At 33.7% G+C, this 115343-nt stretch carries 128 protein-coding genes, 3 pseudogenes and 2 riboswitches (1 of these 133 cut by a window edge); of the genes and pseudogenes, 109 read left to right on the top strand and 22 right to left on the bottom strand.

Going from position 1 to position 115343, the window contains the following annotated elements:
- Positions 1 to 13: 13 nt before the first annotated feature.
- The gene (locus D9842_RS07685) at positions 14 to 370 is read left to right on the top strand and encodes a VOC family protein (RefSeq protein WP_121662023.1); all 357 of its coding nucleotides are present in this window, start codon (positions 14 to 16) and stop codon (positions 368 to 370) included.
- A 399-nt stretch (positions 371 to 769) separates the two neighbouring features.
- Here D9842_RS07685 and D9842_RS07680 read toward each other — a convergent pair whose 3' ends face one another.
- Positions 770 to 1219, bottom strand: coding sequence for a hypothetical protein (locus tag D9842_RS07680; protein ID WP_121662022.1), 450 nt, complete (start codon positions 1217 to 1219; stop codon positions 770 to 772).
- A 665-nt stretch (positions 1220 to 1884) separates the two neighbouring features.
- Here D9842_RS07680 and D9842_RS07670 point away from each other — a divergent pair.
- From D9842_RS07670 to D9842_RS07640, 7 genes are all read left to right on the top strand, one after another.
- Positions 1885 to 2418 (top strand): sigma-70 family RNA polymerase sigma factor, encoded by a 534-nt coding sequence (locus D9842_RS07670; RefSeq protein ID WP_121662020.1) that lies wholly within the window; start codon positions 1885 to 1887, stop codon positions 2416 to 2418.
- 3 nt (positions 2419 to 2421) lie between these two features.
- Positions 2422 to 2829, top strand: coding sequence for a PadR family transcriptional regulator (locus D9842_RS07665; RefSeq protein ID WP_121662019.1), 408 nt, complete (start codon positions 2422 to 2424; stop codon positions 2827 to 2829).
- Between the two features lie 6 nt (positions 2830 to 2835).
- A complete protein-coding gene (locus D9842_RS07660) occupies positions 2836 to 4101 on the top strand; it encodes an FtsW/RodA/SpoVE family cell cycle protein (RefSeq protein WP_121662018.1) in 1266 nt (421 codons plus the stop codon).
- Between the two features lie 83 nt (positions 4102 to 4184).
- On the top strand, positions 4185 to 4943 hold the full coding sequence (locus tag D9842_RS07655) for a GNAT family N-acetyltransferase (RefSeq protein WP_121662017.1): 759 nt from the start codon (positions 4185 to 4187) through the stop codon (positions 4941 to 4943).
- A 282-nt stretch (positions 4944 to 5225) separates the two neighbouring features.
- The gene (locus D9842_RS07650; protein WP_121662016.1) at positions 5226 to 5954 is read left to right on the top strand and encodes an MOSC domain-containing protein; all 729 of its coding nucleotides are present in this window, start codon (positions 5226 to 5228) and stop codon (positions 5952 to 5954) included.
- Between the two features lie 222 nt (positions 5955 to 6176).
- Positions 6177 to 6680, top strand: coding sequence for a DinB family protein (locus D9842_RS07645; RefSeq protein WP_121662015.1), 504 nt, complete (start codon positions 6177 to 6179; stop codon positions 6678 to 6680).
- Between the two features lie 38 nt (positions 6681 to 6718).
- Positions 6719 to 7177, top strand: a complete 459-nt coding sequence (locus D9842_RS07640; RefSeq protein ID WP_121662014.1) for a helix-hairpin-helix domain-containing protein — start codon at positions 6719 to 6721, stop codon at positions 7175 to 7177.
- A gap of 87 nt (positions 7178 to 7264) precedes the next feature.
- Here D9842_RS07640 and D9842_RS25755 read toward each other — a convergent pair whose 3' ends face one another.
- Positions 7265 to 7408: a hypothetical protein gene (locus D9842_RS25755; protein WP_162987354.1), complete on the bottom strand. Its 144-nt coding sequence runs from the start codon at positions 7406 to 7408 to the stop codon at positions 7265 to 7267.
- A 115-nt stretch (positions 7409 to 7523) separates the two neighbouring features.
- Positions 7524 to 7850 carry a hypothetical protein gene (locus D9842_RS07635; protein WP_121662013.1) on the bottom strand — a complete coding sequence of 109 codons (327 nt, stop codon included), beginning with the start codon at positions 7848 to 7850 and terminating at the stop codon, positions 7524 to 7526.
- Positions 7851 to 7907: 57 nt separating this feature from the next.
- Positions 7908 to 7993, bottom strand: a riboswitch (cyclic di-GMP riboswitch).
- 208 nt (positions 7994 to 8201) lie between these two features.
- Here D9842_RS07635 and D9842_RS07630 point away from each other — a divergent pair.
- From D9842_RS07630 to D9842_RS07565, 14 genes are all read left to right on the top strand, one after another.
- Positions 8202 to 8771, top strand: a complete 570-nt coding sequence (locus D9842_RS07630; RefSeq protein WP_121662012.1) for a nucleotidyltransferase family protein — start codon at positions 8202 to 8204, stop codon at positions 8769 to 8771.
- Between the two features lie 81 nt (positions 8772 to 8852).
- The gene (locus tag D9842_RS07625) at positions 8853 to 9491 is read left to right on the top strand and encodes an NAD(P)-dependent oxidoreductase (protein WP_121662011.1); all 639 of its coding nucleotides are present in this window, start codon (positions 8853 to 8855) and stop codon (positions 9489 to 9491) included.
- 96 nt (positions 9492 to 9587) lie between these two features.
- On the top strand, positions 9588 to 9728 hold the full coding sequence (locus D9842_RS26265) for a hypothetical protein (RefSeq protein ID WP_257536004.1): 141 nt from the start codon (positions 9588 to 9590) through the stop codon (positions 9726 to 9728).
- Positions 9729 to 9984: 256 nt separating this feature from the next.
- The gene (locus D9842_RS07615) at positions 9985 to 10911 is read left to right on the top strand and encodes an MFS transporter (protein ID WP_121662010.1); all 927 of its coding nucleotides are present in this window, start codon (positions 9985 to 9987) and stop codon (positions 10909 to 10911) included.
- 92 nt (positions 10912 to 11003) lie between these two features.
- Positions 11004 to 11363, top strand: coding sequence for a VOC family protein (locus D9842_RS07610; protein ID WP_121662009.1), 360 nt, complete (start codon positions 11004 to 11006; stop codon positions 11361 to 11363).
- A 164-nt stretch (positions 11364 to 11527) separates the two neighbouring features.
- Entirely contained in the window at positions 11528 to 12883 is a 1356-nt protein-coding gene (locus D9842_RS07605; RefSeq protein WP_121662008.1) for a S8 family peptidase, read from the top strand.
- A gap of 389 nt (positions 12884 to 13272) precedes the next feature.
- Positions 13273 to 15243, top strand: a complete 1971-nt coding sequence (locus D9842_RS07600) for a peptidoglycan D,D-transpeptidase FtsI family protein (RefSeq protein WP_121664983.1) — start codon at positions 13273 to 13275, stop codon at positions 15241 to 15243.
- Positions 15244 to 15347: 104 nt separating this feature from the next.
- Positions 15348 to 15641 carry a histidine phosphatase family protein gene (locus D9842_RS26510; RefSeq protein ID WP_306821510.1) on the top strand — a complete coding sequence of 98 codons (294 nt, stop codon included), beginning with the start codon at positions 15348 to 15350 and terminating at the stop codon, positions 15639 to 15641.
- Complete coding sequence (locus tag D9842_RS26505) at positions 15632 to 15889, top strand: histidine phosphatase family protein (protein ID WP_306821508.1); 258 nt, start codon at positions 15632 to 15634, stop codon at positions 15887 to 15889. The genes D9842_RS26510 and D9842_RS26505 overlap by 10 nt, the downstream gene beginning before the upstream one ends.
- Before the next feature lie 82 nt (positions 15890 to 15971).
- A complete protein-coding gene (locus D9842_RS07590; protein WP_257536003.1) occupies positions 15972 to 16412 on the top strand; it encodes a GNAT family N-acetyltransferase in 441 nt (146 codons plus the stop codon).
- 730 nt (positions 16413 to 17142) lie between these two features.
- Positions 17143 to 17736: a dienelactone hydrolase family protein gene (locus D9842_RS07580; RefSeq protein ID WP_121662006.1), complete on the top strand. Its 594-nt coding sequence runs from the start codon at positions 17143 to 17145 to the stop codon at positions 17734 to 17736.
- Positions 17737 to 17809: 73 nt separating this feature from the next.
- Positions 17810 to 18664, top strand: a complete 855-nt coding sequence (locus tag D9842_RS07575; RefSeq protein WP_121662005.1) for an MBL fold metallo-hydrolase — start codon at positions 17810 to 17812, stop codon at positions 18662 to 18664.
- A 55-nt stretch (positions 18665 to 18719) separates the two neighbouring features.
- Entirely contained in the window at positions 18720 to 19511 is a 792-nt protein-coding gene (locus D9842_RS07570) for a phosphotransferase (protein ID WP_121662004.1), read from the top strand.
- 34 nt (positions 19512 to 19545) lie between these two features.
- Complete coding sequence (locus D9842_RS07565; RefSeq protein ID WP_121662003.1) at positions 19546 to 19749, top strand: hypothetical protein; 204 nt, start codon at positions 19546 to 19548, stop codon at positions 19747 to 19749.
- 730 nt (positions 19750 to 20479) lie between these two features.
- Here the strand turns inward: D9842_RS07565 and D9842_RS07560 are convergent.
- Both D9842_RS07560 and D9842_RS25750 read right to left on the bottom strand, forming a co-directional pair.
- Positions 20480 to 21043 carry a CBO0543 family protein gene (locus D9842_RS07560; RefSeq protein WP_121662002.1) on the bottom strand — a complete coding sequence of 188 codons (564 nt, stop codon included), beginning with the start codon at positions 21041 to 21043 and terminating at the stop codon, positions 20480 to 20482.
- Positions 21044 to 21551: 508 nt separating this feature from the next.
- On the bottom strand, positions 21552 to 21698 hold the full coding sequence (locus tag D9842_RS25750; RefSeq protein WP_162987353.1) for a hypothetical protein: 147 nt from the start codon (positions 21696 to 21698) through the stop codon (positions 21552 to 21554).
- Between the two features lie 459 nt (positions 21699 to 22157).
- On the opposite strand from D9842_RS25750, the gene bioD reads away from it, so the two are divergent.
- From bioD to D9842_RS07540, 3 genes are read left to right on the top strand one after another with little or no spacing between them, the layout of a single operon-like run.
- On the top strand, positions 22158 to 22844 hold the full coding sequence (bioD, locus tag D9842_RS07550; protein ID WP_121662000.1) for a dethiobiotin synthase: 687 nt from the start codon (positions 22158 to 22160) through the stop codon (positions 22842 to 22844).
- Positions 22841 to 24217, top strand: coding sequence for an adenosylmethionine--8-amino-7-oxononanoate transaminase (bioA, locus tag D9842_RS07545; RefSeq protein WP_121661999.1), 1377 nt, complete (start codon positions 22841 to 22843; stop codon positions 24215 to 24217). The genes bioD and bioA overlap by 4 nt, the downstream gene beginning before the upstream one ends.
- A 1-nt stretch (position 24218) precedes the next feature.
- Positions 24219 to 24806 carry a biotin transporter BioY gene (locus D9842_RS07540; protein ID WP_121661998.1) on the top strand — a complete coding sequence of 196 codons (588 nt, stop codon included), beginning with the start codon at positions 24219 to 24221 and terminating at the stop codon, positions 24804 to 24806.
- Positions 24807 to 24972: 166 nt separating this feature from the next.
- Here D9842_RS07540 and D9842_RS07535 read toward each other — a convergent pair whose 3' ends face one another.
- Positions 24973 to 25422 carry an AraC family transcriptional regulator gene (locus D9842_RS07535; protein WP_121661997.1) on the bottom strand — a complete coding sequence of 150 codons (450 nt, stop codon included), beginning with the start codon at positions 25420 to 25422 and terminating at the stop codon, positions 24973 to 24975.
- Between the two features lie 224 nt (positions 25423 to 25646).
- Here D9842_RS07535 and D9842_RS07530 point away from each other — a divergent pair, with 224 nt between their 5' ends.
- The 6 genes from D9842_RS07530 to D9842_RS07505 all read left to right on the top strand — a co-directional run bounded on the left by D9842_RS07530 (position 25647) and on the right by D9842_RS07505 (position 30277).
- Complete coding sequence (locus D9842_RS07530) at positions 25647 to 26351, top strand: SAM-dependent methyltransferase (protein WP_121661996.1); 705 nt, start codon at positions 25647 to 25649, stop codon at positions 26349 to 26351.
- Positions 26352 to 26574: 223 nt separating this feature from the next.
- Positions 26575 to 28224, top strand: a complete 1650-nt coding sequence (locus D9842_RS07525) for an AAA family ATPase (RefSeq protein ID WP_212138219.1) — start codon at positions 26575 to 26577, stop codon at positions 28222 to 28224.
- 28 nt (positions 28225 to 28252) lie between these two features.
- Positions 28253 to 28708, top strand: coding sequence for a hypothetical protein (locus tag D9842_RS07520; RefSeq protein WP_121661994.1), 456 nt, complete (start codon positions 28253 to 28255; stop codon positions 28706 to 28708).
- A gap of 4 nt (positions 28709 to 28712) precedes the next feature.
- The gene (locus tag D9842_RS07515; protein ID WP_121661993.1) at positions 28713 to 28925 is read left to right on the top strand and encodes a DUF2997 domain-containing protein; all 213 of its coding nucleotides are present in this window, start codon (positions 28713 to 28715) and stop codon (positions 28923 to 28925) included.
- Positions 28926 to 28928: 3 nt separating this feature from the next.
- Positions 28929 to 29654 carry a ComEA family DNA-binding protein gene (locus D9842_RS07510; RefSeq protein WP_121661992.1) on the top strand — a complete coding sequence of 242 codons (726 nt, stop codon included), beginning with the start codon at positions 28929 to 28931 and terminating at the stop codon, positions 29652 to 29654.
- Positions 29654 to 30277, top strand: coding sequence for a 4Fe-4S single cluster domain-containing protein (locus tag D9842_RS07505; RefSeq protein ID WP_121661991.1), 624 nt, complete (start codon positions 29654 to 29656; stop codon positions 30275 to 30277). The genes D9842_RS07510 and D9842_RS07505 overlap by 1 nt, the downstream gene beginning before the upstream one ends.
- Positions 30278 to 30365: 88 nt before the next feature.
- On the opposite strand, the gene D9842_RS07500 is transcribed toward D9842_RS07505, so the two are convergent.
- Positions 30366 to 31877: a glycine betaine uptake BCCT transporter gene (locus D9842_RS07500; RefSeq protein ID WP_121661990.1), complete on the bottom strand. Its 1512-nt coding sequence runs from the start codon at positions 31875 to 31877 to the stop codon at positions 30366 to 30368.
- 221 nt (positions 31878 to 32098) lie between these two features.
- Between D9842_RS07500 and D9842_RS07495 the strand changes: the two genes are divergently transcribed.
- The 4 genes from D9842_RS07495 (at position 32099) to D9842_RS07480 (ending at position 35392) form a co-directional block, all read left to right on the top strand.
- Positions 32099 to 32716 (top strand): NUDIX hydrolase, encoded by a 618-nt coding sequence (locus D9842_RS07495; RefSeq protein ID WP_121661989.1) that lies wholly within the window; start codon positions 32099 to 32101, stop codon positions 32714 to 32716.
- A 218-nt stretch (positions 32717 to 32934) separates the two neighbouring features.
- The gene (locus D9842_RS07490) at positions 32935 to 33729 is read left to right on the top strand and encodes a TetR/AcrR family transcriptional regulator (protein WP_121661988.1); all 795 of its coding nucleotides are present in this window, start codon (positions 32935 to 32937) and stop codon (positions 33727 to 33729) included.
- A gap of 95 nt (positions 33730 to 33824) precedes the next feature.
- Complete coding sequence (locus D9842_RS07485; RefSeq protein WP_121661987.1) at positions 33825 to 34772, top strand: alpha/beta fold hydrolase; 948 nt, start codon at positions 33825 to 33827, stop codon at positions 34770 to 34772.
- 344 nt (positions 34773 to 35116) lie between these two features.
- Positions 35117 to 35392, top strand: a complete 276-nt coding sequence (locus D9842_RS07480; RefSeq protein WP_121661986.1) for a hypothetical protein — start codon at positions 35117 to 35119, stop codon at positions 35390 to 35392.
- A gap of 73 nt (positions 35393 to 35465) precedes the next feature.
- Here D9842_RS07480 and D9842_RS07475 read toward each other — a convergent pair whose 3' ends face one another.
- Positions 35466 to 36356: an FkbM family methyltransferase gene (locus tag D9842_RS07475; RefSeq protein ID WP_121661985.1), complete on the bottom strand. Its 891-nt coding sequence runs from the start codon at positions 36354 to 36356 to the stop codon at positions 35466 to 35468.
- A gap of 317 nt (positions 36357 to 36673) precedes the next feature.
- Between D9842_RS07475 and D9842_RS07470 the strand changes: the two genes are divergently transcribed.
- Both D9842_RS07470 and D9842_RS07465 read left to right on the top strand, forming a co-directional pair.
- Positions 36674 to 37192, top strand: a complete 519-nt coding sequence (locus tag D9842_RS07470) for a sigma-70 family RNA polymerase sigma factor (RefSeq protein ID WP_121661984.1) — start codon at positions 36674 to 36676, stop codon at positions 37190 to 37192.
- On the top strand, positions 37185 to 38258 hold the full coding sequence (locus D9842_RS07465) for a DUF4179 domain-containing protein (RefSeq protein WP_121661983.1): 1074 nt from the start codon (positions 37185 to 37187) through the stop codon (positions 38256 to 38258). Before D9842_RS07470 ends, D9842_RS07465 begins: the two co-directional genes overlap by 8 nt.
- A gap of 193 nt (positions 38259 to 38451) precedes the next feature.
- On the opposite strand, the pseudogene D9842_RS07460 reads toward D9842_RS07465, so the two are convergent.
- Together D9842_RS07460 and D9842_RS07455 are read right to left on the bottom strand one after the other, a co-directional pair.
- Positions 38452 to 38647: pseudogene (locus tag D9842_RS07460) on the bottom strand (hypothetical protein).
- 289 nt (positions 38648 to 38936) lie between these two features.
- Positions 38937 to 40121 carry an MFS transporter gene (locus D9842_RS07455; protein ID WP_121661982.1) on the bottom strand — a complete coding sequence of 395 codons (1185 nt, stop codon included), beginning with the start codon at positions 40119 to 40121 and terminating at the stop codon, positions 38937 to 38939.
- Positions 40122 to 40190: 69 nt separating this feature from the next.
- Positions 40191 to 40290, bottom strand: a riboswitch (purine riboswitch).
- A gap of 115 nt (positions 40291 to 40405) precedes the next feature.
- Between D9842_RS07455 and D9842_RS07450 the strand changes: the two genes are divergently transcribed.
- From D9842_RS07450 to D9842_RS07435, 5 genes are all read left to right on the top strand, one after another.
- A complete protein-coding gene (locus D9842_RS07450; RefSeq protein ID WP_180320417.1) occupies positions 40406 to 40747 on the top strand; it encodes an avidin-fold protein in 342 nt (113 codons plus the stop codon).
- 72 nt (positions 40748 to 40819) lie between these two features.
- Complete coding sequence (locus D9842_RS07445) at positions 40820 to 41812, top strand: lipoate--protein ligase (RefSeq protein ID WP_121661981.1); 993 nt, start codon at positions 40820 to 40822, stop codon at positions 41810 to 41812.
- A gap of 1347 nt (positions 41813 to 43159) precedes the next feature.
- The gene (locus tag D9842_RS26260; RefSeq protein WP_257536002.1) at positions 43160 to 43291 is read left to right on the top strand and encodes a hypothetical protein; all 132 of its coding nucleotides are present in this window, start codon (positions 43160 to 43162) and stop codon (positions 43289 to 43291) included.
- Between the two features lie 146 nt (positions 43292 to 43437).
- The gene (locus D9842_RS07440) at positions 43438 to 44406 is read left to right on the top strand and encodes a S8 family peptidase (protein ID WP_121661980.1); all 969 of its coding nucleotides are present in this window, start codon (positions 43438 to 43440) and stop codon (positions 44404 to 44406) included.
- Between the two features lie 95 nt (positions 44407 to 44501).
- Entirely contained in the window at positions 44502 to 45461 is a 960-nt protein-coding gene (locus D9842_RS07435) for an aminoglycoside phosphotransferase family protein (RefSeq protein ID WP_121661979.1), read from the top strand.
- Here the strand turns inward: D9842_RS07435 and D9842_RS07430 are convergent.
- Complete coding sequence (locus D9842_RS07430; RefSeq protein WP_162987352.1) at positions 45458 to 47629, bottom strand: bifunctional diguanylate cyclase/phosphodiesterase; 2172 nt, start codon at positions 47627 to 47629, stop codon at positions 45458 to 45460. The two genes, D9842_RS07435 and D9842_RS07430, sit on opposite strands and share 4 nt — an antisense overlap.
- 181 nt (positions 47630 to 47810) lie before the next feature.
- On the opposite strand from D9842_RS07430, the gene D9842_RS07425 reads away from it, so the two are divergent.
- The 4 genes from D9842_RS07425 (at position 47811) to D9842_RS07410 (ending at position 50929) form a co-directional block, all read left to right on the top strand.
- The gene (locus D9842_RS07425) at positions 47811 to 48431 is read left to right on the top strand and encodes a DUF3298 and DUF4163 domain-containing protein (RefSeq protein ID WP_121661977.1); all 621 of its coding nucleotides are present in this window, start codon (positions 47811 to 47813) and stop codon (positions 48429 to 48431) included.
- Between the two features lie 253 nt (positions 48432 to 48684).
- A complete protein-coding gene (locus D9842_RS07420; RefSeq protein WP_121661976.1) occupies positions 48685 to 49485 on the top strand; it encodes an amino acid ABC transporter substrate-binding protein in 801 nt (266 codons plus the stop codon).
- On the top strand, positions 49469 to 50164 hold the full coding sequence (locus D9842_RS07415) for an amino acid ABC transporter permease (protein WP_121661975.1): 696 nt from the start codon (positions 49469 to 49471) through the stop codon (positions 50162 to 50164). The genes D9842_RS07420 and D9842_RS07415 overlap by 17 nt, the downstream gene beginning before the upstream one ends.
- A 15-nt stretch (positions 50165 to 50179) precedes the next feature.
- On the top strand, positions 50180 to 50929 hold the full coding sequence (locus tag D9842_RS07410; RefSeq protein WP_121661974.1) for an amino acid ABC transporter ATP-binding protein: 750 nt from the start codon (positions 50180 to 50182) through the stop codon (positions 50927 to 50929).
- A gap of 76 nt (positions 50930 to 51005) precedes the next feature.
- Here the strand turns inward: D9842_RS07410 and D9842_RS07405 are convergent, their stop codons facing one another.
- Positions 51006 to 51863, bottom strand: coding sequence for a MerR family transcriptional regulator (locus D9842_RS07405; protein WP_121664980.1), 858 nt, complete (start codon positions 51861 to 51863; stop codon positions 51006 to 51008).
- A 112-nt stretch (positions 51864 to 51975) separates the two neighbouring features.
- On the opposite strand from D9842_RS07405, the gene norA reads away from it, so the two are divergent.
- Both norA and D9842_RS07395 read left to right on the top strand, forming a co-directional pair.
- The gene (norA, locus tag D9842_RS07400) at positions 51976 to 53178 is read left to right on the top strand and encodes a multidrug efflux MFS transporter NorA (RefSeq protein WP_121661973.1); all 1203 of its coding nucleotides are present in this window, start codon (positions 51976 to 51978) and stop codon (positions 53176 to 53178) included.
- A 386-nt stretch (positions 53179 to 53564) separates the two neighbouring features.
- Positions 53565 to 53930, top strand: coding sequence for a hypothetical protein (locus D9842_RS07395; protein WP_121661972.1), 366 nt, complete (start codon positions 53565 to 53567; stop codon positions 53928 to 53930).
- A gap of 203 nt (positions 53931 to 54133) precedes the next feature.
- On the opposite strand, the gene D9842_RS07390 is transcribed toward D9842_RS07395, so the two are convergent.
- From D9842_RS07390 to D9842_RS07380, 3 genes are all read right to left on the bottom strand, one after another.
- Positions 54134 to 54718 (bottom strand): helix-turn-helix domain-containing protein, encoded by a 585-nt coding sequence (locus tag D9842_RS07390; protein WP_121661971.1) that lies wholly within the window; start codon positions 54716 to 54718, stop codon positions 54134 to 54136.
- Between the two features lie 679 nt (positions 54719 to 55397).
- Positions 55398 to 55772: a hypothetical protein gene (locus D9842_RS07385; protein WP_162987351.1), complete on the bottom strand. Its 375-nt coding sequence runs from the start codon at positions 55770 to 55772 to the stop codon at positions 55398 to 55400.
- 1750 nt (positions 55773 to 57522) lie between these two features.
- Complete coding sequence (locus D9842_RS07380) at positions 57523 to 57999, bottom strand: hypothetical protein (RefSeq protein WP_121661969.1); 477 nt, start codon at positions 57997 to 57999, stop codon at positions 57523 to 57525.
- A gap of 1129 nt (positions 58000 to 59128) precedes the next feature.
- Between D9842_RS07380 and D9842_RS07375 the strand changes: the two genes are divergently transcribed.
- The 7 genes and pseudogenes from D9842_RS07375 (at position 59129) to D9842_RS07345 (ending at position 64008) form a co-directional block, all read left to right on the top strand.
- Positions 59129 to 59647, top strand: coding sequence for a CBO0543 family protein (locus D9842_RS07375; RefSeq protein WP_121664979.1), 519 nt, complete (start codon positions 59129 to 59131; stop codon positions 59645 to 59647).
- 174 nt (positions 59648 to 59821) lie between these two features.
- A complete protein-coding gene (locus D9842_RS07370; RefSeq protein ID WP_121661968.1) occupies positions 59822 to 60832 on the top strand; it encodes a DUF3231 family protein in 1011 nt (336 codons plus the stop codon).
- Between the two features lie 77 nt (positions 60833 to 60909).
- A pseudogene (locus D9842_RS26255) lies at positions 60910 to 61308 on the top strand (hypothetical protein).
- A gap of 890 nt (positions 61309 to 62198) precedes the next feature.
- Complete coding sequence (locus D9842_RS26250) at positions 62199 to 62399, top strand: hypothetical protein (protein WP_257536001.1); 201 nt, start codon at positions 62199 to 62201, stop codon at positions 62397 to 62399.
- 33 nt (positions 62400 to 62432) lie between these two features.
- On the top strand, positions 62433 to 62621 hold the full coding sequence (locus tag D9842_RS26245; protein WP_257536000.1) for a hypothetical protein: 189 nt from the start codon (positions 62433 to 62435) through the stop codon (positions 62619 to 62621).
- Between the two features lie 31 nt (positions 62622 to 62652).
- A complete protein-coding gene (locus D9842_RS07350; RefSeq protein WP_121661966.1) occupies positions 62653 to 63324 on the top strand; it encodes a hypothetical protein in 672 nt (223 codons plus the stop codon).
- Positions 63325 to 63555: 231 nt separating this feature from the next.
- The gene (locus D9842_RS07345) at positions 63556 to 64008 is read left to right on the top strand and encodes a hypothetical protein (RefSeq protein ID WP_121661965.1); all 453 of its coding nucleotides are present in this window, start codon (positions 63556 to 63558) and stop codon (positions 64006 to 64008) included.
- A gap of 115 nt (positions 64009 to 64123) precedes the next feature.
- Here the strand turns inward: D9842_RS07345 and D9842_RS07340 are convergent, their stop codons facing one another.
- Positions 64124 to 64546, bottom strand: coding sequence for an HXXEE domain-containing protein (locus D9842_RS07340; protein ID WP_257535999.1), 423 nt, complete (start codon positions 64544 to 64546; stop codon positions 64124 to 64126).
- A gap of 449 nt (positions 64547 to 64995) precedes the next feature.
- On the opposite strand from D9842_RS07340, the gene D9842_RS07335 reads away from it, so the two are divergent.
- The 9 genes from D9842_RS07335 to D9842_RS07290 all read left to right on the top strand — a co-directional run bounded on the left by D9842_RS07335 (position 64996) and on the right by D9842_RS07290 (position 71581).
- Positions 64996 to 65562, top strand: a complete 567-nt coding sequence (locus D9842_RS07335; protein WP_121661964.1) for a sigma-70 family RNA polymerase sigma factor — start codon at positions 64996 to 64998, stop codon at positions 65560 to 65562.
- Positions 65559 to 66671 carry a DUF4179 domain-containing protein gene (locus D9842_RS07330; RefSeq protein WP_121661963.1) on the top strand — a complete coding sequence of 371 codons (1113 nt, stop codon included), beginning with the start codon at positions 65559 to 65561 and terminating at the stop codon, positions 66669 to 66671. Before D9842_RS07335 ends, D9842_RS07330 begins: the two co-directional genes overlap by 4 nt.
- 132 nt (positions 66672 to 66803) lie before the next feature.
- A complete protein-coding gene (locus D9842_RS07325; RefSeq protein ID WP_121661962.1) occupies positions 66804 to 67046 on the top strand; it encodes a hypothetical protein in 243 nt (80 codons plus the stop codon).
- Between the two features lie 492 nt (positions 67047 to 67538).
- Positions 67539 to 68420, top strand: a complete 882-nt coding sequence (locus D9842_RS07315; RefSeq protein ID WP_121661960.1) for a TIGR01777 family oxidoreductase — start codon at positions 67539 to 67541, stop codon at positions 68418 to 68420.
- A 201-nt stretch (positions 68421 to 68621) separates the two neighbouring features.
- The gene (locus tag D9842_RS07310; RefSeq protein ID WP_162987350.1) at positions 68622 to 68894 is read left to right on the top strand and encodes a hypothetical protein; all 273 of its coding nucleotides are present in this window, start codon (positions 68622 to 68624) and stop codon (positions 68892 to 68894) included.
- Positions 68895 to 68997: 103 nt separating this feature from the next.
- Entirely contained in the window at positions 68998 to 69192 is a 195-nt protein-coding gene (locus tag D9842_RS07305; protein WP_121661959.1) for a DUF6366 family protein, read from the top strand.
- A gap of 164 nt (positions 69193 to 69356) precedes the next feature.
- Complete coding sequence (locus D9842_RS07300; protein ID WP_121661958.1) at positions 69357 to 69851, top strand: GNAT family N-acetyltransferase; 495 nt, start codon at positions 69357 to 69359, stop codon at positions 69849 to 69851.
- A 49-nt stretch (positions 69852 to 69900) separates the two neighbouring features.
- Positions 69901 to 70416, top strand: coding sequence for an HXXEE domain-containing protein (locus tag D9842_RS07295; protein WP_121661957.1), 516 nt, complete (start codon positions 69901 to 69903; stop codon positions 70414 to 70416).
- Positions 70417 to 70591: 175 nt separating this feature from the next.
- Positions 70592 to 71581, top strand: coding sequence for a phosphotransferase (locus D9842_RS07290; RefSeq protein ID WP_121661956.1), 990 nt, complete (start codon positions 70592 to 70594; stop codon positions 71579 to 71581).
- A gap of 38 nt (positions 71582 to 71619) precedes the next feature.
- Here the strand turns inward: D9842_RS07290 and D9842_RS25745 are convergent, their stop codons facing one another.
- Positions 71620 to 71772 carry a hypothetical protein gene (locus tag D9842_RS25745; RefSeq protein WP_162987349.1) on the bottom strand — a complete coding sequence of 51 codons (153 nt, stop codon included), beginning with the start codon at positions 71770 to 71772 and terminating at the stop codon, positions 71620 to 71622.
- 359 nt (positions 71773 to 72131) lie between these two features.
- Here D9842_RS25745 and D9842_RS07285 point away from each other — a divergent pair, with 359 nt between their 5' ends.
- From D9842_RS07285 to D9842_RS07275, 3 genes are all read left to right on the top strand, one after another.
- Entirely contained in the window at positions 72132 to 72968 is an 837-nt protein-coding gene (locus D9842_RS07285) for an erythromycin esterase family protein (RefSeq protein ID WP_121661955.1), read from the top strand.
- Positions 72929 to 73354 carry an erythromycin esterase family protein gene (locus D9842_RS07280; protein ID WP_121661954.1) on the top strand — a complete coding sequence of 142 codons (426 nt, stop codon included), beginning with the start codon at positions 72929 to 72931 and terminating at the stop codon, positions 73352 to 73354. Before D9842_RS07285 ends, D9842_RS07280 begins: the two co-directional genes overlap by 40 nt.
- A 122-nt stretch (positions 73355 to 73476) precedes the next feature.
- Positions 73477 to 74442: a quinone oxidoreductase family protein gene (locus D9842_RS07275; RefSeq protein WP_121661953.1), complete on the top strand. Its 966-nt coding sequence runs from the start codon at positions 73477 to 73479 to the stop codon at positions 74440 to 74442.
- 191 nt (positions 74443 to 74633) lie between these two features.
- On the opposite strand, the gene D9842_RS07270 is transcribed toward D9842_RS07275, so the two are convergent.
- Positions 74634 to 75047, bottom strand: coding sequence for a hypothetical protein (locus D9842_RS07270; RefSeq protein ID WP_121661952.1), 414 nt, complete (start codon positions 75045 to 75047; stop codon positions 74634 to 74636).
- Positions 75044 to 75484: a LytTR family DNA-binding domain-containing protein gene (locus D9842_RS07265; protein ID WP_162987347.1), complete on the bottom strand. Its 441-nt coding sequence runs from the start codon at positions 75482 to 75484 to the stop codon at positions 75044 to 75046. The genes D9842_RS07270 and D9842_RS07265 overlap by 4 nt, the downstream gene beginning before the upstream one ends.
- Before the next feature lie 252 nt (positions 75485 to 75736).
- Here D9842_RS07265 and map point away from each other — a divergent pair, with 252 nt between their 5' ends.
- The 7 genes from map to secD all read left to right on the top strand — a co-directional run bounded on the left by map (position 75737) and on the right by secD (position 82686).
- Entirely contained in the window at positions 75737 to 76477 is a 741-nt protein-coding gene (gene map, locus D9842_RS07260; protein WP_121661950.1) for a type I methionyl aminopeptidase, read from the top strand.
- 305 nt (positions 76478 to 76782) lie between these two features.
- Positions 76783 to 77214 carry a GNAT family N-acetyltransferase gene (locus D9842_RS07255; RefSeq protein ID WP_121661949.1) on the top strand — a complete coding sequence of 144 codons (432 nt, stop codon included), beginning with the start codon at positions 76783 to 76785 and terminating at the stop codon, positions 77212 to 77214.
- 170 nt (positions 77215 to 77384) lie between these two features.
- Positions 77385 to 77903, top strand: a complete 519-nt coding sequence (locus tag D9842_RS07250; RefSeq protein ID WP_121661948.1) for a hypothetical protein — start codon at positions 77385 to 77387, stop codon at positions 77901 to 77903.
- A 224-nt stretch (positions 77904 to 78127) separates the two neighbouring features.
- On the top strand, positions 78128 to 78697 hold the full coding sequence (locus D9842_RS07245; protein WP_162987346.1) for an RNA polymerase sigma factor: 570 nt from the start codon (positions 78128 to 78130) through the stop codon (positions 78695 to 78697).
- The gene (locus D9842_RS07240; RefSeq protein WP_121661946.1) at positions 78681 to 79379 is read left to right on the top strand and encodes a DUF3600 domain-containing protein; all 699 of its coding nucleotides are present in this window, start codon (positions 78681 to 78683) and stop codon (positions 79377 to 79379) included. Before D9842_RS07245 ends, D9842_RS07240 begins: the two co-directional genes overlap by 17 nt.
- A gap of 676 nt (positions 79380 to 80055) precedes the next feature.
- Positions 80056 to 80409 (top strand): hypothetical protein, encoded by a 354-nt coding sequence (locus D9842_RS07235; RefSeq protein ID WP_121661945.1) that lies wholly within the window; start codon positions 80056 to 80058, stop codon positions 80407 to 80409.
- Positions 80410 to 80430: 21 nt separating this feature from the next.
- Positions 80431 to 82686, top strand: coding sequence for a protein translocase subunit SecD (gene secD / locus D9842_RS07230; protein WP_121661944.1), 2256 nt, complete (start codon positions 80431 to 80433; stop codon positions 82684 to 82686).
- A gap of 372 nt (positions 82687 to 83058) precedes the next feature.
- Here secD and pdxR read toward each other — a convergent pair whose 3' ends face one another.
- Positions 83059 to 84534 carry a MocR-like pyridoxine biosynthesis transcription factor PdxR gene (pdxR, locus tag D9842_RS07225; protein ID WP_121661943.1) on the bottom strand — a complete coding sequence of 492 codons (1476 nt, stop codon included), beginning with the start codon at positions 84532 to 84534 and terminating at the stop codon, positions 83059 to 83061.
- Positions 84535 to 84641: 107 nt separating this feature from the next.
- Between pdxR and D9842_RS07220 the strand changes: the two genes are divergently transcribed.
- The 18 genes and pseudogenes from D9842_RS07220 to D9842_RS07140 all read left to right on the top strand — a co-directional run bounded on the left by D9842_RS07220 (position 84642) and on the right by D9842_RS07140 (position 98195).
- On the top strand, positions 84642 to 85430 hold the full coding sequence (locus tag D9842_RS07220) for a PhzF family phenazine biosynthesis protein (protein ID WP_121661942.1): 789 nt from the start codon (positions 84642 to 84644) through the stop codon (positions 85428 to 85430).
- Between the two features lie 168 nt (positions 85431 to 85598).
- Complete coding sequence (locus tag D9842_RS07215) at positions 85599 to 85925, top strand: hypothetical protein (RefSeq protein ID WP_121661941.1); 327 nt, start codon at positions 85599 to 85601, stop codon at positions 85923 to 85925.
- A 332-nt stretch (positions 85926 to 86257) separates the two neighbouring features.
- Positions 86258 to 87850 (top strand): T7SS effector LXG polymorphic toxin, encoded by a 1593-nt coding sequence (locus D9842_RS07210; RefSeq protein WP_121661940.1) that lies wholly within the window; start codon positions 86258 to 86260, stop codon positions 87848 to 87850.
- Positions 87851 to 87865: 15 nt separating this feature from the next.
- A complete protein-coding gene (locus tag D9842_RS07205) occupies positions 87866 to 88300 on the top strand; it encodes an SMI1/KNR4 family protein (RefSeq protein WP_121661939.1) in 435 nt (144 codons plus the stop codon).
- Positions 88301 to 88500: 200 nt separating this feature from the next.
- Complete coding sequence (locus D9842_RS07200) at positions 88501 to 88812, top strand: hypothetical protein (protein WP_121661938.1); 312 nt, start codon at positions 88501 to 88503, stop codon at positions 88810 to 88812.
- A gap of 143 nt (positions 88813 to 88955) precedes the next feature.
- A pseudogene (locus tag D9842_RS07195) lies at positions 88956 to 89797 on the top strand (tyrosine-type recombinase/integrase).
- A gap of 170 nt (positions 89798 to 89967) precedes the next feature.
- Positions 89968 to 90366 (top strand): hypothetical protein, encoded by a 399-nt coding sequence (locus tag D9842_RS07190; RefSeq protein ID WP_121664976.1) that lies wholly within the window; start codon positions 89968 to 89970, stop codon positions 90364 to 90366.
- Between the two features lie 195 nt (positions 90367 to 90561).
- Positions 90562 to 91068 carry a hypothetical protein gene (locus tag D9842_RS07185; RefSeq protein WP_121661937.1) on the top strand — a complete coding sequence of 169 codons (507 nt, stop codon included), beginning with the start codon at positions 90562 to 90564 and terminating at the stop codon, positions 91066 to 91068.
- A complete protein-coding gene (locus D9842_RS25740) occupies positions 91049 to 91264 on the top strand; it encodes a hypothetical protein (RefSeq protein ID WP_162987345.1) in 216 nt (71 codons plus the stop codon). The genes D9842_RS07185 and D9842_RS25740 overlap by 20 nt, the downstream gene beginning before the upstream one ends.
- A gap of 67 nt (positions 91265 to 91331) precedes the next feature.
- Positions 91332 to 91778: a GNAT family N-acetyltransferase gene (locus D9842_RS07180; RefSeq protein ID WP_121661936.1), complete on the top strand. Its 447-nt coding sequence runs from the start codon at positions 91332 to 91334 to the stop codon at positions 91776 to 91778.
- A gap of 572 nt (positions 91779 to 92350) precedes the next feature.
- A complete protein-coding gene (locus tag D9842_RS07175) occupies positions 92351 to 92809 on the top strand; it encodes a hypothetical protein (protein WP_121661935.1) in 459 nt (152 codons plus the stop codon).
- A 365-nt stretch (positions 92810 to 93174) separates the two neighbouring features.
- Positions 93175 to 93636 carry a T7SS effector LXG polymorphic toxin gene (locus tag D9842_RS07170; protein ID WP_121661934.1) on the top strand — a complete coding sequence of 154 codons (462 nt, stop codon included), beginning with the start codon at positions 93175 to 93177 and terminating at the stop codon, positions 93634 to 93636.
- Between the two features lie 77 nt (positions 93637 to 93713).
- Positions 93714 to 94772: a hypothetical protein gene (locus D9842_RS26240; protein WP_257535998.1), complete on the top strand. Its 1059-nt coding sequence runs from the start codon at positions 93714 to 93716 to the stop codon at positions 94770 to 94772.
- Positions 94773 to 94793: 21 nt separating this feature from the next.
- Complete coding sequence (locus D9842_RS07160) at positions 94794 to 95111, top strand: hypothetical protein (RefSeq protein WP_121661933.1); 318 nt, start codon at positions 94794 to 94796, stop codon at positions 95109 to 95111.
- Positions 95112 to 95905: 794 nt separating this feature from the next.
- Positions 95906 to 96403: a P-loop nucleotide/nucleoside kinase family protein gene (locus tag D9842_RS07155; protein ID WP_121661932.1), complete on the top strand. Its 498-nt coding sequence runs from the start codon at positions 95906 to 95908 to the stop codon at positions 96401 to 96403.
- 80 nt (positions 96404 to 96483) lie between these two features.
- On the top strand, positions 96484 to 96957 hold the full coding sequence (locus D9842_RS07150) for a GNAT family N-acetyltransferase (RefSeq protein WP_121661931.1): 474 nt from the start codon (positions 96484 to 96486) through the stop codon (positions 96955 to 96957).
- A 350-nt stretch (positions 96958 to 97307) separates the two neighbouring features.
- The gene (locus tag D9842_RS07145; protein ID WP_251404975.1) at positions 97308 to 97754 is read left to right on the top strand and encodes a GNAT family N-acetyltransferase; all 447 of its coding nucleotides are present in this window, start codon (positions 97308 to 97310) and stop codon (positions 97752 to 97754) included.
- A gap of 150 nt (positions 97755 to 97904) precedes the next feature.
- The gene (locus D9842_RS07140; RefSeq protein ID WP_121661930.1) at positions 97905 to 98195 is read left to right on the top strand and encodes a hypothetical protein; all 291 of its coding nucleotides are present in this window, start codon (positions 97905 to 97907) and stop codon (positions 98193 to 98195) included.
- Between the two features lie 219 nt (positions 98196 to 98414).
- Here the strand turns inward: D9842_RS07140 and D9842_RS07135 are convergent, their stop codons facing one another.
- Positions 98415 to 99002, bottom strand: coding sequence for an ECF transporter S component (locus D9842_RS07135; protein WP_121661929.1), 588 nt, complete (start codon positions 99000 to 99002; stop codon positions 98415 to 98417).
- A 255-nt stretch (positions 99003 to 99257) separates the two neighbouring features.
- Between D9842_RS07135 and D9842_RS07130 the strand changes: the two genes are divergently transcribed.
- The 17 genes from D9842_RS07130 to D9842_RS07050 all read left to right on the top strand — a co-directional run bounded on the left by D9842_RS07130 (position 99258) and on the right by D9842_RS07050 (position 114985).
- Positions 99258 to 99650: a GyrI-like domain-containing protein gene (locus D9842_RS07130; protein ID WP_306821526.1), complete on the top strand. Its 393-nt coding sequence runs from the start codon at positions 99258 to 99260 to the stop codon at positions 99648 to 99650.
- A 51-nt stretch (positions 99651 to 99701) separates the two neighbouring features.
- Positions 99702 to 100382 (top strand): GNAT family N-acetyltransferase, encoded by a 681-nt coding sequence (locus D9842_RS07125; protein WP_121661927.1) that lies wholly within the window; start codon positions 99702 to 99704, stop codon positions 100380 to 100382.
- A gap of 315 nt (positions 100383 to 100697) precedes the next feature.
- Entirely contained in the window at positions 100698 to 101435 is a 738-nt protein-coding gene (locus tag D9842_RS07120; RefSeq protein ID WP_121661926.1) for a GntR family transcriptional regulator, read from the top strand.
- A 68-nt stretch (positions 101436 to 101503) separates the two neighbouring features.
- The gene (locus D9842_RS07115; RefSeq protein ID WP_121661925.1) at positions 101504 to 102346 is read left to right on the top strand and encodes a fructoselysine 6-kinase; all 843 of its coding nucleotides are present in this window, start codon (positions 101504 to 101506) and stop codon (positions 102344 to 102346) included.
- A 106-nt stretch (positions 102347 to 102452) separates the two neighbouring features.
- Entirely contained in the window at positions 102453 to 103742 is a 1290-nt protein-coding gene (locus D9842_RS07110) for an ABC transporter substrate-binding protein (RefSeq protein ID WP_121661924.1), read from the top strand.
- A 55-nt stretch (positions 103743 to 103797) separates the two neighbouring features.
- Positions 103798 to 104682: a carbohydrate ABC transporter permease gene (locus D9842_RS07105; RefSeq protein ID WP_121661923.1), complete on the top strand. Its 885-nt coding sequence runs from the start codon at positions 103798 to 103800 to the stop codon at positions 104680 to 104682.
- An 8-nt stretch (positions 104683 to 104690) separates the two neighbouring features.
- Positions 104691 to 105518 (top strand): carbohydrate ABC transporter permease, encoded by an 828-nt coding sequence (locus tag D9842_RS07100; RefSeq protein WP_121661922.1) that lies wholly within the window; start codon positions 104691 to 104693, stop codon positions 105516 to 105518.
- A 127-nt stretch (positions 105519 to 105645) separates the two neighbouring features.
- Positions 105646 to 106479 (top strand): TIM barrel protein, encoded by an 834-nt coding sequence (locus tag D9842_RS07095; RefSeq protein WP_162987344.1) that lies wholly within the window; start codon positions 105646 to 105648, stop codon positions 106477 to 106479.
- Between the two features lie 35 nt (positions 106480 to 106514).
- Positions 106515 to 107726, top strand: coding sequence for an MDR family MFS transporter (locus D9842_RS07090; protein WP_121661920.1), 1212 nt, complete (start codon positions 106515 to 106517; stop codon positions 107724 to 107726).
- A gap of 16 nt (positions 107727 to 107742) precedes the next feature.
- Positions 107743 to 108756, top strand: coding sequence for an SIS domain-containing protein (locus D9842_RS07085; protein WP_121661919.1), 1014 nt, complete (start codon positions 107743 to 107745; stop codon positions 108754 to 108756).
- Positions 108757 to 108768: 12 nt separating this feature from the next.
- A complete protein-coding gene (locus D9842_RS07080) occupies positions 108769 to 109782 on the top strand; it encodes an SIS domain-containing protein (protein ID WP_121661918.1) in 1014 nt (337 codons plus the stop codon).
- A gap of 593 nt (positions 109783 to 110375) precedes the next feature.
- Positions 110376 to 110867, top strand: a complete 492-nt coding sequence (locus D9842_RS07075; RefSeq protein ID WP_121661917.1) for a DUF2975 domain-containing protein — start codon at positions 110376 to 110378, stop codon at positions 110865 to 110867.
- An 11-nt stretch (positions 110868 to 110878) separates the two neighbouring features.
- Positions 110879 to 111100: a helix-turn-helix domain-containing protein gene (locus D9842_RS07070; RefSeq protein WP_121661916.1), complete on the top strand. Its 222-nt coding sequence runs from the start codon at positions 110879 to 110881 to the stop codon at positions 111098 to 111100.
- A gap of 16 nt (positions 111101 to 111116) precedes the next feature.
- Positions 111117 to 111893 (top strand): undecaprenyl pyrophosphate synthase, encoded by a 777-nt coding sequence (locus D9842_RS07065; RefSeq protein WP_121664974.1) that lies wholly within the window; start codon positions 111117 to 111119, stop codon positions 111891 to 111893.
- 214 nt (positions 111894 to 112107) lie between these two features.
- Positions 112108 to 112332, top strand: coding sequence for a hypothetical protein (locus D9842_RS07060; protein WP_121661915.1), 225 nt, complete (start codon positions 112108 to 112110; stop codon positions 112330 to 112332).
- A gap of 2 nt (positions 112333 to 112334) precedes the next feature.
- Positions 112335 to 114575: a molybdopterin oxidoreductase family protein gene (locus tag D9842_RS07055; RefSeq protein ID WP_121661914.1), complete on the top strand. Its 2241-nt coding sequence runs from the start codon at positions 112335 to 112337 to the stop codon at positions 114573 to 114575.
- An 11-nt stretch (positions 114576 to 114586) separates the two neighbouring features.
- Positions 114587 to 114985, top strand: a complete 399-nt coding sequence (locus tag D9842_RS07050) for a hypothetical protein (RefSeq protein WP_121661913.1) — start codon at positions 114587 to 114589, stop codon at positions 114983 to 114985.
- Positions 114986 to 115125: 140 nt separating this feature from the next.
- On the opposite strand, the gene D9842_RS07045 is transcribed toward D9842_RS07050, so the two are convergent.
- A protein-coding gene (locus D9842_RS07045; RefSeq protein WP_121661912.1) for a (deoxy)nucleoside triphosphate pyrophosphohydrolase crosses the window boundary here: on the bottom strand, positions 115126 to 115343 show its 3' portion. Its footprint extends 178 nt past the window's final position; 218 of the gene's 396 nt are visible here — the last part of the coding sequence; its start codon lies off the right edge, out of view; the stop codon is at positions 115126 to 115128.

Here is a 115343-nt window from a genome sequence, read left to right as displayed (position 1 = left end):
AGAAGGAATTGTAATGCCTAGAGTAATTGGATTTGAATTAAATAGTCAAGAACCTGAAAAAGCAGCTGACTTTTATTCTAACGTTTTTGGCTGGGAAGTTGCAGACCCTCAATGGGATTATTGGAGTATGACAACAGGAAATAATGATGTACCTGGAATTAATGGCGGAATAGCGAGGGGACCCAATGATTTTCCTCATGGAACTCGAATACAAATTGAAGTAGATTCAATAGACGATGCAATAATGAAAGCTAAAAACAATGGCGCTGTCATTGTAAGGGATAAAATGGAATTTGATCACTTTTATCTAGCCTACTTGATAGACCCTGTTGGACTGGGTTTTGGTCTAATACAGCAAAAAAGTGTATAAACCGAAGTGAACTTTCGATGGTAGATTCCATTATTTAAATAGGCAATACTTAATTATAGGTTTAATTTTAGACAAATTAGCGTTAATCTAAATAGGACTAAAAATAAAAAAGGATAAGAGTATGAATACTAAAGAAGATATTTTAATGAGTGGAACTGGCTAGATTGATGATGACTAAAAATAAAAATATTATTGAAAACAATCACAACGGATCAATGTTAGTTGAAAGTATTCAAAATTAGGGGAAAACCTTTATCTTTCAAGTACCATTATCAAATAAGATTTAGTTTTTTATCAGATAAAAGCACCAATCCCAGAAGGTGGGATTGGTGCTTCTTTCCGTTTAAGATGTAGAAATAGATGAATTTAACTTAGAGGCAGGGGCATGTAAGAACAAATTTATAAATATAACTGAATGCTTTTGTTTTTTTCTTTAATCGTCACACTTATTTCTTCCCAAGCTTTTTGAAATGGATAATAGGGGAAAGCACATTTTAGCTTTTTGTTTAGAGTGATTTGAATTACTTTTTCACCATTTATTTTTCCATATTCGCACTTTTCGATATCATGAATGGATATTTTATATCGATTCCATCCAAAAATGGTAAGAATTAAATGATCTTCTACTAGTATTAACTTTTGACTTTTAATTGCCCAATATAAAAGAAAACAAAAAATAAGATAGATGAAACTTGTTTTCGTGAAGAAATAAAAATTTCCTTGTGTTAACTCATCTCTTAAATAAAAGGTAAGTATTCCTACTGAAAAGGTAAGAATGTAGATCCATAACATAAATTTTATTATTCCGTGTGTATCTGCTTTATAATAGAATTTTTGATTTGAGTTCATATCCTTATTTTTACCTGATTTTTATAAAGATATACAAAATTACATACGAAGATGCAAACGACAACTCTAAAACAAAAAGCTCTTAAGAATTAACAATTGTGTCAAAAGAACAGGGTGTAGGTTCATTCCTTCGTAGGAAGGAATGATTTCTTTTATCACATCAGTTTTAGTCATCAGATATTTTGTATCATTCTATTGATTACATTAGAAATCTCGCTAATTTCTTCATAACTTTTTGTACAATCGGTTTCCAAATTAGTTATTTCAAAACGGTTCGATTTTTCATTAAATTTAATGAGGTGATTTTGAATTCGATGTGTAATTTCACATTCTTTATATTTTCTGAGTGTTTCTAACATAGTTATGATCTGCTCATCATTCACTAGTGTTACCCTCACTTTCTTTATGTCTGAAGGAAATAGTAAAAAATACTTATTAAATAATACGATAACATGGTAAGGTTTTTGGGGAGTTTTAGAAATTTTTGGATAGAAATTGTTAAAAAACACAAGTTCTGAATGATGTAGCATAAAGAATGTTTTTAGATTATCAAGTGAGATTCTATTATTATAAATAGGCAATGGAGAATGTTTTAGATAAAATTCTCAAAAACACAAACTTTTTTAAGGTGGTCTTCGTCTAAGATGTAAGTAGGGGGGACAGATGTGCAGGAAATAACAGTAGAAAGTACTCAAAATGAGAATGTAGACGAAGTGATTGATGAGATGATGAAAAGGTACGGCCAGGAAATATTACAACTCGTCTATTCCTATGTAAATAATAAAGCAGTAGCTGAGGACCTAACACAGGAGATCTTTATTAAATGTTATAAGGCTTATCCAACATTTAATAAAAAATCAAAGTTAAGAACTTGGATATGGAGAATTGCCATTAATCATTGTAAAGATTACCTGAAAAGTTGGTACAACAAAAACGTAATTGTTGCAGAAGAGAAATCAATAGAAACGTCGAGCAATAGAGAAACAATTGAGCAAACACTGATACAAAAAGACGAAGATCATAGACTCGTATCTGCAGTGATGAACCTGCCAATTAAATATCGAGAAGTGATTTATCTCTATTATTACGAAGAGTTATTGATTAAAGAAATTGCCTTATTAATAGAAATAAAGGAAAGCACTGTAAAAACACGTCTCAAAAGAGCCAAGGAACTATTAAAAGACAGTTTGGAGGAATAAAAAATGGAAGATCGTTTAAAAGGGCTTCGAAAGTCAATGGAGAAAACGGCGTTTAAACAGTTGGAATTTACAGAAAAACATCAACATAATGTTCGAAATAAAATGAAGAAACTAAATAGTAGTGATGATGAAGTGTTCTTAGCTGTTATGCAGCTTCTTGTTCATGAAAAAACGGGATATGATCTATTAAAGCACATACGAGGACGAGGTATCCTTAAATTTGAGGACAATGAAGGATTTATTTATACTCTGCTGCATCGTTTAGAACATAATAATTGTTTAATAACTAGATGGGATGACTCAGAAGGAAAACATTATCAACTGAATAATAAGGGTAAAAAACTGTTACAAAAGGCTGAAAAAAACAGCGTAAAAAAAATTGTTGTGTTAAGAGAATTATTAGAGGGGTGAGGGAATATGAAAAATAAAAAACATATCTTCTTAAGTGAAGTCACCACTCATATTAAATCAAAGGAAGCAAGAGAATATGTTACCAAAGAGCTAGATTTTCATTTAACACAAGGGAAGAAAGGATGGATGGAAAAGGGAATAGATGAATCAGAAGCTGAAGAAATGGCCATTGAACAGATGGGAAGTCCGATTGAACTTGGTAGACAATTTAATAAAATTCATCGACCGAGAGTAGATTGGTTGAGTATTATTTTGTTAGTAACAACTTTATGTTTAGGTTTTTTACCATTATTTCCACTAGGTTATATGGACGAAGGACATTTTATTACATATAAGATCGTCTTTACTTTTCTTGGAAGTTTAATAGCTATAGGTCTAATGCTATTTGATTATAAAAAGTTAATCAAGCTAGGATGGTTCTTCTATACACTAGGTATTTTGATGCTTTTCTCAATGTTGACCTTCACAAACACCACTATTGGTGGGCTTCCTGTTTTAAGAATTGGACCTATTACACTAGAAAGCTTGATGGCAGTACAATTTTTTTTCTTTGCATGGGCTTCATTTTTTCATAATAGAAAGTTAAAGGTGTGGCATTTTTCCTTATTATTTTTTGTTTCTACCTATTTGTTTCTTATTGCAAATAGTATAGCTACAACCTTCATATACATTGTCATGGTCATCTCTATGCTAGGATGGAGTAAATTTAATCGAAAAACAATCTACATTATTTGGGGAGGTATGATTAGTTTTTTATTTATAATAGCAGGATTATCCTGGAGATATATGCCTTTATATCTAAAAGATCGGATACTGGGATTTTTAACCCCTGAAAAATATGCAACAGGTGCTGGTTATCCTTATTTATATGCAAAAGAGTTCATTTATAATGCAGGCTGGTTTGGAAACTCAACAGGAAGTGAGTTTATTCCTCAGGCCCATACAGATTTTGTTTTTGTTACCTTTACTTATTATTACGGCTGGATGTTTGCCATGATCCTTGTCATTATTCTCTCACTATTCGTAGCAAGAATTGTCGTTGTTTTTCATCAAATAAATGATTCATATGGCAAACTTCTTCTTGTAGGGGCGGTAACACTTTATGCAGTCCAGTTGTTTAGTAATATCGGAATGGTATTTGGGATATTCCCTATGACTTCAATGTCCCTGCCGTTTATTAGCTACGGATTCATGCCAACTCTGTTTAATGCTGTTTTAATAGGAATCGTATTAAGCGTATATCGTCGTAAAAGCATAATTATAAGTAGCTAGAGTTAATGTGAAAAGAAACATTACGAGCCTAATTGTTTAATGATAAAATTGAGGGAAGACTTTGAAAATTAGGAGAATAATCAATGGAAAAAGTATCATTTGAAGATATTTATACGCTTGGAAAAATAGTGGCTGAAAATGATTTATATAGACACTTTCATTATCCTGAGATGTTAGTTAGATATGATAGTAATTTTATAGAGTTTAAGAAATTACCAACATTACCTGAATTTAAACCAGTTGAAAAGTACTTAAGGGAATATCATCAGAAAAACGGTCAAAAGCATGTTAAGTTTTATTTTCCTGCTAATCAAAAACCAACAACAGAACTTAATGCTTACCTGACGGATGAAGGCTATGAGATTGGGTTTATAGAATTATTTGCTATTCTACCAAAAGACTTCCCAGCATTAACGAATAATCCTGATATACAAATTCAAGCAGTGACAGAAAAAAACGTAGAATTATATCTTGCTCTCCAGTATAAGCATGATTTAGAGTATGGAAGTGAGTTTGCAAAACAAAAAAAAGACCTTATAAAACGTCAATTTAAAGAACCCTATATTCTGCAGGTCTTGGCGTATTATAAAGGAAATCCAGCAGGCTATGTTGATATCATTATCTCAAGTGAAACGGCAGAAATAGATAACCTAGCTGTTGAAGAAGAATTCCGAAACAAAGGAATAGCAAGTAGACTACAAAAATTTGTAATGGAAACATTTCCCGAAAAGACGGTAATTTTAATAGCAGATGGAGAAGACACTCCGAGAGAAATGTACAAAAAACAAAATTATCAGTATTGTGGATTTAAATATGAAGCTCAAAAAGTATACCAAGATTAGTTTTTAATCATGACATAAATGTTTAGGGAGCATTAATCTGAATTCAGGGATTAATGAGCCACACATACAGAAAAGAGTAGTATCTATGAAAATACTACTCTTTTTCATATTAATTGTCAGGAACATTTAAATATGAGAGATTATGAAGGATATCAAGTAGTAGGCTTTATGATTTAGGGTTGAGGGGAAAGTAGTTCAACGCTATATGAAAGAAAGGCGTATTTTACCAAATGTTGTTATACTTTTAGTGTATCAAAAATTAAAATAATGAGAGGTATTACAATGTTAATAGGTTATATTAAAGAAATTATTCGCCATCCTGTAAAATCCTTTTATGGAGAGAATGTACAAGAAACACAAGTTATGGAATATGGTTTATACGGAGACCGTAGTCATGCCTTTTTAGATAAAACGAGACAAGGGAAGTTTTTAACGATCACGCAGTTTCCTGAAATGGCTAGATATAAAGCAAGATTTGTTGGAGAGGAATCGCAAGAAGATTATCCAAATGTTGAAGTAATTACTCCGCAAGGCAAGGTGTTTAGCTGGGGAAATGAAGAACTCACGAAAGAAATAGAAGAAAAATCTAAGTGTAAAATTTCACCGATTACGTTTACCCCGTCACACGTACCATTAGGAGCAATCGAAGAAGAACATATTCAGCTGGTAACGGATGCCTCCCTAAATAGATTAAAGGAAATGTGGGGAAAAACAAATGTGGAACACAGACGTTTCCGACCGAATTTACTAATAGACTTGAATGAAAAAATTCCGTTTATTGAAGAGGAATGGTTTAACAGACAGATAAAAATTGGAAATGAAGTTGAAATAAAATTAAAAAGGCATTGCGAGAGATGTATGATTATTACAGTTAATCCTGAAAATGCTGAAAAGGATGCCACATTACTTAAAACGGTTGCAAAAGAAAGAAATAATCATTTTGGGGTTTATGCTTCTGTTACAAAAACAGGACGAATTCAAGTAGGTGATGAAGTCTTACTTTTAGATTAGGATTAGAGGTATGGCATTATACATACATAGTATACGCTGTTCATAGACGAATAGTTGGGATAAGAGTGCTCTGGTTTATGAGAGTTTGTATATTTAATTAAAATAAAAGAATCTATGGATTGTCGTGTAAGGATAGATTTCATCTTCATTAGGTGTAATGATCATGTATATTAGTGTATAATAATAAGAAAAATTTTCCAGTGGAAAAGGGTGGGAGGATCTATGGAGAAGATAGAATATGAATGGGTCAAACAAACACGTCAGATTTTGTTAGATCAGTGTAGAGAACTGAATAAAGAGGATATGACGAAAGAGTTTGATTTTGGTTTTAAGAGTATTAGAGATTCTCTTGTTCATGTGGCGGGCTGCTATCATGCTTGGTTAGGCTCTTTTGTCCTTTCAGAAACATCATCTCCTTTACTTGCAAAGGAAACTATTTATAAAATGAAAATAGATGATATTCAACGCTATTTTCAACAAGCTGATGACTATGTAGAGAAAGTTTTCGAACAATTCAAAAACAAACTTGATGAGTTTATTGAAAAAGAGCCTGCCTGGAAAGCTGGCAGTGGGGCTATAAGCAAAACTCCCCATCAATTACTTTTCCATTCAATTACACACGAATCGCATCATAAGGGACAAATAGTTGCAATGTTACGTCAGCTTGGTCGTGTTCCAGAAAATACAGACATATTAGGATTGCCTGAAAAAGAATTCTCTATATAAAAATTAAGAAGGTCTGGCTGCAAAATAGGAGGAGAATAATGGGAGTATCTATTAAATTGCTTCTATCTGACGAGGAAAAATCCCAGCTTAGAAGAGTAAAAGTTCGTGTAAATGAGTTATATACTTTTGATACAGAACAAATTGCACAAATGTTGAATATATCGAACACAAGAGCTAAAGCTTTAAAAGGTTTAGCAGAATTTCAAACTGTACCCTCTATTGGTTACAAATTAGCTGAAAAATTGGTTTATAAATTAAATATTTTTTCATTAACAGAAATCAAAGATAAAAATCCTGCTGCTCTTTTTGATGAACTAGAACAAAAGTTAACTGTATGGACTGACAGCTGTGTTGAAGATCAAATTCGCTGTGTTGTTCACTATGCTAATAACCCGAAATGCCATAAGCAATGGTTTGATTTCACTGAAGAGAGAAAAGCATATCGAGAAAAAGTGGGTTTCCCTGAAAACAGACCTAAAAATGCTTGGTATACGTAATAAAAAAACGATCATTTTTCATAAATGATCGTCTTCTTTATGTAAACAAAGTACTCTTTAGTTACATCGCGTCAAATGATAAAAATCCTATTCTTCTTCTTCTCCAATGTCATTTACGGTTTTCATTACCATTTTAATCATTTGGTATCCGCGGATCATTTGATTTGCGTCTTTTGGTGTGATTCCTTCTTTTTCTAACTGCTCAACTAATTTAATCCATTCATTACTCAATTCTAATCATTCCTTAAAATTTATCAATATATGATCGTTAAAAATCGTTATAGATGCCAAAATACAAATAAAACTTTAGTATTTTATATAACGATATGCTTCAAAATATCAGTGCTTATTGGACAATTACTATTTCTCTTGAACCATTGGCTAGTTTGTTCAAATCACTTTTAGCCTTCTCGTAGTCAGTAGTAAGATGGATGATAAAGTTCATTACATTATCATATTCTCCACGTTTACGAATTTCATAGAATACTTCTGGCTTTTCATGTTCAATGATTGTCACAAATGAGACTAAACAAATTTCTGATGCTGTGCTCTTCACTCTTAGAAATTGTTTAAGAAAATTAGTAAAATAAAATGATGATTCCTTTGAATCAGGGTACCTCATTAATAATTGATTAAATTTTTTAATTGCAGCTTGTATCTCAGTATCCTTCATAATAATCCCCCCATTAATAAATGGGTTACCAATCAATCATTATTTAATCTATAAACTATTGGCAACCCGACTGTCATAGTCTTTAAGACTTTAGACTCGTAGCTTTGCGTCCTTACCTTTCGATAAGTTTGCCTTTATCAACTATATATAGGATTTTAAAGACTTTTATCCTATATTTCAACAAAATTCTACAAAATTATTATTTCTTATTTACTATATCTTACTAACATAGCTTTATGTTAAAAAAGAAAGGGATTAATTGGTAAAATGGCGAATGTAAATATCAAATAGCATGATTATTTTTGGTGATATCAAAGTTAATTTTACATATTTTTTATAGGGGTTTTTAGAATGAATGAGAAAGAAATTATTTCAATTGTACAACAGGATAAATGGATGATGGAGATTTTAAGATCTGTAAAAATGTTAGGCTTACCGGATTGGTGGATATGTGCTGGATTTATTCGCTCAAAAATATGGGACACGCTTCATCATTTTAATGAAAGGACGAGACTTCCAGATGTTGATGTGATCTACTTTGATTCTACTAATATAAATGAAGTAGAGGAAAAGATGCTTGAGGAAAAACTAAAAACCATAATGCCAGATGTACCTTGGTCGGTAAAGAACGAAGCAAGAATGCATTTAAAAAGTAATTTACCTCCATATTTATCTTCTGTAGATGCGATATCAAAATTTCCAGAAACAGCTACATCTCTTGGCTTAAAGTTAGATGAAAAAGGCCATATAAAATTAATAGCTCCACACGGAATTAATGATGTTGTAAATTTAGAAGTCAAGCCAACACCTTTCTTTCTAGAATCAAAAGAACGTGTAGAGGTTTATGAAGATCGAATAGCGAAGAAGAATTGGCGATCTATTTGGTTTAACTTAAAGATACACCATATTAGGAACGATTAAATGTTTTTATATGATATTGAGTCTTAACTTAAGCTAAAACAGAGTATAAGTGATCTTAAATTGATTAAAAGAGGGATAGTTATGGATAAGTCTTATAAGATAGCTATAATTGGTGGGACGGGGAAGGTAGGACGTTATCTTGCTTCTAGAGCGTTAGAAAACGGTTATCAAGTCCGTATGCTTGTTAGAAATCCAGCAAAGTTAAGCTTCAGAGACGAAAGGATTGAGATAGTAGAAGGAAATGTGCAAAAATTGGAGGATATTCAAAAACTACTAATAGATTGTCAAGTAGTTATTAATTCTTTTGGCCAGCCAATCAGAGAGAAACCGATTTATAGTAATGTAACGGAAATGATACTTGAGGTAATGGCTGAATTACAAATTGATCGTTATATTGGGGTTACAGGTGGCTCTTTAACTATTAATGGAGATAAAAAGAGCTTTATGAATAGAGTGGGAGCAAAGATGTTTGAATGTATCTATTCTAATATGATGACCGATAAGAAAAAGGAATGGCAAATTCTTAGCCGTAACACGTTAATTAAGTGGACACTAATTAGGCTTCCATTTATAGTTGATGGCATGGAAAAGGGATTTATAAAAGAAAATCTATTAGATATGCCGGGTACTACAATAACAAATCAAGATATAGCGACTTTTATCATTAACCAAGTTAAAAGTCTAGAGTACATACAAAAATCACCCTTTATCTCAAATTAATAAAACCGGGTATACTGATTACTTGCGAATTTAGTGTCACGAAAAAGCTACATCAAAAATGGTAACTTTCTTATTTTTGTAAAGGTGGGCTATAAAATGAATGCAATTATTCGTTGGATTGTTTTTATTTTTCTTATTTTCATTGCTTTTCAGTTGGTAAACAAAGGACTAGAATTAAGGTCGTTTGGAACAAATATTGATGGTGATGGTATCGGAATCCATTTTTTAGGATTTTAATGATAGAGTATCGGAAGGGAATATTTCTACATACGCAGTGGGCTTCTTTGTTAGTAGTATGATTACGTTGCTTGTTGCCTTTGTTTTTCTAGGAAAAACAAGTAATAATAATGGACGAAAAGTAAACAAGACCTAAAAACAAAGTACCTCTGTTATAAAAATCCCAGAACCTACACTCCGACTTTTGGACTGTTTACTCATTTACTGAATCCTCAATGGATACTCATCCGTATAAAAGGGGAAGGGGGTATCATCTTTGATAATGAAGATAAGGAAATTTTTTGGTGTCCTTTTGTTGATCATCTCAGTCATTTTTGGCGCTGTATCAATTGGATTGGGTTATGGAGAACCCGTTGTTATAACACTTATTATGTATTTAATATTAGGGATCTTCCCCTTAATTCTTGCACTTTTATTATTTAAAGGAAAATCAGCTATTAAATTTAAGGTATCTAATTTACGCTCTTTGTTTGTTAATCAAAGAGTGCGAGTATATGTATTAATCACCATCATAACCCCGATTTTACTTAATTTTGTAGATTCATTGGGTCGCAATAAACTGGAGCGACTAGCAGGTCCAGGGAATATTTATTTTGCAAATATTTCAGAAGGATGGTTAGGTTATACGATTGTATTTGTTTCACTTATAACATTTATGTCATTCGCCGGCATTTTTGTGTTAGGTTGGAAGAACAGTAAACATTCACTCAGATATACGTTTATTATTAATCTTATCTTTACCATCCTCATTTCAGTGATGATAAATGATGATTATAAAGCGATTAATCAAGATGAGCTCATTATCAGTACCTTAGGAAAAAAAGAAAAAATTCCATGGTCTGATGTAAAACATGCCTATTTAAAAGGGAAAATAACTAGTGATGGTTTTAAAAAATCATCCGGCAGCAGCTTTAAATGGAAGTTTGAATTTGTTTTGAAAAATGGTGATACTGAGGAATTTGGGCCATTTACTTACTTTAAGTATAACCTTAAAGACTCCTTAAATATTAAAAAGCTTTTAGCAGACAAAAATATATCCTTAACGATAGATCAATTATCAGATGAGGAATGGGAATATGTTCAAATTGATATGGATTATGAAGAAGAAGTAAAGCCAGAAGATTTTTACTCCCTATTTCAGTACGACCCTAAATCAGGACAGTACTACTATATTCACTACTAAAAATGTATTTTTAGGATCGAATAATTGCCTTATTTTTACTAATTTTGGGCATTTTTACATATTAAATTTTAGCGAAAGAGGAGATCTGTTAAATGACGGAACAAGTAACTGGAAAATTTGTTGAGCGTATTGATGCTGTATTTCTTCCTGTCAGGAATCTTGAAGAATCATTATTATGGTATCAAGAAATATTTTCTTTTGATTTACGTTGGAAAAACGATAGAATGTGCGGGCTTTCAATTGCGCCGAATTGTGGTTTTCATCTTGTCCAAATTCCTGACTTTCAACCTATTACGACATACACCCCATTTAATTATGTTGTAAAAGATGTGGAAGAAGTTAGAAATATGCTTATTGAAAAGAAGGTCGTTGTATCTGACTTAAGAACAGGTGAGCCTAAGCGTTTTGATTTAACCGACATAAATGGAAACATGATCAGCGTTATCGAATGATAAAGGACAAGAAAGGAGTTAGTTTTTAAGCTGATTCCTTTTTTCTATTTCATACTAATAGATCTTTTTTTATGTTTGGTCTTATCAGGATGAATATTCGTATATAAATTAGTTTTTGGCTGAAACTATCTTGGTAAATAAATATCTACTAAGGAGAGCTAAAAATGAAAATAAGAGGTTTAGTTGTAACGGCAGTTATTGTATTGCTGATCATTGGTACAATCACCCTTAGTAATACAAGAAAGGATCACAATCAATCAAGCAATAATCTTACCTCAAATCCTACTATTGAACAATCAAATTACAAGCATCTTAATACAAACACGGAGAATCAGATAAATAAAATTGATTCAATTACATTGAATGAGACCCTTGAACAGGAACTGAATAATCATCCCGCTATTTTAACCATTAATCACAGTCCACGGTTACGCAGTCATTTTTATCATGATGAAGTTACGGTTAAATTTAAAGCTTCCCTTTCTGCACAAGAGCTGGCGAAAATTAGCCGAGATATTAACGGAAAGCTTCAAAGTAGTCATCATACCTCTTATATTTTTAAATCTGATCTTAAAAGTCCGTTTGATTTAGTTTCTTATTTTTCTAAAAGAGACGATGTTATTTATGCTGAACCAAATTTTTTATACATGCAGAATCAGCAGCCAAATGATTTGCTTTACCGAGATTATCAATATAATTTACCGATGATTCAAACTGAAGCAGGCTGGAACATCTCCACAGGAAGTGACGAAAATATAATTGCTGTTATAGATAGTGGCGTGGATTTGAACCATCCTGACCTAAGACATAGACTAGTGGATGGCTATAACGTGTTGGATGAAAATAGTCCTCCAAATGATGATAACGGCCATGGAACACATGTTGCAGGAATTATCGCATCAGAGACAAACAATGGATTAGGTGTGGCAGGAATCACTTGGTTTAATAAAATTATGCCAATTAAAGCTATGAATGCAGAGGGATATGGATGTTCCTTTAATATTGCAAAAGGAATTGTTTGGGCGGTTGACCATGGGGCAAATGTTATAAACATGAGCTTAGGAAATTATCAGTACTCAGATATTATGAGAGATGCAGTAGCCTATGCGTTCGAAAAAGATGTGATGATTGTAGCTGCAACAGGAAATGACCATACAGATCAAACGGCCTTTCCAGCTGCTTACCCTGAAGTTTTTAGTGTATCAGCAGTGAACAACATCGGGAATTTTGCCGAGTTTTCAAACTTTGGAACGTATGTTGATGTCGTCGCACCTGGCGTTAATATTCCTAGCACGTATATTGGTCATCAATATGCCGCTCTTTCTGGAACATCAATGGCTGCTCCCCATGTAAGTGCACTAGCAGGCTTAATTCGATCCACAAATCCTGCCCTTACTAATGATGAAGTTATGGCCATTATAAGAAATACAACAACTGACCTTGGACAACCTGGTAAGGATGTTCTTTATGGTGATGGTTTAATTAATGTAGAAGCTGCGCTTAAGCAAGCAAAAGAGTAATAAGTAAATGGTTTAAGTTAGACGATTGAATATATTGTTTTACCAATTAATGCATTAAATGTTGAAATGAGCCAAATTTAATAATGCAGAAGCGCCATTCTTAACAGAAGGCGCTTTTTGATTGAAAACAGATAAGGATTGTTATGTGGAGTAAGTCGCATTTACTAACAGTTAAAAATCTGCTCAAATATTGAATTGATATAAATTTTTGTCAAAGTTATGGTATAATTTAACATTGTAAATAATTAGGTGATTCTTTTAGGAAACTAGAATACTAGAAATAAAAGGTTGGGTTCATATTGAAAAAGGAAAAAACAATTTCTGAAGAAAATAGAAAGGTAAAAAGGTCCACATATATAAGAACGAACATTTTCTTCTTTCTTATTTTTATGATGTTCGTCGCATTAATTGTTCGACTTGGAGTGGTGCAAATCGTCCAAGGAGAGACCTTTTCAAAAGAGGTGTCACGTACTGAATCTGACTATGCAAATTTACCCGCTCCTCGTGGAAAAATGTATGATCGATATAATCGGATTGTCGTGGATAATAAAAGTGTTCCAGCGATTACGTATACAGTGGACAAAACAACAAAAACGTCTGACAAACTCTCAACGGCTATTAATTTAGCAAAATATATTCATTATGACTCTGACTACTTAAAGAAAGAGCTTAAAGAGCGTGATATACGTGATTACTGGTTAGCTTCTCACCCTAAAGAGGCAAAGAAACTGCTAAAAAAAGAAGAGTTAGAATTAGAACCATCGCAAACTTACAAATTACAAGTTGATCGGGTGCCTAAAGAGGAAATAAAGGCGATTGAAGAAAATGTGGATCAAAAAGAACTCGCCTATATATTCACTCGTTTCTCGTCTGGTTATCAATATGAACCACAGGTCGTTAAGTCTTTGAATTTAACAGATAAGGAATTAGCTACAGTGGCTGAGCACCTTGAAGAATTACCAGGGGTAGATGTGATTACAGATTGGGACAGAGCGTATCCCTATGAATCTTTAAAAACAATCTTTGGGAAAGTAACCTCACCAGAAGAAGGTATTTTACAATCCCGTGAAGATTATTACAATGCACGAGATTATGCTAGAAACGAGCGTGTTGGAAAAAGTTATCTTGAATATCAATACGAAGATTATCTGAATTCTAAAAAAGCAAAAATTGAGTACATATCAGATAAAAATGGAAACGTTATTTCAGAAAAAGTTGTACAAGAAGGAAGTAGAGGTTATGATTTAAAGCTATCTTTTGATATTGAACTTCAGCAGAAGGTAGATGAAATTCTAGAAGAAGAATTACGTGCTGCTAGAAGATCATCCGGTAATTTCTTAATGGATAGAGCCTTTGTTGTTATGATGGATCCTTATCAGGGAGATGTTTTAGCAATGGCTGGAAAACAAATTGACCCTGAAAATACTGGAGAGATGTTGGACTTTGCATACGGAACATTCTCTACACAATATGAGGCAGGCTCAACAGTAAAAGGGGCAACGGTTTTAGCAGGATATCAAGACGGAATGTCTCACGGAAAAGGATATTTTGATAAAACCTTATACTTTAAAGGAACACCACCTAAAGGATCTTATAGTCAGCTAAACTATGTAAATGATTTAGATGCCTTAAAACGCTCATCAAATGTCTACATGTTTTATGTTGCGATGAGAATAGCGGATATAAAATATGTAGAAAATGGTCCATTCAATGCTTCTAATGAAGATTTTCAAAAGTTAAGAAATTACTTTGCTCAGTTCGGCTTAGGTGTGTCAACAGAAATTGATCTTCCTCAAGAGTCATCTGGTCTTATAAATACTCCAGATAATGCAGGTAAATTACTTGATATTGCAATAGGACAATTTGACACATATACACCTCTACAGCTGGCACAATATGTTTCGGTTATCGCTAATGGTGGTTACCGTGTACAGCCAAGAATCGTTACAAGTATTCATAGCCCTATAGAAGAAGCAGGATTAGGACCGGTGGCAATAGATAAGGAGCCGGAAATTTTAAATAAAGTAAATAACTCAGAGGAAGACATTAACCGTGTTCAACGAGGATTTAAACTAGTCGTAACTTCAGGTACGGCTAAGAACATGTTTGATTACGATGTTGCTGGAAAAACAGGAACATCTCAAACTCTTTACTATGGTCCTAAGCGAGCTTATTGGGGACGAAAAACGAATAATCTAAATTTTGTTGGCTACTATCCATCCAATAAACCTGAGATTGCATTTAGTGTTGTTGTTCCATGGGCAGGTACCGAGAAATATCCAGTTAACAAAAAAATTGCTAATCGTATCGTTGGTGCTTATGTAGACTTGCAAAAGAAATATGCAAATGAGGTGAAATAGCCATAATGACTAGCTGATAGAAAATTTTCGTATGTCATTAACTGAAGGGTAAATTATATCTCTAAAAAGTTAACCTGTAAAAGAGAACTTGGGGGAAACATCATATGAAAAAAATATATGTTGTGAGACATTGTGAAGCACAGGGACAAGATTCGAATTCAAAACTAACTGAAAAAGGATTGATTCAATCAAAATCCTTATCTGATTTTTTCTCGACTACTAGAATAAATAGAATCATATCAAGTCCTTATATACGTGCCATTCAATCAGTAGTTCCAATAAGTGAAGAAAAAAACATAAAGGTGGAAATTAACGTTTATCCGAACGCATACTTAGTACAAGGAATTTACCTGACTGGCTTGAAAAACTTAAAGAAACATATGAAGATTTGGACCTGAAATATGAAGGGGGAGAGTCAAGTAAAGAAGCTATGGACCGAATAGGGCAGCTTGTTGATGAACTATTTAAAAGTGAAACGGAAAACACATTAATCGCAACTCACGGAAATTTACTATCTCTACTACTAAAAAACTATGATAACAGCTTTGGTTTTCATTGCTGGAAGGATCTTACTAATCCAGATGTGTTTCTATTAACCTATAAAAATAATGAAGTAACAATTGAGCGTTTATGGAGAGAGCTTTAAATATACGGATTTTCGTATTTTCAGAAGGAATTACCGAGCTTTAAATGGAATATATATTTTACAACTTTCTAGGAGTGTTTAAATGAGTCATTCACCTATGGAAACAATACAAGAGTTAATAAATAAAGAGCAATGGGTAGAAGCGTTTCCGATTATGAAACAGTTGCGTACTGATTTGACTCAAGAAACATACTTGGAGTTACTTGAGGAAATGAGGAAAGATGGATACTCTCTGTTTGCTTTGTATAAGGATAATCAAATTGTATCTCTAGCTGGTTTAAGTTGGAGAGTTAACTTTTATAATAAACGTCACGTTTTTGTTTACGATTTAGTTACAGATCATGCTCACCGTTCTTATGGATACGGGGAGAAATTACTAAGTTATATACATAATTGGGCAAAAGAGAATGGCGCAGCATATGTGGCATTAGAATCTGGAATTCAACGAAATCATGCTCACCGTTTTTATGAAAACAAATTAGATTATGACAAATGGTGCTATTCATTTCGAAAAACATTGTGAGATTGAGGATTTAAAAGCCACAACAAATGAAATAAGACCTATGAAAGGTCTTTTGTAGGAGTATTGTCATTTGTCTTTTGAGTGTTTTGCTTTTCCATGAATTTTTGAAAACCATAATTTAAAAGAGCTAGTGCATAGGAAATCATAAAAAGAGTTGTTGAATTGAACTTTTTTAGCTTATAATGTCCAATTTTTTGAAAAAATGTATTTAAAGGATAAGCAAAAATAAGATCTATAAATAAATTACATATAGCATATAAAGGGAATTTTCCATATGTAAAATGAAAAATCCAAAGATTAGTTGTAAAAAAAAGCCCAAATATAAAGGTTAAGGCGTCAAAAACTAAATTTTTGGTACCTCCTTTTACTTTCCACCATTTATATACCATGCTTAGGAGTGTTTCTATTAATAATAGGCACGAGCAAAATAGTGAAACAGGCAGATACCTTTTTAAAGATTGTTTTGGTAAAAAAAGAAAGACAATACCCCACATGACAATTGGGGTGATCATTCTGAAAATGTTGGTAATCAATATAATCACTCCAGAAAACATTTCTTGTTTTTATGTTTTACATAATAGTAGATAATATTCATCTCCTAATCATTTCAAGAAGTGTTGAAGAAATAGTATTTTTCACACAGAAATTTCTTAAAGCACAACTTGTTAAAAGAGGTGTGCTTCTTTGGTATATCCTGTAAAATGGATATAAAAGGTCTGTGAGGTTTATCGTGATCGCAAAAAATAAACATTCGAAAACAGTTATAATCGTTATTCATGAAATTTATGGGTTAAATGACCATATAAAAGGAGTGTGTGAATCCTTCTTTCAACATGGGTATGATGTGATTTGTCCTAATTTAATCGAACAAGAGGAACCTTTTACATATTTGGAAGAAGATATTGCTTATCGTCATTTTATAAACAACATTGGCTTTGTTAAAGCTACAGGAATGATTCATTCCTTACTCTCGGAAGTTAAGGACAATTATTCAAAAATTTTCATTGTCGGTTTTAGCGTTGGAGCAACGATTGCATGGTTGTGCAGTAATCATGAATCTATTAACGGAGTTGTTGGATATTATGGGTCGCGTATTAGAGACTACTTAGACCTTGTACCGTCTTGTCCTACATTATTATTTTTCCCTCAAGAAGAAATTTCGTTTGATGTTGATTCATTGATAACAAAACTAGAAGAAGCAAGTGTAAACGGACTTAAGCATAATGGTTTACATGGATTTAGCGATCCGTTTTCTAAGAATTATCATCTAGAATCTACAAAAAAAGCATATCACACTATGATAGAATTTCTGAGTGATCATTAATTGATTTGTTTATTCTGAATGCAATAGAGAGTGAAAAGGTAGTCGCTGACGTTCAATGAAGGGGGATTGAAAGATGAAAATTGAATTTCTTGGAACTGGTGGGGCAATCACCATACCACGACCATTATGCAATTGTCACGTTTGTTCAGAAGCTAGAGATAAAGGGGTGCCTTATAGTAGAATGGGTCCGAGTATTTTTGTTCATGGTCCTAATCTATTAATTGATACACCAGAAGACATTTATCATCAAATAAATCGCTCTACGATCAATGAGGTTAGTGGAATTACTTATTCACATTGGCATCCAGATCATGTAATGGGCAGGAGAATTATTGAATCGTTAAGTGCAGATTGGATTAATGAACCTCCTCAGCATAAAAAAATAGACATTTACCTTCCTGATCAGGTAGAAAAGGATTTCAAAACATTTCTTGGTAGTGGAGACCATTTAAATTTCTTTGCCTATCAAGGATTTGCTGATATAAAGAAATTGAGAGACGGTGAAAGTTTTTCGTTAAATGGGACAAAAATTTCTCCATTTCGTTTGGCGGAGGATTATGTGTATGCGTTTATACTTGAAAGTGAAAATAAAAAAATACTTATTGCTATGGATGAATTAAATAATTGGAAGCCCGAAAAAGAGGTATTAGATGTTGATCTTGCCATTTTACCAGTGGGGATTTTTGAATTTCATCCATTAACGGGTGAAAGGCTAATGCCTAAGGATCATCCCGTTTTCAAGGAAGAAGCAACTTTTACAGAGACGTTAGAAGTAGTCAAGATTCTTAATGCAAAAAAGGTATTATTAACACATATTGAAGAGCCTAATGGATTAAGTTTTAGTGATTTCAAAGAATTAGAAGCACAGTTACAAGATTCTGGTATAAATGTTGAGTTTGCACATGATACTCAAATAATAAAAGTATAAAAGCCTAGATAAACTGAGCTCAAGCGGCATGTCTCTAGTCTTGGAGGAAACTTTAATGAGTCAATACGAAAACGAAAAGATGCTAACCGGAGGAAATGTCTCAAACGTATATCGTTCCGGAGATACGGTTCGGCGTGAGGTAAAGCCAGAAAGCACGAAAATTCACAAGCTATTAAAGCATTTAGAAAACAAAGGTTTCCACAATGCACCTAAGTTTTTTGGAATTGATGAAAAAGGAAGAGAGATTTTATCATTTATTGAAGGAGAAGCTGGCAACTACCCCTTAAAACAATATATGTGGTCTGATGATGTACTATCAGAAATTGCGAGAATGCTCAGACTTTATCATGATGCCGTTCGTGATTTTCCTCTTGATGAAAACTGGCAGCCAATGGATCACACGCCTGAACCATTTGAGGTCATGTGTCATAATGATTTTGCAATATATAACATTGTGTTCAATCATAAAAAACCAGTCGGTATAATCGACTTTGATGTTGCGGCTCCCGGCCCAAAACTTTGGGATATCGCATATACACTTTACACTTGTGTTCCATTAAGTAGAGTTTATCAAGCTGAAGAAGGAGAGCTAGTTCATTATCACTCGTCACAGCATGCCTATCGTATCAAACAAAGAGTTAAATTATTTTTTAAATCGTACGGTGAAGCTATCGAAGAAGGATATTTAGACATGGTCTTGCTGCGATTAGAGGGATTATGTGCCTACATGAAAAGAAAAGCGAGTGAAGGTGACACCGGTTTTCAAAAGATGATCGATGAAGGACATCTAGACCATTATGAAAAGGATCTTGAATTTATCCGCCAATATGGATCAGAATGGTTATAAACATGTTTTATAAATAAATTTTTTTGGAGGAAAAATGCTTACATTAATTGTGTATGTGATCCCATTAATAATACTAGTAACTGGCTTAATATTGTATTTCACTGGCCGTTCGAAAAATAATGCCTTATTAAGAGGAATTGGCATTGGAGTCATTGTGTCTTTGTTAATCCTTGAGACTCCAGATATGATTCAGGGCTTTATTGAAGGGTTTAGCGATGGATTGAATTCAAATATCTAAAATGGACCTATTATATCGGTCCATTTTTTGTTGGCTCTGTGGGAGATGAACGACAGAAGTGATACGGAGGGAGTAAGTTGTGTCGTTCATTAGCGGTATGAACGACAAAAGTGATACGGATGGAGAGAGTAATGTCGTTCACAAGCGGTATGAACGACAAAAGTGATACGGATGGAGCGAGTAATGTCGTTCATCAGCGGTATGAACGACAAAAGTGATACGAATGGAGAGAGTAATGTCGTTCATAAGCGGTATGAACGACAAAAGTGGCAGGAAAAGAGCGAGTAATGTCGTTCATAAGCGGTATGAACGACAAAAGTGGCAGGAAAAGAGTGAGTAATGTCGTTCATCAGTAGTATGAACGACAAAAGTGATACGAAAAGAGAAAGTAATGTCGTTCATTAGTAGTATGAACGACAAAAGTAATACGAAAAGAGAGAGTAATGTCGTTCATCAGTAGTATGAACGACAAAAGTGACAGGAAAAGAGCGAGTAATGTCGTTCATAAGCGGGATGAACGACAAAAGTGGCAGGAAAAGAGTGAGTAATGTCGTTCATCAGTAGTATGAACGACAAAAGTGACAGGAAAAGAGAGAGTAATGTCGTTCATCAGTAGTATGAACGACAAAAGTGATACGAAAAGAGCGAGTAATGTCGTTCATCAGCGGTATGAACGACAAAAATACATGAAAAGACCAAATACTGTCGTTCATAAAAAAATAAACGCAGCTTATTTTGAGGTCTCTTTATTTAATCTCTTAAAAATATAAGAAATAAATCTCGCTGCTAAAAATAGCAGTAAGTACAAAAGAAATAAGTGAATGTAATTCACGTTTTGATACATTTTAAAAAATCCTGTTTGGACCATTATAGGTTTAATTACAAAAGCAAATATTCCAGAAACTAAAACAGAGTACAAATAGAACTTAGTTTTATTTTTCAAAGTAAATTGATAGACGAACAGGTAACAAACCGGCACTAAAGAGGTATCGATTGAAAGACTGGGTAAGGATGGTATGATTTGATATGGATAATTCCAATACCCCATGTTAATTCCATATAAATCACCAAGACTAATTAAAATGTGAATACTGTAACCATAAAAGCCGATCTCAAACGCTTTATTTCGGTCAATTTTAAAGTACGTTACTACCAAAGGGAGGAGAAATAGCAGTAGTAACAACCAAAATTGCCAAGTAGATGGTCCAGAGTATTCTGTCCAATAGCTATTAAGGAGTTCAGTACTGTTTTTTCGTTCATTTACGATTTGGTCAAATTCACTAATTCTATCCATTGCTTGACCCCCAAGAGGATTTTTGCCCTTATTATAACCAAAGTAAACGATTTATATGAATTACATTACAATCTACCGAATTTTCTTCTAATAAATGTCAACAAAAATAATAACAGTGGCAAAGACACACCAATCATAAAATAGTGTAATTGCACGCACTCATTTCGAAACGATATTTGATGCAATCGTTATTGTTTGAACAATAAAAATTATACCGAGTGGATAGAAATTTAGGTAGCCGTTGTTTTAAGTAGGTTGGACTTACCACAACCATTTGCACCAATAATATGATGTGCTTGGAATGACGACACTACCATGTAAAATCGTTTATTTTTCGGTCCAGCTGTGATTCCTTCTATGTGTAGAAACCCAAAAGAACATGATAACCTGATTACTTATCATCAGTTCATCATGTTCTTTTGGACATTGAAAGGAGTTACTATAATCGAATAGTGTCCTTTCATTCATGTACTTTTCCTCTATAATACACTCCAGCTTAGCTCAACATTCATTTAATAACGAAAATTAAATCTTCCTTTTTTGCTAAAGTTATTTCGTACGTTTTTGAATGTTGTAGCTCACAAAGTCCATTATCATGGTCATAAAAAAAGAAATAAATTTCACCTTTATAAATTACTTTTGATCCTAATTTCAATAGTATCTTCCTTAATTTTGAATTTTCCCGCGTTTTTTACTTAATAGTTTTGAAGGATTATAAAAAATGGACCCTTTTTCCATTTTTAATATGTTTTTTATTTACCCTTTTTTTAATCTTTTAAACCTGTCTTATTTCGTAGTTCACAAGAATAGAGAAGGAGTCAACTTTAAGAGAGGTTTTAATAAAAGGGTAATCAGTTTACACCGTTCGTTCGCTGAAACAACCTATCTATTGAAAAAGAATTGGGGTAATGGAGATAGTGGATACATCGTAGTGTGGGGAATGAGTGGTTAACATAATATTTGTTATGTTGAATACTGTAGTTCTGAGTTAGAAGAATAAGGTTATTTATTACTATAAAGGATTATTTTCCTAAAACTTAAAATAGGTATACCAAAAAACTCTAAATATATGTTAACCTAAAAATATTATAGGTTAACATATGGAGGGGTATCGATGGCAAATCACTTTTGGGTTGTAGGGACTGATACTGACGTTGGAAAAACAGTTGTAACTACTTTTTTATTACGATATTTTCAAAAAAAGGGGAAAACACTAGCTTACAAGCCTGTTCAAACAGGCCTTGTTCAGGAAAAATCCCGTTCATATTATGCTGACACTGAATTCTATCAAACTTACAGCAGGGTTCCCCTAGTGAAAGAACATTTAAATACATATTCTTTTAAAGAGCCGGCTTCTCCTCATTATGCAGCAAGGCTCGAGAATGCACTTATTGATGAGGGTGTCATATTACAACATATTGATAAAATGAAAGCTCTTTATCAGTATGTTATTTGTGAAGGAGCAGGTGGCTTATTTGTTCCGCTAAATGAAAACTTTCATTTTCTCAAACTCATTGAAGAATCGCGGTTACCCGTTATATTAGTTGCGAGAAGCTCGTTAGGTACAATCAATCATACGTTACTTTCTATCGAGTCACTTACTAATAGAAACATACCAATTAAAGGAGTGATCTTTAACCAGTTTACTAACACCGAACTTGAGATTGAGAATATCCGAACGATTCATAAAATGACGAGTATACCGTCTATGATTATGCCGCAATTAAAAAATCTTACTGACCTTAAAGAATTAGAAATCAACAACATCGATGAACTATTTGAAAGGGTGGCTAGCCTATGAATTCTTCAAACTTACAAAAAAGAGATGTAAATCATATCTGGCACCCATGCTCACAAATGAAGGACTATGAAGAGTTTCCTCCGATTGTGATTAAAAAGGGGGATGGAATTTATTTATACGATGAAAATGGAAAACAGTACATGGATGTGGTTTCATCATGGTGGGTAAATTTATTCGGGCATTCAAATCAAAGAATTAGTCAGGCTTTATCGCAGCAGGCTTTTGAACTTGAACATGTTATTTTTGCAAACTTTACGCATGAACCTGCTATTCTACTTGCTGAAAAATTAGTGAAATACACACCAAAAGGCTTGAACAAAGTCTTTTTTGCTGATAACGGTTCATCAGCCATTGAAGTAGCATTAAAAATGAGCTTTCAGTATCATATGCAAAAAAATAAACCAAATAAAAAACGATTCCTTTCCTTAACAGATGCCTATCATGGAGAAACACTTGGAGCACTATCAGTAGGAGGGGTGGGCTTGTATAACGAAGTCTTTCAACCTCTTTTACTAAACACAGTCAGAGCACAAGGACCGGATTGTTATCGATGTCCATTTAATCAAACACCAAATCATTGCGACACCCCATGTATCTCGTTTGTTGAAGAGCAGCTAGAGAAGCATGCTGAAGAAATTACAGCGATCATTATAGAGCCTTTAATTCAAGCAGCTGCAGGAATGAAAATGTATCCACATTCCTATTTAAAAAGATTAAAAAAGTTATGTTTACAATATGATGTTCATTTAATTGCTGATGAAGTAGCAGTTGGATTTGGCCGAACAGGAACTTTGTTTGCTTGTGAACAAGCCGGCATTACACCAGACTTCATGTGTTTATCAAAGGGGTTAACTGGTGGATATTTGCCATTATCTGTTGTGATGACCACAGATGATGTGTACGAGGCTTTTTATGATGATTACGCAAGTATGAAAGCTTTTTTACATTCTCACAGCTATACAGGAAATCCATTAGCCTGCAGGGTAGCCCTTGAGGTTTTAAACATCTTTGAGGAAGAAAATATCATTAAGGAAAACCAAGTAAAGAGTATCTATATGCGGGAAAAAGCATCTCAAGAGTTTTCAGATTTACCGTATGTTGGTGAATATAGACAAATTGGTATGGTCGGTGCTATTGAGTTAGTCAGAGATAAGGAGACAAAAGAGCCCTTTCCAAGCAAAGAACGAGTGGGGTATCAAATCTATCGAATTGCTTTAGAGAAAGGCTTGTTATTAAGACCACTTGGAAATGTTCTTTATTTCATGCCACCATACGTGATCGAGAAAGAAGAAATAGACAAAATGATTCAAGTAGCAAGTGACAGCATACAAAGTTTTTTTGAAAACAGTAGTGTAATGACGAGGTGCTTTTAAAATGAAAAAGAGCTCAACTGTATCATTGGTAACCGTGTCTTTATTTGCTTCACTTTCAGCGATAGGTGCTTTTATCAAGATTCCATTGCCGTATGTTCCGTTCACTCTACAGGTGTTATTTGTCTTTTTAGCTGGTAGTTTGCTAGGCAGTAAAAAAGGATTTCAGAGTCAGTTGATTTATGTAGCGATTGGCTTAGCTGGATTACCTGTTTTTACTCAAGGGGGAGGAATTGGGTATGTATTACAACCCACATTTGGCTATTTAATCGGATTTATGGCAGGTGCTTATGTTGTTGGAGCAACTGTAGAGCGAGTGTCAAACCCTAAAATCTTGCATTTTATTATCGCAAATTTTGCTGGCTTAGCCGTTGTTTATTTTTTTGGTGTCATTTATTTATATATAGCCTTAAATACATGGATGGGTATTGAAAGCAGCTTCGCACATGCTGTAATGATTGGTTTTGTCTATAGTATAGCTGGAGATCTTGTTATCTCTATTATTGCAGGATTTCTTGCGATTCGATTATATAAAGCCTTTCAATCGATGGGAAACAGAAAATATCCGATTCAAAAGGAAAGTTCGATGTGATAAATTCGAAATCAGGAACGAAAAAAAATTAGTTGGTCACTATCAGTAAAGCTATCAATCATAGTTTTGCATATACGCTAGCAGGGGGAAATTGATGATTATATCTATAAAAGAAGAACAAGTTGCTATTTCTGATGTAGCAGCTTGTTCTTTTCTTAGCAGGAAACTACTGTTTCAAAGGTACACAAATTTCACAATAAGGATTAGAGGTCATATCACCTACATATCTCTCCATAATTGGTTTGTTGTCAAATTGATATCCATTGCTTTGTAGGGATGAAAATATCTCCTTATATGCTTTTTGAATTTCTTCTGCGGTATGTTCCACTTTGTAAACGAGGTATCTTCCACCCGGTAGTTCATTTTCCATAATTGTATCATCTAGTTGAAATTCCTCTGAAACCACAATGCAAGCATCAAATCTACAGTTCTCAGGAACTGTTGTTTCAGGGTTGTCTTGTGGAATGGCAAAAATTGTTGCCGAATCAAGAAGTTTTTTCTCTTTAGCCCATGCTTTTAATTTCTCCATCACTTCATAATTTGCAGATCCATAAGGTCCAACTCGTCGAAGATAAGCTACTCGATATGTTGGAAGTGTTTCGATTTTACTTTTCATAAACGTTTTCTTCCCTTCACACTTTTTTTGGTACATTTTTACAGTAATATGATATAAAATGTTATTCAATTGAATTTTTAAAATTATTTAAGAATTACATGAAAATGCAAAATAATAGAAAACTGTGTCAAACAAATGAGGATAATTTTGAGGTTAAAAAAAGGTTAACATTTCCAATTAATCGTGTTAATATAACACTAATCTTTGACAAGAGGTGAGTGTAGTTGAGTAAAGTTGAGCAGAGTACAAAATTAGATTTAGAGCGTATTATTTTTATTGGAAGAACTTTTGAAGAGTATTTGGATATGTTTTCTCTTTCAGAAGAAGAGCTTAAAGGAAAGAAAATACTCGATTGTCCAGCAGGGGCTTGTTCATTTACTGCAGGAGGTAACAAAGCTGGTTTAGACGTTACAGCCTGTGATATTGCGTATGATCATTCCTTTGAAGACCTTAAAAATAAAGGCCTACAAGATGTTGAACATGCAATGGAAAGTATCCAAAAAGCGAAAAATAAGTTTAAATGGAATTATTTTAAGAGTATAGAACAGCTTAGAAACCATCGTATTAGAGCTCTACAAGATTGTGCTCTTGATATGAGTAAATCGGAGGAAAGATATATTCCTGCTACTTTACCTTCGTTGCCATTTGATACAGAACAATTTGATATGACACTTTCTGCTCATTTTCTATTTATGTATGGAGACCGCTTAGGGTATCAGTTCCACATCGAAACACTAAATGAGTTACTAAGGGTAACAAGAGAGGAAGTTCGTATTTTCCCTTTAGTTGATTTAGAAGGGAAAAGATATGAGCATTTAGAAAAGATAAAAGAGTACTTAGCTATGAATGGCTGTAGGGTTGAAGAAGTGAATGTTTCATATGAATTTATGACAAATGCGAATGCGATGTTAATAATCAAAAAGGGTTAATAAAGACAGGACAACGTGATAAACGTTGTCTTTTTTAATTTGCTTCAAATTTTTTGTAGAAGAACACTTTGTTTTATCCAAATTAGTAGATTAAAAAGACTAGAAAAAATATGTATCTATTTTAAAGATGGTCTTTTTTTACAGTATTTTATATAATATTATTGGAAGATTAGAGAAAAAGGAACTAGTTATTTAGCAGCGAATAGTGGGAGGATTCATCGTAGTGAAAAAAACGGATAAAAAGAGATTAATAGCCAATTTATTCAAAGCGCGTTTTCCTTTTCTGTATTTATCAACATGGGAAGAGGACAGGGCGCTTTCGTTAATTCATTCAATTGCTTCTGATCGGGAATTAATTAAAACGCAGAGAAAAGTCATTACGTGGAAAGTAACAAAAGGGTTTTCTGGGGAGGAAGAAACTCAAAAAGCAGATACTAAATCTGCTCTAAAGGCATTGGAATATATCGAGAATTATTCAGAACCAGCTATATTTGTTTTACAAGACTTTCATATTTATTTTGGAGACGAAGGACGTCTTCCAGATTATCAAATCATACGTAAGTTAAGAGATATATGCTCGAGTTTAAAACAGAGTCCTAATCCCAAAAACGTTGTTTTTCTTTCTCCTGTATTAAGGTTGCCACTTGATCTTGAAAAAGATATTACAATTGTTGACTTTGACTTACCTACTTTTAAAGAAATTAAGCAAAGTTTGGATGAAATGATTGAAGTGAATAAAACGAGTGGACGTATTGAAATTAATTTAAATGATGACGAAAAAGAAAAATTGGTAAAAGCAGCATTGGGACTTACATTATCTGAGGCTGAAAATGCTTTTGCTAGAGCGATGGTAGAAGATGGAAAGCTATCAATTGATGATGTAGATGTTATTTTGGAAGAAAAAGAGCAGATAATTAAAAAAACGGGCATTCTTGAATTTGTTAATAGCAGTTTAGACATGAAAGACGTTGGAGGACTTGAAAATTTAAAGCGGTGGCTTCGAAAGAGAAATAAATCTTGGATGGAGTCCGCACAAATTTATGGCTTGCCTTCTCCAAAAGGTGTGCTGATTACAGGTGTACCTGGGTGTGGAAAGAGTTTAATTAGTAAATCCATTAGTGAAATGTGGCAACTTCCGCTGTTAAGACTAGATATTGGAAAAATATTTAGCGGCATTGTTGGAAGTAGTGAAGAGAATATGCGAAAAGCTATAAAAACTGCTGAGGCAATTGCGCCTTCTATTTTATGGATTGATGAGATCGAAAAAGGTTTCAGTGGATTAAGTTCATCTGGGGATAGTGGAACGACTTCCCGTATTTTTGGTCATTTTTTAACATGGATGCAAGAAAAGGAAAAGCCTGTATTCGTCATCGCAACAGCTAATAATATTGCGAGCTTGCCACCAGAAATGCTACGTAAAGGAAGATTTGATGAAATTTTCTTCGTAGATTTGCCAACTCATCGAGAGAGAGTTGAGATTTTTAGATTGCACTTAAAAAAAAGATTAAAGGAACCAACTGTTTCTGGTAACTTTGAAATAACTGAAGAGACTTTGAATCAACTTGCAGAATTAACTGAGGGGTTTGTTGGTGCAGAGATTGAACAAGTCGTGATTAATGGTCTATTTGAAGCATTTTACGATGAAAGAAGTGTGGTTTTTGCTGATTTTGAAAAAACATCTAAGCAAATTGTCCCATTATCAGTTACCCAGGCAGAGCAAATTAAAAGAATTCGTGATTGGGCTAATGTAAGAGCAGTAGCCGCAACACCACAGGAAGATCGAGCAGAATACCAGGAAAATGACGAGAGTGTTACTATTAACGATAATCATGATATTAAAAAATCACGTGGTGGACGCACGATTGACTTTTAATAAGTTCAAATGAAAGGTAGATGGTAAGGTGAGTATCGAATTAGTACTCATACCTGTAGGAATTGCTGTTGCCCAATCTGTCGGTTCTATGATTGAGAAACACAAGCAAGGTGGGAATACATATAAAATCCAAACAGTTATGAAACGTCAACATTTATTACAGAAGGCCATTGAACAATATGGGTGCAATGTACATGAAATAAATCAACAAAACTATCAAACTGAGATAGGAGATATTAAGATTTATTTTCAACAAAACGAACACGATATTTTTGAAGCTGTATTTGATGAAAGTGTAGAACAACAAGATGCGCTGGAATTTCTCGAAAACTTACACTCAGAATATAAGTACTTGATTCAGCAAGAAACATACAAGAAACTAATACAGCAAGCTAGTCAAAAAGGGTTAGAGCTAGAATCAGAAGAAGTTCAGCAAGATCGCTCAATCTTACTAACCTTTAATGTAAACACAATTGGTAGGTGAGAATATGGAAGATAAACAGATTAAAATAAAAATAACTGAAGATGGCAATATCTTTGCAGAGACAGTTGGAATTAAAGGGAAAGAATGTCTTCAATATATTGAACTTCTTGAAGAATTACTTGATGCAGAATCAATTGATTCAGGTTTTACTCAGGAATACTATGAAGCTGATATACAAACAATTTACCAAAATAAGCAGATTTTAAAGGGGGAATAATGGATGGCTCAAATTACCGAAAAAGGGAAAGGGTGGGAATTTAGACACTCAATCTGGATGTTATGGGCAATCCTAACGTTTGGAGCATTGAACTATATTTCATTCTATTATATTTCTTATAAAGTAAAACAGAGAAAATGGTTTATTGCGGGCATTATTTATTCAATTTTATTTATATTAGTTATGGTTGTATCAGAATCGTTTCCAACTGAACATTGGGTTTATGATGTAACATTAGGTGCTTATCTATTAGGATGGATTGCTTCCATTGTTCATGTATTTAAAATAAGACCAGAGTATTTATTAAGACTTGAAGCAAAAATCTCCTCTGGGCATAAAGCAAAAGAAATTGAATCCCTTAAACAAAAAATTGCACAAGAATATGGGACAACAACAGCTAGTGAAAAAAGGGACAACACAAATTCTACTGTTCTTCATGAACAACAAAAAATGGTAAATAAAGAAACTTCCTCAAAAATTCAAATTGTAGATATTAACACTGCGTCTGAACAAGAAATTGCAAAAGTACCTGGAATAGGCACTATTTATGCTAAAAAAGTAGTATTGGTAAGAAGCCAAGAAAACGGATTTCAATCATTTGATCATTTTGTTGAAGTTCTATCAGTTAAACCACATCTTATTGAAAAAATTAAACCACACTTGAAGTTTCCCGAAACCCATAGTATACAACCAGCAAAAAAATCAGAAGGTAGAATAGTTGATTTCTAATGAAACTAATCATTCACCGTTTTTTGCCATTAACAACTGTCGAGGGACCAGGAAAAAGGTTTTGTTTATGGGTACAAGGCTGTTCTATCCATTGTGAAGGATGTGGCGTTCCTTGGACATGGTCTAAGAAGAACGGGACAACAATAACTGTTGAAGAACTTTTTCTGGAAATTAAGAAAAGTAAACTAGAAAATAATATTGAGGGTGTAACATTTCTTGGTGGGGAACCTTTTGATCAGGCGGAACCACTAGGAAAGCTTGCACAAAAGGTAAAGGAACTAGGGTTAACGGTGATGACGTTTTCGGGTTACCTATATGAAAATCTACAAATAAGGAAAGAATGCCAAGACTTGCTTACCTCAACAGATTTATTGATTGACGGACCATTTATAAAGGATCAGTTAGATTTAAGTCGTCCATGGGTAGGTTCGTCCAATCAAAGGTATCACTTCTTAACAACTTCCTATAAACATCTTGAAGATCAATTACACACAATAGAAAATAAAATTGAAGTTCGTATAAGTAACGATGGATTTGTTTCTATAAATGGAATGGCAACACAGCAAACACTAAATGAGTTATTTAACCGGAATGAGTTTAAAAATATTAAGGTAACGAAATAAAGAATTTGATTTTAAAGCATAAATGTATGCTTAACCAATATAAAAAGAATACAAACGACATAGCAGCAGATACTATGTCGTTTGTTAGTTAAGCCTTCCTCTTTTTTATCCTACCTATACCAAGCTGTTTCGCTTCTTCACTTAAAGCCTTCAATAAGCTGATGGCCATCAAAGCGATAATAATTGAAAATGGTAAAGCGGCGATGATCATCATATTTTGTAATGCTTGAAGACCTCCTGTATATAAAAGCGCAAGTGCAATGGCAGAAAGTAAGATTCCCCATGTAAATTTCACCTTTTTTCCAGGTGAGTGTGAACCATTTGTTGTCATCATTCCTAGCACATAAGTCCCTGAATCGGCAGAAGTAATGAAAAATGACCCAATAAGCACCATGGCTGTAAAGGATGTAACTAGTGAAAATGGATAATTAGAAAAAACTCCAAATAACGATTCTTCGGCAGATAAACTCGATATTTGTGCAATTCCATTATGTTCAAGTGCAATAGCAGATCCTCCAAAAACTGAGAACCAGACAAAAACAATGATTGTAGGTACTAGCAGTACATAGAAAACAAATTCCCTAATACTCCTTCCTCTTGAAACTCGGGCAATAAAGACTCCTACAAAAGGTGACCATGCAATCCACCAGGACCAATAAAAAATGGTCCACCCATTAATCCATCCACGAATATCCTCGTTTAATGGGGCAATTCTAAAGCTCATTTGTGGTAATGTTTGAATATAGGTCCCAATCGTATCAGTAAGCAAGTTCAAGATAAATAACGTTGGACCGAAGATAAACATGAGTAGCAATAGAGTAGCGGCTAAAATCATATTTGTGTTACTTAATATTTTGATTCCCTTACCTAAACCAGACATTGCAGAAACTAAAAAGAGAACCGTAACAATAGCAATAATTAAAAATTGTACCCCAACCGTTTTAGGTACTTGAAAAAGATAAGCCAAGCCACCATTAATTTGTACCGCTCCGAATCCAAGTGAGGCCGCCACACCAAGAACAGTTGCCAAGACAGCAAAGGTGTCAATAGCTTTTCCTGTTTTACCGTTTATCTTTTCACCGAAAATGGGCTCTAAAGTTGCACTTATTAAACTCAATTTCTTGTGTCTAAAATGAAAATAAGCAATGGATAGTGCAACTATGGCATATATGCTCCAAGCATGGATACCCCAATGAAAAAAAGTAAAACGAAGAGCATCTTTAATGGCTTGATTTGTCCCAACTTCACCAGTAGGAGAACTTATCGCATAATGGCTAATGGGTTCTGATGTTCCATAAAACACAAGCCCGATCCCCATACCGGCACTAAACAACATGGCAATCCAGGTGGGAGTAGAAAACTCAGGCTTTTCATCTTGGTTACCAAGCTTAATTCGTCCAACTGGTGAAATAAGTAAATATAGACAGATAACAAGAACGATCGTGACTAGTATTAGATAATACCATCCAAATGCATCAGAAAAGAAACCCTGAATATTCGACGTAATTTGTTCTAATTGATTAGGAATAATAACACCAGCAATAACAACCAAAGAAAGAACAACTAGAGAAATGTAAAATACGATATAACGTTGCTTCATCAAAGTACCCTCCCACATGTGTTAACGACATCTTCTAGTATCTACCTTTTTCCCTTGTTTAATGTAGGAATGATCTAAATATTGGACACAAAAAGATAAAGCTCCTAAGCTTTATGAGTAATAGGGTGAGTAAAAGAGTGGTTCACTCATAAGGAATTCGTCCTTGTAATGAAAGGATAATTACCGTCACATGAAGAATTACTTCAGTTGGAGGTGGTTTTATGGAACCCAAATGGCTTGAATGGGCTAAACAGCTACAAGCAATATCACAGGCAGGTTTAACATATTCAAAAGATATTTATGACTTAGAGAGGTTTGAATTAATAAGAAAAATCAGCATTGAAATCCTGTCACAGCATACTGATGTAGATCAAGAGATGATAAAACACCTATTTGCTAATGAAACAGGTTATGCTACTCCCAAAGTAGACATAAGAGGTGTTGTTTTCAAAGATCATAAAATTTTAATGGTAAAAGAAAATACAGATGGAGGTTGGTCATTACCAGGTGGTTGGGGTGATATAGGCTTATCACCAAGCGAGGTTGTCGTAAAAGAAGTAAAAGAAGAATCTGGATTTGATGTGAAAGCAGTCAAGCTAATTGGTATTCTCGATAAGAAATGTCACCCACATCCTCCATCACCATATCACGTCTATAAAATCTTCATACTATGTGAAATCATTGGTGGACAAGCAAAAGAAGGAATAGAAACAAGTGCTGTGGAATTTTTTGCTAAGGATCAACTGCCTCAACTTTCGGAGGAACGAATCACAAAATCACAAATTCAATTGGCCTTTAAACATCTGTATCATTCACAAGAACCTGCTGCTTTTGATTGAGTCAACGTAAGCCGTAAGGTGAAAAGATAAAAAGGGAAACCTGAGTTATTATAGGTTTCCCTTATTATCTTTTCTAACCATAAATAGTATGGAGATAATCAGTAGCTAACTTCTTTTTCAACCTTTTAAAAATACAGTTGACATCTTTTGGAATTAATAAATATAATAAAAGCGTACTATTGAGTATATTTTTGTTATATTGGGAAAGGGGAGGTTATTTGAACTCGCAAGACAGAATCATAAAAGCTTCATACGATTTAGCTATGCAATATCCGGTTGATAAAATAACGTTTGCCAAAATAGCCGATGCAGCCGATGTACATTGGACAACAGTGAAACGATATTTTGGAAGCAAAGACGAAATGAAAAAGGTACTAATGAATGATAATTTAGATCGTAATGGTATAACGCATCAGGATACTCGTACCAAAATATTAGAATCAGCAAGCGTCATTTTTGCGAAGCATGGGTATGAGGGAGCTACCTTGGATCAAGTGGTAGAACATGCTGGCATGACAAAGGGAGCTGTATACTGGCACTTTTCTAGTAAGGCTAATCTATTCTACGAGTTAACAAATAAGAGCCTAAAACAATTATTAAATGGGTTACCCGAGAGCTTACACGCCGTTTTTCATTCTGTTGAGCCTAAAGAAGCAATGAAAAATCTATTGCTTATGCAGTTTAATGACTGTTTAGACGACGAAAAGAATAAACAGCCCTTATTGTTTTTTGAATTTATATCTAATCGCCGGGAATCGGGGATTAAAGATCAATTAGATCATTCTTTTAAACATTTGTTCCATGTAACTTCAAATATCCTTGAAGAGCTAAAACAAAAGAATCTACTCACTAAAAATATAGATTCAACATCCTTATCTATTGCTTTACATGCATTAATTAATGGCTTAGTCCTTATGCGGATTATATCACCTAGTAGTGTTTCCTTAACAAATATCGTTGATGATGTATCAAAATTAATTTGGGACGGAATTAAGCCAGACTTATACCCGTGAGAAATCGGGTTTTTTTACGAATATAACATACTTTAGAGTATGCGTTTGTTACATTTCTGGAGGTGTAATCGTTGATTAAGAAGGGGAGGAAAAAAATGGTTCTACTAGTATTGGGAAGTTCTTTTTTGTTAGTTATGACTTTATTTTTATACAACCAAATTCAGTTTCATAGGATGGAAAGCAAGTATCCACCAAAGGGGAATTTTGTAGAAGTGGATGGCATAAAACTCCACTATATAAACAGAGGAACTGGTAAACCAATCGTTTTTTTGCATGGAGGTGTTTTATCTAGCGAGGATTTTTCGGAAGTAATTGAACTTGCCGCAACTAAAGGGTACCATGCAATTGCATTTGATCGACCAGGTTATGGACATAGTGAAAGACCAAAAGGAAAAGAAGTAACCCCTATTACTCAAGCAAATCTTATTCACCAAGCACTAAAGAAATTAAAAATACAAGAACCGATTATTTTAGTTGGTCATTCATGGAGTGGAACGATGACAATGTCATATGCCTTTCAATATCCAGAGCATGTCTCAGGTTTAATTACCTTGGGAGGTGCGATGTATAAAGAGGGATATCCAGCAGAAAATGGAGATCTGTTATCAAAAGTTATTACAACCCCAGTAATTGGTGATTTAATCATGAATACTTTATTGGCTACACCACTTGGCACTTCAATGGGGAAAACTACAACTGAAGCTACATTTGCTCCTGAAAATATACCAGAAGGCTATCAAGAAAAACTTATAGCATTATGGGGAAGACCCAATCAATTTAAAGCAAATAGAGAAGATATTTTAGCTTTTCCTGAAACATCTAAAATCGTAAGTAGACACTACCCTGAAATTGAAACCCCCACGATTATACTAGTTGGTGAGAACGACCCGTTTGGTACACTAGAAATGGGCAGAAGATTAGAAGCTGATTTACCCAATTCTAAACTTATTACGTTACCAAACGTTGCTCATATGATTCCTGAAAATCACCCAGAAGAGGTGATAAAAGCAATTGGAGAATTGGAATTATTAATTACTAAATGATGATGAAATCTGGTTGCTTTTCACTTCTTGGATTAAATGTCAAAGCTTACCATTATAGATTTTAAGCAGAAAATATGGCTTAGGATTTGGAAAAATATAGAACTTTGTGGAATCGGAGATAAACTTCGAAAAATCGAAGATAAAACTCGATAATCGAAGATAAACCCTTCAGAATCGAAGATAAAACACCAGAAATCGCAGATAAACATTGTCAAACAGTAAAAGCTGGTCTTTTTTTGGCCATAAAGAGGCTATATTAATACAGGTTTATACTATTTCTTTTAAAAAATGTAACTACGAAGCAAGAAATTAACCTATATTTGTAATAAGAATAGGGGAATCCGATGATAAATCTATTAATTGGAATACTTTTTTCATTAGCTGGCATTTTAATCATCATTTCAGCAATCTTACATTACAAACCGGAAACCCATAGAAAAGAGTGGCAGAAAGATGATTGGATTAACCATGACAAGTTTTACTCATGGGTACTATGGGACATCAAGCTCCTTCATAAGCTCTTAAACAAGTCCTTTATCTTAACCAAGGTGTTACTAATACTTATTGGCATTTTGATTCTTGCCATTGGTTTGTTAGGTTTATGGATCTATTTTGGATAGGAGCCGCTAACTGAAAAAACACCCAAACACAAGGATTTAACTTGTCTTTGGGTGTTTCCATGTCTTTCTTACCTTACCTCATTAATACCAAATCCGTATGATACTCTTTTGTCCCCAACATGTCCTTAAAATTTTCAATTAAAACTCTATCCATCTTTATCAACTGATCTTCACTGGTATAGTAATAAATCTCAAAATGCTTCTCTAAAAATAATAAAAAATCCTCAATATCTGTGCCTGACTTTCGAATATAGTGGCTATCGAATTCGATAAACCCAAGACAGGATTTGCTTTCTTGTATAAGGCGCTCCATGCCATTTAACACAAATGCTTCAAAGCCTTCAACATCTACTTTAAATAATACACGTTCCTGAAGTAGTTCATGATCAGTGAATAGGGAGTCGACCTTTATTGAGTCGATCGTTTGTCTTTCAATGGCTTTATTCATTTTCCTTGTTACACCTGAAGATGTTCCTGACCACATCGAATTAACATAAAAGGATTGTTTTGGTTTAGTTTGATCTGAAGCAAGGGCATGAATGATCTTTATTTGATCCTTGTTTTTATGCTCATCCCTAGAACACTCAATAAAGGGAATTAACCTCTCGTTTGCTTCAAATCCATATATTTTCACTTCTTTATCATAATTTGTTGAGAAAATACACTCTCCATAATTAACTCCAACATCTAACACAATGGTTGGTTTGAAATTCACAACAGCTTCTTTCCAAAAGCTAGTTAATCTAGTTTGAGTTTCACCGTTTTTTAATAATAACGCTCGTCCTCTATTTTCAGCGGAATTAATATACAACGAATTTTCCGTGCTTAAAGCAATTTTATTGGGAATTCGATCTCGATGAATGGTTTTGTATTTGATCAGAAGCCCAACATTGATTAAATATTTCCACGTTTTTGGGTACTTATCTAAGAACTTCATAAATAATGGCTTTGGCAACAATTCCACAACATGATCCTCCCTAAATTCATCTAATCAGCTATTCTCTTAATCATATAAAATGAATTTTAATGTATTGTAAATTTGGAACTAAAGATTATTAAGATTAAGTAGAAAAGGAACGTTTTATGCGGCTTTTTGTCATAGTGAAACAAATTTGATAGTATAACTTTTGTCTCCAGTCATTATTCCAATAGTGCATAATGAAGAAGGTTCTTACTTTAAAATTAAAAGGATTTTTAAAAATATTTTCAAAAAGTTAAGCCAAATCACATTTTAATGTGTCTAATAGATATACGAAATAAAAGGAAAGAGGATGAATCTTGATGATTAGGTTGGTTCACAAGGCTCAAAAGGGTAATGATAAAGCGTTTTTAAAGCTTTTTCAGCAATATGAAGAAGATATTTACCGAATGGCCTATGTATATGTAAAAAATGAGAGCGATGCTTTGGATGTTGTGCAGGAAGTTGCTTATCGATCATTCAAAAAGATCAACACTCTGAAAAGTCCAGAGTACTTCAAAACATGGTTAATACGCATTGCTATAACTTGTTCATTGGATTTAATGCGTAAAAATAAAAAGGTAGTTCACTTGAAACCTGAGTATCAAGAAAGGATTGGGTTAGAGGAAGAAGATGTTCCGCTTTCGATCACATTGGAGGAATTACTAGAGCAGCTGAATGAGCATGAAAGAAGTATTGTGTTGCTTAAGTTTTATGAAGGATATTCGTTTAAAGAAATTTCAGAGCTCGTAGACATGCCATTAGGTTCGGTGAAATCTGTGCTATATCGTGCACTTGCAAAACTTCGTAAAGAATTCAAGGAGGCTGACTTTTATGAGTAATATCAAGCATGAGATCGAAAAAATAAAGATTCCAAAGAACTTACATGAACGAACTAAGCTTGGTGTAAAACAAGTGAAGCAAGAGCAAAAAGGGAAAAGTATTGTAAAGCGTTCATTAGCTGCAGCAGCAATTTTAATAGGAATAGCGGGATTATCATTTACACCTGTAGGAGCAGCCGTTAAAGAGGCTTATGATAAAATTTTTGAAAGTGAAAAAATTGATGATCCAGGGTTAAAAGCAGTACTAAAGGATGGACACGGCCAAGCCATTACTCAAACATACTTTGATAAGAAACATGATATAACGGTTCATTTTGAAAATGTAATAACAGATAACAAAGAAACAAAGCTTTTAGTAACATTTGAAAGTGACACAAAAAATTTAAAAAACTATGCGATTGATCTTTTTGAAGGCTTTAGTAAAATGTATGTCGTTACAGCTGGTGGAGAAAGAAAGGAACTAGATAATATCGGATGGGGAAGCAGGCATTATGATAAAAAAGAAAACAAAGTAATTACTGCATTATCATTTGATTCCATTAAAGAATATGAAGGTCAAGCCATTCGTTTAGAAATAGAAAACATCACAATCTGGTCCTATCAAAAGACGGAAAAGATGAAAACAGTATGGCCAGTCGCCTTCACACTTGATAAATCGTATATATCAGATGTTGAAACGGTTGCCCTAAACAAAGAATTCTCGTATAAAAATGAAACATACACCATTCAGAAAGTTGAATACTCTGAACTAGAAACAAGATTAGTTATTACTGGAACTGACATGATTTATATAGATCAATTTGGTGATAAATATCAAATGAAGAGTAAACTTGAGCATCAATTCTTAAACGCAAGGCAAATCAATCGAGGCTCTGGATATACGGTTGCTGAAGGAAAATCAGGTGTTTTCTTGCGTGCATCAGGTGAAAGAATTGATCCGAACTTTAGTAAGGGAGAAGTAGACAGCGAACTTGGTACCTTTTACATGATCTTTGCACCAGTTGAAGATCGCTCAAATGTGGTGCTGGAGATTGGGGAAGATTTGAAAGTTTCTTTAAATAAATAAACTAAAACTATTAAATAAGCGTTGATTCAAGGGATTAACGTTTATTTTAGTGGAGTTTTAAGAAATATGGTTTATAGAATAATAATTTCTATTTCTAGCTACCCTAATTCTTCATCAAATAACTTAGTATAAGGATATTTTCATTTAATCCGTCTCACTCACATCATTGATCTCTACGAATATGAATAACGCATTATTCATTTGATGTATGATACACAATGTTTCCATGCTCTGCTTTGAAAAACTCTTTGTTAGCATCTTGATCTGGAATTGAACGAATAGGTGCAACCTCGTCTACAATCTTTTTAACTATCTTTTTCATGAAAATTAAGGATTGATACTAAAACAAATTGATTAGGAAATAAATCTCTAACTTCCTGCCACTTCATATTTCATCACTCCTTTTTTCTTTATTATAATCGATGACGAATTATTGGTCATCTATCTAAATTTAAATAATGACTCATATATTATATTAAATTGACTAACTCTTAATCGAATAATTTAATTATGATAAATCTTTGAGGAATTAATTATGAAATCACAAAAAGGTGAATGCAAAATTCATCATTTCAAAGGAAGAAAATACGAGGAGGATCATAGTTCCATTGTTTAACTATATCAAACCAGCAGGTGCACTCTTTCAAAGAGAATCATGCACCCTTGCTGATTATGAAATCACTTTTGAGCAGTAGAAATAGCCATAGAATGTTCTCTATTTATCGTGTTTCTTGTTAAAGAAAAAACAGCACATAGTAAGGAAATCAGCACAATGCCTCCACCAAACCATGCAGTATGTGCAACAGTACCTGAATAACTTAACACCCCTCCACCAAATGCGGAGCCAAGTGAAATACCGACTTGTAAGGCAGAGTTATTAAAGCTTTGCTGTATGTCAGATGTCGCTGGATCAGTTTGAATCAAGTAACTTTGTTGTGGTGGTGCTAAACTCCAGCTTAAAGCTGCCCAAATCATCATAACTGGTATGAAAAGGACAAGTGAAAAAGTAGAAAAAGGTAGGACAAATAAGATAATGGCAAATGAACTAATAACAACGATGATGCTTTTACTAGCACCGATTGAATCCGAAAGAATCCCTCCGAATGCACCACCACTGACTGCTGCAATACCAAATAATAGATAGCAAATACTAATCATACCATAATCCAGGTGAAGCTCTGTTTCTAAAAATGGCGTAAAATAGGCATAAAGAGTATAGTGTCCTGCTAGCATAAACATGGTAGCAAGATGTGCACTCCCGATCTTCATGCTGGCTACTGCTTTTAATTGCTGTGATAATGGGATGCTGCTTTCACCAGGAATTCGCTCTAGAAAGAGTGAGATAAGAATAATTGATCCTATTGATAAAACAGCAATAGCTAGGAAAATAAAACGCCAGCCAAATGTGTTGGATATCATAATTCCAAGTGGCACACCCATAACAAGTGATGAGCTAATCCCCATATAAATCAGTCCTAAGGCTTTTGCTCGATGTGTTGCTGCAACAATTTTAGCCGCAATCGTTAAGGAAAGCACAACAATAAGCGCTGTACTCATGGCCGTAAGAACCCTAGCGACCATCATAAACGTAAAGCTATAACTAAAATAGGTCATCATATTACCTATAAAGAAAACAAATAATGATGCAAGATATACCTTTTTTCGCTCCATTTTACTCGTAATCACAAGTAAAACAGGGCCTGAAACAGCATAAATGAGGGCAAAAACAGTAATAAGTTGACCAGCACTACTTAACGATATATTAAAATCGTTCGCGATCGTTGGCAGTATTCCACCTACAATTAATTCAACTAAGCCAACCGCAATCGTTGATAAAGCAAGAATAAACACTCTGAAATTCATCGTTTATTGACCGTCCTTTCCAAATTTGAGTAAGTTTCAGAAAAATAAAAAAATCCTGATTACAGAAAACGAAAAAATTCATTTTTCTGTAATCAGGATTTTAAGGTTCCTGGTAGAGACCCTCAAGCCATATTCTTGAGGTTATACAGTTATATTAAATTTAGTTCTTAAACCACTTTGATGAGTTTACTAGATTTTCTATTTTTTTTCAAGTCTTAAAAAACACGTTACTTTAAATGTGCTAGTATAATCATAGAAAATAAAATGGTAAGGAGTGGGATAGATTGATCAATTATCATGGTAAAAAATTTGTTTCGGTTAACAATACTGCTAACGGTGAGGTGTCTTCAGAAACTTTTTTTAACTATAAACAAGACGGAAAGATCATTTCAGCTTCCTATCAAGGTGGGGAAATTGTAAAAGGAACACTCATTGGGATAGTCAATGATAATGGAAGCTTAGAATTTAGATATAACCACGTTAATGTTCATAATGAACTTAGAGGTGGCATGTGTAAGTCAACTCCAGAAATCTTAGCTGATGGAAGAATTAGGTTACACGAGAGATGGAAATGGACCGATGCAGATCAAAGTGAGGGAGAATCTATTATTGAAGAGGTTTTATAATTAAGTTAAAAGTTGCGTCTCACTATTAAAATATACGATACTAGTAGGAAATGAAGCTAGGGAGGAAAGTACATGCTTTTTATTGATAATAAAGGAATAACAGACCCAAGAATAAATCTAGCAATTGAGGAATACGCAGTAAAACATTTAGATCCAAACGAAACCTATCTGTTGTTCTACATAAATGAACCATCGATTATTATCGGGAAAAATCAAAATACAATCGAGGAAATTAATACTTCTTATGTTGAAGAAAACAATATCCATGTGGTTAGAAGGCTGTCAGGTGGTGGAGCCGTTTACCATGACGAAGGGAATCTGAATTTTAGTTTTATTACGAAGGATGATGGAGACAGTTTTCATAACTTCAAAAAGTTCACGGAGCCTGTTGTACAAGCACTTGAAAAGCTTGGAGTAAAAGCAGAATTGAGCGGAAGAAACGATATCATTGCTAGTGACGGTCGCAAGATTTCCGGTAATGCTCAATTTTCAACAAAAGGAAGAATGTTTTCTCACGGGACATTGTTATTTGATTCAGAAATTGATAGCGTTGTGGCTGCATTAAAAGTGAGGAAAGATAAAATTGAATCAAAAGGCATTAAATCAATTAGAAGTCGAGTTGCCAATATTAGCGAATATCTAAACGAACAGATTACAATTGAGCAATTTAGAGAGCTTTTGCTGCGCTATATATTTGACGGAACTGATTCAATACTAACCTATGATCTCAAAGAAGAAGACTGGAAAAAGATTAACGAAATATCAAAAGAGCGTTATCAAAACTGGGATTGGAATTACGGAAAATCACCGAAATTTAACTACCAGCACTCACACAGATTTCCAGTCGGACAAATTGATTTACGCCTTGAAGTTCAAAAGGGCATCGTGAAAAATTGCAAAATCTATGGAGACTTTTTCGGCGCAGGAGATGTTGAAGAAGTGGAGAATGCTTTAATTGGTGCACGTTATGAAAAAGAAGCAATTGAAAAAGTAATTGAACATATCGATGTAAAAAAATACTTTGGAAATATTGAAAGTGCTGATTTGGTTAGTTTATTTTATTAACATGAATGAACACGCTAAAAATGGAATACGAAATGACCATCAAAATGTACATTGTTTTGATGGTTTTTTGTTTATTTGGAGGATTTTACTTTACGAATGCTTTTCACACTTTTCAACTTAAAAAAGATACAGTAGTGGAAGAATATTGAAATTCACGCTAGTTTTAGTGTGAATTTAACCATTTATTGGAACTTGCGCATGATATTAAACTGCTTATCTGATAAAAAGCATACGCATTCCTTATTTACGAATGCTTTTCTTACTGTTTAACTTAAAAAAGATACGGTAGTGGAAGAATATTGAAATTTACGCTAGTTTCAGTATGAATTTAACCATCTATTGGAATTCACGCATGATATTAAACTGCTTATCTGATAAAAAGGATACGCATTCCTTATTTACGAATGCTTTTCTAACTTTTTAACTTAAAAAAGATACGGTAGTGGAAGAATATTGAAATTTACGCTAGTTTTAGTGTGAATTTAACCATTTATTGGAACTTGCGTATGATATTAAACTGCTTATCTGATAAAAAGCATACGCATTCCATATTTACGAATGCTTTTCTAACTTTTTACCTTAAAAAAGGTACGGTAGTGGAAGAATATTGAAAATTTACGCTAGTTTTAGTATAAATTTAACCATTTATTGGAACTTGCGCATGATATTAAACTGCCTATCTCTTAAAAAGCATACGCATTCCTTATTTACGAATGCTTTTCTTACTTTTTAACTTAAAAAAGATACGGTAGTGGAAGAATATTGAAGTTTACGCTAGTTTTAGTATGGATTTAACCATTTATTGGAACTTGCGCATGATATTAAACTGCCTATCTCTTAAAAAGCATACGCATTCCTTATTTACGAATGCATGTCACACTTTTTACTTCAAAAAAGATACGCAAGTGGAAAATTATTGATATTTTAATATCGGTTATTGCCTATCTGTTTAATAGCAAACACATTCCTTTTTGCATATGTAGTTATCACATTTCACTAAAAAATATATTAATGCTGAAGATCTTAAAATCGCACATTATTAATCAATGCTATAAGCTTTGCATTTTAAAGTTTATCTATAACAAACGGAACTCGTTACATTTTCTCATCTCTTTTTAAAAATTGTAGGTACTAAGTAAGGGTGGGCCTGTCCAATATGCAGTATAATTGTATGAAAATTCATAATATTAATGCTCGATAAGCTTGGTCATGATACAATTACAATTGACATCCATTCCATATTTATCCTAATTTTCCAAGGGGGAGTTTCTTCCGTTTCGAAATACAAGCCTTACCAGTCATCTTGTAACTGTGTAGGGCTATTTTTGTAAAAAGGAGGTGGTAATCGTGTTGGAGTGGTTAGAGCTGCTTCTCAAATTGTTAGTTGCTGCTGCCACACTTTTCTCTTCCATCACACTAGGGTTGAAAAATTTAAATGACTTAAAAAAGAAATCAAAAAAGAAAAGACGCCTCCTATAAGGAAGACGTCAATAAACAGTGCTTACAACTAAATTATAATACAAATCATAACAAAAGGTACGGAAAAAATAAATAGAAACAGATGTTTCCTTAGGAATATAAGGAAGTGTGGAATGGTGTCACATTTAAAAAAAGGAGGAATCACAATGAGTAAAGTTGGATTAATTCCTTTCACCATACAAACTGTATTAAAAGAAACAAAAATTATTCCACCGGGTATTGAATTAATTGGTGCTCCTACTGCTTGGGAGCAAGGTTATTTTGGTCATGGAAATGTAATAGCTGTTCTTGATACAGGATGTGATTCCAGTCATTTCGAGCTTCAAAATCAAGTTATTGATGGTTATAATTTTACAACAGATGATGAAGGAGACCCTAAAAACATAAAAGATTATAATGGCCATGGTACTCATGTATGTGGAACGATTTGTGCGGAAGAAAACGATCGAGGTGTAGTTGGTGTTGCACCTAAAGCAATGCTCCTTGTTTTGAAGGTGCTCTCAGGCCAAGGCTATGGAGAAACAAAATGGGTGACAGACGGCATTCGTTATGCGACAAAATGGCGTGGACCTAATGGTGAGCGTGTAAGAGTCATCAGCATGTCATTAGGTGGGAGAGAGGATGATCATGATCTTCATAAAGCAGTTCAGGAGGCAATCAACCAAGAAATTCTTGTTGTTTGTGCTGCCGGCAATGAAGGGGATGGAAGCTATGAGACTGATGAGTTTGCCTACCCAGGTGCATATCCAGAAGTTGTACAAGTAGGTTCAGTGAATTTGCAAAAGGAAATTTCAGATTTTAGTAATACAAATAGAGCGATTGATCTCGTTGCCCCTGGTGAAGAAATTCTATCAACCTATCTTAATAACGAATTTGCCGTCTTATCAGGAACTTCAATGGCAACCCCACATGTTTCCGGAGCTGTTGCTCTTATCATTGAACAATGTGAAAAAGAGTTTGACCGTCCTCTAACAGAGGCTGAAATATACGCTCAACTGATAAAAAGAACTCTTTCTTTAAGTTATAGTCGACGTTATCAAGGGAACGGGATGTTGAATTTAACATTAGATTTAGGAACAGAAATAAAATCATTCCAAACAGCGGTTACTGAATAAAAAAACACCTAATAAATTTATATAGACTCCTTTTTATTGGCATAGGAGTCTATTATTTTTGTTAAGCTTTACTTCCTTATAAGGGGGATATTTATATGAATCTACAAAAGCACTTTGTTCAAACAGTAAAGAAATATTTTAAAGAGCAAGGTGAAGCATGGCTAAAAAATTTGCCAAAAGTAATTCATTATTGCGAACAAAGATGGTCCATAAAGATAAAAGATCCTTATTCTTTGTCAATTAATTATGTTGCTCCCGCAATAACGAAAGAGTCAGAGGTAGTCGTGAAAATATGTATTCCTGAAGAGGGTTATTTTAGTGAGCTAGAAGCACTTCAATTGTTTGGAAAGGAAAAGAAAAAAATGGTCCAGCTGATTGACTGTGACAAAGAACACGGAATAATTCTGCTAGAAAAACTATCACCTGGATTTACATTAGCAGAAGTAGAAGATGATGAGGAGTCTTGTAGAATAGCTGCCTCTGTATTAAAAAATCTAATTTTCCCTTCACCTGTTCACTCAAGGATTGGTACAACTAAAGACAGGGAAGAAAATCTTCGAGAAATTGTTAATAACCATAAAAAGGGAATTGGTCCTATTTCTCAGCAAACTTTAGAAAAAGCATTGAGTATATTTACATACCTGAATGCAACTGCAAAACAACATTTTCTCCTTCATGGTGATTTTCATCATTATAATATACTTGCTTGTCAAGAGAGAGAATGGGTAGCCATTGATCCAAAGGGGTTAATCGGTGAAATCGAATATGATCTCATTCAATTTTTATTAAACAAGCTTCCAGATCAAAGAATGTATGAAGTTATTGAAAAAAGAGTAGACATTTTCACTAAGGAACTAAATTTAAATAAAAAAAGGCTTCTGCTTTGGGGGTATTGCCACACCGTATTAGCAACCTCGTGGACTGTTAAAAATGATGAAACCTATGATAAGGCTTTTTTTCAATGTATTGAGATTTTTGAAAAGCTGTATGAAAGCAAATGGGGACAGGTACCGTGTCTCAATGAGACAACGGACCTGTCCCCTCGTCAGATCTAGTTTTCATCCAAATAGAAGAAAAGTTCTTTTTCAGTAAGAGGAGGGCTGAAGTAATAACCTTGCATCATGTCACATCCATTTTTAAGCAGAAATTCTGTTTGTTCAGAGGTTTCGACACCTTCTCCAATAACTTTTAGGCCAAGTTTATGTGCCATGTAGATAATCATTGTTGCAATATCTTGATCCTCTTTATTTTGTGGAATATTTTTTATAAAAGAGCGATCAATTTTTAGAGTATTGATAGGAAATGATCTCAAATAACTAAGGGAACTATAACCAGTTCCAAAATCATCAATTGAAATAGATACGCCTAAAGCTTTTAACTCATTAAGTGTAGTGGAGGTAAGGTGAACGTCAGCTGTCATACTCTCAGTAATTTCGAAATTTAGCCTCGCTGGGTTTACTTCCGTTTCTTTTATAATGCTAGCGACCATTGCGACAAGATTAGGCTGATAGAACTGACGAATGGAAAGGTTAATAGAAATACTTATATGGCTATATCCATTTAAGTCTAAAACGCTTAAGTGACGACATGCATTTTCAATAACCCATTGGCCAATCGGAATGATAAGACCATTTTCTTCAGCGATTGGTATAAATTTGCCTGGTGGAATGTTCCCCATTAAATGATGTTGCCAACGGAGCAATGCTTCAACAGCAACCACTTTAGTAGACTTTGTATCAACAATTGGTTGAAAAGAAAGAGATAACTCATTTCGATAAAGTGCTTTTCGTAATTCATTTTCGATCTTGAGCTGTTCTACTTGTTCCTTATCCATATTTAAATCATAAAATCTAAATGTATTTCTGCCATCTTTTTTGGCTTGGTACATAGCAACATCAGATTTTCTAAGTAACTCACCTTCATTACGACCATCTTCTGGATACATACTAATTCCTATACTTGGAGTAACAAATATTTCTTTTCCTTGTATATAAAAGGGAGCGGATAATGTATGAAGAATACGATTTGATATTTTTGTGACTTCATTTTTCATTATATTGTCAAGGAGAATAATAAATTCATCTCCTCCTTGCCGCGCTGCTGTATCATTCCGACGGATACATGATGTTATTCGTTGGGCGACTTCCCTTAACAAAAGGTCCCCAATATTATGACCTAAAGTGTCATTTATTACTTTAAATCGATCCAAGTCAATAAATAAAAAGGCTAGGTTCTCTTTATTGTTCCCGAGAGCCTGAGAGGCTTTGATATCAAATAGTCGACGATTCGGAAGAGCTGTTAATTCATCATGATATGCCATAAAATTAATCTTCTTTTCTGATTCATAATGTTGAAGGGCTAAGCTTGTTAAATAAGTGGCCTTTTCAATGACCATCATATCGATTTGATTTGGTTTCCTCGCTTCAGGATAATAAACAGCAAATGTTCCTAAAGTCCTAGACTGGTTATCTAATACCGGATATGACCAACATGCTCTTAGGTTATGCTTCAATGCAATTTCTCTATGCTCGTTCCAAAGACTATCTTTCTCAATATCTTCAACTACAACAGGAAGCTGGGTAAAGGCAGCTTTTCCACAAGATCCACTAGTCGGACCAACTGTCACACCAAGATTAATATAATCATTATATTCGCTTGGTAAATTAACCGCCGTTCCTTTTCTAAGGATTCCAAGTGAATGATCCATTAATAATATTGAACAAAGACCACCATCTAAAACATCTTCCATTAACAGCACAAGGGAGGATAACACTTCATTTAAATTGTGGCCTTTTGCGATCATTTCTAAAATTGTATTTTGGCCGTCTAATAGTTTCCTCGTTCTCTTTTCATCGGTCATATCCTTTGCACTACAGACAAGACCTTTTACATTACCATCATGTATGATTGGAATATTCGTAACTTGTAAATGAACCACTTGTCCATTTTTATGGTTTATAGATGTTTCAAACCTTGTTCTTTTCCCATTTAGAGCGGCTATAAAATGGTTCTCTGTAGTGGCAAGATCAGGTTCTCTAACAAATTCTTTAAAGGATTTTCCAACCAAATCCTCATTTTTGTAACCTGATAGTTCTAAAAATGCATCATTATAAAGAATAAAATTACCCATAAGATCCATTCCGTAACATGCATCTTGATTATTTTTAAATAAAGAATAGTAAATTTCATTTGGGAAGTTTATATCTTCTGCCATTCTCATCATTACTCTCATCCTTCGTCATATCTTACCTCATTTTACCACGAATTTATATTTACTAATTGAGGTATTATTTTACAATTGGTAGAACTTGTTCGCCAAAGACATAACTTTGAGAGTAAAAAAGGACCCATAACAACACCTAGGCATCTTGCATACAATGGAGTTAAAAAAGGTGGATATCCAAATGCATTATACGTTCCCAGTTGATATTAAAACATTAACAATTAGTAAAGGAACAAAGCAAACCGTTTATTATCCAAAAGTGACCAATATGACAAATCAACAGCTTCAGCGGTATATTAATCACGTGATTGTGGTTGAAACACAACAGCTTATTAACAAGCAAGTTGGACATATGCCAACAACTGTAGAAGAGATGCTAGGGTCTTATGAAATAAAAAATAATCAACGCCAAGTATTGAGTTTATTACTTTCTAATTATACGTATCACTTCCACGCAGCCCACGGTATGACCTATTTAAAATCATTAACCTTTGATCTGAAGAAAGGGAAAAAGTGCGAGCTCAAAGACTTATTCAAACCAGGAGTAGACTATGTCAAAAGGCTCTCAGATATCATCAAGTTGCAAATCAAACAACGCGATCTTCCTCTGCTGAACGAATTCACTAAGATTCAGCCTAATCAAGACTTTTATATAGCTGATAAAGCTCTTGTCATTTATTTCCAATTATATGAAATCACTCCATATGTGTACGGCTTTCCAATGTTCCCGATTTCCGTATATGACATTCAAGATCTAATCGATGAAAACGGGCCACTTGGTCGCATGGCTGTGAATGTATGAAAGACAGGGGGGACAGGTTCCGTGTCCCGTCGGGACAACGAACCTGTCCCCCTGTCTCAAGAAAAATCAAAATATTTAAACTTAAGGAAATACGATTCTTATTAGTTGATTTGAGCATAATGGTGTGGCATTGTAAATAATTACTTAGGACAAGAAATAATTTCTCTTTATATGTTGGTAGGATGAGTTAATGGGAAGAATATGTGTTAAATAGCAATTGAAAAGAAAATATAGATTATTAGGAGGGTTTCTTATGAAGAAACTAGCATTAAGTGTAATGATGTCACTATTCGTTTTGATGATTGCCGCTTGTGGTACAAATCAAGAAGAAAGCAATGAAAATGCAACAGAACAAGAGCAAGGGAACGCGAAAATAGAAAAACTGACTGTTGGAACAGAAGGTACATATGCGCCATTTACTTTCCATAATGAAGAAGGAGAACTAACTGGTTATGATGTTGAAGTCATAAAAGAAGTTGCAAAACGTATGGGAGCAGAAGTTGAATTTATGGAAACACAGTGGGATTCTATGTTTGCCGGATTAAATTCGAAACGTTTTGATCTTATCGCGAACCAAGTTGGGATCAATGAAGACCGTTTAGCAAATTATGATTTTTCAACACCATATACATATTCATCTTCCGTTATTGTTACACCTACCGAAACAGATGATATTACTTCATTTGAAGATTTGGAAGGGAAAAAATCTGCTCAATCGTTAACAAGTAACTATGGTGCGATTGCTGAAGAAAACGGAGCAGAGCTTGTTGGGGTTGAAGGTCTTGCGCAATCTATCCAACTAATTAAGCAAGGAAGAGCCGATGTAACAGTAAATGATAAATTGGCCGTCCTTGATTATATGAAAAATCAAAATGATAAAGATGTAAAAATTGTTGCTGAATCTGACGATGTATCAGAGATGGCTTTTACATTTAATAAAGGAAATGAAGAATTAGTTGAGGCTGTTAATGAACAGCTAGCTGCAATGAAAGAAGATGGAACATTAACGAAAATTTCCCAAGAATGGTTTGGTGAAGATGTTTCTACAAAATAATACCATAACAGCAGAGATGGGAGGATGGGAGTTATTTTCCAACTCTCTTCTCCCGATGCTTTCGGGAGCGATACAGTATACTATTCCGCTTACACTCATTTCATTTGTAGGTGGATTAATTTTAGCCTTGATTTTGGCAATGATGCGCTTATCCAAAACACGTATTATACAACTTCCTTCAATTATTTTTGTGTCAGCCATTAGAGGCACACCCTTACTCGTGCAATTATTTATCATTTTTTATGGACTACCAAACATTGGAGTAAATCTTGATCCTTTTATAAGTGCTGTTATTGCTTTTATATTAAACGTTGGTGCATATGGTTCCGAAATTATTCGTGCTTCTATTCTTTCAATCCCAAAAGGTCAATGGGAGGCTGCTCATACAATTGGCATGTCAAGATGGACTGCTCTTAGGAGAATTATTCTTCCTCAGGCAGCAAGAGTTTCAGTTCCGCCATTATCAAATTCATTCATAAGTTTAGTAAAGGACACCTCTTTAGCATCCTTAGTATTAGTGGCAGAATTATTTCGAAAAGCTCAAGAAATCGCTGCTAGAACGTATGACTTTTTACTTTTATATGTAGAAGCTGCCCTTATCTATTGGGTGATCTGTTTTATCTTATCTTTAGTTCAAGTTGTGATCGAAAAGCGTCTTAATCGATATGTCGCTAGATAGAAAGGAGGGAGAGTCATGTTTTTATCGATAAAGGGTTTGGCAAAATCATTTGGAGATAACCATGTATTAAAAAATGTTGATGTTGATGTGCAAAAAGGAGAAGTGGTATCCATTATCGGACCTTCTGGGTCAGGTAAAACAACATTACTTCGATGTTTTAATGGACTCGAGCTACCTGATAAAGGAAAATATACTTTTGATGATGGTCTAACACTCGATTTTGGTCTAAAATTAGATAAAAAGGATATGGTCAAGCTTAGTAGAAAATCAGGAATGGTCTTTCAATCATATAACCTTTTTCCACACAAAACGGCACTTGAAAATGTAATGGAAGGTCCATTAATTGTTCAAAAACGAAAAAAAACTGAGGTCATAGAAGAAGCAAAGGTTCTTTTAGAAAAGGTCGGGTTAGAAGATAAGCTAAATTTTTATCCGCATCAATTATCTGGGGGACAACAGCAACGGGTAGGAATTGCAAGAGCGCTAGCCCTTAAGCCTGAACTAATGCTATTTGATGAGCCAACATCTGCACTCGATCCAGAATTAATAGGTGAAGTGTTAAGTGTTATGAAAGACTTAGCAAAGGAAAACTGGACGATGATGATCGTAACACATGAGATCCAATTTGCAAGTGAAGTTTCGGATAAAGTGTTATTCATGGACGGCGGCTACATAGTTGAGCAAGGAACGCCAGATGAAGTGCTCAAAGCTCCAAAAGAAGAAAGAACAAAGAGATTTCTACAAAGAATATTACATCCTTCCTAGAAGTTGAATATCTTTGCTAGGATGATTCTAATACAAATTAAAGGATAGTTGGAGGAACCCTACTATCCTTTTTTATTCAACAATCGGGGTGCAGTTCAAGAACGGGAAAGCGCTCATCCACCTGCATCATAATTTTTGTAACGTAATGTTCCTTTTGGTTCTTTACAACTGTGTCATAAATATACTCTTCAAATACATAATCTCCTAATGTTAATTCCAAACGCTCCATTTCTGAAAAAAGCCTTTTGTAGGTATTATGTATGGTTAGTTCATCTCCAATATGATAGCCAACGAGAAAATAACCCTTCACAGCCTGGAAGTATGAATATCCTTCCTTAGGTTGTGGTTGTTCAATGTATAAATAGCTATACTTTGAGAATTCTCCTTTTAAGACTTGCTCCCGATTTGTTATAACACCTATAGGATATCCCGTATCAAGCTGTAACTCGTTTAATTCATCAATAAAATCAGAAATAACCTCTACAAATTCCTCATCCGTATTATTTTTCATTTTTCTGCTTAAATAAAGTGTTGCTTCTGGGAAATGTTCAAGTGTAATTTGTTGAAAATCAAGTTGTGAGGCCTCTTCCATTAATGAGATTTTTGTTTCAATGAGTTTTTCCTTCCTTTCAATTTCCTGTCGTTTTTTCACAATCTCTTCTCTTTTTTGATACATTAAAGTCAAAAAGCTTTCAGGAGATTTATTTTGCGTATATTGTTGAATATCATTTAGCGACATGCCGAGCTCTTTTAATAAATCAATAACAAAGAATAATTCAATTTGATTCATTGAATAAAAACGATAGCCTTTTTCATTTTTAAATACGGGAGAAAGAAGGCCAATTTGATCGTAGTAAAAGAGTGTTTGTTTATTTACTTTGCAAAGCTTTGCGAATGCACCTGTCGTTAAATATTTCGTATTTATTTTATTCACTTTCAAATCATCACCCTTGACTATATAGTTACTATATAGATTAGGATATAAACAGTAATGAAATCAAGTGAATACGTTTGATTTTAGGTCAACGTGAAGGAGAAAATACGAAATGAAGAATAATAAAATTACGTTAGGGCTATTATTATTGAATTTATTTATAGCCTTTATGGGGATTGGTCTTGTTATTCCCGTTTTACCTACACTAATGAATGAATTAGGGATAAATGGAAAGACAGTTGGCTATCTAACAGCTGCTTTCGCAATTGCGCAGTTGATTGTTTCACCATTTGCTGGGAAAGCAGTAGATAAATTTGGAAGAAAAATTATGATTGTACTTGGCTTATTTATTTTCGGCTTATCAGAGTTATTATTTGGACTTGGAAAAGAAATAGAAGTGTTATTTATTTCTCGAATTTTAGGTGGAATAAGTGCAGCATTCATTATGCCAGGGGTTACAGCTTTCATTGCTGATATGACAAACTTGGAAACTCGCCCAAAAGCACTAGGCTATATGTCGGCTGCGATTAGCACAGGGTTTATTATTGGACCTGGTATCGGTGGATTTTTAGCGGAATTCGGTACACGAATACCATTCTTCTTTGCTGGTGCACTAGGTACAATCGCTGGAATACTAACGATTATATTTATATCTGAGCCACATCGTGCGATAAAAACAAATGAACATACCGAAAGTGGAAAAAATGGGTTCAGTCGTATGATGGAGCCAAAATATTTTTTCGCTTTTATTTTAATTTTTATTGCCTCATTTGGTTTAGCAGCTTTTGAATCGTTCTTTAGTTTATTTGTAGACCATAAGTTTCAATTTACACCATCTGATATAGCGATTGTTATTACCGGTGGGGCCATTTTTGGTGCTATTTCACAAGTCGTATTGTTTGACCGGCTTACACGAGTATGGGGAGAAATTAAACTGATTCGTTATAGTTTACTATTATCGGGATTACTTGTCTTTTTAATGACTGTTGTTTCTTCGTATTTTTCTATTTTACTTGTTACATTTATTGTTTTTGTAGGATTCGATTTATTCAGACCTGCAGTGACTTCCTACCTTTCAAATATCGCAGGGGACGAACAAGGTTTCGTTGGTGGAATGAACTCCACGTTTACAAGTCTAGCGAACATTAGTGGTCCAATTCTGGGGGGAATATTATTTGATATAGATATTAACTATCCATACTACTTTGCTACTGTGATACTATCACTGGGAATAGTTCTTACATGGTTCTGGAGAAAGCAAGAAAACAATTCTTCAAACGAAGTTAAGACTACTGTGGTTGATATATCAAACTAAAGAGTAAGAATTCGTATAAAAAGAAAATAAGTCAATTTGGTCATTATCTGAGGTGACCGAATTGACTTTTTTTATTTCTATCAAATCATATTCTATAGGAGAAAATGGAATTGGTGGAATCACTTTTGATGCCTCGGGGAAAAGGATATAGTAGGGGGTTAGATAGAAAAATAGAAACATAAGTTAGAAAATGAATAGATAACAGAACTAACTAAAAGAATATGTATGTTTTTATAATGAAAAAACAACGATCAAATTCTCCCAAAAAAGTGTTGTATAAATCAAAGGTATCGATTAAAGTAATATTTAAAATATTTGTTTTAGATGTACTTTTTTCAATAAATCTTGCAGTGATCTTATTATCAATATAAAGATGGGAGGACTAAATGGATATCCAACAAAATGACCTTTTTATTATTACTAAAGATTCTACACGTTATCAATCATTATCTAATCAATACATACTTTTATTTGATTCAATCAATTACCCTAATAAACAACTAGCTTTAAGGAGAATTGAGAATTTCCTTATCTTTTTAACTATTTATACGAATATCAGAAAAATACATAGAATCGAAACAAAGCATTTACTTTTATTTGCAAGGAAACAAATACAAGATTCCAAGGATCAAACATGTGAGGAAACTTTAAGAGAAGTAGTAAAAACATTAACCACTTTAAAAAGTATACACAAGTTCAAAACAGATGTGTCTTTAATGAATTACACATTCTGGTGTGAAGTATTTAAATGAAATACGAATGTACGATGCAAGGTCTTTCTTAACCAAGAATACTTCAAATGCTTGACCAACGACTGTATTTTTTTAAAACTTCATTTGAGACATGTAACAAAAACAAGTATAAAAAGAAAAGTCGTTGGCCGTGTGGATTTCCGTAAATATCCCATGTCAAAGATGAGATAAAAAACTGAGACAGAATAATTGAAAATACTTATTTAGATTAGTTGATAATATAACCCAAATTGTGTATCAAACCATAGCAGTTTTCCATGTTTATGTTTCGGAAGATGTGTTTGTAAACCCCATTCAGGATATTGTTTCATAATCTGTACTGAATCCCCAGTAGCAAGGGCAATAAATGAAATATAATGATCTTTTGTCATTGGATGGTCACTTGAAATAAACAACTCAGAATCAATTTCGGTTATTGATAATTTTTCTTCGTCTGTTGCTTTTTTTTCTACTAATCGTTCTACCTTTCTCCCGCAGCAAGAAATGTCTATATCCCCAGTTGCTAATACAATATTATGACATGAGGGACATACAAAATAATTCGATCTTTTCATATTTCCTCCTACAAAATCATTCGATGCTAATTCACCTTCTAAAATATTTTCAATATTTACCCCTAAGATTGAAGACAAACTTGGTAAAAGAGTAACATCTGGACAACCATATCCACGCTCCCATTTTGAAATCGTTCGATCAGAAATGTTCATTGAATCAGCTAACTGTTTCTGTGTTAATCCTTTTTCCTTCCGTAAATTGTAAATTAAGTTACCAACTTTACTATTATCCATATTTTCTCCTCCTGCTCTATGTTCATCTTAGAGGTTAATATAATCAATGGCAACAAACGTTCCGTAGAGTGGGACAGGTTAACTGTCCCAGTTCTTTTATTATTATAGTTAAGAGTAATTCATCAGGACCAATGGGACAATGGTAGAGCAAATTAAAACAATATAATTTGAATTTTGCAATTCAATTCTAGAGGTCGAAGTAAGAGATGAACCCATTGACACTCAATGAAACATGAGCTGATAATGCATCTCAAAGATTGTTTAAAAGTAATAATAGATTAAATTACCCTTAAGAACAGATCTCATAGACTGAAGAAGCTGGAAACACCATTGTTTTTTTTATTAACAGATGCAGCTCAAAGTAAGATTAGAGGTTTAGGGATAAGTGTATTGATATTCAATTTGAAGCATTATGGTCTGTCGTGCATTGGAGTATTACAAAAAGAAAAGAAGATATGTAGTTAATGCGCAATTCGCGTAAAAATGAATGAGGGGTGACTTAAACTCAGTCAAGTAAAAACCATTACCTACTGAAAAGAAAATAGTGTCAGAGGAAAGTAAAGATGATTTGTGGCGAAGTAATTTTTGAAGATTAAAGATCACCATGTATTCAAGAGAACATCAATAGCTTACTCTTGCTTTAGTATTATAAGCACATATTGATTAAAATGGACAAAAGCTAATTATCTACAAAAATTTTCTTTTGCCACTGATGGTAACCATAAATAATAAAAGACAGCGCAAACATTACAAATAAATATTGCGTAGGAGAGATATTCTCGTATTTCGCTATACCTAGTACGCCTAATAATGGGAGTGCAATATATGCCATGAATGAATCAGCTATAAAATTAACAATTACGTACAAAATGAAATTGTGTGAAGTGTAACTAAAGATCCAAAAAGTTCCAACAGTAAATATGCCATATGCAAAACTAACATCAATCATATAGCCCCAGGGAACAATTTGTTCTTGAATTGTCCACCATTTATATGTATAAGCTATTTGAAAAATAATTGTCATTAATAGTGAAGTGAAGATAGTTACTGGCATATACTTTTTTCTATTTATTGAATTTGTAAAAAATAAGGTTAACCAAGGAAGAACTAATGAAGAAAACATAAAAAATTTATTCATAAAATATGCACTCCAATCACATAACTCATCATTTATCTTTATCTTGTGTGTTTGGAATTCATTTATACGTTTATGAAGCAAAGTCTTATTGTTTAATTACTCTGCTTAAAATCAATATCTCATTTTTAATATATTTTTTTCGGTTAGTATCATCGCATCTATGATATTAATTTATTAGTAAATAAATATCATGTAAAAACATAATCATTTTTTTCCTCCTTTTGTGTTCACTTATATGACATATTCATTCAATTATAGGTATTACCAATTAGATAAACTTCATAAAGTATGTTTAATACGACCATCGATTGAATTTAAATTAGACTATTTTTTCTATGAGTTGTTAATGGACCTCTTTAATTAGGAAATAATGTTGTAGTATCTGGAGAGGATTACGAATTTAACGAATTTTACTACAAGGCCATATTGTGGGGGGACTGAATTCCTAAATGTAAGAAATAAATGGTTTTATTCAGCTAAAGGGTTGTTTAGTTCAAGTACAATCCTCAGCAAAACAATGCGCTTTAGTTTAATAATGATCTTTAACAATTTAAAGCACTTATCTTGAACAGTAACAGGTTCTGTTTTGAAGTACAAAATACAAATTAACATTGCTTTTCGTATAGTAATTCGCACTATGATTAAAAAGCATTATAACAAGTAAATCAGCAAAGAAAAATGCTTGGAGATGCTCCAAGCATTTTTTATACAAGATTAGTACCCGATTAAGCAATTTATAAAACTTCAAGAATCGCCAGGAAATAAGCTACTAAATAAGCGGAGAAATTCCCCTTATTGAGAAAATAACATGAAAAATAGATTAAATAGACGGAAAGATTCCGCCTATTTAATCGAAAAAGACAAAAATGGACCATTTTACATTGCTTAACCGGAGAAATTCCGCTTATATCTCCAAACTGATTTCCATTCTTCATTCTAACCGGAAAAACTCCGCTTATTTATATACTATTGGTTACTCAATTAAGGATAATCTGCTTTATTTATCCGCCTATCATCCCCCCTGGTAGTTAAAATCATTTTTAGCACACCATTTGGAATAGCAATGAGCTTGCGAATTTTTATGCTGACAAATACTTATGTCACCATATTAAAAGTGGTTCGGAATTCTGGGCCTAGTTACCTTCCATTTAATTAAACCCCATATATATCAATAAAAATAAGCAGTCTTATTCAGTAGCGAATAGGACTGCTTATTAGCTTGCTAATTTAGTTTTTGTATTCGGAAACCGAACCCGTTACTTGAACAGATAAGAGCTTTTTCATGTTAAAGGTTATAATGTAGAGTAACTCTTTTATTACGTAGTAGACCTAAAATGCGTCATAAATGATTAGCAATTAACTCTGTTTATTTTAGAAATCTGTGGCTCAAACCCAATGTTATAAGACCTAAAAAAGAACAAATTACATTGTGAAAGACTTGAGTTTCATCGTTAAAATCCAATAGGGCATAAGTCACTAAAGAGATACCGATACATGCAAAAATGCTTCTTGCTTTTATTTTAAACACCCCCTAATACAAGGTATGTAGAGGAGATAAAAAAAATTTGAAGACCATTCATACTGTAGATTTCGCTTAAAAAGCGAAGTAGAAATAAAAAAGTAAGGAAATATGAAATATATCCTTACAACTTATAAATATAGGGACTTAATATCCTGAAGAATTTGTGTTAAAAACAACTTTTTCAAGGGTGTGCTGATAAAAATATAGGAAGATTGCTAAAAGTACTGTTATAAGCCAATAAATGGAGGGGCTCATTCTTTTAAATTTAAAAAAGCCAAGTCTTTTCCATAAGCCTGCAAAAGGGAAAGCGTTAATACAATCTAGAATTATGTTTGTTATTAAATATAAAGGAAATGACCCAAATGTTAGTGTGAATACCCATAGTGTCGTCACAAAATGAGCTCCTAAAATATATGTGAAATCTATGGGGGTTTTTGGAAATAATGGGTTCCTATTTTTCCACCAATTATTCCTATTTGCAATTAGGCTAAGAATAATCATAGATAAGCTCGCAAAGGTCGCAGGAGGTAAATAACGGACAAAAGATTTTTTACCTAAAAGAGGCACACTTACCCAAGGGAGAATTAACATACATAAAGAAGCTACCTTTTTATAATTCATAAGAACCTCCAACCAAAAATGATTATAGTAAGTAGTATTTCCAAAATTTATAATATTTATGAAAAAAGGTCTTTAAAAAGTTGGAGAGGGATTTTTAAGTAACTACGAATAAATGGATAGAACCTGATGGATTTGGAATATTATTGATAAGGCGAGGGCGTGAGATGAAGTCTATATTCTTAATACCTGCTATGATAATTTGCACAGGAACACATTATCTTTTTACAGTATATTCTCTTAGAAAGCAGAAGAAAGCTTCTTTAGTAAGTGGAATCATATTGACTTTGTTAGGTGTCGTATATTCTACAATTCAAACAAAATACATAGTAAATAATTTAGCAAATAATAAATGATTAATTATTCTCTTACCTTCTAAATTGTTGGTAAGCTTTTTATATATTTCATGAACAAAAATCTTGATCAACAAAGACACCCTCTAACTCAATTAGAGCAAACCCACCAGAAAGAGTAAGTGAAATCTTCATTATTTATTACCTTGCTGTGAATTATAACAGAATCCTTCACTAAGAAGTATAAAAAGCTCCTTATAAGATGTTCTTATTCAGCTACGCTGTTTAAAATAAATAGTGATTTTCGAACGAAGCGCCTTGTTCAATAAAGAGAAGATGTTTTGTTTTTTTGAACTACTCCATTTGTTTTAAAAGGAATTTTCACTTATTTGGACGCAATGAATATGGAGGAAATTATTGAAGAAAATAACACTTGTGTAAGTAATTGCAAATACAAGTGAGGGTGATATGTCTTGAATTTATTGGTTAAACAACAAATACAGTTAATAATTAGAGCGTTGTATATAGGGAAATAAGTGGACTGAAAAAGGAAGGAAATATAATGTGACACCTACTACCAGTTTCTCTTATTTCTTTTATTTGCTTATGAAGTGAATTTACCATACGAATTAAGCGAGTTAGGTTGTAAGCATAATTCTTCTGTAAAAAGACTACTTGATCGACTACAAAAGAATGAGAATGTAAAAACGCAAAGGAATTGGTTTGGCTTTAAGGTTGTGTCAATGACAGGGTGCTGGAAGAAATTAATTAAAAAACTCAGTTAAAGGAACAAATTCCTTTTGATATATATGTACAAAGACTGGAAGGGAATTGTTATTATGCGTAAATCAAAACACGCCTTCAAAGACAGGGTTATCTTAAAGTTATTTTGGTTAGCGACTATTGGGCTACTATTTCGATTTATTCCTAAAGATAAGATAAGGCATGGGATTTTGGCGTTTTTATATAAGCAGACTGTCACGTGGGTGTTTGGTTTACTTGTGGTTGAAAAGGGACTTATTAAATATCCAGTTAGGTTTTTTAGTAAAGCCAACAAATCAAGTTTTTCGTTTGAATACTTTATTTATCCTTCTATGTGTGCAATTTTTAATATGAATTATCCTGAAAATAAGAATAGATTAATGAAATTTTTCTATATCATTTTTCATTCAGGAATACTTACATTTGGGGAGGTTCTTGTAGAACGGTACACGAATCTTATTAAATATATAAAATGGAAGTGGTATTGGAGTTTTATAACTATAGGTCTAACAAATTATTCATCAAGATTGTTTTATCGTTGGTTTTTCAAAGAAGAGTTTGTTCAAAATATTAAAGGTAGTATTGAAACTGGTTGATCAGAAAATGCTTTAAAGTTAATAAGCGGAAGCCTAGATGTTGCGCAGGATAGTGCAATAGGGAATAAAGGAGCTTCCTTAATTACTTTTTTTAAAAAAATCTGCCGATATATTTGATAATAAAAAAGGTACATTCGGATTAACTATTTTAGACAAATTACAGGAGGTATAGAAATGGAAACCAGCGACCATAAAGACAAGATAAGTGCATCTGAACTTGCAAACCTGTGGACACAATATATAAATGACAGCTTAGCCCGTTGTATGTTTCTCTATTTTCTTAATCATGTTAAGGATAAAGATATTATTCAGGTGTTACAATATGCCCTTGCACTAACTGAAAGACACCTTCAGAAAGTTGAAGTTTTTTTAGCAAAAGAGGGTTACCCAACACCTAAGGGATTTACAGATGAAGATGTTACTGTTGAAGCACCTCCTTTATTTACTGACACATATATTATTGTTTACCTTCATATCATGGCTGTTCATGGTCTGACTAGATATGCAGGTGCAATAGGTAATGTTGTTCGAGAGGATCAGAGGAAATACTTAAAAGGTGTTATTTCAGAAACGTTGGAATTACATGATATGGCGACTAAAGTTCTTACGGAGAAAGGAATTATTAGCAAACCACCTAGTTTAAACAATCATCAGAATGTTGAGTTTATAAAGAAACAAGATTTTATAAAAGGCTGGTTAGGTAAACGTAGACCTATAAGTGCAGTAGAAATTAGCGGTATTTATCTTAACTTGCAGAAAACACTGACAAAAACTGTCCTAGAATTAGGGTTCAGTCAAGTAGCTAAATCTAAAGAGGTTAGAAAATTTATGGAAAGGTCTAGGGATCTATGCAACAAACACTTTAAAATGCTAAGTTCAATGTTAATTGAAGAGAATTTACACATCCCTAGAACATTTGAAACAGAGGTTACAGATTCAATAATTTCCCCTTTCTCTGATAAGCTTATGATGTTTCATATATCTACCTTACTTTCTTCTGCCATTGGTTATTATGGTGAGGCAATGTCAATGTGTCAAAGAAAGGATTTATCAGTTGATTTTGCAAAAATGATTGCAGAAATTGGATTACTAGCTGAGGACGGTATGAATATATTAATAGACAATGGATGGATGGAACAGCCCCCTCTAGCAACAGACCATGAAGACTTGGCAAAAAACAAATGATAAAAAGTGAGATGAAAAATAAAGATAAAATAATTGAAAGTATTTTGTGGAGTATTGCCTTAACTGGCTTTTCTTAAATATTAAATGGTCGGCTTCTTAAAGCATTTTATTTATTGGATTAGAAATTGGTATAAACGTAATGGCAAACTTTAATGAAATTATCCGTTTGAGTTTTATTGGAAATATAGAAGGGACAGTTTCTCAAACAAATTATCAATGGCTTATGTTTTATCCCTGTTTATACTTCTTTGCCATGTGGGATGCATTTAAAGAAGCAGGTGGGGGAAAAATCCTTACTCGTATCCTCCCTTTGTTAGTTCAGCATTCCTTGTGACAGTTGGAATTATGTATTCAGCACATGTGAGACTTTTTGGAATATTATTGGGCCAGTATGGTTTCCAATGCTTTGTGTTATTCCTGGGTTGTTAATTGGCTTTACTTTAAAAACAATACTAAACAAGAAGCAAGGATTTTAATATAAGATTGTAAAAAATTACACTTAAACCAAAGTGGGAAAGTTAGTTTTAGAAGAAAATAGTGATTTTCAGCAATTAAGCGCTTATCTTGAATAAAGGAAAGTGCTTTTTCATGTTAAGTAGCAATTTTAATTCCTTTATTAATATCTTCAACAATAAAAACACGAGTATGAACAATACAAAATATTTCCATGCACATCTGCATTGGTTATTAATATATTTTATTAAAGATCATTTTTGAGTTAGAGGTGCCGTGTGAGAAAGTACTTTTTCTGGAGTTGGCTGCTTTTATCATTATTTTTCTCTTTCACGATTTGTTTAGCTAATTTGCCGATACATGACCTAGAATATATTCCTCTGTTAGACATGATTAGGAGCGTCCTTTTTCTAACTGGTGGAGTTTTATTTTTCAGTTCAATAATGTCTATACTACTTCTCGTTAGAAACATTAGAACTACCATATACTTAGGTATTATTATGCTCTTTTTATTAGTCTTATGGGTCATTCAATATAGCGTATTACCTCTATTTATATTCGTTCCTATATTTATAATATTGTTATTTACTATTGGGCTAGTTCACTTTTTAATTACTTATTTTATAGGTAAGAACCAATTTAACAAACTCTAATGGGGATTCACTTTTTTAGCTACTTAATCTGGGAGATGAGAATGAAGTGAAGAAAGATATAAAGGATCTTACAGAATTATTTATTGAGAACGCTGTAATACATGGGGAATCAACTATTAATGGCGATTTTAAAAGGGGAAATAAAGCCAGCTAATTACTTCTGTTAATCAATTACGTAAAAATAAAGTATGCTATTATTAAATAATTTTTTAGGTCGATCATGCCTTGAAAATGATGTATTGTAAAGAGGAGGGGATCCTATGATTACCGTTATGAATGCCGAAAGCTACCTTAAAACTAAGATTGGCGAAGGTACCGTTGATATAAAAAATGTCTGGGAAGCTTTTAAAGCTTTTTCAAAAGAGTCAGTTGAGGGCGAAGAAGAAAGAGAACTATTATTTCAGTGTGGTATTTATAATTTTACTGGAGAGAAATTATTTCATTTCGATTTTGTACGTTAATTTAGTGTATATCGAGAAGGTGAATATTCTCATTTGGAACAACTGCACTGTGAATTTCTATTTAAACCAACAAAGGAATTAAAGAAGTTAAAGGTAGAAGAGTGGTCTATGGATTTTGAAGGTATTGATGATTTCTTTAAACATATTGAAAGTCTTAAGGAGTTTAATATACCTTTAGGAATAATTCCTATAAAGTTGGAAATTTATCAAGAGGAAATTTAGTGAATTTTTTAAAAATGAAGGGGTAAGATTTATGGATCATACAACATTATTCGTTGGTATAGACACTAGCATTTCTATACCCTCTAACATGGGGAAGAGAAAACAATTTAAAATTAGAAGGGTTGAGTACGAGGAATTGTCTCCAACCGTGACATTTGCTTGTTATGAAAAACAAGATACGATGGTGCGTACATATTTCATTAAGGATGCTCTTATTTTATTTGTGGAAGTGACACCTTTTATTCAGCAATTTGAAGAAATTTTTGGACAATGTCAATCAGAGCTGGATGTTTTTACAACTGACATGTCTCATGAAACTCTTATTCCTAAGTTCTTAAAAGTGATCGCAGAAAAAAAGGGGGGTTATATAGAGTTTCCTACTTTACATATTTTTGGACAGAAATGTTGGCATGATGATGCAATAATAGTTGGAAATAAAGCAGCACTTATAGAATTGAGAGATATAATTGACAAGGCTATTCAATATGGTGAAGGAAGGCTTGGTGCTTCAACAAGTGATGGTGAAGGGTATGATTTGTTCATCTCATGTTTGCCAGGAGATCCAGAGAATAATATTAATTGGCGAAAAATCACACTACCTTATCATGATAAAGAGATGTATAGTCCGAGTGAAGATGAGGTTGACCCGTTTTCTCATTTAACACTATTCAGAGGTTTGTTAAGAAGAAGTCAATCTAATTAATTCAGATGAAAAAATCCAGTATATCAGTGGTCTTTTAGCCTTAAGAGTAATCATAAGCAGTTCCAAAGTATAATAAATCTTTCAAAATCAAAGAGCATTAGAGAAAGAGCTGCCATTTGTGGCAGCTTTACTTAATTAAGTTAAAGGGCAGGATAGTCTAAGAAGGACTTGTGATGAAGATATTAATAGATAATTTATATTAATGGGGTTTATAAAGGAAGAGGTGTTGTAGTGCTACAGCAGATTAGATTAGCAAATTGGTTATTAGAAGTTGATATTATTAAGACACGAGAGTTCTATAAGGAAGGTATAAATGTATGTAGCTGTCTATACTGCAATAATTTTGTCGATGCCTGCAAGCATTTAGATTCTTCAGTAGCAGATGTATTCAATAAGCTAGGAATCGACCCTGCTATGCCAGCACATCTTTCTCAATTCCCAACCATAGAAACTATGAGAAGATTATATACGGGACATTATCATTTAGTAGGCAGAGTGTTAGAGGGAGAATTGAGTACATCGTCCAAATGGAATGAGACTAATACTATAGAAATAAAGAATTTCATATTTGGTTTTTCAGAAGACCTAGAGTTTGTCCCAGGAAGTTTTCCCAATCCTGTCCTTCAGTTAGATTTCGAGGCTGAAATTCAATGGGTTCTTGATGAAAAGCCAGATGAAAATTAAATAACTGGAGTTTCTTGTTAAACTAACTGGATTTTAGTTTAATAGGGATCTTCAACAAAAAGCGCTGTTCTTGAAAAAAGGATATGTATCTATTTTTCTGAAAAAAGCTGACAAACTATACTAATCTGTAAAATAAATAAATAGTATAGGGTGTAACTAGTCCAATTGCCGTGTAGAGAACAGGAGTATAAGTTTTCAAAATAAGGGTCTGTAAGATATGAACAAGGTTATGTAATAATACAAAACACAAAAAAATCATAAATAAGATTGCTACCCATTCACTTTCAATGAATTGTACCTTTATGAACACGATAGTTGAGGCAACTAAAAATATTACTACATCTCTCTTAGCAAAAGAATGTGAATTAATATTCCAGAAGCTCCAAATTAACTTCTTTAGGCGACTATCATTGCTTTCAACTAGATTCGAGGTTTTCTTAGACCAACTTTCAACACTAATTATTTCTTCAAAATCATGTAACATAAATATGACTAAAAAAAGCCAAATTGCATTATGAATTTCTAATGAGAACATCATGTTTAGCCTCCAAAATAAGTATACATTTTTATAATAACACTATTTGGTATATTTTAGGTTATTTTAGTACTCACTTAACTAATAAAGTAAAGAAACAATCTCCAACAATAAAAGCGCTGTTCTTGAAATAGGGCAGGCTTATTTATTTAAGGACCATTTAAAGGAACTAGACAATTTATTTTCTAAAAATGGTATCTTCAACTTATAAATTTTTTTACTTTAAAGCATATTCAGCATAAAAAGTCGGTTTCCAAATGGAATCGACTTTTTATTTGTATTATTCAACAAGTGCCTCTATTTGCTTTTTAATAGAAATTCTCAGTAGTTGATTTCTTTTTTGGAACTATGATGGACTGACAAAATTATTTATTGTAAATATGAGAGAAAAACAATTTCAATACGTTGTATAAGGTGTAAAAGCTTTTACAAAAAAATAAGGGGAATTGTACATGAAGTCAAATGATAAAAATTTTATACAGCGATTACAACGGCAGCAAGAAGACGCATTAGAGTTTATAGTTGATAAATATTTACCACTAATTAAAGGGATAACATATAAAATTCTATCCCAAGTTGAGAATGAAGGAGCCATAGAAGAATGTATAAACGATATTTTTCTTTCAATATGGAACAATTCAAAGAAATTCCATGGAGATTCGACAGATTTCAAAAAGTGGATTTGTGCAATTGCTAAGTTTAAAGCGATTGATTACTACAGAAAGTCTAGTAAGAAAGTGGAATTCACCTCAGATTATATGGATTTAAATCCTGAAAAATCAGTAGAAGATCAACTTATTATGGTCGAAAACAAAACGGAACTTATCAAGTTATTAAATATCTTAGAGCCTATGGATCGAGATATTTTTATTATGAAATTCTTTCTAGGTTTAAATACCGAGGATATATCTAAAAAACTAGGGCTATCCAATACTGCGATAGATAATCGAATTTATAGAGGGAAAAAGAAACTAAATAGCAAAGCTACGAATCTTAATTTAGGAGGTAGTATATTGTGAAGGATATTTATGAATTATTAAATGATATAGACATAGACGAAAATGAATTTGAGGAGATGGAAGTTAGTGAATTTGAAAAGGCAAGAGTAAAAAAGACGCTAAAAAAATCATTAAATCAGAAGAAAAAAATGAAGGGATGGAAACGGAATATTACTGCAGCAGCGATGATCGTCGGCTTATCGGCTTCAGCATTCGGATTAACCTTCCCTGCCTATGCTGGCAATATTCCTGTCATAGGAGACATTTTTAGATTTTTGGATAACGGAAGAACTGGCCTCTATGATAATTATAAGGAATATTCTACTGAGTTAAATATAACAGAAAAAAGTAAAGGGATTAGCGTTACGATAAATGACGCTATTTATGATGGCAAAACTGTGTCTGTAACATATTCAATTGAAAGTGATCGAGATTTAGGAAATGATCCTTACATTTTTGGAGACCTAGACATAAAGGGCTCAACAGGACAGGCAGGTAGCTCAACCATATCAAAGTTAGACGAAAATCACTATGTCGGTCTTATAACGGCTAGTAGCATGAATCTTAAGAATGAAGATAAAGTAAAAGTAAACTTGAATATTGAAAGTATAACTAATCAAGAAAAGGAGGAAGAAGTTAAAGGGAATTGGAGTTTTGCACTTTCTTTAGATGCAACGGAAAGCAATACGAAAAAAATAAGTGATCATAGCGTAGAGGGGAATGGAGTACAAGTAAATGTTGGTGAAATATCTATCACACCGATGTCCTTTATTGTCTATTATGAGCAAATAGTTTCTGAGAAGATCAGAAACACATGGCATGGCGTAGACGTAGAGATACAAGTGAAAGATGACCTAGGAAATCGTTATTCGGGTGAAGGTAATGGAGGGTCAGGTGATAGTGATGGATATAATATTAGTTGGAGTAAAACATTTGAAAAATTAGACGAAAAAGCTTCGAAACTGATTATAACTCCACACATCACCTTTAGGGAATATACTTCTGAAAATTTTGGTGCTGTCGAAATAACCGAAAGTGGTGAACATAGAGAAATTCCAATTCCAAAGAAACCTGGTAAGGGGAAAGAAGAATTTGTATTAGATGATATTGTTATTGAACTAGGGAGTTAACATAATATATGGAAAAACTGGTCTATTTTAAAGATCATTCCTTAAGTTTTGCTCAGCAATAGAAGCGCATTAATGAAAGAGCTGTCATGTGTACAGCTTTTCTTATTTGGTCGAAAAAGGGGATTCAAATTTATGATATATAGGTATGAGGAATTTCTTGAAGATTTAAGTATGGGAAGAGAGATTCATTTTATTTACAGAGAGGAAGAATACTATATAGGTTGTGGAACAGGTAAATTTATGTTCTGGAAACTCAATGATGCCGACAGCGAAATGATAGGGAAAGATATGGAAGACTTACTTCTAAAAGTAAAGCTTGATGGGAAACTGATTACGGAAATATGGAATTTAATTGAGATCGATACTATTTTCTAAGATATGAGCATAATCGACTATTAATGAGTCGTTAAGGGTTAAAGGGCTAGTTAGTTTAACAACAATCTTCAACAATAGAATTGTTCATCATGAACAAGAAAACGTGGATTTTCATAAATAAGCCATAAGTTAAGCTAACGTACTCTATGTTATGTTAAAATTAGGAAGAGGATTAGTGATGTCTAGGGGTGGTAACGTGGAAAAGACTTTAGTTAAAACTGCAATATACTCATTCTTTATATCATTCTCTTTCATGTTAGTATTGATACAAAGGGAAAAACATACTAAGGATGTAAATGGTATGGGTTCAGTCGAAACAACTCCTTTTTCAGAGTTTATATTTATGAATTTAAAATTCTCCATAATTATAACTTTTATAATTGTTATATGTACATTTTTATACAAAAAATATATTAGGTAGATTTCAATGACTGCCATTCAAGAATCAATTATAAGATTTAGTGAGATTTTAAAGTAGATTGGAGTAATACTATGAAAAAAGTAGTTTTAGCAGGGGGAACAGGCTTCATCGGTGAATATTTTCATGAAAAATTTAAGGAATTAGGATATAAGGTATCTATTATATCAAGGCAAAAACAACATATTTCTTGGGAAGATCAAAAAGGGATTATAGGGGCATTAGAGGATAGTGAACTTCTTATTAATCTTGCTGGAAAATCTGTGAATTGTAGATACAATGAAGCAAATAAGAATGAAATTATGAATTCAAGGATTAGGACCACTACAATCCTTGGAGAATCTATACAGGCATGTAATAATCCACCTAAGATTTGGATGAACTCCAGTACGGCAACCATTTATCGACACGCAGAAGATCGTCCCATGACAGAGGAAAATGGGGAGATTGGTTCTGGATTCTCAGTGGATGTTGCAACAAACTGGGAGAAAACCTTCTTTTCCTTTGACTTACCAAAAACGAGACAAATCGCATTACGCATAGCTATTGTATTAGGTAAAAACGGCGGAGTCATTATACCTTATCGAAATTTAGTGAAATTTGGACTTGGAGGTATTCAGGGAACGGGTAACCAAAAGTTTAGTTGGATACATGTCGAGGATTTGTTTCAAATCGTTCTCTTTTTGAAAGACAGAGAAGATTTAAGTGGTGTATTTAATTGCTCTTCACCACAACCTGTTAGTAATCGTAAATTGATGCAAGAACTAAGAAAAACCATGAATGTTCCATTCGGTATACCATCACCCAAATGGATGTTGGAGATTGGCTCAATGCTAATTAAAACTGAAACAGAGTTGGTATTAAAAAGTCGGTGGGTTCTTCCAGAACGGTTAGAACGTGAAGGTTACACGTTTACCTTTGGCACTCTTGATAAGACGTTACAAGACATTTTGTGAAATTTTGATGTTCTACAACTGTGGGAGGCGTATTCTTTATTCAATAAGGATATGCTCTTTTTTTATTTCATAAGTAAATTCTGATAATAAATAGGATATATATGGTAAAATGGGAAGGGCTTTATGAACAAATAAATTTAAACGAATTGATAGATTAATTTAACAAATCAATCTGTAAAAAAATTTAAAAGGGGACAATTTATGTTCTTTTTAATACCTTTTATAGCGGCATTAATACCAAGTCTTATTATTCTTTTGGTTGCGTGGTGTTTCGGAAAACGAGACTATCCAATGTTTATAAGAATCTTGCCTGGAATCCTATTAAGTGTAGCGGCAATTATTATCTTTTATATAAGTATTACTCAAATCAGGGGATTTGAAGGTGGAGTGTATGGCATTCTTAGTTTCACTTTAATCGTATTTGGGATAATTTCTTTCTTGATCGGAATAAAGGTTCCTGGTAACCGTAATTAAAAATTTTTAATATTATTTTTCCTGCTAAATTGTGCAAGTGTTATATAAAGAACTATGAAACTACTTGTGTTGTTTTTCGTAACTATAAGAGGGAGGGGACAATATGAGTGAAGAAAGAGAACATCCTGAGAAAAGAAGAGAGAGAATGCGACAAAAAGAATTAAAAAGAAATTCTGTTGGAAGTGTTCACGGTGGAGGATTGTCTGATTTAGTTGTTGGTTTAGGCTGGAAAGGAACTGGTATTCTTATTCTAGTATTAATAATAGGATTAATAATTTATACCATATTCTTTCGCTAACAGGCATTCGATGATGAAAGGACCTTCAACAAACAAAGAGATTTATGAACGAGTAATACACTTTTTTATGTTGTGTGACAATAAAGGATTTTAATGATTAGTTGTGTTAAACCTTAGATTAAGTACAATATAAAACAAAATTTTTAACCACGGGGGGATATATTTTGCCATTTGTAGAAACAAACAGACTTAAGTTAGTTACTTTTACAGTTCAGATGATGGAGGCTTTATCAATAAGTAAAAGTGAACTAGAAAAGATCGTTCCATATAATATAGCAGAAGGTTATCCTATGGAAGTCTATAGACAATTTTTTGCTTATAAGATTGAGAGATTTCAAAGATTTCCTGATGAGAATGAATGGGAAGGAATAATTATTAATAAGAAAGATAACACAATTATAGGTGATATGGGATTTAAAGGTGGACCAAACGAAGAGGGGATTATTGATATAGGATATAGTATTGTGCCAAACTACCAAGGGAAAGGATATGCTACTGAAATTGGAAAAGCGATGGTCGAATGGGGATTATCTCAACCAAATGTTAAAAAGATAGTAGCAACTTGTGATCCTGATAATTTATCTTCCCAAAGAGTTTTAAAAAAAATTGGATTTTCCTTAATTAATACGACAGATAAAAAGCTTTATTGGTCTTATTAAGGAGGGTTCTTCACTGGTATCGAATAAAATAAAGACAAGTGGAAAAAGCATGAAAACAAATACAGAATATAATGTATCAAAGTTTAGAAGGTTTTTAATACTTTTCCCTCCATTGTATTTAATTCATGATATTGAAGAGATCCTAACAGTTGAGAAATTTCTTGAAGAAAATTCAAATATAATACCCTTTAGTGTAACAACTTTGGAATTTTCATTTGCGTTTACTTTACTATGGCTTTTCGCTTCAATAGGCTGTTATAAAGCATTCTATGGCAACAGGTTTATTGGCATGAAACCAACTACTTTCCTTGCATTCTTAGTACCTGGAATTCTTTTAGCAAATGGTATCGGTCATATACTGCAATTCTTTTTCTTCAAAGATTATGTTCCAGGCATCATTACATCATCATTGATTTTAATTCCTTACTCGTTTTTTACGGCTAAGTTTCTTATTTCTGAAAGAGTAATGACTAAAATAAGAATTCTAAGCTATCTAGTAGTAGGGTTTATTGCCCAAGCACCTCTTGCGCTAATGGCACTTTATATTTCAACAAGCATAATATAATTGTTTATTGCATAACGGGTGTCCTAATTGGAATATTGCAATATATATAATTTTCAACAATAAAAGCACTGCTGGAACTAGGTAGGTGCTTTTTTCCGGTTAAGGACAGATTGTGCAGTGGCAATAAAGAAAAGAAATATTGAAGTATTTAGAAAGAAATTCTAGGAGATGAAACATGGATTTTGTCATAACAGAAGAAGCGGTATTAAACGATCTTATTAATACTTGTAATTGTTATTTTGGATTTAAAGTATTAGATGCAACTCCTATAAAACGTGGTTGGTTAAATTTAAAGTGGAAAATAACAACAGATTCTGGTGTTTTTTTAATCAAGCAATTCAACAAGGAAAGATACAAACTGTATCATCATGAAGAATTATTACTAGCTTTCTCTCAACAAATGCGATTACATAGTAGAGGTCTTCCATGTCCTAAGCTTTATTCACATGAAGGTCAGTTTCTTATTGTATCGGAGAAGGGCGAACTCTTTATGTTAATGGATTACTGTAAGGGGACTGTAATCCCTCCAGGAAAATTAAATGTTCATCAAATGTATGATTTAGGACGAGTAACAGGGAATATGCATCAACTGTTAAATGACGGTACACTTAGCGGTAAGCGTTATCCTGAATTTATCCCCCCAAGTCGTGAGGAGCGTTTAACTCATTGGGAATCTGTTTGGAATCATGTAAATAATACTGGCAAATCGGATTTGTTACCGATATTAGAGACACAATATAAAGTAACAGAAACTATAAATTTAGGAGATTTTAAACTTAATGAAACGGGTTGGGCACACCGTGATCTCTGGGTAGACAATTTATTGTTTGAAGAGAAAAAAGTAAGTGCTGTTTTAGATTTTGATCGAATGAAATATGACTATCCACAGCTTGATGTTGCAAGAGCAGTTATATCAGGTGCCTTAGATGAAAATAACTTTAATGTTCCTCTTGTTGAGGCATTTATAGAAGGATACAGTGAGCAACGTTTTCTTGAAAAAGGGTTCATAATCAGCTCATTAAAAATGTTATGGTTTATGGAAAGTACATGGTGGATAAATTCAAGCATGGATCAGCATAAAGGACCTCCAAAACGATTTGCAAAGGAAATGCTATGGCTTGCAGAAAATTTTAAAGAGTTAGATTCCATGTTAGGGGACATATAGTTTTTACTCTAATAAATAATACCGATTATCTAATCGATTCAATATAGCATATAATTCAAATCAACAATTACTGTTTGTTGGTTTTTAATAGTTGGTAGCATGGAATTTCCTACGAATTCAAACTTTCCTTTATTTCCTGAACAGCCTATTAAAAATACAAAAATTAAAACTAACGTAGACAATTTTTTCAATTTTCATTACCCCTCTATGAACACACTATTAACAAGTTTGATATTATTACTTTTTCTAAGTCTCATTTTAACATAAATTTACAGTTGGAAGACTAACAATTTATTCAATAACGTAGCACAAATAAATTAAATCACACCCAATTCAAAAAGAATGAAAAATGATGGTAGGAATCGTGATGAAGTAATAGATGAATATGTAAAAAGACTGGATCGTGAAATTAAGCTTTTGAGAATAGTTAGAACCTTTATCTTTATCACTTTAAGTTATAAACAAAGATAATAGAATACAATAATTTAGGTGAGTTATAGTAAATTTCATGAATATTAAACAATGCAGTAATTTTAAAATGGGGAAGTAAATGATGAATTTTTTCAGAGAAAATACGAGAAGTCGTTGGAAAGAACAAATTAAAAGAACTGCTTTTGAAATAAACACAAATAATGACTTTTCATTTATAGACCGCTTTATAAAAGATAAGCGAATTATTCTTCTTGGTGAAAATTCACACGGAATAGCGGACTATTTCACAATCAAAAATGATGTAATCCGTTATTTACATCAATATCACGGGTTTAACGTTGTTGTACTTGAAAGCGGACTTTTAGAAGCAGCTCTGTGCAAACAATTTTTAAGCGACGAATCCCCTGAGAAACGAATCCAAAGTAGCTTATTGGATATTTACCATAATGAAGAAATGAAACCACTGTTTTCTGAGGAATGGGCTCAATCTATAAAACTAAGTGGAATGGATCCCCAGCCTACTTATCCTTTAACATCTAAACATATGTTAGATTGGATAAAAATTAATACGGATTATGAGCTATATGAATCAATCAGAAGAGTTGAAGAACTATATTTTGAATTGGACTCTGAAATGTTGGTAAAGGTAACAAAACCTTTAAAAAAGAGAATGAAGGCTGTTATTCAAGAATATGAAGGTGTATTAAAATTAATAGATATCAAACTTAAAAACTGCACGAATCACGAAAAACAAAGGATGCTTCTATTAATTCAACGGGGGATGCAAAATAGGTTGCAATGGTTACAGGTGAATTTAAAAGGTTATCTTTCCTCTGGAATTCAAAGAGGATTTAATATGTTTCAGAATTTAGAATGGCTTATGAATTACTACTATAAAAATGAGAAAATCATTGTATGGGCTCACAATTTTCATATACGAAAAAACGACCCCTGACTGCAAAATTATTAGGAATTAAATCTGTTGGGTATTGGCTACAAAGAAAGTACCCTGAAGACTTTTATGCAATTGGTCTTTATGCTGGGAGTGGTGAATTTGCAACACAATTACGTGTTGAATTAGAGATAGATAGTATGAAAAAAAATCATTATCATCATTTAGAGTCATTACTTTATGAAACATCAGAATCAGACTTATTTCTTCCATTGAATGTACAATGTCAAAGTACCGATAGAAAAATGTGGTTCAATAGAAAATGGAGGTTATTGGAATCTGGATTTTTGGGTCTTTCTCCAATGGTTATTTTTCCACAATATCACTATGATGCAATAATTTTTATTCGGGAAGTGTCCTCTCCAAATTATTTAAAGCGGTTTGAATAATAGGAGAAATGTTAATTGATCTTTTACAAACGGTACTAATAAGACAACAGATCATGGTTACTGCACTGTAGATACTTAGAGTTAGATCGTTCATTAAAGGTAAAATACTAGGGGGATTAAAAATGAAAGCTATCATTCAAAGTGAATTTGGTGATGCAGATGTACTTTCATATTCGGAAATTGAAATACCTAAAATTGGAGATGCAGAATGTTTAATAAAAGTAGCATATACAAGTGTGAATTATGCCGATATTAAAAAAAGAATTGGAAATAAAGGAAAAGGAAATTTCCCTTTAATATTGGGTTTAGATACTGCAGGGACAATTGTAGAGGTTGCTCCGGATTCACCTTTTTCAATAGGAGACCGTGTTATTGCTTTTCCAAAAGGTGGTTCATATGCAGAATATGTGAGTGCAAATGAAAAATTAGTGTTTAAAATTCCTGACACTCTTTCTTTTGAACAGGCTGCTGCAATGCCGACTGTATCAATCTTATCGTATATGCTTTTACATGAAATTGGACAAGTGAAAAAAACAGACACCATTGTGATACATAGTGCTGCTGGTGGAGTAGGTTCGATGCTTGTGCAATTAGCTAGATTATCAGGTGTACAGCATATTATTGGAACAGTTGGTAAGAAAGACAAAGAAAATTATGTAAAGAAATTAGGGGCTAGTATTGTTTGTACTTATGAAACATTTGTAGAGGAAGTATTTAAGATAACAAATAATCAAGGTGCGAACATTATCTTTGATTCGGTCGCTGGTGATGTTACAAGCAAGAGCTTAGATTGCTTAGCATTATATGGCACTCTTGTGCAATTTGGAAATAGTAGTGGGAAAACAGGTCTTATTAAAACAAGTGATGTTCACAGTAGTTGTCGAAATATTAAAGGATTTAGCTTAGGTACAACTAGAAAACATAATCCATTACGATTGGCACCAGTTGCAGAAAAAGTAATAGAACTATTTAATTCAAAACAGCTTTCACTCCCGATAGCAGAAATATTTCATTTAAAAGATGCAGCCGCAGCACATAAATTAATTGAAAGCCGTAATTATGAAGGGAAAGTTTTACTTAAATTTTAATGATTAAGAGAATCTTCCTAGTAAACTTCTTTTCCTAACTGGTCCGTTAGTTTACAAAGGATTTTAAGGTTGAATGGATAGGATAACGTTGTTCCCCGAAGTGATAGGAAAATTAGACAGAATTCTTCGTGAAAGATGAATTCTGTCATGAGATTGTTTATAGAAATGACGATTGAAAAAGGAAGATTAGATTATTTTTTCGAAAATTTATTCAGAGTGTTTGCTAATTTTTTATTCTGGTATTTTGAATAGAAATAAAATGCAATAATATGTCCTACTAAGGTTAATAGAATAAATAATAATGTATATCCTTTTATTAAATGAAACATGTCAGTTGAAAATAAATATACAGCTAATAAACTACCAAATGAATTTATTAATGTACTCAAGATAATATTCGTTTGTGCCTTAAAAGTTGCATACCCCCATAAATAAGGGTAAATAATACCGAATATTATTCCTGAAATCACACCGATCGAAATTAAATTCCACACATAATGAAATGGTATATCCAGCCCTTGATATACGATCGTACTTAATAAAAACACCCATAAAATACTTCCTAATGCTGTTTGGGTAAAACTTTGTCTTAAATGAGTTATCATGCTAATCTCTCCTTTATCAATTTTGCATAATGCCTACTAACTAAATATTTTTTATTGCTTTTTGTAAATACCTCTAATCTTGCAAAGTCACCAGACCTAAAAGATGTAACTTGAGAGAGGTTTAAAATAGTTGAATTGTTTATTCTATAAAGTCCATTTGCCTCTAATGCTCGTAACTCTTTTAGTCGCTTCTGTAGCAGATATTCTTCATTATTAACTAAAGCTAGTTTAGATAAGTGTCCTAGAGAGTGAATCACTTCAACTTGTTGAATATCTATAGTAAGTTTTCTATGGTTCTTAGGATTCTGAACATGTAAAGTGGTGTTTGAACTTAATCCATCTTTAAGTGAAAATAGCTTCTCTTTATTAACTGGATTTGCTATAATCTCAACTTCATCAATGGCACGTTCCTTATCCCAAATAAAGTTTAATTTCATATTTGCCTCCTTTCTAATTACAAGAATAACAATCATATGATGTAATGGATATATTTTCTTGTTTTGTTACAAAAAAACTACTTTTGTTGCATACAGATGTTGGTTGTACATCTTTAAAATGTTTGTATTCTTTAAGCAGGAGCTTACTAATTAAGTAAGGGTAATTTAAGTGTGTACCTGTCATGTTCAGCAAAGCACACGTTTTATGCTAGAATTTAATTAAAATACTAATCAAATAAGTGAGGATATACGATGATTGCAAAAACTGAAGAAGATTTTAATGGTTTGAAGGAAATTGGCAAAATTATAGCCTCTATTAGAGATGAGTTGGTGAAAAGAACTATTCCTGGAATAACGACTAAAGAACTTGATGATATTGCCGGAGAGCTTTTTAAGAAAGAAGGCGCAGTTTCAGGTCCAAAAAGTGAATATAATTTTCCTGGCTATACTTGTATTAGTGTTAATGAAGAAGTAGCACATGGTATTCCGGGGCATCGGGTAATACGTGAAGGGGATCTAGTAAATGTAGATGTTTCAGGTTCAAAGAACGGTTACTTCGCAGATACAGGAATCTCGTTTGTAGTAGGCGAAGGAGAAGAAGTGTTAACGAAAATATGCGACGTTGCTAAAGAAGCATTTGAAGCAGGTCTTAAAAAAGCAAAACCTGGTTCCAATAAAAGTGGAATCGGAAAAGCGGTATTCCAAAAAGCAAAACAGCATGAATTAACTGTTATCAAAAATCTTACAGGACATGGTGTTGGACGTACATTACACGAAGCACCTGAACATATTTATAACTATAATGATCCATGGGATGATGAATTGTTAAAGGAAGGGATGGTTATCGCATTCGAACCATTCATCTCAACCTTTGAAGAAGAAGTATTCCAAAAAGAAGACGGCTGGACCTATGCTACAGAAAAAAGCTATGTAGCTCAATTGGAACATACGATCATCCTTACTAAAAATGGTCCAATCATTGTCACACTATAATTCAAGCATACGCGAAATAGAAAATAGAAGGTGATTTCTTAGTATGGCTTTAATTCAATATGTTGATTTAAAATAAAGTCTGATAATTTGTAAAAAAGTTCGATAATTTAAAACAAAGTTTGATTGTAATTCCTGTATTGATATGCAGGATTTTTTTATTCCGCAATCAGCAGAATGTGGAACAACAACTTTAAGATTGTGAATAAATTCACTTAAACTATCGGAAATGTTTAGTGAGAAAAGAAGGTATTAAACATTTATTTCCAGAATTATTATATAAAACGATACAATAGGAGAAATGTCCAATGACACTTCATATTAGTAAGGAATTAAATAATAAGGATAAACAACATATTGACGATCAACTTTACAGGTTTAATTTAAAGCACTTTCCAAAAGATTTGGGAGGTAGATATGAAGAAATCTGTCTATTTCTTAAGGATGATAACGGCACTGTTCGTGGTGGCATCCTTAGTGAGTTATGTTGGAATTGGTTGGAGATTCATACCTTTATGTTAGATGAGGACATAAGAAAATCAGGGTATGGAACTAAATTATTATCAGAGCTTGAAAAAATCGCTTTGGAAAAAGAATGTGATTTCATAAAAGTAGATACTTTGAGTTTTCAAGCATTAGATTTCTATAAAAAGAATGGTTATCAAGTGTTCGGAAGTATAGATAATGTGGGTAGAGAATTTAAGCATTATTACTTAAAAAAGGATTTAAAGAATATTTAATAATGCCTTGGAAAATAAGTTACTTTTTTTCACTTACGGTTGCTTGAGTTGAATACCAGGGGTTGCTGCGGCAATCCTTTTCTTATTCGACTAAAGGGGCAGGTTAGCACAAGAAGACATTTATACTTTACACATAATAAAAAACATTTTATATCGGGAGGAATGAAATTTTGAGGAATACATTCAAATCAAGTATTTTATCTTTATTATTTGGAGTATTATTCTTAGCTGGTTGTAGCGGGAATGAACTTAACTTACAAGATGGGGATAAACATATTACCGAAGAAATGGATAAGGTCATTTCCGATTACATTATCCAAAAAAACTCAAGCTCGTTTTCTGATACAGAAAAGCAATTTGAAGTCCACAAAGTATATGGCACGAACGAGTTGGATGGGGTCATAAGCGTCTATATGTGGTCTTTTTATGCTGGTTTTAATAAATCTACTGGAATAGAAGAACAATCTGGTCATTCATTACCTGCCGTAATTCAATTAAGTAAAAAAGAAGAAAATTATTCTGTTATTGAATACATTGAACCACAAGACGGTAGTTTATATCAGTCCTCTCTAGAAAAAATGTTTCCTAAAAAATACTTAAAATTGGCTAAACAAGAAAGTGGGAATATAGGGGGGTTACAAAAAGAGATGGATAAAAAAGTAAAACAATGGTTAAAGAAACGGGAGTAATTGTGAGTTAATTTGATATTCTGGTAAGTAACGGGTGCGTTAATTCAATAACAATCTTCAACAATAAAAGCGCCTTTCTGGAACTAGGGAAAGGTGCTTAATTTAGTTTAAGCAGAACATAGACAAAATAATTAAAAAATATGATAAAGCTTAACGAAAAAGTGAACCAATTTGCTATGAAATGGTAATAAGGTATTGAAATAAAAAAACAGGAGGTGAATTTATTGAATGAGAGAGCTTTAATAAAACGTATAAAATCAGGAGATGAAATAGCATTTAATGAGTTATTTAAACCTTATATTTTACAATCAAGAAGGACAGCTTATTTATTTTTATATGATTATGGGATGGCACAAGATGCAGTTCAAGAAGCCTTGTTTGAAGCTTATAAATCTATTGGTCGGTATGATCCTAGTAAAGCATCATTTAAAACATGGTTTAACAAAATTGTGGTCAATTGTTCAATAAAAATGTTGAGAAAGAAGAAATATATAGCTTACTTTTCAAAGAAAAATGGGGTAACAAACAATGAAACTCCAGAAATTAGGAATATTATTGATGAAGAGACTAAGGAAATATATCAATGTATAAATCAATTAAGCGTAAAATTAAGAATTGTTATCATTCTTTATTATTTTCAAGATTTATCTATTACAGAGATAAGTAAAATGCTGGATATTAGTGAAGGGACGGTAAAATCTAGACTCTATAAAGCTAGACAGAAATTAAGGAACTTATTGAGTTATGAAGAATATATGGGGATAGGCGGTGGAAGTTATGGAACAAAAAATTAGGAATACCCTGAATAAAATAGCACAAGAGTACGATTTTGATGACAATATTATATTTAGTATCCCTTATAAGGAAAAATTATATAAAAAATCACTGGTAAGCAAAGTAACAGATATTCTAAGGGGAAATTTAGTTACTTGTGCTATTGCAATTTTACTCATAATTCCAACTAGTGCTTGGGCTTACCAATCATTTCTTGCTGATCAATTTTATGGTTCGTTTGAAAATATTAAAAAGCATATATCAAGTGCTACTATGGAAGGATATTTGCTTCTGGATGCAAAGATATCACAGGCACAAGGAGAGTTAGAAAAAGAAGAATACCTTCATTTTAAAGATTTATTAACAAAGATTACTACTGCTAAACTTAAATATGGAAATGGGTATGGTAATATCGATTACTCTCAAATCCCAATTTCAGAAATGTACAGTTTAAGGGACGTGCTATATCAAATTCAACCTTACTTTGATAAGTTAAACGAGCAAGAATTAAGTGTAGAGGTTTTGACTGCTTCAGAATATGATCATTACATAAATACTCTGATAACATACGAACAAATAATGGCGCAAAGTGGAATGAAAAATCCAGAAGATACAGATAAGATTCCAAATAATTTAAGAGAAAAGTTTACTGAAGCAGAAAATTATCTAATGTACGTTAATGATAAGCAACTTAATAACTAGAAACATAGTTAATTATTAGATGCAATTTTTAGTAATCGAGCTAAAGAAGTAGAGAAAAGAGGGTTGCTGCTACGACCCTTTTATTTATATATACAAAATCAATCATTAACTACAGAAGAGGGGCATTTAATACAAGTCCGTCTCTTATCTTTCTTTTATTAATAATAACAATTCCAAACGCAACAAAGAGCATCTCAATAAAAAAAGAATCCTTTAAATAGAGAAAATGGAGCTTTCGGATGTTCTTTCTTTGTTTAATCGTCATGATTTACAACTAGAATAATCGTTCAACCATCTTAGAAAAGTTGAAATGAAATTCCACAGAGTGTGCTGTAACATAAATAGGGATTGAATATTTTAGATTGATCTTCCACAATAAAAGCGCCTTTCTGAACAACGAAAGGTGTTTTGTTTTTTCGCATTTGTTGAATAAAACTAGTAATGAATGTATAAATAAAATAATTAGATATAATATTAAAACCCAGCTAATTTTCTTAGGAGTGTAGCTGAAATTATAGAGTGAGATATGCATTAAGAAACTTAGGATACACTCGGATTTTAAATTGATTCGATACAAATTTTAGTTAGTTTGGAATAATTATCCTTGTAATTACTTACTAAAAAATTTGAGTTGAGTTATAATTGATAGATACTAATTTAATGGGAGGATAATCTTATGTACAATATAGTGAAGATTCTCCTTATTTTAGTAATGTTTTTATCAACAAACCAGTGGTCTGCTCTTCATAATCCTAAAGAATACAACGATCAAATTAAAACAGAGTTTTCAACAAATACAATATTTGATCAAATTAATACATTCACAATTAATTCTCCAAATGATAAGCTGAATTTTCCCCAAATTTATTTTAATATCCTAATAACACTTGTGATTTATTGTTATGTAATAAAAATAAATCGTTTTTTTCAATTACATATCTACTATGAAAAGTTAAAGGAGCTCCTAACCCCTATCAAATACAAATCTAGGTTTTTCTATAATCCAAATTTAATCAATCATAGATTCTAATTTGGATTAGGAGGAAACTAATTGAAACTCACAAAAGTAATATGGTTATTTTTAATAATTATAGCGTTAGGATTAGCCATAGGAACAACATCTGACCAAGTATTAAACCGTTTAAAACTTGGATTGGATTTACAGGGTGGCTTTGAGGTTTTATATAAGGTTGAACCTATTAATAAATATGATGATATTGATGAAGATGTTTTAAAGAACACTATAAGTGCTTTAAATAATCGTGTAAATGTTTTAGGGGTATCTGAACCAAATATACAAGCTGAGGGTTCAGACCGAATCCGTGTGCAACTAGCAGGTGTTAAAGATCAGGCATCTGCCAGAAGGATGTTGTCAACAGAAGCTCATTTAACTTTTAGAGATATAAATGATCAACTAATGTTAGATGGAAGCGAAATTGAATCAGCTAAGCTCTCTTTTGATCAATTTAATAAACCAATTGTGAGTATTAAATTAAAGGATCCAAATAAATTTAAGGATATAACTAGTGATTTGTCCAATAATGTTTACCCGAACAATATACTTGCCATTTGGTTGGATTATGAAGATGGATTAAATTTTAAGGAAGAACAACAAAAGCCCAAACAAAAACAGCGTATAATCTCGGCACCTCAAGTTAAGGAAACACTATCAGATGACAATGTAATAATCGAAGGTGATTTTACATTAAAAGAAGCTAATGAATTAGCATCAATGTTAAATGCGGGAAGTTTACCAGTAAAATTATCAGAGATTTATTCACAGTCAGTTGGTGCACATTTTGGGGATGATGCATTAAGCAAAACGATATTAGCTGGAATAATAGGAATAAGTTTAGTATTTCTATTCATGGTAGGTTATTATGGGATTTCTGGTTTAATTTCAACATTTACTTTATGTGCCTATATTTACATGATTCTTTTGATTTTTGATTGGATGAATGGTGTATTAACATTACCTGGAATAGCTGCTTTAATTTTAGGTGTTGGTATGGCGGTAGATGCTAATATTATTACGTTCGAAAGAATGAAAGATGAATTAGCAGTAGGGAAAAGCCTTGAAAATGCATTCCGTGCAGGAACTCGAAGAGCCTTTATTACAATCCTAGATGCAAATTTAACTACTATATTGGTTGGATTAGTACTATTTACTTTTGGAACAAGTGGTGTAAAAGGTTTTGCGACAATGTTAATTATTAGTATACTAATAAGCTTTTTAACAGCCGTATGGGGTTCTAGAATCTTATTGGGGCTTCTCTTAAAAAGCAATATTTTAAAGGGGAAAGTTTTAATACTTGGAGTGGCATTAAAACGACTCGAAATATTAAATGTTAGAGCAAGTCAGTATGTAACAAATTCTAAAAGAAAACTGGACTTTGTAAAATACCGAAAGTTTTTCTACAGTATTTCGCTGCTTGTTTTTTCGATAGGTATATTTTCATTTATTTTAAATGGTCTTAACTTAGGTATAGACTTTACCAGTGGCACGAGAGTCGAAGTAATTTCAGATAATACAATGGATACAAATAGATTAAAAACGGAATTTAGGAATTTAAATTACGATCCAGATATTACAATTTCAGGAAAGAAAGACAATATAGGAGTTGCCGTAATTAAGGGTGATATAAATCAGAGTGAGGTAGAAAAGATTAAAGATACTTTCAAAAGTGAATATGGTTCAGAACCTAATGTTAATGTAGTGTCACCAATAGTTGGAAACGAATTAGTGAAAAATGCTATAAAGGCAATAATAGTAGCATCATTTGGGATAGTTATATATTTGACTATTCGATATGAGCTAAGTTTTGCATTAACAGCCGTTGTCGCTTTATTTCACGATGCTTTACTAACGATATTTGTGTTTAGTTTTTTACAAGTAGAAGTAAATTTATATTTTATAGCAGCAGTTCTCACAATTATTGGGTACTCGATCAATGATACAATTGTGACTTTTGACAGAATTAAAGAACATTTAAGGGAGGTTAAATTAATCAATTCTGTACAAGAGCTGCAATCAATTGTAAATATAAGTTTACAACAAACACTATCTCGTTCGATTAATACTGTTTTAACCGTATTAATGACTGCTTTTGCCCTATATATTTTTGGAAGTGAATCCATTAGTGGTTTTTCATTGGCTTTATTAATTGGATTAATAGCTGGAACGTACTCTTCATTATTTATTGCGTCGCAGCTTTGGTTTGATATTAAATCAATGAAACTAAAAAAAGGTAACATTGTATTCTATAAGGAAAAAGAGAAATATGATACTGACAAACCACTTGTTTAAGTAATGTATTCTTCCCCTTGTTTATTTTCATGAAATAGATAAGGGGGTGTTTTTTATTCATATTATTGTAGGGTGTTCAGGCAAAAGGACAGTTAACTAGTTAATTTTATTTATGTCGATCTTCAACAATAAAAGCGCGCAACACCCAAGGTCGATTGTTTTGGTGAATGAGGTCATTTGTAGCACAGAAAAGGATAGGTAAAGCAGATATGTTCACTGCTCTCCCTATCCTTCTTGTTTTATCCTTTATAATGTGTAACATTACATAGAAAAATTCGTTATAAAAGACTTCCATTGTTTTCTTGACCTTTAATAAAACTAAAAACTGGAGTTTTATTTTTTAGAACAGTAACAATCAAATTAGACTTGTTATCAAAAATGTGATGAGCTATCCTGACTTGTTTTTAAATCAATTGCGGATTGAAGCAGGTTACAAATAGTTGTCACCCCTTGTCTTAATTGCTGTTCATTCACATAAGAAAAGCTTAATCGTAAATGATGATTTTCCTGCTCGGTAGGGTAACAAGCTGAGCCAGGTAAAAAAGTAATTTGTTCTTTTTTAGCTTCCATTAAGAAGTGATCTGTATTAATCCAAGAAGGAAGAGTTAGCCATATGTTTAATCCTCCTTCTGGTATGAACCAAGAAACTTCTTCAGGAGAATGTAGTGTGAGAATTGCCAGAACAAGATCGCGCCTTATCTTTAGAGCTGTTCTTAATTTCTTTAGATGATCCATCATTCTTTTTGAAGTAATAAATGGAATGATTGCTTTTTGGGTAAGTAAAGGACTACCTAAGTCGGTATTCGCCTTCGCAGCTAATAAACGTCTGAATATAGAACCAGAAGCAGCTAATATTCCAATTCTACAACCTGGAGCTAATATTTTGCTTAAGCCTTTCAAGTAAATAACATGACCGTCTTTGTCTAGACTTTTCATTGATGCTGGAGGCTTTCTTTCAAAATATATTTCACTACATGGGTCATCCTCAATCACTAAACACTGCGTACTTTTAGCAATTTCAAGAATTTGTCTTCGGCGTTTGGTGGGCATGATAGCACCAGTGGGATTATGGAACGTAGGTACTGTATAAATGATTTTTGGACTATATTTATCAAACAAATTTTGGAGTAAATCTACTCTCATTCCATCGCTATCAACAGCAACGGTAAGAATAGTAGCACCTCTCCCACGAAACACATCAATAGCTCCTGGATAAGTTGGGGCTTCCATGACTACTACATCACCTGGACCTACAAAAGTACGAGCAATTAGGTCAATTCCTTGTTGTGAACCACTAGTAACTAAAATATTATCAGGAGAGGTTGGTAGATCCATCCTCTGTAAATACTCAACCATTGCTTGCCTAAGCGCTTTATCTCCTTGGATTTCTCCGTACTGTGAGAGAACTTTTGGGTTTTCAGAAAGCATCTTGTGAATTTCTTGCTCTAAGTATCGATTTGGTAGAAGACCAGGATCTATCATTGAAGACGAAAGATGGATTTTTTCAGGGACTTGGTGAAAACGAGCAAATTGAGACCTAGGTAAATAATCCTGAACAGAAAGTTGCCAATCATATGAATGAGTTCCTTCTTTACTTGTTTCTTCCATTTTCGTCTTCCTAATAAACGTTCCTTTCCCTTGAACTGAAGTTATAAATCCCTCTTGTTCTAGCTTTTGATAGGCCTTTACTACAGTAACTAAACTTACTCCAAGTTGTTTTGAGAGTTCGCGTACAGAAGGTAATTGTAGCTCTTCTTCTAAGAGATCTGAACGGATATGGTCGAGAATCGAAAGGTATATTTGTTTCGTTATTGAAACGTCAGAATTACGTTGAATTTCAATATGCATGATTTTTCTCCTTTAAGTGTTATACTCGAGCGTTGAGTGTTATATATAAACAGGTATAAACTACCATTAATTTAGCAAACACATTATAACACTTGGAGGGAAATGAAATGAAATACTTTGTAGTCGATGCTTTTGCAGATAAGGTTTTTGAAGGAAATCCAGCGGGAGTATGTCTTATGGATGAATGGATTTCAGATGAACTTATGCAGAGTATAGCAATTGAGAATAACCTATCGGAAACAGCATTTACAGTAAAAGAAGGAGCACATTATGGGCTGAGATGGTTTACACCTGGAGGAGAGATTAACCTTTGTGGGCACGCAACGTTAGCAACAGCATTTATCATTCTAAATTACTATGAAATGCAATTAGAGAGTGTAAAGTTCAATACAATCAGTGGAAAGTTAACTGTAAAGAAACAAGATGATTTGTATGAACTGGATTTCCCTTCCGTTCTTTCAGAAGAAATTTCTGCTACTGACCAAATGATTAACGCTTTGGGAATTGTACCAAAAGAAACATACCTAAATAGAGATCTATTATTCATACTAGAGTCCGAGGAAGAAGTTAGAAACGTATCCCCTGACTTTGCCATATTAGAAGCATTGCCGGAAGGATTGGGTGTTTGTGTTACGGCCGAAGGAAGTGATTATGATTTTGTCTCCCGAGGTTTTTTCCCTAAGCTAAAAGTAAATGAAGATCCCGTAACAGGTTCCTTACACTGTAGCTTAATTCCGTTTTGGGCAAAGAGGCTAGAAAAAAAGGAAATGGTTGCTAGACAATTATCAAGTAGAGGTGGAACTCTTTATTGTAAACATAAGGATACTCGAGTAAAGATGGCCGGAAAAGCAGTATTATATTCAGTAGCTGAATTAAATATCGAGGTTAAATCTTGAGAACATTAAATATTTCATTAAAACTAAGTTGAAACGAAATTTTGGCATAATCATGACCTAAATTAAACTAAATAGCTAGACGCATTTTCTTATTGCGTTAACGAAGCAGTAATCTTTAATAAGAATTATGGATTTATATGGTAAAATCTAAAAAAAGGAGTGGGGTATATGAATGAAATAGATATTGCGATGACTATATATATTATTTATATGATTGTAGCGACTTTTGTAAGTTTTAAATATGGTTCGACTATGATTAGAAAAACAGGATTGTTTTTACCCCAAACCTTAATTGCAGGAACAATTAACTTAGCATTAGGTGTATGTGCAATCATAGGCTGGTTCTTCTTCGCTTGGGGTGTAAATGAATTTCTATTTTTTGGAGGGTTAGTGTTAGGTATCGGTTTATTAGTTGTAGGTGAAGCCGTTTTGATTACAGCCTTATTTCTGAAACGAAAGAAATGGATACAAATTTACAATGAAAACTTTAATTAAAGGAATAGTGATACTTCACGAACGGGAGCTTTAGTTCAAGTGCGATCTTCCGAATAGAAGCGCTGTTCTTGAATATAACATATGCGTCTTATAGTAAAATTATTGTGATTATTGAGTATTTTTATTCAGGAATATAGTAGGGTTACTTTTACAATTTAGTTAATTTTTACCTTATTTTTCCTAAATCGTTCATTTATAATGCATAAGTATGTAAACAAATAGCTATCTGAATTGTATCTTGAAGATGTGCTGGTTTGGGTGAAGAGTATTAGAAATAAGTACAATGATTCAATTGCATTGAGAATGAACGGTTGAGGAGATGAGGTGAGGTTTTGAGAGTACTTGATTCACAGTCGCTAGTCGATACGATGGATCAACGATCAAATGATTACGCAAAACTACGATCACAGCTAGAAACCTTACAAAAAACGTTTCAAGTGATTGTCCAACTAGACTCATTTGTCGGGCAAGGTGCCGATGCGATAAAAGGGTTTTATAAGGCTCATATGGAAGTCATAGATGCCTTGTTTTTATTAATAGATTGTCAAATTGCGTTTTTTGAAGGAGTAAAGCATAAATTAGTCAGTGAAAAGTTAGGTGCAGATACGGTTGTACATAGCAGCTTTTTAGAAGATGAATTAAGTAAAAGTGAAAGACAAGCGGCCGATATGGCCGATCAATATAGAAGTGAACTAAATAGCATCTTCCAAAAAATAAATGATATACTTTCCTTACAAGTATTTTCCACCTCAGACTTTCAGGTAAACTTGGAAGATGCACAAATGAATAGAGAAAAAACAATAGAAGTTGTTGAGAGGGTCGATCAAGAGTTACTCAATGAATATATGTATTCCATCTATGAACAGGACAATGCACAAGCCTTGTTTCAGGCATTACGAGATGCCACTACTACAGGAGTAAGAATACAACCCATTTCCTTTGATGCAAAAGCCTTTCGTGCGAGTGAAATCTATCAGCTTCAAGGAGGAGCAAAGTTTCATACGGATACCTACCTTCGGCTGAAAAATAAAGAGCTTGAGGAAATGGGAATCCAAACCAATACAAGATACGAAGCTAATGGGAATCATGATGAGTTTAATTTGGCTGAGTTTTCTGGTTATTATGATATACTTCGTGCCAGATACGGATTTGATCCAGTAACTGGATTAGAGCTGAGATTAGATGAACGATTGAATTATGCATTGTTAACGTATATTAGGTTTGGTTCTAGACCTGTCGTGGAAGATAGAGAAAACCATGAAGCTGTAAAACTCACAAAAGAAGAATTTGAAGCAATTCAACAGGATCCTGTAGAAATTGTAAATGTTATTGATGAAATGAAAGAATATAGTGGTGACTATTATGTATATGGAAATGGTCTAACTATCAGAGTATTTGGGAATGTTCGTGAGAAGGTAGATAAGATACCACCAGATAGAGTAGGTGGAGGAAAAGAATTAGATACCTTTTTTGAAGGAACACCTTTAGCAATACTAGAATATGTAATGAGACCAAAGACTTTCATCAAAAAGTCTATAAATAACATTGTGAAAAAGCAAGTTGGTAAGGGTGATGCCAAGCTAAGCCCATCCAATTATCCAAATCCAGACCCACCTATGTCTATTCCACCTGTAAGATATGAGCCAAAAACAATTGAAGAAGTCATAAGAATGCGTCAAGGAAAAGGACCAACAACTAAAATGACCCATGGTGATAAAAATATAGAAGCACACCATAGGCAACAAGTCCCTGTTAAAAATGGTGGGATATTAGATGAATTAGAGCAAAGAACTCATAGAGGTGGAGGAAATCATACACGTCATGAAAAACCTTCCCAGTTAACTCCTTCTCAAAGAGCAAAGGAGATTAGAGAACACTATAAAGAAAGAGGAAAAGGATATATACTACCAGGAGAAGGGATTTAAAAGGAGGAAAAGTAAGTGACAAGAGATGAGATTGCAAAATTATTAGATGGTTTATTAGATAAAGAATTAGGAAATTTAGATATTCCTTTGGCAAGTGATTGGGAAAATATCGAAAAAAAGTTTGGATGTTTATTTCCATCTGAATTTAAATTTTTTATTGAATTAATGTCTGAATATTCGTTTCCAGGAGATATCTTAAATGTTTCCAATGGAAATACAAATGGAAATGACACTATTGAATTTACCTATGACTATGAAATGAAACAGGGGGGATGGAAGGAAGAATTAATCCCATTTTATGGTATAGGTAATGGTGATTACTTCTGCCTTCTATCCAATGAGTGTCCAAACTCAGGAGTTTACTATTATTCACATGAAGAAACTAATGTAGATAAAGAAGCTAATAACTTTGAAGAATGGTTAAAACAGTTACCGACTTTTTTGAACTAATAAATAACAAACTTTGGTAGGCTAAATGCCTTTCTAGGTTTGTTTACTTTATAAAATGATCTTCAACAATAGAAGCGCCTTTCTGGAACAAGGAAAGGTGCTTATTTTACGTTTTTGACTATGTTTATATGTTAAAATTAGGAAAAAAATTCAAGGATAGTTTACAGATTGAATGTTAACAAAGACTAAGGAGGGGAAAAATGAACAATTGGGAAACCTTGCCTGCATGGTTTTTGGTAGTATACTACTTATTTTTATTAATAACTTTAGTTGCTGCAATATTTAGTGTGCTAAAAAGGGTTAACAAGGGCTTGTCCATTGTAGCCATATTTATTACTTTTTCAGTTCCTATAATTTGGCTAGTCAATAGTATTGGTAGAGCAGAAGGAATTAACGAATTTGAACATTTAGTTAATCAGATACAACAAGGTGCTATGTGGTCTATTTTTACCTTGATAGGTTTTATGTTTCTATTTGTTTGGTGGGTATTGTACTTGCGCAATATCAAATAAGAGATTCAACAATTGTATCTAAACCTTAAAGATTAGGTGTATGATTAATTATTTTTATGTTAATTTCCACGTTTGTTGAATAAAACTAGTAATCAATGTCCATAATTCTAAAAAACTCAATAAATGGTAGGAGTGTGGATAGATTGCTATTATCTGAAGCATGGAGAAAATATGAATCTGATAAAAGGATTGAAGGTTATTCAGTCCTTACAATGCAAAATTACAAATATCAACTATATGTGCTAATGAGATGTTTTGGTGATATGGACATAACTAACTTTACCACGGATATATTGAAAGAATATCTGGTTGAAAAAGGAAGTCATTTAAAGCCTTCTAGCTTAGGACATAGAATAAGATTTCTCAAATCCATATTTAATTGGGCTCATGGCGAAGGGATCATAGTGAAGAATCCACAACTAAAATTAAAGAGCCGAAACAAGGGAAACGAATACCTAAGTTCCTTTCTGAACAAGAAATTGAACTCTTACGGGAATCTTGTCTTACTTCAATGGAAAAGGCATTATTTGAGTTTATGTATTCTACAGGATGTCGTATAGGTGAGGTTATAAAACTTAATCGTGATGATGTAGATTTTCATAGCCAGTCAGTTGTGGTTCGTGGTAAAGGTGATAAAGAAAGAGAAGTGTATTTTAATGTAAAGTGTGATATTTGGCTAAAAAGGTACTTAGATGAAAGAGTAGATACTGATCAAGCGTTATTTGTTACTGAAAGGAAGCCACAGCATCGAATGAGTATCGATTTAATGAGATATATTATAAAAAGAATATCCAATCGTGCAGGAATTAATAAAACGATTCACCCCCATCAACTTAGGCATAGCTATGCTACACATATGTTGAATAATGGTGCTCCACTTGATGTTATACAAAGTCTACTTGGACATGAAAAAAGTGAAACAACCAGGGTTTATGCTCAGTTAAGTGGAAAGCTAAGGCATCAGTTCTATAATCAATACTTTTAAAAAGATATTTAATGAAAAAGAGCACAGTAATTTGTGCTCTTTTTCATTAAGGCCATTTTGCTGAAGATCAATTAGAATAAAATTGTAATTGTAAAGAGGTGTAACGGAGTTTACTTCAAGATGGAGTGATAAAATAATTAAAAAAGTTAATGAGTGAGGTTAATTTAAGTATGAAAGAGATTTGGGAAAGATGGGAACCAGTACATAGTTTCCCTAAGAGGATTTATTTACAAAGTCTAATTGATAATAAAAATGGTCTTACTTTACTATTTGAAACAGGAGATGATAAAACAATAGCATTTAATTTCGACAGTGGAGTTTTATCTTATAGAAACACCGATGAAGGAGATTTGTATCAGACATTACGCGATTTAGATAAGGAGTATGGAGGTGAATTTTATAGTAATTGGTCACTATTCAAAGTTAAAAATTCTTCTTATCTTAATTGGTTTAAGAAAGAGGGGTGTGGGAAGTGGGATTACCAAGATGATGTGAAGCACTATGTATTTATGACATCCGATGATGTTGTTGAAGTTTTATCAAACTATTTACCATTAATTACTCTTTAAAGTGTAGATTAGTTCTTATTGAACTATAGGATGCAAATGTGTAGGATTCGTGTCGTTCTTATGGTAAGAGCCATATTGGAGAAGGTCAATTAAAATGAAAGTGTGATAAGTGTATGTGAATTACACTTAAACTGAACGGAGAGTTAAGTGGAAGAAGTGATAACATTAATTGGACTGAAAAGTAGGTGAAGTGAAATGTTAAATAAACAAGATGGCAAGATTAATGAAATAGTTTACCACAACACTTCTTACTATAACGGGAAATATAGATATTTCCCGACGATTACAGATTTAAAGTGTATTTTAGATGAAATTATTAATGCAAATTCAACTACAGATTATATAAGAATCACACCATTTTATATCAATGAACTATTGGATATGCAAATTGAGTTTGAAGAATATATATTTTTTATAGAATGTAGAGATTGGTTTGACGAGAAAATTCAGGAGGAACATATTATAGATTGTCTTAATGTTCCAGATACATCAAGAGTACATAATGATTTTAGGTTAGGTTCAATATTATATCCTCTATGTCAAAAAGAAGATGTAAGGTCATTTAAAATTGCTCTTGAACAATATAAGGAGAAATTAAGAGAAATTCTCCCCATAATGATGGAAATTGCAAAAAAAGAAATGGAATTAACAGCTGATCATATACCATTCGGATATTTCTGCTTTGAAATACATAGTGGGTGAAATAATAGTTGTTAAACTAAAAGGGGCGTTAATACATCAATCATCTACAGCAACAAAAATGCTGATCTTCCACAAAAAGAAGCGCGTTTATGAAAGAAGTAAAATTCAATCATTAGTGATCTTCAAAAGTAGAGATGCATTTCATGTTGAGGTGTGCCTATTAAATGATGAAAGCACAGGATATTCTGTATCATAGATAGAATAATTCTAAGAGGAAATGAAGAAATGAACTGATACAGATTCTATTTAAGTAGGTGATTAAAGTGATAAGAGCTGCAACTTTTATAGATATTCCTTCAATAACACTCCTAAAACAGAAAATGTTTAAAGAAGTGGGTATGGAAGATCTTCTTAAAGCTAATTTTGTTCAGGTAGTTGAAAAGACATATAAAGATTTATATATATTAGATAAAGCAATTCACTTTGTTATTGAACAAAATAATGAAATAATTGCTTGTGCTGGAGCTTTTATTAAGGATGATATTCCATATTGCTTTTATAAAGAAGACCAGTACGGATTTATTGGAGATGTATATGTAGATCCTGAATTTAGAAATCAAGGTTATGCAAGTAAGTTAACAGATGAAGTGTTAAAGTGGTTTTCTAAAAGAGAAATTCATACAATCCGATTATTAGCAAGTGATAATGCAAGAAAACTATACCAAACACTAGGGTTTACTGAAACTGATCAAATGATTTTGCGAAGATAGATTAGCTATGTTTCTTACAAAGTAAAATTATCTATGAACTTCAACAATAAAAGCGCTGTTGTCGAGGAAACCAATTAACGGTGTCATTAAACATAGGACAACTTCATATCATATACAAACTAATATGAGTGGAGGAAAAGTTGTGAACTTAGTTGGTTATTTATTTCCTATCGTTTTACCTTTTCTGATATTAATTTGTATTATAGGTTTTACTAGGGAAATCTTTAAAAAGAGAAGTTAAGGGTTAGGTGACTAATTAGTGTTCAAACAACAAATGATCTCCTACAAAGCGCTTATCTTGAAAATAAAGGTAAGTGCTTTTTCATGTTAAGGCCAGTTTGTTAGGGACTGAGTTCTTACATCTAAGAATAACTGGTTTAAATAGAGGTTATCTCTTCTTTTGCTATATGTAGCAGGTTACTTATCAACAAATAAGATTCATAAAGGAAAGTAATGGTTCTTATTCCATTAAAACTGATATATATTAAAATTTCTGAAACCTCTAAAATAATAAGGAATAGACATTTTGTATGTAAGTTATTTAAAAGAATTTTATTGGTGGAAGTGATCGAGTGAGAGCAAAGAGGCTGATTATTATTTTTTTAGTAGTGTTAATTGGAGTTCTTGAATTACTTTTCTTAAATTTGAACTCACAAAAATATGTTTATATAACAATGTTTAATACCTTAATACCAATATTAAGTACAGTAATTATTGGGATGTTTTTCACAATAGTTGACTTAGATCTTTCTAAGTCATTTATGAGTAAAATTACAACATATATTTCTATTATCTTGTTGATATGTGTCCCTATAATTTATATTACAACTAAACCTGAATTTACCTATTCAGAATCACAAGGTACTATTAAGGAAAAAGAAGAAGTGGAAATAATAGAAAATCATTCTAAAACTATAAGTGATAATAATGATAAACTTTATTATTCTATAAAAGGGATTAAAGGTGAGGTAATAATCCATTTTCAATTTGATCCATATACAGGAGAATATATTACATTAAATCCTAAATAACGTTTTAGGGAGGGAATAACAATGAGTTAAGCCCTCTCATAACGCTAAGCAATTAAGAGATAAATATATATATTAATGCGCAACAATAAAAGCGCTGTTCTTGAATATAACATATGCATCTTATAGTGAAATTTTTGTGATTATTGAGTATTTTTATTCAGGAATATAATAGGGTTACTTTTGCATTTTAGTTAATTTTTACCTTATTTTTCCTAAATCGTTCATTTATAATGCAAAAGTATGTAAACAAATAGCTATCTGAATTGTATCTTGAAAACGTGCTTGTTTGGGTGAAAAATGTTAGAAAAAGCACAATGATTCAATAGCCATGAGAATGAACGGTTGAGGATTTGAGGTAGAAGAATTTGAGAGTACTTGATTCACAGGCTCTAGTCGATACGATGGATCAAAGATCAAATGATTACGCAAAACTACGAATACAGCTAGAAACCTTACAAAAAACGTTTCAAGCGATTGCCCAACTAGACTCATTTATCGGGCAAGGTGCCGATGCGATAAAAGGGTTTTATAAGGCTCATATGGAAGTCATAGATGCCTGGTTTTTACTAATAGATTGTCAAATTGCGTTTTTTGATGGAGTAAAGGATAAATTAATGAGTGAAAAGTTAGGTGCAGATACGGTTGTACATAGCAGCTTTTTAGAAGATGAATTAAGTAAAAGTGAAAGACAAGCGGCCGATATGGTCGATCAATATAGAAGTGAACTAAATAGCATCTTCCAAAAAATAAATGATATACTTTCCTTACAAGTATTTTCCACCTCAGACTTTCAGGCAAACATGGAAGATGCACAAATGAAACAATAGAAGCTGTTGAGAGGATCGATCAAGAATTACTCAATGAATATATGTATTCCATCTATGAACAGGACAATGCACGAGCCTTGTTTCAGGCATTACAAGATGCCACTTCAACAGGAGTAAGAATACAACCAATTTCGTTTGATGCAGAAGCTTTTCGTACGAGTGAAATCTATCAGCTTCAAGGAGGAGTAAAGTTTCATACGGATAACTACCTTCGGCTAAAAAATAAAGAGCTTGAGGAAATGGGAATCCAAACCAATACAAGATACGAAGGTAATGGGAATCATGATGAGTTTGATTTGGCTGAATTCTCTGGTTATCATGATTTACTTCGTGCCAGATACGGATTTGATCCAGTAACTGGATTAGAGCTGAGATTAGATGAACAATTGAATTATGCAATGTTAAATTATATTAGGTTTGGTTCTAGACCTGTAGTGGAAGATAGAGAAAACCATGAAGGTGTAAAACTCACAAAAGAAGAATTTGAAGCAATTCAAGAGGAACCCAAAGAAGTTGTAAATGTTATTGATGAAATGGGAGAGTACACTGGTGACTATTATGTATATGGAAATGGTCTAATCATCAGAGTATTTGGGAATGTTCGTGAGAAGGTAAATAAGATACCACCAGATAGAGTAGGTGGTGCAGAAGAATTAGACACCTTTTTTGAAGGAACTCCTTTAGCAATACTAGAAACTGTAGTGAGCCCAAAGAATATTATTAAAAAGTCTATAAACAACATTGTGAAAAAACAATTTAGTAAGGATGTTTCTAAAGGTGCAGGTGAAATAGGTTGGAGAATGTCAAAAGGCGGAGGAGTAATAAATGGAAGAAAGTATTCTCAGCATGCTTTGGAAAGAATGGCACCTGATACTCCTGAAGTGAAAGCTACTTTAACAAGTAGAGCAATTAAAAAAGCTGAAGAATTAGGTTATAAACCACAAACAAAAGAATTTAGTGACTTTATCAAAAAATATGTTGACCCAAGAAATATTCCACCTTCAGTTATTGAAGACGCTATAATGAATACGAAAAAGATACCTGGTAATAGAAGCGGAACGTTTGTTCATGATGCACAGGATGTCAAAGTAATTATAAATGAAGCAGGCGATGTTATCACAGTTATACCGAAATAATTAATAAAGGGATGAATACGAATGTTTATAAAGTATGATGAATATGATCTATTAGAACTTTTTCAAAGTGAGCCGGTGAGTATAACAGGCAATATAGATGATGGAGAATTAATTTATACTTTCAAAGATGACCAAAATTTCAAGGTGATTTTAACTTTAGATGTATATAAGCAAACGAGTAGTCTAAGTATTACATTTAAAGATTCTATAGTATTTACAGGTGATTTTAATAATGTAACAAGTATAAAAAAAGATGATAAAGCTATGGTAATGTATGTGGGCGAAGAAGAGAGACTAAAAGTTAAATTTTATAAACAAGTTGGAGTGGAGTTACTTTAAATTAGCCTTATTGTATTAGAAAGATTATATAAAAGAATGATGAAATTCTCTCCGATAAATCAGTAGATGAAGTAGTTGATACTTCTAATTAAAATGATATTGTTATCATACCTTGACTGGCTATTTGCCTTTCGAGGTTTTTATAGTTTATAAGATTGGGGCAAAGATAAAATGATTTATTTGAGAATCGAGAGCTCATGATGGTTGTACCAAATGGAGTAGCGTTTAAATACTTGGACGAATGAAAGCCCCATCTCTTAAATGGATAAATGATAAAGAGGTCAAAGTTAATGAACCTTGTAACAAGCAATATTTCTTATTGCACTAAAGAGTGCGTTAATTCAATATCCATCCTCAACAATAAAAGCGCGATTGTTGAGGATTGCAGACAGAAAATGATCAAACATTTTTTTGAAAATTGTATAGTGCTTCATAGTGAATGGACCCGTTTTGATCAATCTTTTTTTCAAAACAGGTTCATTTAATTTGACGTAAAATGTGGATTTTCAGGGTGTTAATGATCAAATTTTATTTTAAAGCTACACAATAAGCGGGAAACAAAAGTCAACATACTAAGTTGGCTTTTTTTGTATGCATTCTGGTATTTTTGTTCATTACTAATTTCTTGTTTAACTAACGGGTGCAGGTTAATTAAAAAGGAATATGCCTGTAATTGGTAGAATAAATAAATTCATAGATAAATCTTAACGTCTAAATTTTAATAAAAGAAGAATGTCTACAGGGAACTAACGAAATAAAAGGCCTAAACCAAAATAAGCACAGGGGGTAATTAAATGACACGATTGGGGACGCTATATTTTTTCTGTGGAAAAATGGGAGCTGGAAAATCAACTAAATCAAAACAATTGGCGATAGATAAACATGCTGTACTGTTGTCTGAGGATGATTGGCTTTCATCTCTTTATCCCAATCAGATCACATCATTTGAGGACTATCTAAAATTTTCTGCGCAGCTCAAGCCGTTGGTGAAAAAGCATGTCCAAAATATATTAAGTGTCGGTACAGATGTCGTGATGGATTTCCCAGCTAACACTCAAAAACTGCGAAAGTGGTTTTTGGATATGGCGTCAGAGGTCAATGCAAGTCATCAACTACTTTTCCTTAATTTGAATAACGAGCAATGCTTACGTCAAATTGAACAAAGGCGAAACGAACAACCCGAAAGAGCAGCTTTTGACACGGTAGAGGTGTTTATTCATGTTACAAGGTTTTTTGAAGCACCAGAGGTATCAGAGGGTTTAAATATTTTAGAGGTTAGCGGAAAAGAATGACAATGAGTTCAATGATACGTGAGTAAAGAGTAAGTGTTGAATATTATTTAATAGTTAACATTCAGAGAGCTGGTGTTGTAATGAAAGTTATATTAGAAAAAGCAACTGCCAATAACGCCAAAGAAATTTTTGATATTCAAGTTGAAGCCTTTATGCCATTATTGGATAAGTATAAAGATTATGAATCTAATCCAGCAAATGAAAGTATTGAAAAAGTAGTATCAAGAATTAATAGACCTGATGGTGGTTTTTATAAAATAGTAGCTGATAATAAACTTGTAGGCGCTATTTGCATTTTTACCAATGAGGAGACACAGTTTTGGATTAGCCCAATGTTCATTCTACCAACTTATCAAGGAAAAGGAATTGCACAGAAGGCAATTCAACTAATTGAAGATATGTTCCCCCAAGCTACTTCTTGGGAATTAGCCACATTATTAGAGGAAGAAAGAAATTGTTATTTGTATGAAAAAATTGGCTATAAAAAAACAGGCATAACCAAGAAGTTAAACGATAACGCAACGCTTATTTTTTATAAAAAGAGATGTAATTAACTTTTTTCTATCTTCTATTATCCTTAATCAAAGCGCTTATCTTGAAATATAGGTAAGTGCTTTTTAATGTTAGAACCAGATTGGAGAAGGCCATTTAGAATGAAATAATGATGAGTTACCTTTAAATGAACGAAGCAGGATAATTTAATAACGAAACTTTTAGGAGTGGTGATCGTAATTAATTATAAAAATTGTGTAGGGAAGTGGGTTTATTGGAACTTTTAATTAGTTTTATTATAGGAGTTTTCTTCCTAGTGATGGCATTATAGCTTTTTCCCTCCTCCTATTTTCTGGTTTATCGCTATATCTGAAAAAAATTTTTAAACTAAAGATAGGAAGGAGGAAAACAATTGAAATTTGATTACTCCATTTTTAGTTCAATACCAGATGATGATGTTTTAGAAGGAATTATAGAATTACATATAGCTATTTTTGGTACAACTGATAATTTGATTAACAAGATGAAAAATAAGCCTAAATTATTGGTTATTACGGCGATGACTGGTACGAAAGTTATTGGATATAAGATTGGATATGAACTTGACAATAAAAGATTTTATAGTTGGTTAGGTGGGGTGGACACTTATTACAGAAAACACGGTATTGCTTCTGAGTTAATGGAAAAACAACATCAATATTTAAAGGAAAATGGATATAGTGTTGTTCAAACAAAAACAATGAATAAATGGCATAATATGTTAGTATTGAATATTAAAAATGGGTTTGATGTCATTGATACCTATACTGACAAAAAAGGGTTACATAAAATAATTCTTGAAAAGAAATTAATTAACTAACGGTTGATTTCGTTCAAGATTAATTTTCCTCAATCAAAGCGCTTTTGTTGAATAAGGATAGTTGCTTTTTTGTTTATACGGCCAGGTTTCAAAATAGGATAACTGGACCTTTTAGTAGATATATATTTTTAGATAAATGGAGGCATCATTATGTGGTTAATATTAGGGCTTATTGCCATAGTAGCAACGTTTATAAATCTTTATCTGTATAATACAGGAAAAGATTACAAGCTTGCGATGGCAATAGGTTTATCATTTACAGCATTAACACTCTGTGCAGAACATAGTCTTGTATCTAATTGGGTAAAAGCTGAGGATTGGTCTGCTTTATTGGATGTTGTACCTACTATGGAAAAGGCTTTGTGGTTTTTAACAATTGTTTCTATCTTACTAAATATTGCACCTGTACTTTTAGAGCTGAAAAATAAAAAAGCACATTAGCTTAGCAGCTGTCATTACGACAGTTCTTGATTCTAATAGTATCGAGACAGTATGCCACTAATAGTTCATTCAATCTATAACTTTCATTAACAACTAATGTTGATAGCAAAACCAGGGACTTCAAAATAAATCTTTCTTTTCACCGGTATCAACCAAAATAAAAGACTTCCATCAAACTTAACAGATAAATTTGAAGGAAGTCTTTAGCAGCTAGGTGAGTTATTTCTTTATCAATTTTAATAAAGGTTTTGAAATAATCGGCGTCAATAATCCTGAAATAAACGCTTCAGTTATTCCATTTGTCGCTACAATGGTCATAAGCGCAGGCAAGAGCTGCTCCATGTCTAACTCCAAGAAGTTTGCATATGGCTCTCGGTAAAATAAATAAATCAATCCAAGCACTAAAACAGTATTTGTTAAAGATCCCAGCACACCGGCAATACTCATTCTTACTGTTTCATTGAGCTTTTTGCTAAGCATTTTGTGGAACACATATGCAGCAACTACACCAATTAAAATTCGGGGTAAGACGGACACAAGCGGATTCGTGAATACAATGGGTGCTATTACGCTTGTCGGAGCGACAAATGCCCTGATGAATGTAATCATTCCCCAAATCCCGCCTATGATGGCTCCTTCCTTTGTTCCGAGGACGATCGCTGCGATAATGACCGTTACCTGAATAATCGTCAAGCTAAGAGGTCCTATTGGGATATATCCTAAAAAAGGAATTGATGTTTGAATAATGATAATGGCAGTAAGCATTCCTAATAGAACCAATCGGAATGTATTATTTTTTTTGTTCATGAATAAACTCCTTTAACTCTTCGTTGTCATTCTACAAATAAAAAAGGGAATATACTTGTTATAACGCAATTTATTCGAAAATTAAACAATTTTGTGCTAGAAAAGAATCGAATTATTGATATTGCTGTAATTTCTTATTAAACTTGAAGATCTATGTAAAGAGCTTAAATTAAAAATAAAATACGGGAGGAAAAAACTGGGTTTTGTTGAATATATGAAAGGAACGATTTGAGAGGAGTAATTCTATTGAACCTAATGATTATTAATACAATCAGAACGAATAATTTTAAAGATGAAACTATTATGCAGAAGATTACAGAAATGTGGAAAGAAGCATCGGGTCTTTTGAATAATCAAGACATAGTTACATATGGTCTGTATTATCAATACGAAAGTGACTATAAAGGTGATTATTCGTTAAGCGTTGCTATAGAAGGTAGTAGTGATCACGATTCTGGGATTAACATTTCAAACACCAGTAAATATGAAATTTTTAAAGTAGATTCATCGAACGAATATGGAATACTTAATACATGGAAAGAGATATGGGAACGTGAGGAGAGAGGAAAATTAGATCGAGCTTACTCATATGATTTTGAAAAATATTACCCTGATGGTCAAATTGAAATTTACATAGCAATAAAATAAAATAGTCATATCACTAAGATTGAAATTTGTTAATTGAAGGTTGGTTTTATTATGACAATAAATTGGGTTGAAATAACAGAAGAATCATTAGAACACTATGAATCTGCTATGAAATTATACGATCAGGCGTTTCCAATCGAAGTGCGAGAACCACATCAAACCTTTTTAAGAGGCTTGCAATATACAAAAAGACCAAATAATTATCATTTCTTAGTAGGGCTTAAAGGTAACCAGCTGGCTTCGTTTGCTACAGGACACTATTTTGCAAAAATAAATGCAGGCTTCATTGTATATATTGTGACGAATCCTGAAATCCGTAATAAAGGACTAGGCTCAAAAACATTATTGAAGATAGAAGAATTGTTAAACAAAGATGCCCTTCTAGCAGGAAACTCAACAATGAAAGCCATTTTCTTAGAAACAGAAACACCAGAAATGGTACACACCGAAAAAGAAAAGCAAGATTGTCTTAAAAGATATCAATTTTTCTCTAGAAATGGCTATGAAAAATGTGATGAAATACCATATCTACAACCTGCCTTACATGATGAAATGGGAGATATACCACTAGATCTTTTTATTAAGAATTTAGACATTAATAAACGAAGTAAGGATGAAATAAAAAATGCCATCGTAACCATTTATAAAGAAAAGTACCAGTTAGTAAATGGAATTGATAAAAGTATTATTGATAATTGTCTTAAAAAGATGGAGATAGAAGACGAGGAATGACAACACCCTTGATCTGAAAAAAGCAAATAATGTCGTAAAAAGAGGAATGGTTTTACCTTTTATCTAATTGACAGCCAAAAAGATTTAGACTATTCTAATAATAACAAAAGCAACACAAAAATTATTTCGCTGATTATGTAAGCGCTTAAATTGTTTGGTTGTCCTACTAACTTCATCATAGGATAAATCTTAATTGTTTTCAAAATTACTTATAATGGTATATACCATTATAACCCAAGGCTTTATTTGCAAGAAGTAACTCACTATCATATATAATGATATTGATTATTACTTGGAGGAAGTAGGAAATGTCTTATGAAAAAATTGCTAGGAAACGAGGAATCAGCTCCGTTTTATAAACAACTTAAAGAAAAAATAGTCGAAGAGATCGAAATAGGGAAGCTAAAGCATGGCGATAAGCTGCCTTCAGAACGTGATTTAGCGGCTCAATATGGGATTAGTAGAATGACCGCAAGACATACTTTGTCAGCATTAGAAAGAGAAGGACTTGTTGAGCGTCGAGTTGGGGCAGGTAGCTTTGTTTCAAATAATAAAATTCAAATGGATTTTATTACGTTTAACAGTTTTACGAACGATATGCTAGGAAAAGGGCTAACTCCCAGTACACAGGTACTATCAATAGGACATTCGAAAGCTACACCATTTTTAGCAGAAAAACTGCAGCTTCCTGAAGGGGAAGAGCTGTTTACTGTAAAACGTCTTCGTTTAGTAAACGACCGACCAATTGCAATAGAGGAATCTTTTATTCCAGAACAGTATTGTCAAAATATTAAGAGCCTTATCACAAATGATATTTCATTATATAACGTATTAGAGAATGAATTTGGAATTAAACTTGTAAAGGCAAAAGAATTTATGAGAGTTACGTTTTCTGATGAAAATGAAAGTAAACTCTTAAAAATACGTTCTGAGAGTCCTTGTATTTTCCGGGAAGCGGTTGCCTTTGATCGAAACGACAAGGAAATTGAATTCTCTACGTCATTAACAAGAAGTGATATTGTTAAATTTTACTCAGAATTAAACCTAAAATGATCTTCATTTTAGGTATGATCTCACATTAAATGGTATATACCATTTAATGTTTTCCAGGGGGGCTACTCATGAGAGTGATTGGTGTTGGTGATAATGTAGTAGATAAATATGTTTACAAGCGAACGATGTATCCTGGTGGTAATGCATTGAACTTTAGTGTTTATGCAAAGCAATTGGGAGTGGATGCAGCCTATCTTGGGGTGTTTGGTGATGATGCTGCAGCAAATCATATTATAAAAACTCTTAAAAGCTTAGAAATTGATATAGCTCATTGTCGTCAGCATAAAGGTGAAAATGGATATGCTGCAGTTGATTTAGTAGATGGTGATCGAGTGTTTATCGGCGGTAATGATGGCGGCATTCAAAAAGATCATCCTGTTGTTCTTTTGGAGGATGACATCGAATATATCAAAACATTTGAAATAGCACATAGTAGCGTATATAGCGATATGGATGCTGAATTGCATAAAATCAAGGAAGCTGGTGTTCTCTTATCCTATGATTTTTCCAATGAATATACAGATCAGAAATTAAAAACGGTTTGTAAGGATGTTGATATTAGCTTGTTGTCGTGCGGTCAACTGTCTGAGGAAGAAGTTGAAGCACTTCTAATTAAGGCCCATTCCTATGGAAGTAGATTAAGTATTGGTACGATGGGCTCGCGAGGATCAGTGGTATATGATGGGGAGAACTTTTACAAGCAGAAGCCACATTTTGTAAAGCCGGTTGATACATTAGGTGCAGGAGATTCCTTCTTTACGGCCTTTATCTTACATTATTTAAAAGGTAAAAAAGAGAAAACGATCATTTCTCAAGCTGACCTTATCAAAACAAGTCTTGAAAAAGGCGCTGAATTTGCAGCCAAAACATGTTTAGTAGATGGTGCATTTGGTCATGGACTAATTTATTAAAAACTCTCTTTTAGAGAGAAAAAATAAATCGTTTCATTCTATAGGAGGTGGTCAATAAAACGGAATGAGTCTGACTTAGAAAACATGAAATAAGGAGGGTCAATACATGAGAAAAATGACAAAGACGCTAGGAGTTGCCATGCTAATTTTTGTCCTTTTGCTTACGGGATGTTCTAATTCTTCATCAGGTGAAGCAGAAGGAAAAACAGTCTTGAAATTTTTGCACAAGTGGCCGCAGCCTGAATATGCTCCATATTTTGAAGAAGTAGTCAAGGAATTTGAGGAACAAAATCCTGATATTAAAATTGATATGGAAGCGATCGCAGACGAACCGATTAAAGATAAGCTACGGGTTATATTAGGTGGTAATGAAGTACCCGATATTATGTTTTCATGGTCAGGAGAGTTTGCAAGGAAATTTGTTCGTGCCGGGGCAGCCTTAGACTTAACTCCTTATTTAGAGGAAGATCCTGCATGGAAGGATAGCTTTATTCCAGCTTCACTTCAACCATTTTCATCTGATGACAAAAACTATGGTATACCTCTTCGATTCAACGGCAAGTTCTTTGTATACAACAAGGAAATCTTCGATAAATACAATCTACAAGCACCTCAGACATGGGATGAATTTATGAATGTCCTAGAAACACTCAAACAAGGCGGAGAAACTCCAATTATTTTAGGTAACGAAAGTCCGTGGGCAGCGATTCACTATTTAACTGGTCTTAATCAGAAAATGGTCGCTCAGGATGTAAGAATGAATGATTATAATCCTCGTTCAGGAGAATTTACAGATCCAGGGTATGTAAAAGCAATGGAAATGTTTGCAGAACTAAACCAAAAGGGCTATTTAATGGACAATGTGAACTCTAGCTCACATGATATGGCAAAGCAGTATTTCTTTACAGGAGAAGGAGCCATGATGTATGTGGAGTTAGAGGAATTTCAAAATGTTGAAGATAGCTTGTCAGGAAACTGGGGCTTCTTCCAAATGCCAGCGATTTCAGAAGGAAAGGGTAATCAAAACTTTATAACGGGCGCACCAGATGGATTTATCGTTTCGTCTAAAACAGAGCATCCAGAGGAAGCGATCAAATTCTTAAAGTTTTTAACCAGTAAAGAAAATGCGATTAAACTGGCAGAACAAATTGGCTGGCCGAGTCCAATTGATGGAGCAACGAACCCAGATACTGCCCTGCAACAAGTAGTTGAGGGTGTTGATACGATGAAAAAAGCAGAAGGAATGGCAGAATGGCTTGATACAGATGTACACGCAAAGGTTGCTGATGTGTATTTATCCAATATCCAATTATTGTTAGATGGATCAAAATCACCTGAAGAAATTATAAAAGAAGTTCAGAAAGTAGCAAAAGAAGTTCAAAGTGAAGTGGAATAAAAGCTAAAGGGTAAGCAGTAGCCCTTACTGTTTACCCCCTCCTGGAGGGGACGTGATGAAAAATTATCGAAGTAGTCGAACAGCATTATTATACATTTTACCTGCATTGCTGATCGTCGTATGTATGGTGTTTTTACCGATCATTTTAAATCTTTACAATAGCTTTTTTCGATGGAATTCATTTGGTACAGAGAAGGTCTTTGTTGGTTTTGATTACTATCTAAGATTATTTAAAGATCCTGTGTTTTACACGGCATTAAAAAACAATGCCTTATATGCGATCATATCTCTCATTTTTCAAGTAGGCTTAGGAATTATTATTGCCGCCATTTTAGAAGATAAATTGATTCGTAGATTTCAACCATTTTTCCGTACAGTCTTTTTTATCCCCTCTGTTATTTCGATAGCGGTAGTAGGATTGCTTTGGCAGCTTCTCTACAATCCAGAGGTGGGGCTTGTAAATGGAACATTAGAGGCAATTGGTCTCTCAGAATGGACTCATTCATGGCTTGGAGATAGTAAAACCGCGATTTATGCAGTCGTTGCCGTTTCTCAATGGCAATATACCGGTTATATGACGATGCTATTCTTAATTGCCATGCAAAAAATACCAGATGAATATTATGAAGCAGCGATGATCGATGGGGCTTCTAGGATAAAATCTTTCTTTCACATCACATTGCCTCAAATACGAGAAATGATTCTTGTTGGAAGTGTGATTACTGTCATTGGAGCATTTAAGGTGTTTGATGAAGTGTACGTCATGACATTCGGAGGACCAGGGCGTTCAACCGAAGTACTGGGAACAATGCTTTATAGATCGGCTTTTCGAAATGACGAGATGGGCTACGCCTCTACGATTGGCACAGTTATATTTGTTATTACGTTAACCTTATCACTGATACAAATGAAAATTGGAAAAACAGGTAAGGAGGTGTAGTAACGACAATGACGATTAAAAATCGAATCTTTCAACTTGCTGTTATCGTATGGTTTGGGATTTTTTCTTTCGTTATTATCTTTCCCCTTATCTGGCTTTGCTTAAGTGGTCTTAAATCAAACAGAGATTTCTTTTTAAATACATGGTCACTTCCAGAGGAATGGCTTTGGGGGAACTACAAAGCTGCTTGGGATGCAGGGGTGGGAGATTTTTTCTTTAATAGTGTTTTTGTGACAATTGTATCCGTCAGTATCATCTTACTTTTGGGGGCGATGGCTGCTTATGGATTAAGTCGTTTTCAGTTTAAAGGCCAAAACATGTTGCTTGTGATCATCCTTAGTGGATTAATGCTTGCTCCACAGGTAAGCTTATTACCACTTTATAAATTGCTCCAAGCAGTTGGTCTATATAATACGTATGGAGCCTTAATTCTACCATATGTAGCGTTTCAGCTACCATTTGCCATTTTTCTTATGAGGTCTTATTTCCTTTCCATTCCTAAGGAGCTGGAGGAATCAGCAATCATTGATGGCTGTAACAGCTGGAAGGTATTTTGGCATATTATTCTACCGATGGGGAAGCCCATTATCGCATCAGCTGCTCTTTTAACAGGGATGTTCGTATGGAATGAATTTATGTTTGCTCTTGTTTTTATAGAGGACTCAAGTCTTCGTACAATACCTGTTGGACTGATGAATTTACGAAGTCAACTAAATACAAACTTTGGTATACAGTTAGCGGGCTTGGCGATATCAGCGTTGCCAATGGTTATTGCTTATATCATGTTTCAAAAGCAATTTGTACGAGGCATTTCAGCAGGTGGGGTCAAGGGATGATAGAAAGGGAGTATCTATTACTCCTCTTCTATTCGCTTTCGTTATTGCAAAAAAGTACTACCTCAATTGGTATATACCAAAGTAAAAAAAAATACTCTAAACTATGTGCATGAGAAGGAGGGATGTTATGACAAAAATGAAAAGATCGCAACTTACCGGAATGAATTTTCACTATCTACACTATCCGTTCGAGTATTTTTTAGATGCTATGGAAAAATATCAGTTTCAAAAAATTGAGGTTTGGGGCGCTGCACCACATTGTTATGTGGAGGATATGAATGGATCAGATATTCAACAAATCAAAAAAGAAATTGAAAGAAGATCACTAGAGGTTGTTTGTTTTACCCCAGAGCAATGTATGTATCCAATTAATCTTGCCGCCAAAGAAACAGTAATGCGTGAAAGAAGCATCTCTTATTTTAAAAAGTCAATTGATGTAGCGAACCAATTAGAAGCTCCTATGGTTTTAGTGACAGCTGGTTGGGGCTATCGCAACGAAGGGAGAAGTGAGGCGCTTAAAAGAGCAAGAGATTCATTGGAAAAACTGACAGCTTATGCAGAAAAGAAAGGGATTTTGTTGGCCCTTGAACCATTACAAAAGGTAGAGTCAAACTTAATTTGTACTTTAGCCGATTTAAAAGAAATGCTGAATTCCATTTCATCACCATTCTTAAAAGGAATGGTAGATACGATTCCTTTAGCTGTAGAGAAGGAGGATTTGAGTAGCTATTTTAAAGAGTTAAAAGATGACTTTGTTCATATCCACTTTATCGATGGAAATCCTACTGGGCACCTATCCTGGGGAGATGGTGTTCTGCCATTAGAAAACTATATGGCAACATTAGCAGAATATCATTACGAAGGAGCATTAACGCTAGAGTTTACGTCAGCGCAGTATTTACAGAATCCAAATGCTGCTATTGAACAATCTTTACGGACATTAGATCCATACCTTAAATAGGCTAGCCTGCTACCTAAAAAAAGAGGGTTCCTTTTATGACATTTTGGAGGTCTTATCCAAGAAATCTGAAGGTTTTGTTGGTTGCCATGCTGATTAACTCAACAGGAATGGCATTTCTTTGGCCCTTACACACGATTTATATCACACATGGCATGAATCGTACATTATCTGAAGCAGGATTTGTCTTAATGCTCCATTCTGCAGCTGAAATTGTTGGTAGCTTTCTAGGAGGCTTTTTATTTGACCGAATCCGAGCAAAGAGAACGCTTCTTTACGGTGGGATATCTTCTGTCATTCTCCTCCTGTTTATTTCGGTAGGCTTATCATGGCCATGGTATATCACCGCCATGATTCTCTTAGGAGTAAGCATAGGTTCGCTCTTTCCTCCAATCTATGCTCTTGCAGGCAATGTATGGGAAGAAGGGGGAAGTAAAAGCTTTCATCTTATCTACCTTATTTTAAATATTGGTGTTGCTGTAGGTACCGCATTAGGGGGAATCGTAGCAGGGTTTGATTTTCGTTATGTTTTTTGGGTAAATGCCCTCACCTATATCATTTTTCTTTTGATTGTCTTGACTCTGCTTGATGAACCAAATCACAACAACCAATCGACTAAAGAGCAGCATTCTCAGGACCAACAGCCTATCCAATTTTATAAATCAAATAATCTTTCAGCACTCATTCTCTTGTGCTTAGGATTTATGTTTTGCTGGGTTATTTACAACCAATGGCAAACAACGATATCCAGCTATATGCTTCAAATTGGCTTTACCCTAGCATCGTATAGCTTGATTTGGACAATAAATGGCGTCGTCATTATCTTGCTACAGCCAGTTATTCAATGGTATATGCTACGGAAAAACATTTCGTGGATGTGGCAATTAACTGCTGGTGTGCTTTTTTACATGATCTCCTTCACGCTACTTTCACAAAGCAGCTTTTATCATGGCTTTCTGATCTCGATGGTGATTATGACAATAGGAGAAATTCTCATTTTTCCATTGGTTCCTGCGATTGCCGATTATTTAGCTCCGTCGGGTAAAAAAGGGATGTATCAAGGTATTGTGAATGGCTCAGCAAATGTTGGGCGAACCCTTGGTCCATTGTTTGGAGGAATCGTGTTTGATTCCTTTGGTCCAGTTGTTTTCTTCTTATCATGTGTAGGAATAGGTGGATTTGCACTGATATGTTTTGTGACATATCAAAGGCTTCATTATATAAAGGCAATATCATTAAAAAACAAATAGATATGGAGGAATCATCATGTTGAAATTTGATAAAGATCAGTTTGTAGAATTAGTAGGGACAGTAGGACTTTCTAAAAGAGAAGAAATTGAGAATATTGTAGATGAGATTACAAATAAAGGGTTCAAAAACATCTTTCTAATTGGCTCAGGCGGTACGATTGCGATGATGCTTCCATATGAATATATTTTTAAATCAAATTCATCGATTGAAGTGCATGCAGAAATTGCGGCTGAGCTTCTTGTTATGAATAACCGTCATCTTACAAAGGATTCTGTTTGTATCTTCGCTTCCGTAACAGGAACAACAAAGGAAACGGTAGCTGCTGCAGAATTTTGTAAAGAAAAAGGAGCAACAACGATTGGATTAGTTGCCTTACCAGATACACCACTAGGAGATGTTGTAGATTATCGAATTTCAACAGGACATGAAAAACATTCATTTGACACATTCTTTCTTCACCTACAATTATTAACATTTCGTTTTATTCACAACCAAAATGAGTTTCCACAATATGAGAAGTTTGCAAACGAGCTTGCCGCCTTACCAGAAGCACTGGCTCAGGCAATGGAGGAATTTGATTCAAGAGCTGAGCAATTTGCGATCCGCCACAAAGATACAAAGTATCATATGCTAGTAGGTGCAGGAAATCTGTGGGGTAATACGTATTCTTACGCCATGTGCATATTAGAGGAAATGCAGTGGATTAAATCAAAATCCATTCATGCAGCAGAATTTTTCCATGGCACACTAGAACTCGTAGAAGAAGATACAAGTATGATCATTTTTAAAGGAGAAGATGAAACTCGTCCGTTAGCTGAAAGAGTTGAACGTTTTGCAGATAAAATTACGAATGAGCTCTTTATTCTTGATACAAAGGATTATGCACTACCAGGAATTAGTGAAGAATTCCGAAAGCATGTCGCAATCAATGTAAACTGGGCCCTAACAGGTCGAATTAGTGTCTATCTTGAGCGAGAAAGAGATCATTCGTTAGATATTAGAAGATACTACCGTAAAATGGACTATTAAGGAGGAGCATGGATGTTCAACTTTGATGTTGAAAGATTTTTGAACATACAAAACGGTGCACTGTCGCTACAGGATGAAATGAATCAAGCCATTGATGGGATTGTCGAGCAAGGAATTGATAATGTCTTTTTCGTTGGTACAGGTGGAGCAGCTATTTTAATGTTTGCTGCCGAGTATATCCTGAAAAATAACTCAACTTTGCCTGTTTATACTGAAATATCTTCAGAATTAATGCATATGGATCACAAGCATTTGACTGAAAAATCATTAGTGATTCTAGCTTCGTTATCTGGCACAACAAAAGAAACAGTTGAAGTGGCAAGCTTTTGTAAGGAAAAGGGAGCAACAACGATTAGCCTGGTTGGTCATGGAAATACTCCGTTAGCAACCATGACCGATTATACATTTGTGAATTTTGCCGAAGATGATACATCCTGTGAATCTTTTTATATTCAATCCTATCTCATAGCTTTCAGGTTAATGTATAAACGGAATGAATTACCAGAGTATCATCGATTTGGTGAAGAAATGAAACAGCTACCAGCTGCATTATTGAAGGTAAAGGAAGCTACCGAAAACCGTGCTGCAGCTTTTGCGAGTAAACATAAAGAAACACCCTATCATATTCTTTCGGGAACTGGTGTAGACTGGGGTCAAACCTATTATTATGCTATGTGTATTCTAGAAGAAATGCAATGGATCAAAACCCGACCTGTTCATGCATCTGATTTTTTCCATGGGACACTAGAATTAGTAGAAGAAGATACAAGCATCATCCTCTTAAAAGGAGAAGACAAATCTCGAACGCTTACCGAACGGGTTCAACGATTTGCCGAGAACTATTCTAAGGAGCTTACTGTATTTGATACGAAGGACTACGAACTAGAAGGAATCTCGTCAGAATTAAGACATTTAGTTTCTCCAATTGTGTTGGCCACTTTACTTGAACGAGTAAGCTGCCACCTTGAGAAGGAGCGAAATCATCCACTTACAACGAGAAGGTATTATAAGAAGGTTCCGTTTTAATAAGTAATTAGGTAAAACCTCACAAAGTTGTTATCTCAACTTGTGAGGTTTTTTTGGAATAGAAACTTTTTTAAATACAAGTAAAATAGTATTTTTACATCATGAGAAAGGCATTTTGTAAGGGGAGATTATTTTGTCTAAATGCCACCACCACCACTGCTCTAATGGTATTTCAGTTGATTGATTAAATTTTGGTATACCTTTTGAAATGGGTAAGGTTATATAAACATGTTTTAACTAGGGACAATGGGTGACATTGTCCTATTTCACTGGAACCTTATCAGGTGTTCTCTAAAATAATGTATAAAGAAAGGTTATAAAGAAGTAACCTCCACAGTCAATTTCTCAACGGTTGGAACATCATCCGGTGCCATTTCCGACGATCTAAAAACACATTGAATTTCAATTTGATCATTTTCGATAATGGCAGCAACAACTTTATTCGTTATTCATGATATGCCCCATACAAGTTTATTTCCCTCTGATATAGGGTTTAACAGTAAAAAATACATATTTTTAAATAAATATTTATTGTAAAACGATAAAATTTGTGTTAAATTTCAACATGACAACAAAACAGTGAGGTGCTTTTTATGAAACGCGGATCAACATTCTTTTTAAAAACGGCTGTTATTTTTATGGGGATTCCTGTTCTTGCATTGTGTATCTTTTTATTACCTCAGATAGCAACTGAAGCAATCGAGCAAGTAAAAATGGGTTCTGAGTTGGCTTATATTGTATTTAGTATTTTATTTTTGATGTATTTATCGGCGATACCGTTTTACATAGCGTTGTATCAAGCTTTAAGGCTATTGAGTTATATTGATCAAAACCTAGCTTTTTCGGATTTATCTGTAAAAGCTCTTAAGAAGATAAAAAAATGCGCCATCACCATAAGTGGTTTTTATGTGGTAAACCTACCGTTTGTCTACATCATATCCGAGTGGGACGACGCACCAGGCCTCATCTTAATCGGAATGGTCATTATTGGGGCATCAATGGTTATCGCAGTCTTTGCCGCCGTACTCCAAAGACTATTACAAGAAGCTATTCATATAAAATCAGAAAATGATTTAACGGTCTGAGGTGAACAACAATGGCAATTATTATAAATATTGATGTGATGTTAGCGAAAAGAAAAATGAGTGTTACGGAACTATCAGAGAGAGTAGGGATCACCATGGCGAATCTTTCTATATTGAAAAACGGAAAGGCCAAAGCGGTTCGCTTATCAACTTTAAATGCCATTTGTAAGGCATTAGAATGTCAACCCGGTGATATTTTAGAATACAAAAGTGACCAGGATAATGAGGAATAATAACAGGAGGTGGAAAATTTCAATGAAAATTCCTTTTCTCAATAGTAAACAATTAGAAAAACCCTTTAATAATCTAGAAGAAGATACATTAAACCTTCATACGCCAGACCATGTTGCGATCATTATGGACGGAAACGGACGTTGGGCGGGAAATCGTGGAATGCCACGAGTAGCAGGTCATAAAGAAGGAGTATCAACTGTCGTTAAAATCGTTAAGATTGCAGTCAAATGCAAGGTGAAGGTTTTAACACTTTATACATTTTCCACGGAAAACTGGAAACGACCAAAGGTAGAGGTAGACTCATTATTAAGGCTTCCAAAGGAGTTTTTGTCTATATATCTACCAGAGCTTATAGCTAATAATGTACGCATTGAGGCAATCGGTGATATGGAAAATCTCCCAGCACATACACGTGAAGCCGTTCAGTATGCGATTGACCGCACAAAGGATAATGACGGGCTTCAGCTGAATATTGCGCTCAACTATGGTAGTAGACACGAAATTCTAAAAGCTATGAAAAAAATGTTCACAGATCTAAACGATGAAAAATTATCACTCGATGAGCTGGATGAGCAGCAGTTTTCAAAATATCTCTATACAACTGGTCTAAAAGATCCTGATCTTCTTATTCGAACAGGAGGGGAAAAGCGCCTAAGTAATTTCCTGCTCTGGCAGTTAGCCTACACAGAGTTTTGGTTTACAGATGTTCTTTGGCCGGATTTTTCTGAGGATGAATTTCTACATGCCTTAAAAGAATACGGGCAACGAAAAAGACGGTATGGCGGAATATAAGGCAGTGAATGCTGAGTAGGAAATAATTGCGCTTACTGTTGCACGCTTCTGCCTTTAATACCAAGACCAAACTTAAATGAGTAAAAAGGATCATTAGTCTGCTATAGACTGATGATCCTTTTTATATATCAAATATGAAAAATCATTCATTCAGATGCTTCTATCTCATAACCACAAAGAATATACATAAGCAAAAACGGAAGGGGAAAACGATATGGAGCCACTATCTGAAAAAAATAAGAAGTTACAGCTAGATCAACTCATTTTTCCGCCCTTTAGAACAGAAACAAATATCCCTCGAAATGACCTGCCGATCTACTCAGCTGAAACTCCTCATATGCCACCCTTTTCTCCTTATCGACCGATCAAACCATATCCAACGTATCCTTCGTACCAGCAAATAACTGAAATTTTACAGAAAAAAACTAAGGGGGATTAGGTATGGCATGGAAAAACAGCAGAGAGGATCTGAACGTTTATACACAAGGTGAAATTGATCGATGGGTGTATTCGACCTGTAATATATGCTCCAACGGCTGTGGTTGCTTTGTGGCAGTAAAAGACGACCAAATCGTAGGCATAAAAGGAAATAAGCAATATCCCACTAACCAAGGAAGACTAGGACCTAAGGGAGAAAATCAATGGTGGGCCAATAACAGTACAGATCGATTAACGAGCCCACTTATTCGTAATAAGCAAGGGGTGTTAGTAAAAGCCTCATGGGATGACGCTTTAGCTCTATTAGTTGAAAAAACGACGGAGCTCGTCCGTCAAGTTGGCCCCAAAAGCCTCGGCTTTTATCATACCGGACAGGCATATTTAGAAGAATATTATACGATTGCCAAAGTAATGAAGGCAGGCTTAGGTATGCATAACATCGATGCTAATACCCGTCTTTGTACGGCTACCGCCGAGTGGTCGCTTATTCAATCGTTTGGTTCAGACGGACCTCCAGCCTGCATGGAGGACATTGATCGTACAGAAGTGATTGTCATTATTGGTCTTAATATGAGCGAAACGAATACAGTTATGTGGGAAAGAGTTCTCGAAGCTAAAAGAAATAATGGTACGAAGCTAATTGTCATTGATCCGCGTCAGACTCTTACGCAGCGTTTTGCTGATTTATCTCTCTATCCTAAAAGTGGAACGAATGTTGCTTTACTAAATGGTATCATTCACTTACTCATTACTCATGGTTGGATTGATAGTAGCTTTATTGAAAAACACACAATTGGTTTTGATAGCTTAAGAAATACAGTCGTAGCATACCGACCGGAAGTAGTAGAGAGCATTACGGGTGTATCAAAAGAAGAGCTATACGAGTGTGCAAGATTAATAGGTACATCGCAGTCGACCTTGACACTTCTGTTACAAGGAGTTTATCAAAGCATGGATGCTACTCCGGCAGCCACTTTAGTCAATTCGATGCACTTGATTATGGGGAAAATAGGTAAACCTGGTTCCGGTCCGTTTCAGCAGGACGGACAGCCAAGTGCCATGTCTAACCGAGAAGTAGGTGGTGCCGCGTTTTATCCAGGCTACCGTAACTCTTCCAACCCTAATCATATACGAGAAATGGAGGAGTTGTGGAATCTTCCGTACGGTACACTTCCTGTTGGTCCTGTCACTCATATCATGAACATGCTAGAACTCATAGAAAACGGAACGATCCAAATGATGTGGGTTATGGCAACAAATCCAGTCGTGACCCTGCCGAATCGTGACCGGGTCATCAAGCTGTTAAAAAAAGTATTTCTCGTTGTCCAAGATCCGTTCTTAAGTGAAACAGCAGAACTAGCCGATCTCGTACTGCCAACAGCTCTTTGGGGTGAAAAGGAAGGGACGATGACGAATTTAGAGCGAAGGGTAAATGTACTCAGAAAGGCGGTTCCAGCTCCGAGCGGACTGCCATCAGATTTTGAATTGCTGCTAGAGTTTTCCAGACGTATGAATCTTAGAGACCGACACGGGAAACCTCTAATAACTTATCAAACTCCTGAAGAAGCATTCAATGAATGGAAGCTTATCTCAAAGGGGCGTCCCTGTGATATGTCTGGCATGACTTATGAGAAAATGGAGGAGCTTGGCGGTATCCAATGGCCGTGTAATGAGCACTACCCACTAGGAAAAAAGCGTTTGTATACGGATGGTCATTTTCATACAAATGTGGATGATGCTCACTCTTATGGAAAATTACTAGAAACAGGAAGAGCAAGAACGAGAAAAGAGTTTAAAGATCTAGAGGCTAATGGGCGAGCTATCCTTTACGGATTTCATTGGACTCCAGCACCAGAGCATCCTAATGAAGAATATCCATTTTCCTTAAACAACGGTCGATTGGTGTATCACTGGCATACACGAACGAAAACAGGGAGAGCACCAATTTTACAAATGGCAGCCCCAGAAGCGTATGCAGAAATTCATCCTATTGACGCTAAAACACTATCATTAGAAACAGGTGACTATGTTAGAATTACGACCAAACGAGGTTCAATTAGCGTACTTGCAAGAATTGTAGACTCGGTCATGCCAGGTTCGGTGTTCATCCCGTTTCATTATGGAGCATTAACGGAGGAAGAAGCTGCTAATATCCTTACGGTCGATATTTGGGATCAAGTATCCAAGCAGCCGCGTTTTAAAGCTGGCGCCTGTAAAGTTGAAAAATTACTAGAAAAGAAATAAGGAGTGATTTCATGAAAACTCATTTACAAAAGCTCGAACAAAAAAGCTATGAAGCCAACACAAAACTCTACCATCACTTTACAGAAATAAGAGAGCCAAACGCGATCGCCCGCCGGCTCTCTCTTCTATTAACCGAAATGCAGCAATATGCCAGAGCATCGATTAATGCCCACCAAAATAAAACTGAACAAAAAGAGTTCCTTTCCATCCTCTACCGAAACGCCGACGAAACAAATGAAATGTACACGATGCTCCAAAACGTTTCACCTATAAATCTACAAGTGGAGATCAATTCGATCAGTGATATACTAGTAGAATTAGTTCCAAATATAGTGGAGGAATATGGAAGAGAAGAAACACTGTTTATCATAACACCTCGATTTCAGCAGTTGTCTAATGTGTGGAGGTAATAAAAAACTTTAGAGGAATCATAGTTTACTTATTCTGATCGAGTTGAAATTCTTAAACGTAGAAAACAAGTATGTGAAATTATATTTTGTTCAGACTAGAGGAATACCCTCAATCCATACTTTATAGTTGAAAAATATAGTTAGATTTCACTCATCAGTTTCTCAACTGCGGGAACATCAGCTGGTGCCCATTTCAAAGACTTAAGATTTTCTCTTTTCAACCATAGAAGAGTTGAATGCTCACTAGGTGTTGGTGTTCCATCAATAATTCTACATTTAATCGCAATTAAATTGATAATAAAGGTTTCATATTCATGTATATTGTCATGAAACAAATCTACTGTTTCAATCTTACAGT

Origin of the sequence: Metabacillus litoralis (assembly GCF_003667825.1) — a bacterium.
Lineage (GTDB): Bacteria > Bacillota > Bacilli > Bacillales > Bacillaceae > Metabacillus > Metabacillus litoralis_B.
This window is presented reverse-complemented; position numbering and strand designations above follow the sequence as displayed.

Coding starts and splice junctions, on each gene's coding strand:
- D9842_RS07685 (WP_121662023.1), top strand. CDS start 14: ATGCCTAGAGTAATTGGATTTGAATTAAATAGTCAAGAACCTGAAAAA.
- D9842_RS07680 (WP_121662022.1), bottom strand. CDS start 1,219: ATGAACTCAAATCAAAAATTCTATTATAAAGCAGATACACACGGAATA.
- D9842_RS07665 (WP_121662019.1), top strand. CDS start 2,422: ATGGAAGATCGTTTAAAAGGGCTTCGAAAGTCAATGGAGAAAACGGCG.
- D9842_RS07660 (WP_121662018.1), top strand. CDS start 2,836: ATGAAAAATAAAAAACATATCTTCTTAAGTGAAGTCACCACTCATATT.
- D9842_RS07655 (WP_121662017.1), top strand. CDS start 4,185: ATGGAAAAAGTATCATTTGAAGATATTTATACGCTTGGAAAAATAGTG.
- D9842_RS07650 (WP_121662016.1), top strand. CDS start 5,226: ATGTTAATAGGTTATATTAAAGAAATTATTCGCCATCCTGTAAAATCC.
- D9842_RS07645 (WP_121662015.1), top strand. CDS start 6,177: ATGGAGAAGATAGAATATGAATGGGTCAAACAAACACGTCAGATTTTG.
- D9842_RS07640 (WP_121662014.1), top strand. CDS start 6,719: ATGGGAGTATCTATTAAATTGCTTCTATCTGACGAGGAAAAATCCCAG.
- D9842_RS07635 (WP_121662013.1), bottom strand. CDS start 7,850: ATGAAGGATACTGAGATACAAGCTGCAATTAAAAAATTTAATCAATTA.
- D9842_RS07630 (WP_121662012.1), top strand. CDS start 8,202: ATGAATGAGAAAGAAATTATTTCAATTGTACAACAGGATAAATGGATG.
- D9842_RS07625 (WP_121662011.1), top strand. CDS start 8,853: ATGGATAAGTCTTATAAGATAGCTATAATTGGTGGGACGGGGAAGGTA.
- D9842_RS26265 (WP_257536004.1), top strand. CDS start 9,588: ATGAATGCAATTATTCGTTGGATTGTTTTTATTTTTCTTATTTTCATT.
- D9842_RS07610 (WP_121662009.1), top strand. CDS start 11,004: ATGACGGAACAAGTAACTGGAAAATTTGTTGAGCGTATTGATGCTGTA.
- D9842_RS07605 (WP_121662008.1), top strand. CDS start 11,528: ATGAAAATAAGAGGTTTAGTTGTAACGGCAGTTATTGTATTGCTGATC.
- D9842_RS07600 (WP_121664983.1), top strand. CDS start 13,273: ATGATGTTCGTCGCATTAATTGTTCGACTTGGAGTGGTGCAAATCGTC.
- D9842_RS26510 (WP_306821510.1), top strand. CDS start 15,348: ATGAAAAAAATATATGTTGTGAGACATTGTGAAGCACAGGGACAAGAT.
- D9842_RS07590 (WP_257536003.1), top strand. CDS start 15,972: ATGAGTCATTCACCTATGGAAACAATACAAGAGTTAATAAATAAAGAG.
- D9842_RS07575 (WP_121662005.1), top strand. CDS start 17,810: ATGAAAATTGAATTTCTTGGAACTGGTGGGGCAATCACCATACCACGA.
- D9842_RS07570 (WP_121662004.1), top strand. CDS start 18,720: ATGAGTCAATACGAAAACGAAAAGATGCTAACCGGAGGAAATGTCTCA.
- D9842_RS07565 (WP_121662003.1), top strand. CDS start 19,546: ATGCTTACATTAATTGTGTATGTGATCCCATTAATAATACTAGTAACT.
- D9842_RS07560 (WP_121662002.1), bottom strand. CDS start 21,043: ATGGATAGAATTAGTGAATTTGACCAAATCGTAAATGAACGAAAAAAC.
- bioD (WP_121662000.1), top strand. CDS start 22,158: ATGGCAAATCACTTTTGGGTTGTAGGGACTGATACTGACGTTGGAAAA.
- bioA (WP_121661999.1), top strand. CDS start 22,841: ATGAATTCTTCAAACTTACAAAAAAGAGATGTAAATCATATCTGGCAC.
- D9842_RS07540 (WP_121661998.1), top strand. CDS start 24,219: ATGAAAAAGAGCTCAACTGTATCATTGGTAACCGTGTCTTTATTTGCT.
- D9842_RS07535 (WP_121661997.1), bottom strand. CDS start 25,422: ATGAAAAGTAAAATCGAAACACTTCCAACATATCGAGTAGCTTATCTT.
- D9842_RS07515 (WP_121661993.1), top strand. CDS start 28,713: ATGGAAGATAAACAGATTAAAATAAAAATAACTGAAGATGGCAATATC.
- D9842_RS07510 (WP_121661992.1), top strand. CDS start 28,929: ATGGCTCAAATTACCGAAAAAGGGAAAGGGTGGGAATTTAGACACTCA.
- D9842_RS07505 (WP_121661991.1), top strand. CDS start 29,654: ATGAAACTAATCATTCACCGTTTTTTGCCATTAACAACTGTCGAGGGA.
- D9842_RS07500 (WP_121661990.1), bottom strand. CDS start 31,877: ATGAAGCAACGTTATATCGTATTTTACATTTCTCTAGTTGTTCTTTCT.
- D9842_RS07495 (WP_121661989.1), top strand. CDS start 32,099: ATGGAACCCAAATGGCTTGAATGGGCTAAACAGCTACAAGCAATATCA.
- D9842_RS07485 (WP_121661987.1), top strand. CDS start 33,825: ATGGTTCTACTAGTATTGGGAAGTTCTTTTTTGTTAGTTATGACTTTA.
- D9842_RS07480 (WP_121661986.1), top strand. CDS start 35,117: ATGATAAATCTATTAATTGGAATACTTTTTTCATTAGCTGGCATTTTA.
- D9842_RS07470 (WP_121661984.1), top strand. CDS start 36,674: ATGATTAGGTTGGTTCACAAGGCTCAAAAGGGTAATGATAAAGCGTTT.
- D9842_RS07465 (WP_121661983.1), top strand. CDS start 37,185: ATGAGTAATATCAAGCATGAGATCGAAAAAATAAAGATTCCAAAGAAC.
- D9842_RS07455 (WP_121661982.1), bottom strand. CDS start 40,121: ATGAATTTCAGAGTGTTTATTCTTGCTTTATCAACGATTGCGGTTGGC.
- D9842_RS07445 (WP_121661981.1), top strand. CDS start 40,820: ATGCTTTTTATTGATAATAAAGGAATAACAGACCCAAGAATAAATCTA.
- D9842_RS07440 (WP_121661980.1), top strand. CDS start 43,438: ATGAGTAAAGTTGGATTAATTCCTTTCACCATACAAACTGTATTAAAA.
- D9842_RS07435 (WP_121661979.1), top strand. CDS start 44,502: ATGAATCTACAAAAGCACTTTGTTCAAACAGTAAAGAAATATTTTAAA.
- D9842_RS07430 (WP_162987352.1), bottom strand. CDS start 47,629: ATGATGAGAATGGCAGAAGATATAAACTTCCCAAATGAAATTTACTAT.
- D9842_RS07425 (WP_121661977.1), top strand. CDS start 47,811: ATGCATTATACGTTCCCAGTTGATATTAAAACATTAACAATTAGTAAA.
- D9842_RS07420 (WP_121661976.1), top strand. CDS start 48,685: ATGAAGAAACTAGCATTAAGTGTAATGATGTCACTATTCGTTTTGATG.
- D9842_RS07415 (WP_121661975.1), top strand. CDS start 49,469: ATGTTTCTACAAAATAATACCATAACAGCAGAGATGGGAGGATGGGAG.
- D9842_RS07410 (WP_121661974.1), top strand. CDS start 50,180: ATGTTTTTATCGATAAAGGGTTTGGCAAAATCATTTGGAGATAACCAT.
- norA (WP_121661973.1), top strand. CDS start 51,976: ATGAAGAATAATAAAATTACGTTAGGGCTATTATTATTGAATTTATTT.
- D9842_RS07395 (WP_121661972.1), top strand. CDS start 53,565: ATGGATATCCAACAAAATGACCTTTTTATTATTACTAAAGATTCTACA.
- D9842_RS07390 (WP_121661971.1), bottom strand. CDS start 54,718: ATGGATAATAGTAAAGTTGGTAACTTAATTTACAATTTACGGAAGGAA.
- D9842_RS07385 (WP_162987351.1), bottom strand. CDS start 55,772: ATGCCAGTAACTATCTTCACTTCACTATTAATGACAATTATTTTTCAA.
- D9842_RS07380 (WP_121661969.1), bottom strand. CDS start 57,999: ATGAATTATAAAAAGGTAGCTTCTTTATGTATGTTAATTCTCCCTTGG.
- D9842_RS07375 (WP_121664979.1), top strand. CDS start 59,129: ATGCGTAAATCAAAACACGCCTTCAAAGACAGGGTTATCTTAAAGTTA.
- D9842_RS07370 (WP_121661968.1), top strand. CDS start 59,822: ATGGAAACCAGCGACCATAAAGACAAGATAAGTGCATCTGAACTTGCA.
- D9842_RS26250 (WP_257536001.1), top strand. CDS start 62,199: ATGATTACCGTTATGAATGCCGAAAGCTACCTTAAAACTAAGATTGGC.
- D9842_RS07350 (WP_121661966.1), top strand. CDS start 62,653: ATGGATCATACAACATTATTCGTTGGTATAGACACTAGCATTTCTATA.
- D9842_RS07340 (WP_257535999.1), bottom strand. CDS start 64,546: ATGATGTTCTCATTAGAAATTCATAATGCAATTTGGCTTTTTTTAGTC.
- D9842_RS07335 (WP_121661964.1), top strand. CDS start 64,996: ATGAAGTCAAATGATAAAAATTTTATACAGCGATTACAACGGCAGCAA.
- D9842_RS07325 (WP_121661962.1), top strand. CDS start 66,804: ATGATATATAGGTATGAGGAATTTCTTGAAGATTTAAGTATGGGAAGA.
- D9842_RS07315 (WP_121661960.1), top strand. CDS start 67,539: ATGAAAAAAGTAGTTTTAGCAGGGGGAACAGGCTTCATCGGTGAATAT.
- D9842_RS07310 (WP_162987350.1), top strand. CDS start 68,622: ATGTTCTTTTTAATACCTTTTATAGCGGCATTAATACCAAGTCTTATT.
- D9842_RS07305 (WP_121661959.1), top strand. CDS start 68,998: ATGAGTGAAGAAAGAGAACATCCTGAGAAAAGAAGAGAGAGAATGCGA.
- D9842_RS07295 (WP_121661957.1), top strand. CDS start 69,901: ATGAAAACAAATACAGAATATAATGTATCAAAGTTTAGAAGGTTTTTA.
- D9842_RS07290 (WP_121661956.1), top strand. CDS start 70,592: ATGGATTTTGTCATAACAGAAGAAGCGGTATTAAACGATCTTATTAAT.
- D9842_RS07285 (WP_121661955.1), top strand. CDS start 72,132: ATGATGAATTTTTTCAGAGAAAATACGAGAAGTCGTTGGAAAGAACAA.
- D9842_RS07280 (WP_121661954.1), top strand. CDS start 72,929: ATGGGCTCACAATTTTCATATACGAAAAAACGACCCCTGACTGCAAAA.
- D9842_RS07275 (WP_121661953.1), top strand. CDS start 73,477: ATGAAAGCTATCATTCAAAGTGAATTTGGTGATGCAGATGTACTTTCA.
- D9842_RS07270 (WP_121661952.1), bottom strand. CDS start 75,047: ATGATAACTCATTTAAGACAAAGTTTTACCCAAACAGCATTAGGAAGT.
- D9842_RS07265 (WP_162987347.1), bottom strand. CDS start 75,484: ATGAAATTAAACTTTATTTGGGATAAGGAACGTGCCATTGATGAAGTT.
- map (WP_121661950.1), top strand. CDS start 75,737: ATGATTGCAAAAACTGAAGAAGATTTTAATGGTTTGAAGGAAATTGGC.
- D9842_RS07255 (WP_121661949.1), top strand. CDS start 76,783: ATGACACTTCATATTAGTAAGGAATTAAATAATAAGGATAAACAACAT.
- D9842_RS07240 (WP_121661946.1), top strand. CDS start 78,681: ATGGAACAAAAAATTAGGAATACCCTGAATAAAATAGCACAAGAGTAC.
- D9842_RS07235 (WP_121661945.1), top strand. CDS start 80,056: ATGTACAATATAGTGAAGATTCTCCTTATTTTAGTAATGTTTTTATCA.
- pdxR (WP_121661943.1), bottom strand. CDS start 84,534: ATGCATATTGAAATTCAACGTAATTCTGACGTTTCAATAACGAAACAA.
- D9842_RS07220 (WP_121661942.1), top strand. CDS start 84,642: ATGAAATACTTTGTAGTCGATGCTTTTGCAGATAAGGTTTTTGAAGGA.
- D9842_RS07215 (WP_121661941.1), top strand. CDS start 85,599: ATGAATGAAATAGATATTGCGATGACTATATATATTATTTATATGATT.
- D9842_RS07200 (WP_121661938.1), top strand. CDS start 88,501: ATGAACAATTGGGAAACCTTGCCTGCATGGTTTTTGGTAGTATACTAC.
- D9842_RS07190 (WP_121664976.1), top strand. CDS start 89,968: ATGAAAGAGATTTGGGAAAGATGGGAACCAGTACATAGTTTCCCTAAG.
- D9842_RS07185 (WP_121661937.1), top strand. CDS start 90,562: ATGTTAAATAAACAAGATGGCAAGATTAATGAAATAGTTTACCACAAC.
- D9842_RS07160 (WP_121661933.1), top strand. CDS start 94,794: ATGTTTATAAAGTATGATGAATATGATCTATTAGAACTTTTTCAAAGT.
- D9842_RS07155 (WP_121661932.1), top strand. CDS start 95,906: ATGACACGATTGGGGACGCTATATTTTTTCTGTGGAAAAATGGGAGCT.
- D9842_RS07150 (WP_121661931.1), top strand. CDS start 96,484: ATGAAAGTTATATTAGAAAAAGCAACTGCCAATAACGCCAAAGAAATT.
- D9842_RS07140 (WP_121661930.1), top strand. CDS start 97,905: ATGTGGTTAATATTAGGGCTTATTGCCATAGTAGCAACGTTTATAAAT.
- D9842_RS07135 (WP_121661929.1), bottom strand. CDS start 99,002: ATGAACAAAAAAAATAATACATTCCGATTGGTTCTATTAGGAATGCTT.
- D9842_RS07130 (WP_306821526.1), top strand. CDS start 99,258: ATGATTATTAATACAATCAGAACGAATAATTTTAAAGATGAAACTATT.
- D9842_RS07125 (WP_121661927.1), top strand. CDS start 99,702: ATGACAATAAATTGGGTTGAAATAACAGAAGAATCATTAGAACACTAT.
- D9842_RS07120 (WP_121661926.1), top strand. CDS start 100,698: ATGAAAAAATTGCTAGGAAACGAGGAATCAGCTCCGTTTTATAAACAA.
- D9842_RS07115 (WP_121661925.1), top strand. CDS start 101,504: ATGAGAGTGATTGGTGTTGGTGATAATGTAGTAGATAAATATGTTTAC.
- D9842_RS07110 (WP_121661924.1), top strand. CDS start 102,453: ATGAGAAAAATGACAAAGACGCTAGGAGTTGCCATGCTAATTTTTGTC.
- D9842_RS07105 (WP_121661923.1), top strand. CDS start 103,798: ATGAAAAATTATCGAAGTAGTCGAACAGCATTATTATACATTTTACCT.
- D9842_RS07100 (WP_121661922.1), top strand. CDS start 104,691: ATGACGATTAAAAATCGAATCTTTCAACTTGCTGTTATCGTATGGTTT.
- D9842_RS07095 (WP_162987344.1), top strand. CDS start 105,646: ATGACAAAAATGAAAAGATCGCAACTTACCGGAATGAATTTTCACTAT.
- D9842_RS07090 (WP_121661920.1), top strand. CDS start 106,515: ATGACATTTTGGAGGTCTTATCCAAGAAATCTGAAGGTTTTGTTGGTT.
- D9842_RS07085 (WP_121661919.1), top strand. CDS start 107,743: ATGTTGAAATTTGATAAAGATCAGTTTGTAGAATTAGTAGGGACAGTA.
- D9842_RS07080 (WP_121661918.1), top strand. CDS start 108,769: ATGTTCAACTTTGATGTTGAAAGATTTTTGAACATACAAAACGGTGCA.
- D9842_RS07075 (WP_121661917.1), top strand. CDS start 110,376: ATGAAACGCGGATCAACATTCTTTTTAAAAACGGCTGTTATTTTTATG.
- D9842_RS07070 (WP_121661916.1), top strand. CDS start 110,879: ATGGCAATTATTATAAATATTGATGTGATGTTAGCGAAAAGAAAAATG.
- D9842_RS07060 (WP_121661915.1), top strand. CDS start 112,108: ATGGAGCCACTATCTGAAAAAAATAAGAAGTTACAGCTAGATCAACTC.
- D9842_RS07055 (WP_121661914.1), top strand. CDS start 112,335: ATGGCATGGAAAAACAGCAGAGAGGATCTGAACGTTTATACACAAGGT.
- D9842_RS07050 (WP_121661913.1), top strand. CDS start 114,587: ATGAAAACTCATTTACAAAAGCTCGAACAAAAAAGCTATGAAGCCAAC.